Raw genomic sequence first — 115,343 nt, 5'->3', positions numbered from 1 at the left:
ACTTATGACTGGCGATGAGTCGTTTTATTATCGAGTTCGGTGACCGCATGAGCGATCACCTTTAATACAGTGGCATTTACACAGAATTACTGACAGGCTCGTAGAATAGGTACGCAGTCTGGATGTAATTGTATGTCATGACATCCGCCCTATCATAAATGACGGGGCGGATGTTAAAATATCATGACCTAAGTCCAATCCTGATAGCCATTTTCGTGAATCCAGACAATACCTGCGGGGCAGTTTTCACTTAAAAACCAAAATCCTTCAAATGCATCACAATCCATTTCATCCTCAGTTTTGGGAAATGCCATTTCAAAAACATCGATCTGTTTTTCAATGCTTCCTGGGAGAAATTTTCCATAGCGAGCGAGTTTAATGTCACCATCCTTCAGTAAGCGTGAAATGAACCAGATATATAGAGCTTTTTCTTCCTGATAGGTTAGTTTATAGGCACCATCCACACTCTCTGGGTCAATATTTTTCCATAACATCGTTGTAGAGGCTCCTCGCAATAAATCTTTTCGATCCTGATATTGTTCCTCAGTTAAATATTTCATTTTATTACCCCTATCTAAATTTTACTTCGAATCTGTTTAATGATGTTTTGGATGCTGCTTTAATATCGGAGTTACCAATTTTCGCTGCACAGATAGTGGGAGAACCGTGACGTTCTCGAGTTGGATATGCCGCAGTGCAAAACACTGACCGGTCGGTTCTGCGGGGGAGGGCTTCCGGTAGTGAGGGATCAGGTGTGGAATGGCGGAGTAGGTCGCGCTGCTGTTGCGCCTGTTCCAGTAATGCCTTTTGTTGTTGCTCAATGGCATTCTGGTCCGCAGGGCTCAGGGTCGCTGCCGGGAGGGCTGTTGCAGTGAGTCTGGCCAGCAGAAACCCGTATCTGGCAGAGGAAAGACACGACATCAAAAACTCCGTTTTTTGAAATGTTGTGCAATTTAATGCAATGAATTGTTATCACTTGTCCACTATTAATTCATAATTGAACGTAAAATGTGCATTTTTTGATGTGATGTTCTGTGTTCCCGGGAGGAAGAAAATAGGGCTATTTCTGCCATGACAGAGGTTTCAGAGGTGGGTTGATGATAAAGCCGGAATACTCCGGCAGGATCGTCTAAGGTGGGTATTAAACCAGAGGCTGACCAATCAGCTTTTCAAGATGAGTTTGCCATACCCCAAGCCAATGGCGCTGATCATCAAGGTAATCATGCAGGTTATATCTCGCCATGACGCCGGACATATGATGGCCGAGCAATTTTTCTATAACATGTGGCGGCGCGCCGAGCTCGGACAGGCGTGTCGCTATTGTTCTTCTCAGGTCATGGAGCGACCATGTTTTCATTCCCGTTTTGGCGATGATTTGAGCTGAGAATAAAGCAATGTTGGATTGCAGCGGGGGACGATCGTGTTCTGGCCCTTTTTATCGTGACAGTGTCACAACATAATTTGAGACGGATGTTTCTTTTTCTGTCTTCAGCATTTTGACCACCGCTTCAGGTAGCGCCCGCCTTTCTGACTGACCGGTTTTGTAATCACTTGCTGGAATAGTCCAGGTTCCCTCCTGGAAATCAAACCATTCCCATTTAGCCGTTCTTATCTCAGTACTATGGCAACCGGTCATGATAAGAAACGTCATAATCAGCTGCTGCCTGTGCTTCATCTCTGGCAGAGCATTCCATACAGTTTTGATTTCTTCTTCACTTAACCAACGATCTTTTACCGCAGCAGTCAGCCCGACATCAGAGCGTCTTAAGCTTTCTATAGGATTTACGTTAATAACCCCTCGATTGGAGCAGAAACGGAATGTGCGCTGCATTAAACCCAGCATCTGGCCGGTAACCACCCTTCTCCCCATACCATCAAAAAGGTTTAGCCAGTGCGCCTTCGTTGTCTGGTCAACAACCATCTTGCCTAATACGGGCGAAATATGAATATTGAAGTCCCGGCGGTTAACTTTTATTTTCACCAGCCCTTCAGGAATGCAGTAAAACTTTTCCCAGTAGTCGAACGCTTCTTTAACTGTCAGCGCTTCTATTTTTCTGTTTCGCCAGCACCGTTTGCCGTCTCGGATCCAGTCCTTCCGTCAACCACGCCCTGAACTGCTGCCGACACTCTCGCGCATGAGATAGTGATATGGTTGGATAATCGCCAATCGTCAGCTGTACGGCCTTCCCGTTCCATCTGTAACGATAAAAGAATGTTATACTGCCGGAAGTGGACAACCTGACATTCAAGCCGTGAGCGTCTGAAATGACCTCAATTTTGTCTCTTTTTTTGCCAAGAGATTTCCTAAGTTTTGTGTCGGTAGGCAATGTGTACATTCGGGAAGATGATATACACATCAGTGTGCACATTATACGTAAATTGATAACCTTCAAATTAATGCAAAATAAAGAATCTTAAAGCACAAAATGGCAGTAACGTGTTGCTGGTATTGAAGAATTTAAAAAGACATCAATCATGACTAACAAACATAAAACAGGTTCATATGCCCTACGATAGCGTCTATCTGGAGAAGCGCCCGCCGGGTGCGCTGCGCACCGTTTGGCGAAAATTCTATGGCGATACTACCGCTATGATCGGCCTGTACGGCTGCGCGGCGCTGGTGCTACTGTGCGTTTTCGGCAGCTGGTTCGCGCCTTACGGTATCGATCAGCAGTTCCTTGGCTATCAACTGCTGCCGCCGTCATGGTCGCGCTACGGCGAAGTCTCGTTCTTTCTTGGTACCGACGATCTGGGCCGCGACGTTCTTAGCCGCCTGCTGAGCGGCGCGGCGCCAACGGTCGGCGGCGCGTTTGTGGTGACGCTGGGCGCTACCCTACTGGGTCTGGTGCTTGGCGTGATTGCCGGTGCGACCCACGGCCTGCGCTCGGCGGTAATGAACCATATTCTCGATACCCTGCTGTCGATCCCGTCACTGCTGCTGGCCATCATCGTGGTCGCCTTCGCCGGACCTCACCTCAGCCACGCGATGTTCGCCGTCTGGCTGGCGCTTCTGCCGCGCATGGTACGCTCGGTTTACAGCATGGTGCACGACGAGCTGGAAAAAGAGTATGTTATCGCCGCCCGCCTTGACGGAGCGTCAACCCTGAATATTTTATGGTTCGCGGTACTGCCAAATATTACCTCTGGGCTGGTTACGGAGATCACCCGAGCGCTATCGATGGCGATTCTGGATATCGCCGCGCTGGGTTTCCTCGACCTCGGCGCTCAGCTACCTTCCCCGGAGTGGGGAGCGATGCTCGGCGACGCGCTGGAGCTGATTTACGTTGCGCCGTGGACGGTGATGCTGCCGGGCGCGGCCATTATGATTAGCGTCCTGCTGGTTAACCTGCTGGGCGACGGGATCCGCCGCGCAATTATCGCCGGGGTGGAATAATGCCGTTACTCGATATCCGAAATTTAACCATTGAATTCAAAACCAACGAAGGCTGGGTGAAAGCCGTCGATCGCGTCAGCCTGACCCTCGCTGAGGGGGAAATTCGCGGCCTGGTCGGAGAATCCGGCTCGGGTAAAAGCTTAATTGCCAAAGCGATTTGCGGCGTCACCAAAGACAACTGGCGGGTGACCGCCGACCGTATGCGTTTCGACGATATCGATCTGCTGCGTCTCTCAGTGCGCGAACGGCGTAAACTGGTGGGCCACAACGTCTCGATGATTTTTCAGGAGCCGCAATCCTGTCTCGATCCTTCCGAACGTATCGGCGAACAACTCACGCAGAATATCCCCGGCTGGACCTTTAAAGGCCGCTGGTGGCAACGTTTTGGCTGGCGCAAGCGGCGCGCCATTGAGCTCTTGCACCGCGTGGGGATTAAAGACCATAAAGATGCGATGCGCAGCTTCCCCTACGAGCTGACGGATGGTGAGTGTCAGAAGGTCATGATCGCCATCGCACTGGCTAACCAGCCGCGGCTGCTGATCGCCGATGAACCGACTAACGCCATGGAGCCGACAACACAGGCGCAAATCATCCGCCTGCTGACGCGGCTGAACCAAAACAACAACACCACGATTTTGTTGATCAGTCACGATATGCAGATGCTCAGTAAATGGGCGGACAAAATTAACGTCATGTACTGCGGGCAGACGGTGGAAACCGCGCCGAGCGAGGAGCTGGTGACGATTCCTCATCATCCCTATACCCAGGCGCTGATTCGGGCGATTCCCGATTTCGGCAGCGCCATGCCGCACAAAAGTCGGCTCAATACCTTGCCGGGCGCTATTCCGCTGCTCGAACAGCTGCCTATCGGCTGCCGGCTCGGGCCGCGCTGCCCTTACGCCCAGCGTGAATGTATCGAAACGCCCCGGCTGGTGGGCGCGCGCAACCACCTCTATGCCTGTCACTTCCCGCTGAACATGGAGAAAGAGTGAAATGGTCGAAACATTGCTTGAAGTACGCAATCTGAGTAAGACCTTTCGCTACCGCACCGGCTGGTTTCACCGGCAAACGGTAGAGGCGGTTAAGCCGTTAAGCTTTACCCTGCGCGAGCGCCAGACTCTGGCGATTATCGGCGAAAACGGCTCCGGCAAATCGACGCTGGCGAAAATGCTAGCCGGGATGGTCGAACCCAGCACAGGCGAACTGCTGATTGATGACCATCCGCTGGCGTTTGGAGATTTCTCTTTCCGCAGCCAGAAGATTCGCATGATTTTTCAGGATCCGTCGACCTCGCTCAATCCACGGCAGCGAATTTCGCAAATCCTCGATTTCCCTCTGCGTCTCAATACCGACCTCGAACCCGAGGCGCGGCAGAAGCAGATTATCGAAACGTTACGCATGGTTGGTCTGCTGCCTGACCACGTCAGCTATTATCCGCATATGCTGGCACCGGGCCAAAAACAGCGTCTGGGCCTGGCGCGGGCGCTGATCCTGCGCCCGAAAGTGATCGTCTGCGATGAAGCGCTGGCGTCGCTGGATATGTCAATGCGCTCTCAACTGATTAACCTGATGCTGGAGCTGCAGGAAAAACAGGGTATCTCCTACATTTACGTTACCCAGCATTTGGGCATGATGAAGCACATCAGCGATCAGGTGCTGGTGATGCACCAGGGTGAAGTGGTCGAACGCGGCAGCACCGCCGACGTACTGGCCTCTCCGCTGCACGATCTGACAAAACGTCTGATTGCCGGCCATTTCGGCGAGGCGCTGACCGCCGATGCCTGGCGTAAAGACGGTAAATAATCCGAGGCGAAAATTGCGATGATTGTTCCGGTTCAGTTTTCTACCCTGCCGGTCACGCCGTGGAAAAACGGCGGTGGGGAAACGCGTGAAATTGTCAGCGTTGCCTCGCCAGATGCGCCGTTTCTCTGGCGCGCCAGTATCGCTACGCTGGAAAAGGATGGCCCGTTTTCTCCTTTTCCCGGCGTTGACCGGGTCATCACCCTTCTTGAGGGCCAGCCGCTGTGGCTACGGGGCGACAATATTGCTCAGCGCCTGATGCTCTGGCAGCCATGGGCTTTTGCCGGCGAATGGCCTCTTGCCAGCGAAGGCATTAGCGGACGCGGTCTCGATTTCAATATTATGACCCAGCGCGCGCGTGCCGCCTCGCGGGTTATCGTCGTCGCTGAACCGCAGCGGCCCGGCGCGGAGGGTATCGCATGGGTTCTGCGGGGACACTGGCGGATGGCGGATACGATTTACCAGGCCGGCTCGGGGATCTGGTGGCAGAATCAACCGCCTGGCGAGCTGATCCCGCACTCTGAGGACGCCCGGCTTTTACTGGCGGAAATCGAGCGCCGCTAACCCCAGATCGCCGCAATATCAGATGGTATACTCTTGTACGCACGGTAGCCAAAGCGCGCCAGACCGTGGCAAATGGCAGAAAAATATCGTGACACAAGGGGTCGTCAGTGGGATATAATTCCCGGCTAAATTTGAGTTATTTTGAAATAACAACGCTAACCAGATGATTGTTAAAGTAAAAATACGCAATAACGATAAGGATTAAAAGCTATGGGTTTTCTTTCCGGTAAGCGCATTCTGTTGACTGGCCTTGCCAGCAAACTGTCCATCGCCTGGGGCATCGCACAAGCAATGCACCGTGAAGGGGCTGAACTGGCGTTCACCTATCAGAACGAAAAACTGAAAGGTCGTGTGGAAGAATTTGCCGCCGCGCTGGGTTCTAACATTGTCCTGCCGTGCGATGTGGCGGAAGACGAGAGCATCGAGTCTCTGTTCACCGAGCTGGCAAAAGTATGGCCTAAGTTTGACGGTTTCGTACACTCTATCGGCTATGCTCCGGCAGATCAGCTGGACGGCGACTACGTTAATGCGGTTACCCGCGACGGTTTCAAAATCGCTCACGATATCAGCGCCTACAGCTTTGTGGCGATGGCGAAAGCCTGCCGCGGTATGCTGAACCCGGGCTCCGCCCTGCTGACGCTCTCCTACCTGGGCGCAGAGCGCGCCATCCCGAACTACAACGTGATGGGTCTGGCGAAAGCCTCCCTCGAAGCTAACGTCCGCTACATGGCTAACGCCATGGGTCCGGAAGGCGTGCGCGTTAACGCCATCTCTGCCGGTCCAATCCGTACCCTGGCGGCTTCCGGTATCAAAGATTTCCGTAAAATGCTGGCGCACTGCGAAGCGGTCACTCCGATCCGTCGCACCGTCACCACTGAAGACGTGGGTAACAGCGCAGCATTCCTGTGCTCCGACCTGTCTGCCGGCATCTCCGGCGAAGTCGTTCACGTTGACGGCGGCTTCAACATCGCCGCCATGAACGAGCTGGAAATCAAATAAGTTGTTCACCCTCCTTACGTCCGTGAGGAGGGGTCTTTTCTGCATATTTACCCTTCTGTTATTCCAATCCGCTATTTGTTAGCACGTATCAATATTTTCTCCGGCCCCAGGGTTAAGCCAGGATAGTTCCGCATAGCATGACCGCGAAACGGCGGTTTGCCACATACCGAACAAGGAACGCCCATGGAGCAACGCCGCGTTTACGGCAAAAACCACTGGTATCATGAGACCCAGTCAACAATCTGCCCGGTGGATGTATTGCCGCTCGTCCCTGAAGCCGCCCATGTCGAAGATCGTTTTCTCCTCGATCTCACGCTACCAGAAGATCTGTTTAGGGCGCATGCGCGCTGGCTGGCACCCGCCAGACGGCTGGCTGATGCCCTGTTTCCCGCTTCTGTGAGCGTAAATCGTCTACAGACATTTAGCGCCTATGACCGGCTTAGCACGGCGCTGACCGTCGCCCAGGTTTATGGCGTTCAGCGGCTATGCAATCACTACGCAGCCCGCCTGGCGCCGCTTCCCGGCCCGGACTCCTCGCGTGAAAGCAATCGACGCCTGGCGCAAATTACCCAATACGCCCGCCAGCTGGCGAGCTCTCCTTCACTGATCAACGCGCTCTCCCGCAGCCAGCTTGACGAAGTCGGCCTGACCAGTCGCGACATTATTCTTATCAATCAGATTATTGGCTTTATCGGCTTCCAGGCGCGCGCTATCGCCGCCTTTCACGCCGCGCTGGGTTACCCGGTGCGCTGGATCCCCGGGATGCCGCAGCAGGAAGATGCGCCAGAGGCGCTTTTCATTGCCCGAGAGAGCGACTGGCGGCCCGGACTTGACGACTCAGATTTACGCTATGCCGATGATGAGCGTCAGTCGCTGCTGGCAAAATGGCAAAAGTATCCCGGCCTGTTTGAACTGGCGCCGCTGCTGGCGACCCAGGAACCGCCGCTGGATCTGCAGGAACTGCTCCTGAGCCACCTCAGCGATCAGCCGCCGTTCGCCGCGCAGGTGGCGCTGATCGCAGCGCGGATTAACGGCAGCATCAGCTGCTTCAATGCCTGGGCCTCGCGATGTCCGGATTTTGCCGATGCTTTACGCGGTATCGTTCCTGACGCGCAGTCGCGCAGAGAAGAGCATGTCATCGAGCACCGGCTTTTACAGTCCATACAGCTTTTAACCCGCTCCCCTGACCGTTTTAGCGCCGCCCACCTAAGCCCATTGACGGAATGCGGGCTTTCCCGCACCGCCGCCATCGATCTTCTCGCCTGGTGCGGGCTATGCGGTTGGATGAATCGTCTGAAAATCGCCCTCGGCAATGGATGTCAGCAGACGTAAAATGCTGAAACAGCGCTTGCTGCGGCAGGCATATTCGCGTAAAAATGTCAGCCGCTCTTTTAGCCACGAAAATAAGAAATTATGTTTCAGGACAACCCGCTGCTAGCGCAGCTTAAACAGCAACTGCATTCCCAGACTCCGCGCGTTGAAGGGGTCGTTAAAGGGACGGAAAAAGGGTTTGGCTTCCTCGAAGTCGACTCTCAGAAAAGCTATTTCATTCCGCCGCCGCAAATGAAAAAAGTCATGCATGGCGATCGTATTATTGCCGTGGTCAATACTGAAAAAGAACGCGAAAGCGCTGAGCCGGAAGAACTGGTTGAGCCGTTCCTGACGCGTTTTGTCGGCAAAGTTCATAAGAAAGACGACCGTCTTTCCATCGTTCCTGACCATCCGCTGCTGAAAGATGCCATTCCCTGCCGCGCTGCTCGCGGCGTAGAGCATGATTTTAAAGAGGGTGACTGGGCCGTTGCCGAAATGCGCCGTCATCCGCTGAAAGGTGACCGCGGTTTCTACGCTGAGCTCACCCAGTACATTACCTTCGGCGACGATCATTTCGCACCATGGTGGGTCACCCTGGCGCGCCATAATCTGGAAAAAGAAGCGCCGGATGGGGTAGCGACCGAGATGCTTGATGAGGGTCTGGAACGCCGCGATTTAACGGCGCTGACTTTCGTGACCATCGACAGCGCCAGCACCGAAGATATGGACGATGCGCTGTACGCCGAGCTGGCCGCTGACGGTAAGCTGCACCTGACTGTCGCCATCGCCGATCCAACCGCCTGGATTGCCGAAGGCAGCAAGCTGGACAATACGGCAAAAATTCGCGCCTTTACCAACTATCTGCCGGGCTTCAACATTCCGATGCTGCCGCGCGAACTCTCTGATGACCTCTGCTCCCTGCGCCCCAACGAAGTTCGTCCGGTTCTGGCCTGCCGTATGATCCTGGCTGCTGACGGGGCCATCGAAGACGATATTCAGTTCTTCGCGGCGACCATCGAATCGAAAGCGAAGCTGGCCTACGATGATGTGTCCGACTGGCTGGAAAATAACGGCGGCTGGCAGCCGGAGAGCGAGATAATCGCGCAGCAAATTAACCTGCTGCACGATGCCTGCCTGCGCCGTAGCGAATGGCGCAAAAACCACGCGCTGGTGTTCAAGGACCGTCCGGATTATCGCTTTGTGCTGGGCGAAAAAGGCGAAGTGCTGGATATCGTTGCCGAACCGCGTCGTATCGCTAATCGCATCGTTGAAGAGTCGATGATTGCCGCCAACATCTGCGCCGCCCGCGTGCTGCGCGATAAGCTCGGTTTCGGCGTGTATAACGTCCATACCGGATTCGATCCGGCCAATACCGAGCAGCTCGCGGCCTTGCTGAAAACCCACGATGTTCACGTTGATCCGGTGGAAGTACTGACGCTGGAGGGCTTCTGCAAACTGCGTCGCGAACTGGACGCGCAGCCGTCCGGTTTCCTCGACAGCCGTATTCGCCGTTTCCAGTCCTTTGCCGAAATCAGCACCGAGCCGGGCCCGCACTTTGGCCTGGGTCTGGAAGCCTATGCAACCTGGACCTCCCCAATCCGTAAGTACGGCGATATGATCAACCATCGTCTGCTGAAAGCGATTATCAAAGGGGAAACCATCTCTCGTCCGCAGGATGACGTTGCGGTGCAAATGGCGGAACGTCGCCGCCTCAACCGCATGGCGGAGCGCGACGTCGGCGACTGGCTGTACGCCCGCTATCTGAAGCCGCAGGCCGGCACTAATACTCGCTTTGCTGCTGAAATTATCGATGTCAGCCGCGGCGGTATGCGTGTTCGACTGGTTGATAACGGCGCGGTTGCCTTTATCCCGGCCCCATTCCTCCACGCCGTACGCGATGAGCTGGTTTGCAGCCAGGAAAGCGGTACCGTGCAAATTAAAGGCGAGGTCGTATATAAGGTGACGGATGTTATCGATGTCACGATTGCCGAAGTCCGCATGGAAACCCGTAGCGTGATTGCGCGCCCTGCCGCCTGATAGACTGTTCAATGCGGCTCCCTTACCCGGAGCCGCGTTTTAGCCCTTCCCGTAGGTGTTCCGCGCGTTGTCCGCTAATTATCGTCGATGAGTAAAGTTGTGCGTTTATTTCGCTTCTCTTTTTCATCCGTTTTTAGCATCATTGATTTTATTCACATTTGTAACCAGGATAACGCCATGTCAGATCTGAATGCTCGCCTGCTCGCCCAACGTATCGATACCGTGCTGGATATTCTGGTTGCCGGGGATTATCACTCCGCGATCCATAACCTCGAAATTCTGAAAGCTGAACTCCAGGCGCTTTCGAACGACGAACAGGAAAACAAACCCGGCCAGCCTAAGGCCCCGTGGGAAATTTGATAATCTACACCGCCGCAATCGGGCATCCTGGCCCGATCGCTCGCCCAAACAGCCCTTAACTGCGAAGTTGCTATGAACGCCCGACAACAAAGTATTTTGCAAATGGTCATCGATAAAGGCCGTATGAGCGTGGCCGATCTCGCGAAAATGACCGGTGTCTCTGAAGTCACCATTCGCCAGGATTTAAACTCATTAGAAAAGCAGAGCTACCTGCGACGTACCCACGGCTTCGCCGTTCCGCTGGACAGCGAAGATGTGGAAACCCGCATGATGACCCATTTCGCCATTAAGCGAGAGCTGGCTGCGCGGGCCGCTACGCTCGTCTCCTCCGGGGAAACGGTATTTATCGAAAACGGCAGCTGCAACGCTCTGCTCGCCCGTACGCTCGCCGAGCGCGGCGATATCACTATCATCACCGTCAGCAGCTATATCGCTCACCTACTGAAAGAGACGCCCGGAGAAGTGATCCTGCTGGGTGGAATCTACCAGAAGCGCAGCGAAAGCATGGTTGGTCCTCTCACGCGGCAGTTTATTCAGCAGGTTCACTTCAGCAAGGCCTTTATCGGCATCGACGGCTGGCAGGCCGAAACCGGATTTACCGGACGAGATATGATGCGCGCCGATGTGGTGAACGCGGTGCTTGAAAAGGGCTGTGAGGCGATTGTGCTGAGCGATAGCTCGAAGTTCAACGTTGTGCACCCATATCCGCTCGGGCCGATCGGCCGATTCAACCGCATTATTACCGACGACAATCTAAACGATGCCGTGCATAACCAGTTAACGCAGTGCGGCTTAACCGTAAATATCGTCAACCATCCCTGATCGTTCTCCCTGCTTTGCCTTTAGTATGCCGGGCCGTACCCGGCATAGCTCTCGTCTGAGACTTATCTGACCGCTGAATTCAGACTTTTTACCTGCCTGAAAAATTTATTGAAAGTAGAATTAATGTTAGCGATATAACAGGAAGTAACTATCACCTGCGTGAATAGAGCAACACCTGCGCAACTAAAGCTTCATGGAATACTCCCCGAGCTGGCGTAACAAGCTATGCTTAAGGGAAGTTGTATCCATGAATAGATTATTCAGGAGAAAAAAATGATGACTTCAATGAACAAAAAAATGGCCGCTGTGGTTCTGGCCGTCACTGTTGCAATGTCTCTGAGCGCTTGTTCGAACTGGTCTAAACGCGATCGTAATACCGCTATCGGCGCAGGCGCCGGTGCGCTCGGTGGCGCGGTGCTTACCGACGGCAGCACCCTGGGTACCCTGGGCGGCGCGGCAGTCGGCGGTATTATTGGCCACCAGGTAGGTAAATAATTTAACCGCAAGCAATTAAATTAAAGTTTATATTAGCTGACCAGTACACCAGCAAAAAATTGCAGGCCACGATAATTATCGTGGCCTTATTATTGATTAACCGCCAGCCAGCTTAACCTTCATCCCTTTGGCTTCAAGAAGCGTTTTTAGCAGCTCGCGCTTATCGCCCTGAATCTCAATCACACCGTCCTTTACCGACCCACCGCAGCCGCATTTCTTTTTCAGCTCGGCGGCAAGTTTAGCCAGCGCTTCATCATTCTCATCAATCCCACTAATCAGGCAGACGCCCTTACCCTTACGACCGCTTGTCTGCCGCTGGATGCGCACGATACCGTCCCCTTTCGGGCGCGCTTGTACCGGTTTGGGTTCATCAATACGACCGCTGTCCGTTGAGTACACCAGTCGGCTATTGGAATCGCTCATCATGCCTCCTTATTCAACGATGCGTTGATGCTGCGCAGCGTAGCGGCAGGATCGGCAGACTGCGTGACCGGGCGACCAATGACCATATAATCCACGCCAGCTGCCTGCGCCTGCTCCGGCGTCATAATTCGCCGCTGGTCGCCGGCGTCGCTGCCTTGTGGACGAATGCCAGGCGTCACCAGCCTGAACGCCTGGCCCCGTTCTTGTTTAAAGCGAACCGCTTCCTGCGCCGAGCATACCACGCCATCCAGACCGCAGCGCTGGGTCAGCTCCGCCAGCTTCGCGGCGTAGTCGGCTGGAGAAAGCGTAATCCCCAGATCCTGTAGATCGCTGGCTTCCATGCTGGTTAGCACGGTGACGGCAATTAACAGCGGGGCGTCTTTGCCGAAAGGTTGTAGGGCTTCACGTGCGGCGGTCATCATACGCGCCCCCCCGGAAGCGTGAACGTTGACCATCCAGACGCCGAGCTCAGCCGCTGCGGCGACCGCGCGGGCGGTGGTATTCGGAATATCGTGAAATTTTAGATCGAGAAAAACTTCGAAACCGCGCTGATGCAGGTCGCGAACAAACTGCGGCCCCAGTAGAGTAAACATCTCTTTACCCACCTTCAGGCGACAGTCGCGCGGGTCGATACGGTCGACAAACGCCAGCGCTTTATCACGGTTATCATAATCAAGAGCAACGACGACGGGAGAGGATGTGACAACGCGGGAAGAAGATGTAGCAGTAGACGTCATGACCGGACCTTAATTGTTGATGAGCGCCGGTTCGGCGCAAAAAAGGTAAACGGGCAGCATTCTACCTGCGATAAGGCAAAAATAACAGGCTGCATTTCCCTGTCTGCCGGACGATTCGGCTACCGTAGCCGGAGGAGATGATGAAGATAAATCCATTAGTATGTTGTAACTAAAGCGCGCGTTTTTTTAAATTTACTGCCCATCCAGGCCGCGAATTGGCTTAATGGTGGACCACGAGCGGCACGACGGGCAGTGCCAGTACAGCGTATGCGCGGTGAAACCACATTTTTGACAGCGGTAACGCGGCTTGCTGCGGACCTGTTCGCCCACCATCTGGCGCAGAACACCCAGGCTCTGCTTCGCCCGCCCCTCTTCGGCTTCATTAATATGGTAATCGATCAGTTTATGGAATACGCGCATCGTCGGGTGGCGCTCCAGCTGGCGCGTCACATAGTTTTGCGCGGACTCAATTCCTTCTCGCTGCTCAAGGATTTGTGCCAGCATGAGGTCGGCCGTCGCCCCGGTGTTTTCATCCGCGCAGCGGCGTAAAAACGCTTCCCACTCGTCGATTTTCCCCAGCTGCTGGTAACAGGTTTGCAGCATCTCCAGGGTTTCACCGACCAGTTCTTTGTCTTGCTCAATTACCCGTTCCAGGCTCTCGACGGCTTTAGCGTAGTCGCCCTTCTCCATCCACACCCGTCCCATCATGATGGAGACGCGAGCGCTGTTCTTGTCCGCAGCGGCGCCTTTTTTCAGTAGCGCCATGGCCTTATCCAGGTCATTGCCCGCCATTTGCTGCAGCGCCAGCTCGCACCAGAAGTTGGCGATTTCGCCGCGGTGCTTCTCTTTACCGAGCTTAACCAGGCGTTCCGCCACTTCAATCGCCGACTGCCAGTCGCTGGTTGACTGATAAATCTGCAGCAGCTGCTGTAATGCACCAAGGCGAAAATCCGTTTCATCCACCAGCTGTTTAAACATCCCCTCCGCCCGGTCATACAGCCCGGCTGCCATATAATCGCGCCCCAGCTGCTGAACCGCCAGCAGGCGCTGATCGTAAGTTAACGAGGCGCTTTCCATTAAGCTCTGGTGAATGCGGATAGCGCGGTCAACTTCGCCGCGCGAGCGAAACAGATTGCCCAGCGTAAGGTGGGCTTCGACGGTGCCGGTATCCTCTTTCAGCATATCGAGGAACAGATCGACGGCTTTATCCTGCTGATTGCTCAGCAGGAAGTTAACCCCTGTAACGTAGTCACGCGACAGACGGCTCGCATCGTCCTGTTTGGACTGTTGTGCACTTCTGCGCCCCATATACCAGCCATATGCTGCGGCAACGGGCAAAAGCAGAAACAACAACTCCAGCATAAATGATTATTCCTTCACCGCAGGAACACCTGCTTCAGCGGGCGCAGCGCCGGCTGGCGCAATCTGATGCTCCAGACGCTTAATTTTGCGCTCGGCGCGCGCCAGAGAGACGCGGACGCGCAGCCAGAAAAGGCCGCAAATCAGCCAGCCGATGGCAAAACCGGCAGCAAAAAGCACGGCCAGCAGCGTTGAGATACGGAATTCACCCTGCGCGAGCAAATAGTTGAACGTGACCACCTGGTCATTCTGCGCTCCCAGCGTCACTGAAATGACGAAGATTGCTAACACCAATAAGAAAATTAGAAAATATTTCACATGACTTCCCGTTATGTGGGTTGCGCGTAAGAATCCCGCGTTCAGCCCTATAAAGTATCATTTTCGCCGCAGCGGTGAAATGGAAATGCATGACGCCAGTACAGGATATGCGGCCTGAAGCTGGCAATATCAACACTATTCCGGCGCTGCCGCCCTTTTTTTAATATCCTGCGCCTCTTCACCCGGCGGCGATAGCGGACCGCAGAACCGCTGGGCAAGCCAGGTCGCCAGGGTCACCAGCAGCCAGGAAATGAGCGTCGCGACGATCAGGTCCTGCGGCCAGTGCATGCCCAGCGCCAGGCGGCTCCCCATCACCGCTACGGCCCACGTCAGCAGCAGCGCCATGGTTACCCAACGACGCCGGGGCCACAGCAGACCTACGCCAAGCAGCGCCCAGCTGGCAGCAAACATGGTGTGACCAGAAGGGAAAGCGAAGCCGGTCTCTTTTTGCCAGTGCTTACGCAAAAAGTGCGGAATTTGCTGCTCCTGGGCCAGCTGCTCATGCACCAGTTTAGCGCGTTCTTTGCGTTTCAAGGTGTAGAATTGGGTGACCGGCACCTGCCGGGCCTGTTCCAGCCAGATGACAAAGGGGCGAGGCTCCTGAACGCGGTCTTTAATCCACGACTTCATACCCTGGCCCAGCAGGATCGCGGCGCCCAGAATCAGGAACAGGACTACCGCGGCGCGCAGACGAAATCGCAGACACCACAGGAACCAGGCGCATAAAATAACGTGCGTGATGATGCCCCAGGGTTGCGTCACCGTCTCGGTCACCCAGTACAGCAGCTTCATCATGCCTGCCGACAGTTCCGGATGCCATTTCCAGCCGGAAATCCACACCACAGCAGGCATGATCAATAGCAGGGCCGCGCCAACGGCGGTTCGTCTGGCAATCAACAGCATTTCATCTCCTTATTCTTTGACCTCAATATCATAACGGAAAGTAGTTCGTTTGTGCGCTTTGCGCGCAGGTAACCGTACGCAATTAGGAGAACGTCGCGCCGTTGTGGCAAAATAGCGGCAAACAGAAGCACAGTCAGGTGCTGATAGAATCTGGAGAATCACATGCAGCTTAAACGTGTGGCAGAAGCCAAACTGCCAACCCCATGGGGCGATTTTCTCATGGTGGGTTTTGAAGAACTGGCAACCGGGCAGGATCACGTCGCGCTGGTTTTCGGCGATATTTCGGGGCAATCCCCGGTGCTGGCCCGCGTACACTCTGAGTGTCTCACGGGCGATGCCCTTTTTAGCCTGCGCTGTGATTGCGGATTTCAGCTGGAAGCGGCGCTGTCGCATATTGCCGAAGAGGGGCGCGGTATCCTGCTGTATCACCGGCAGGAAGGGCGCAATATCGGCCTGCTGAATAAAATTCGCGCTTACGCTTTACAGGATCAAGGCTATGACACCGTCGAGGCTAATCATCAGCTGGGCTTTGCCGCCGATGAGCGTGATTTTACCCTGTGCGCGGATATGTTTAAGCTGCTCAACGTTGAACAGGTGCGTCTGTTGACCAACAATCCGAAGAAGGTTGAGATCCTTACCGAAGCCGGAATCAACATTGTCGAACGCGTGCCGCTGATCGTGGGCCGCAACCCGAAAAATGCCCACTATCTCGATACCAAGGCGGCGAAAATGGGCCACCTGCTGAGTAAATAATCCGCCGCATTAATAAGAAAAGGGCCAGAGCATATGCTGGCCCTTTTTATATCAGACGCAGGTTTAGAGCATATTGCGGATCACATAATGCAAAATACCGTCGTTCTGATAGTAGGTCAGCTCAGTCGCGGTATCGATACGGCAGCGGCACTCAATGACCTCCTGACTACCGTCCGCGCGGGTGAGCTTGACCGGTACCGTCATACCTGGCTGTAGAGCCTGCAGGTTGCTGATATCAATCCGCTCCTCGCCGTTCAGCCCCAGCGTTTTGCGCGTTACCCCTTGCGGAAACTCCAGCGGCAGAATCCCCATACCAATCAGGTTGGAGCGGTGGATACGCTCGAATGACTCGGCAATCACCACCCTGACGCCCAGCAAACGCGGGCCTTTAGCCGCCCAGTCGCGGCTGGAGCCGGAACCGTACTCTTTGCCTGCAATGACCGCCAGCGGCGTGCCCTCCGCTTTATAGAGCATTGCAGCATCGTAGATAGCGATAGGCTGGCTATCCGGAAGATGGCGGGTCATTCCCCCTTCCACGCCGGGCACCATTTCGTTACGTATACGGATGTTGGCAAAGGTGCCGCGCATCATCACCTCATGGTTGCCGCGACGTGAGCCGTAGGAGTTAAAGTCGATGCGTTCGACGCCGTGATTCTGCAGATAACGCCCCGCAGGACTATCGGCTTTAATGCTGCCCGCCGGTGAGATGTGGTCGGTGGTAACCGAGTCGCCCAGCATGGCCAGAATGCGCGCGCCATGAATATCCTCCACCGGTTCAGGTTCAACGCCCATTTCATCAAAGAAGGGCGACAGACGAATATAGGTCGAATCATCCTGCCAGTCGTAGGTATCAGAGCGATCCACTTTAATCGCCTTCCACTCGGCGGTCCCTTCAAATACTTCAGCGTACTCTTTGCGGAACATCTCCGTTGAGACCTGCTCAACCGCCTGGGCCACTTCGCTGCCGCTCGGCCAGATATCTTTCAGATACACCGGCTGACCCTCTTTACCGGTCCCTAATGGTTCACGCGTCAGGTCAAGATTCATATTACCCGCCAGAGCGTAGGCGACCACCAGCGGCGGTGAAGCCAGCCAGTTAGTTTTTACCAGCGGATGAATACGTCCTTCAAAGTTGCGGTTGCCGGAAAGCACGGCCCCGACGGTCAGATCGCCCTGCTTGATTGCCCGCTCAATGGGATCCGGCAGCGGCCCAGAGTTACCGATACAGGTGGTACAGCCGTAACCGACCAGGTTAAATCCCAGCTCATCCAGATAGGGCGTCAGCTTTGCATGGGCCAGATAGTCGGAAACCACCTTCGATCCCGGCGCCAGCGATGCTTTAACCCACGGCTGCGGTTTGAGGCCCAGCTCGACAGCTTTCCTCGCCAGCAAGCCAGCGGCCATGAGCACGCTGGGGTTGGAAGTATTCGTACAGGAGGTGATCGCGGCAATCACCACCGCCCCGTCCGGTAGCGAGTACTGCTGCCCGTTTAAGGTATAGTCGATTGGTCGTTTATCTTTCTGCGCGTGGTTCACCTCCAGTTCGGTGCTGGCAGCAAAGGCATGAGGCACATCGCCGAGAGCCACGCGATCCTGGGGACGCTTCGGCCCTGCCAGACTGGCTTCGACGCTACCCATATCCAGCGCCAGCGTACTGGTGAAGACCGGTTCATCTCCGGGCTGACGCCACATCCCCTGGGCTTTCGCATAGGCTTCCACCAGCGCCACCTGCTCTTCACTGCGCCCGGTCAGGCGCATATAGTCAAGCGTGACCGCATCAATCGGGAAGAAGCCGCAGGTTGCGCCATACTCCGGCGACATATTAGCGATAGTCGCACGGTCCGCCAGCGGCAGGGAATCGAGGCCATCGCCGTAGAATTCAACAAACTTGCCTACTACGCCATGTTTACGCAGCATCTGAGTGACCGTCAGGACCAGGTCCGTCGCGGTGATGCCTTCACGTAGCTTGCCGGTCAGCTTAAAGCCGACAACGTCCGGTATCAGCATGGATACCGGCTGTCCAAGCATGGCGGCTTCCGCTTCGATACCGCCCACGCCCCAGCCGAGTACGCCTAAACCGTTAATCATTGTGGTATGTGAATCGGTACCGACCAGCGTGTCCGGGAAGGCTACCCACTCGCCGTTTTGCTGTTCGCCCCATACCGCCCGACCGAGATATTCCAGGTTAACCTGGTGGCAAATTCCGGTGCCCGGCGGCACCACGCTGAAGCGGCTGAAAGCCTGTTGTCCCCAACGTAAGAAGACATAGCGCTCATGGTTACGCTCCATCTCAAGCCGGACGTTTTCTTCAAAGGCATCATCATCACCGAAACGGTCTACCGTAACCGAATGGTCAATGACCAGGTCGACAGGAGAAAGCGGGTTCACTTTGGCGGTGTCGCCTCCCAGGCGTTTTACCGCTTCGCGCATCGCCGCCAGATCGACGACGGCGGGAACACCGGTGAAGTCCTGCATCAGAACGCGCGCTGGACGGTAGGCAATTTCCCGGTCGGCATGGGCATGCTGCAGCCATCCGGCAAGGGCATGAATATCTTCGGCGGTGACGGAATCACCGTCCTGCCAGCGCAGCAGGTTTTCCAGTAGCACTTTAAGTGATTTGGGCAAGCGCGAGAGATCGCCCAGTTCTTTGGCGGCCAGCGGTAAGCTGTAGTAATGCCAGGTTTTATCTTTAACCTGAAGCGTATCCTTGCTGGCTGCTCGTAGGGTTGACGACATAGCTCCTCCTTTACCTTAGGGATAGCATCCCCTGATCCTCCTCAGGGTCATTATTAAAGATAACACATCTTTGATGTAACACTTTGATAACAACTCAAATTGCTAAAATAGGTTAAGCGGATTAAGACAGGAAATTTGAATAATAGAGGGTGGTAATATTGAGAAGCATTGAAGAAGGTGCGTTTACTTCAACAACCAAGGTGTATTAGTACGCGAGTACAAAGAAGGACTAATCGTCATTATTTTGCCGATTAGTCCAATAGAGAAAATTTATTGAGCGAATCTAAAAAGAGAAAGATTATATCCTCCTTATTGCCGCTATTTTTATCAGATGGAAATTATTCTCAATATTTCACTTGTCATAAAACTGACACAACCATTTTGACTGGCAGGTGCTCTAGCTTAGAAACCAAACGTTGCAGATAACCAGAGCAATGACGCTCCAGAACATCGCAAGCCCAAGGATAACGGCGCTCCAGGCCTTACTTCTCAAAACCGGATCTATCTCAGTCTTGTCACGTTCCTGTGACATCGTAAACTTCATATAATCGATATCACTAATCATTTTTTCACCACCAATCGCTAAGAATTGCTAACCACAGATAAATCTTAATTATGGATGCGCTATTAATCCAGCGAATTCGCTTCCCGGCAGATATCTTTAATCATTATTTTGATCGCGACAGGTATATTTGCAAATCTGGTATGAGGAGTTAACGAAAATTGTGATTCAGACAACGTTTAGATATTCAAATTCAGGTCATTATAGGTTTTGGCATCCCCGTGAGGATGCCATCATTTTTTCTGCGGTTATTTTTCCGGTAACTTAATATCTTTGAACATGGCCTCAATATCTTCATTTGAGCGCAGAGCGACCGCGGTATCGACCACGTCTCGGGTCAGATGCGGTGCAAATCGTTGAATAAAATCATACATATAGCTTCGTAAGAAGGTGCTGCGCCGGAAGCCTATTTTGGTGGTGCTGTGGCTGAATATATCGTTGGCGTCCAGCTTGACCAGGTCCGGATCGGAAACCGGGTCGACCGCCATACTGGCTATTACCCCTACCCCAAGCCCCAGGCGGACATAGGTTTTAATCACATCGGCGTCAGTCGCGGTAAACACGATGCGCGGGGTTAAACCAGCGCGATTAAAGGCGGTATCCAGTTCAGAACGACCGGTGAAACCGAAGGTGTAGGTCACCAATGGATACTGCGCCAGCTCTTCAATCGATACCGACTCTCGCGACGCCAGCGGATGTTCAGGCGTCACGACCACGGAACGGTTCCAGTGATAGCACGGCAGCATGACCAAATCATCATAGAGATGAAGCGCTTCCGTAGCGATAGCGAAGTCGGCATTACCTTTCGACACCGCCTCGGCGATTTGCGTTGGCGAGCCCTGATGCATGTGCAGCGAGACGCGGGGATAGCGTTCGATAAAACCTTTGATAACCCCCGGCAGCGCGTAGCGCGCCTGGGTATGCGTGGTCGCCACGTACAGCGAACCTTTGTCAGGCCAGGTGTGCTCTCCGGCCACCGATTTAATCGCATCCACCTTCGACAGTACTTCGCGAGCGATGCGGATGATCTCCTGGCCCGCAGGAGTAACCTGGGTCAGATGTTTGCCGCTGCGGGCGAAAATCTGAATTCCCAGCTCATCTTCCAGCATGCGAACCTGCTTGCTGATGCCCGGCTGTGAGGTATACAGACCTTCGGCAGTAGAGGAGACGTTCAGATTATGGTTAACAACCTCAACGATATAGCGGAGCTGCTGTAGTTTCATGGCTGATATCCGATAGCGCGTAAAATGAACCCGCTTAATACATTTTACGTTCAGGCGACGATCCGGCTGGCAATCCAGTCTGGCTCTGCCTCTCTGCGACTCGCCATTTAGACGCCACAACGTATCCTGAAGACGATGATGTATAAGACGATTTGATAATAAAAAAGAGATTAGCTATAACCACTATATCATTTATATCTACTATGTATAGATACTAACAAAAAATAATAAGACAGTTATAAGGCGGGAGATAAAAAAGCAGATTAACGTGGGAGATCAGTCACCTGGGAAATGAATGAAGGGCCGCAACGCGGCCCTCAGGAGAGGTTATTTCTTCGCTTCGGTCCATTTACCGTCGATATAGAAGGCTGACCAGCCGGTCGCTTTACCCTCTTTCTCAGAAGCAACGTACTGCTGTTTAGTTTTGCGGCTAAAGCGCACCAGCGTTTTGTTGCCTTCCGGATCCTGCTGCGGCGCATCGGCCAGATAGCGCAGCTTCTCAGGCAGACGATCGCGGAAGCGGAACAGCTCTTCCACAAGCGGCGCGCGAGTTTCGCGGGATTTCGGGAAAGTATTGGCGGCAAGGAATACGCCGGCCGCGCCGTCGCGCAGGACGAAATAGGCGTCTGACTTCTCGCACGGCAGTTCCGGCAGCGGAACCGGATCTTCTTTCGGCGGAGCCACTTCCCCATTACGCAGGATCTTACGGGTGTTTTTACACTCGTCGTTGGTGCAGGCCATGTACTTACCAAAACGCCCCATTTTCAGGTGCATTTCGGAGCCACATTTCTCACACTCAACGATCGGACCGTCATAGCCCTTGATGCGGAATTCGCCCTCTTCAATCTCGTAACCATCGCAGGTCGGGTTATTACCGCAGACGTGCAGCTTGCGCTTCGGATCGATAAGGTAGCTGTCCATTGCCGTGCCGCATTTTTTACAGCGACGTTTGGCCCGCAATGCATTGGTTTCGGCGTCATCGCCTTCCAGCACGTTGAGGACTTCGTTTTCCGGCACCAGGTTAATGGTGGTTTTGCAGCGCTCTTTCGGCGACAGCGCATAGCCCGAGCAGCCAAGGAACACGCCGGTGCTGGCGGTCCTGATCCCCATCTTGCGCCCGCAGGTTGGGCAGTCAATGCTGGTCAGCACCATAGGGTTCGGCTGCATGCCGCCCTCTTCCGGATCTTTCTCTGCCGTTTGCAGCTGCGAAGTGAAGTCCCCGAAGAAGCTGTCGAGCACCTGCTTCCACTCGGCCTGATGGTTCGCCACCTGGTCAAGACGGTCTTCCATCTGCGCGGTGAAGTCGTAGTTCATCAGATCGCGGAAGTTCTCTTCCAGTCGATCGGTGACGATTTCGCCCATTTTTTCCGCATAGAAACGGCGGTTTTCCACTCGTACGTAGCCGCGATCCTGAATGGTCGAAATGATTGACGCGTAGGTAGACGGGCGGCCGATGCCGCGTTTTTCGAGCTCTTTAACCAGCGAGGCTTCGCTAAAACGCGCCGGCGGCTTGGTAAAGTGCTGCGCTGGCGTCAGTTCGACCAGGCTCAGGCTGTCGCCCTTATTGACCAGCGGTAAAGTACGATCTTCATCGCCTTTACGCAGGGCTGGCATCACCTTAGTCCAACCGTCAAAGCGCAGCGTACGGCCGCGGGCTTTCAGTTTGAAATCGCCGGCTTTTACCGTCAGCGTGGTGGAGTCGTACTGCGCAGGAGTCATCTGACAGGCGACAAACTGGCGCCAGATCAGCTGATACAGTTTCTGCGCATCAGATTCCATATCTTTTAAGGTTTCGGCCAGCACGTTGACGTCGGAAGGACGAATAGCTTCGTGCGCCTCCTGCGAGTTTTCTTTGCTGGCGTACTGATTCGCGCTCTCCGGCAGATACTTCTTGCCGAAGTTATCGCCAATGTAGCCGCGCACCATGCTCAGCGCATCCTGGCTCAGGTTCGTCGAGTCGGTACGCATATAGGTAATGTGTCCCGCTTCATAGAGACGCTGGGCCATCATCATGGTTTTCTTCACGCCGAAGCCAAGACGCGTGCTGGCGGCCTGCTGCAGGGTGGAGGTGATAAACGGCGCGCCCGGCTTGCTGCTGGTCGGTTTGTCTTCACGCTCCAGCACGCTGTAGCTGGCTTTTTCAAGCAGCGCGACGGCCGCCATGGTTTCATCACGGCTTACCGGACGGAACGGCTTATCGCCGTTGTACGTTACCTGCAGCGGCAATGCATCGCCGCCTGGGGTGGTGGTGCTGGCGTCAACTTCCCAGTACTCTTCCGGAACGAACGCTTTAATTTCGCGCTCGCGCTCGACCACCAGACGTACCGCAACCGACTGGACGCGGCCTGCGGACAGACCGCGGGCAATTTTTTTCCACAGCAGCGGAGAAACCATATAGCCCACCACGCGGTCCATAAAGCGACGCGCCTGCTGAGCGTTAACCCGGTCAATATTCAGTTCGCCCGGCTTTTCGAAAGCCTGACGGATAGCATTCTTGGTAATCTCGTTGAACACCACGCGGCTATAGCGCTGTTCATCACCACCGATAACTTCCCGCAGGTGCCATGCAATGGCCTCCCCTTCGCGGTCAAGGTCGGTTGCGAGATAGATGTGGTCGGCTTTTTCCGCCAACTGTTTGAGTTCAGAAACGACCTTTTCTTTACCCGGGAGTATTTCATAGTGCGCATTCCAGTCATGCCATGGGTCCACGCCCATACGGTTGACCAGAGCGCCGCGTTCATCCTTCTTAGGCTTTTTAGCCCCTTTGGTGGAGGTAGAGTCGGCGCTCTTTTTAGATGCTGAGCCACTGGTCGGCAAATCGCGGATATGACCGACGCTGGACTTAACCACGTAGTCATTACCCAGATACTTATTGATCGTTTTGGCTTTTGCCGGGGACTCAACGATAACGAGAGCTTTACCCATATTCACCTTTACCTAATTTGATTCATCCAGGAATACATCGCACATTGATTCACCATCCACTGGCGACACGTCACAACCTATGTTGCGTCGTTGTCGATGGATATCAACCCTTTGCACCGGTTTCACATCCATAAAACCAGATAGCTGAGTTTGCTGGCTTTTTCTTGCCAGGCGACATAGCACGAATAATTTTTGGCCGAATGTCAAGCAAATCTGTTGCCAGATCGCTGAAAGCGTCACACTGTACCTGATAAAATTCGTTACGCAACTTTATTAGCATGCAAAAGCAAATCCCGCCACTAACTGATGTTTATTCGGCGCCTGCAATTACCCCTGTAAGATCAATGGAAAATTTGCCCCTCGCCGTCGCGCGGCGTAGACTACCCGCGAAGAATCACAGGAGGCATTTATGCAAGGTACAACCCAACCCATCGATCGCCAGACGCTTCTGGAAAAAGCCAACAAACTCATTCGCGAACATGAAGATACGTTAGCCGGGATCGAGGCCACCGACGTCGTGCAGCGTAACGGCGTGCTGGTGTTCAGCGGCGAGTTTTATCTTGATGAGCAAGGACTGCCCACGGCGAAAAGTACGGCGGTATTTAATATGTTTAAATACCTCGCGCACGAACTGTCTGATAAGTATCACCTGGCGGATTAACACTTCTGCCCGGCCCTGACGAAAACGCGAGGCCGAAGCCTCGCGTTGTCTGGATTACATCAGCGGTTTTTGCCCGCGCTGCCACCAGCGCAGCAGGAGTTTATCAGCGCTTTCCGCGGCGCTACCGGTAAAACGATCGAGCATTTTCTTACGCTGCTGATAGCGCACGCCGATCACCTCGTGTTTATCCATCAGACCCAACAGTAGCTCATCGCTGGTTTCCACCGCATCCACAAGCCCCTTCTCCAGCGCCTGAACGCCGTACCAGTGTTCGCCAGTGGCTACCTGTTCAATATCGAGTTCGGGACGCATCTGGTGAACAAAATCTTTGAACAGTCGATGGGTATCGTTGAGGTCTTCGCGGAACTTCTGACGCCCTTCTTCGGTATTTTCGCCCAGCATCGTCAGGGTACGTTTGTACTGGCCTGCCGTATGCAGCTCAATATCGATATCTTTATTCTTCAGGAAGCGATGAAGGTTCGGGATTTGCGCGACGACGCCAATAGAGCCAAGGATAGCAAACGGCGCACAGACGATTCTGTTCGCCACGCAGGCCATCATATAACCGCCGCTGGCCGCGACTTTATCTACCGCCACCGTTAGCGGGATCTGTTTGTCACGCAGACGCTGCAGCTGTGAAGCGGCAAGACCATAGCCGTGAACCACGCCGCCGGGGCTTTCGAGGCGAATGACCACCTGATCGCGCGCTTTTGCCGCCGCCAGGACCGCGGTGATCTCTTCGCGCAGACTGCTGACTTCATGCGCATCCATGCTGCCTTTAAAATCGATCACCCAGACGCGCGGTTTGGCGTCCGGCTCAGGCGTTCCCAGCTTCGCCCGCGCCTTAGACGCCTTAGCTTCCTGCTTAAGCTTTTTCTTTTGCGCTTTATGCCACAGCTTCTGCTGCGGCGCATCGAGCAACGAAACCGCCAGCTCTTCCTTCATCTCCTTATATTGCTCGCTAAGATTGGTTACCCGCAGCTCGCCGCGCTGTTTTTTGCGCTGAGTCAGGTTAACAATAATGGCGACGATAACCGCAATTGCGACAACGATGGTCGCGATTTTGGCCAAAAACAGGCCATATTGAGCAACTAATTCCACGTTTTCACCTTGTGTAAACCACTGACGTTGGCGCACAGTGTACATCAGCCGTCGGCGAGAAGTCTTTGTGCTTTGTGTCGCGTGCGAGGCGCCTTCCTGTTTTTTTCAGCGACGATGAAATCGTTGCAAGATATTAATTCCGCGAAGAGTTTCCGCTTCGCCGATTGCATTAGCGGGCGCTTTCAGGCATAAAGCGCAAAAGTGAGATACCGAACAGCAAGCGCGATCGTCAGCAGATCGCCCGAGGAGTCGCCGTGCACTATCAACCGCAACGTCACCTGTTACAGGACCGCATCATCCTGGTTACTGGCGCCAGCGACGGCATTGGCCGTGAAGCCGCCCTGACCTATTCCCGCTATAGCGCCAGCGTTATTCTGGTCGGACGCAATGAAGAGAAACTGCGCGGCGTCGCGCAAGAGATTGAGCAGGCTGGCGGCATTCCCGCCCGCTGGTTTACTCTCGACCTGTTAACCTGCACGCCGCAGGAGTGCCAGCAGCTGGCGCAGAAAATAGCCATCCACTACCCGCGCCTCGACGGAGTGCTACATAACGCGGGTCTGCTGGGCGACGTTTGCCCGATGGATCAACAAAAGCCGGAAGTGTGGCAGCAGGTGATGCAGGTGAACGTGAACGGCACCTTTATGCTCACCCAGGCACTGCTTCCTTTATTACTCAAATCCGAATCGGGTTCGCTGGTCTTTACCTCTTCCAGCGTCGGCCGCCAGGGACGTGCGAACTGGGGCGCTTACGCCGCGTCGAAATTTGCTACCGAAGGCATGATGCAGGTGCTGGCCGAGGAGTATCAAAACCGCCATCTGCGGGTCAACTGCATTAACCCAGGCGGCACCCGCACCAAAATGCGCGCCAATGCGTTCCCGACGGAAGATCCGCAAAAATTGAAAACCCCCGCTGATATCATGCCGGTATACCTGTGGCTGATGGGCGACGACAGTCGTCGTAAGACGGGAATGACTTTTGACGCCCAGCCGGGCCGCAAACCAGGAATCGCACAATGAGTGATGAACGCCACCGCGAACGCCAGCAGCGGGTAAAAGACAAAGTTGACGCTCGCGTCGCCGCCGCGCAGGAAGAGCGCGGTATCGTGATCGTTTTTACCGGCAACGGTAAGGGTAAAACGACTGCCGCCTTCGGTACCGTCACCCGCGCCGTCGGGCACGGTAAGAAAGCTGGCGTCGTGCAGTTTATTAAAGGCACCTGGCCGAACGGCGAGCGCAATCTGCTCGAACCCCACGGCGTCGAGTTTCAGGTGATGGCGACCGGTTTTACCTGGAATACGCAGGATCGCGAAAGCGATACCGCCGCCTGCCTCGCGGTCTGGGAGCACGGGCGCCGCATGCTGGCCGATGAAAGCCTCGATCTCGTTTTACTGGACGAGCTCACCTATATGGTGGCCTACGACTATCTGCCGCTGGAAGAGGTGCTTACCGCGTTACGCAACCGTCCGGCGCAGCAGACGGTGATTATTACCGGACGCGGCTGCCACCGTGAAATTACCGAACTGGCCGATACCGTCAGCGAACTACGTCCGGTGAAACACGCGTTCGATGCCGGTATCAAAGCGCAGATGGGGATCGACTACTAGCCACCAGCCGCTCAAGCAGCGCATGGTTGAGCGGCAGACACAGGCAATCCTCCCCCGGCGCCAGTTCGCTTTCGACAATATTTTGCCGTGAAACGAAGCGCTTGCGATATTCGGTCGGCGTAACGCCGCAGTATTTATTAAAGGCGGCAATCAGGTATTTATGCTCCTGAAATCCGCAGCTGTGGCTAATCTCGGTAATCGGCGTACGGGTATCGCGCAACAGCGTGCGGGCTTTGTTTAGCCGCACCAGCGTCAGATACTCTTTAAAATTATAGCGACTCACCTTTTTAAACAGCCGCGAAAACCATGAGTAGCTCATCCCGCTATGGCAGGCGACCTCGCTCAGCGTCAGCGGCTGGTCAAAGTGTTGATTAATAAAATCTATGCCTTTTTTGATCATCGCCTCGTCGCGCAGCGAACTTTCGCCGCGCTGCGTCGGCTCGCCAGCGGAGACTAATGCATCCAGTAACAGATAAATGGCGGCGATACGCTGAAACGGCGCAGGGTTGTCGATCAGCTGTTTCAGTAACTCCGCCAGCCGCTGATGCACTTCACTGTCCGCCGCAGTGTAAGATCGTCCGCAGGTACTCCATTCCAGCTGTGGCGAGGGGTGAAGTTCGTCAAACAGGCCGGGCGAAAACTGAACGGTGACCAGTTGGCTGCCCGCCGCCTCCGCGTTGAGGGAATGAACCTCTTCCGCATTGATGTACAGCATGTCCCCCTGCGCCAGCTCCAGGCTCTGCTGGCCGACGGCGAGCGTAAACCGCCCTGCCAGTACGGTAATCAGCTCAGGAGCCGGATGCCAGTGCGGCTCGCAGTAGCGAACCTCCGCGGCAAACACGTTCAGCTTCTCGGCATCGAAGGCAATCAGCTCGTAGCCGCTGTTCGCCGTCTGTCGTCCGCTCTGCGTGAGCGAACCGGGGTGAGTCACTGAAAAAGGAAACATGCGCACTCTCCTGTCATTGGCAACGATCAGCGCCCTGTCAGCACGGCGTTAAGTTCGTCGCGCTCAATATCCAGCGCCAGAAACTCGGTCAGCGCAATCAGCAGCCCGCAGAACAAATCCGGCGCCAGGCGGATCAGTTTTTCACGGACCTGTTCCGCAGGCATCTGGCTCTTATCGGCAATCAACTTGACTACCCGGGCAAAAGCTTCCGGCTGCTGAATCAGCTGCTGCAGCGAATTATCATCGCGAAGCGGGACGTACCGCTGCGGGCAGTGCACTTCGATTTCCGCCGTCAGCGGCAGATCCCGCGATGAGCCGCCGACTCGGATCTGCCAGAGCCCCGGCGTCACGACCCAGTCGCCGAGGCCAGGATGATAGCAGGCCAGATCGCCGATGGGCAGCTGCAGGCTCACGCGACGGGTCTCTCCGGCGGCCAGCGCCACTTTGCTGAACGCTTTTAATGACTGCACTTCGCGAATCAGCTCCCCCTTCGGCGCGCTAACGTACAGCTGGACGATCTCTTTGCCCGCATACTCTCCGCAGTTGGTCAGATCGAACGAAACGGTAAGCGTCTCGCTTGCGCCTACACGGGAGGCTGAGAGCGCAATATTATCGTAAGCAAACCGGGTATAGCTTAAGCCAAAACCGAAGGGAAACTGCGGCGTCAGACAACGCTTGTCGTAATAGCGATAGCCGACAAAAAGCCCTTCTCCGTAATGATGGCGCAGGTTTTCGCCCGGATAGTGCAGCCAGGCCGGCGTTTCCTCCAGCGTATTAGGCACCGTCACCGTCAATTTACCGCAAGGGTTGCGCTGGCCGAAGAGGATTTCCGCAACCGCGCGCCCCATTCCTTGTCCGGCAAAAAACGTTTCCAGCAGCGCCTTGCACTCGCCAAGCCACGGCATCACCACCGCATCGCTATTTGCCAGCACCACTACGATATTCGGCTGGACTGCCGCCACTTCGCGAATCAACCGTTCATGCACCGGCAGAATATTCAGATCCTGACGATCGCCGTTTTCACCATCTTCACCCACGGCGGTACTGACGAAAATCACCGCCACGTCAACTTCCTGAGCGACCCGGCAGGCCTGCGCCAGCGCCTGTTCATCGCTGCGCAGATCGTCCGGCGCGCCTACGGCCCATGAGACGCTAAAATCGTCCCCGGCGAGATCGAAAATTTCATCCAGCGGGCGGTCGAGCAGATACGGCACCGTTGTCGCGCATCCGGACCCCTGGATCACCGGCTCCTGGGCTGGTTTACCCAGCACCGCAATACGCGGTGTTTTCTCCGGATGCAGCGGCAGCAGACTATCTTCGTTTTTCAGCAAGACAATGGATTCGCCGGCCAGGCGCTGCGCCAGCGCGTGGTGCGCCGGGAAATCGGCTCGCGTTTCCGGGCGGCGATGGCGCTGAACCTTGTCGAGCAGTTTCAGCATGCGTAGACAGGCGCGGTCTACCACCGCCATCGGCACCTCTGCGGATTCAATAGCCGCCAGCAGAGTTTGTTTATCGCGGCGGGTTTCCGGCATCGCCAGATCGTTACCCGCCATCAGCGATGCCGGGCGATCTTTAATACCGTACCAGTCGGACATGACCAGGCCGTCATATCTCCACTCATCGCGCAATACCTGAGTGAGTAAAAACGGATCCTGCGAAGTTTGTACGCCGTTAAGACGATTGTACGAAGACATGACCGTCCACGGCTGGGATTTTGTGATCGCCCGCTGGAAACCCGCCAGGTAGATTTCCCGCAGCGCCCGTTCTTCAATGATCGAATCCATTTCCGTACGGCGGTACTCGGAGTTGTTCGCCGCAAAGTGTTTCAGGCTGGCGCCGACGCCCTCCTGCTGCAGACCGTTGATCAGCGCAGCAGCAATGTCGCCGCTGACCACCGGGTCTTCGGCATAATATTCATAGCCTCGACCAGCCAGCGGCGTACGGCGGATGTTAATGCCCGGTCCGAGCAGAATCCCAACCCCCATATGCTGGCACTCTCTTCCCAGCGCCTGCCCCATCTGATGCACCAGTTCAACGTCCCAACTACAGGCCAGGCTGGAACCGTTAGGAAAGCAGGTCGCCGGGAGCGACGTACTGAAGAGCGCCTCGCTTCCCCCTTTCGCGGTAGGTTCTTCCGCGCTGGCCTGGTCTGCTGTTTGGGTGATGACCGAAATAAAATCATCCATGCTCCACTTTTCCCGGCCATCAATCTGCGCGCTGCTGTAGCGAACGCCATAGGTACCGTCGGTCATAATGATATCTTCGATACCGTGCTGCGGCAGCGACGCGGTACGCCACAGGCCGCTGCCGGTCAGTAGCGCCACTTTATCTTCGATGCTCATCGCGGCGAGGGTGGTATTAAAATCGTTATTCATCTCTCTGGCTCCCTGAGGTTAAAGCGCGTTCTGTTTACGCAGGCTGATTTTTTGCACAATATCGCGATAGGTTTTTTCATCCAGCGAATAGCACGCGACAAATATGGCGCTGAGAGCAAACATCGCGCCGGGGAATAGCGTCATCAGTACGTTAATACCGTTAATTGCGCTGGCAGTAATGTTACCCGCGTCATAGTGATAATAGTCCAGCATCCATCCCGCACAGCCGCCGCCGATAGCCATTGCTATTTTGGTGATGAAATTAAAGAAGCCGTAGATGGCGCCTTCGGTACGCACCCCATGGTGCCACTCGGCATATTCCACGGTATCGGCAATCATTGACCACATGGAAACAAAGCCCATCCCCAGCGTAATGCTATACAAGCATACCCCGGTCATAATCAGCCAGATATTGTCGCCAGCGATAAAATATTGCATAAGTACGCCGACAATGCCGATTAACAGCGCCACCAGAGTCATTTTCTTTTTACCTATCAGCGCAATGATTTTTTCCGAAATAACGGTGCCGACAATATACGCTGCGGACTGAATCATAAAGAAGGTCGACGTAAAACCTTCGCTGCCAATAATGTATTTAATGAAGTAAATAGCAATCGCCATCCACACGGTATAGGCAATATAAAAAAAGACGGTAAACATCGAGAGGTTAATAAGCGGCGCATTGCCTGCCACCGCCTTCAACATTTCCCGCAGCGTCGGCGCGGGAGTTTCCTCTTCCTCGCCAACGCGCTCTTTGGTCATTCCGAAACAGGCAAGGAACAAAAAGGTCGCCAGCAGCGCAAAGCAAGAGACCGCAAAGACGTAGCCCAGTTGCTTATCACTAAACGGGGAAATCAGCATATCGGCAGTAGTGGAAACAATCAGATAGCCAACAATCGCCAGCACAAACCGGTATACCGATAGCGATGAGCGGGAGGCTTCATGCTGGGTCAGACGATTAGTCAGCGCCGAATAAGGCGTATTCACCGCCGTATACGCCAGGCAATAAATGGTATAGGAGATCAGCGCAAAATAGAATTTTGCCTCACCGCCGAATGGCACAAAGCAGAGCACCGTTAAAAAGCCGAGCGGAATTGAGCCATATAACAACCACGGGCGTAGTTTACCGTAACGGCTGTGGGTTTTATCGATGGCAAAGCCAATCAGAATATTAAAAGCGGCATCAACCACGCGCGCAATAACAAAAATCAGGCTCGCCTGTACGGCGCTAATGCCGTAAATGTTGGTATAGAAAAAGAGTAAGAACAGAGAAACAAAACCGAACGATAAATTAGAGGCAAAATCACCAAAGCCATAACCTATTTTTTCTTTAACGCCGATAACCACATAGCTTGCCGATAGTTTTCCTGCTGTATCCATTTTAGGCTACCTGTTTTTGTAATCAGTGGCCTCAGTATATGGCGTTGCCTGGCGCACCGCTTTGCGTTATTTGTCCGGGGATTTCCTGTTTTTTGTCTTTATGCAGAAGTGTGAAAGGAGTCACAGGAGGAAGAATTCCGGCGGTAACCGCCGGAACTGAAATTATTAACCGTTACCGTTATTACGGCTGCTGGAGCGACGGTTGTTATTATTATTGCCCATCTGACTGTGGCGCTTAACCGCACGGCGAATCTGGTTCGCTTTCATACGGCGACGGTCTTTTTCAACCGCAACCTTAGAGCTGGTTTCCGGCGCAAGTTCGACCAGCTCGCGCAGGTAGTTGGTCTGCGCCAGGTCCAGCTCGGTATAGCCGCCGCGCGGCAGGCCTTTCGGCAGCAGAATATCGCCATAGCGCACGCGGATCAGGCGGCTGACCTGCACACCAACGGCTTCCCACAGGCGGCGAACTTCGCGATTACGGCCTTCCGTAAGGGTGACGTTGTACCACTGGTTTATCCCCTCGCCGCCGGTAAACTTGATAGTTTTAAACGCAGCCGGGCCGTCTTCAAGCTGCACGCCGCGAGCCAGCTGGCGCAGCTTGTCATCATCGATCTGCCCGAACACGCGCACCGCGTACTCACGTTCCACTTCGCGGCTCGGGTGCATCAGGCGATTCGCCAGCTCACCGTCGGTGGTAAACAGCAGCAGACCGCAGGTATTAACGTCCAGTCGGCCGACGGCAATCCAGCGCGCGCCGCGCAGCTTTGGCAGGCGATCGAACACCGTCGGACGTCCTTCCGGGTCATTACGGGTACAGAGTTCGCCTTCCGGCTTATAGTAAGCCAGCACGCGACAAATCTGTTCCGCAGACTCTTTCACCGAAATCAGGTGACCGTCGATGCGAATTTTTAAACCCGGGACAATTTCAACGCGATCGCCAAGGGTGGCGATTTTGCCATCGACGCTGACGCGGCCAGCTTCGATTTTGGCTTCGATTTCACGGCGGGAGCCGTGGCCAGCGCGGGCCAGCACTTTTTGTAATTTCTCGCTCATTGAGCTTCCTTAAGGTGTCGCCTTCCCAGGCGTCTGGTATACTTCGAAAAACAGGGAGTCGGATAGAATTCAACCTAACACCCTGTTCTGTAAATAAATGATGCATCGGCTCGTGTCGTTTTTTTATGTCACCGCAGCAGACATAACAGAGACACGCCTCTCGCGTGGCCGAACATGGTACACGAACTTGAGGATGAATGCTTCTTTGCATTACGCACATAGCACAACTTACCACGCGCCTCGGTGCAGGCGCATGGCAAGCAGACAGATGCCAGGCGGCATCATAGCTTCTTTTAAAGTGGATAAAACATCAGGCAGCGCTGAATGTCAGTATAAAGCAAACGGCAAGATGGTGTTCGCTGTATCCCCTTCCTTCCCTGGAAACAGGGCCATTACAGGAACGGCGTCACGTCACCCACGCCTTCACGCACCACCACCGGTACGTCTTCAGTAAGATCGATAACCGTGGTCGGCTGTTGTCCCAGATAGCCGCCGTGAATAATCAGGTCTACCTGCTTCTCCAGACGATCCTTGATCTCTTCCGGGTCGGATTCGGTAAAATCACTGCCCGGCAGCATCAACGAGGTGGAAAGCATCGGCTCGCCGAGCGTTTCCAGCAGCATCTGGGCAATCGGATTTGACGGTACGCGCATACCGATGGTTTTACGCTTATCCTGCAGCAGACGGCGCGGGACCTCTTTGGTGCCCTTTAGGATAAAGGTGTAATTACCCGGCGTATTATTTTTAATCAGACGGAAGGCGACGTTATCGACGAATGAATAGGTCGACAGCTCGGATAGATCGCGGCACATCAGGGTAAAGTTGTGGCCGTTTGGCAGATTACGAATTCGGCAAATCCGCTCCATCGCGCCTTTATCTTCAATTTTGCAGCCTAAGGCGTAGCCGGAGTCGGTCGGATAGACGATCACCCCGCCTTTACGCACGATGTCCACCGCCTGGTTAATCAACCGCGCCTGTGGGTTTTCCGGATGGATATAAAAAAACTGGCTCATACTTCCCTCTCAATTTTGTTCTACGGCCACTTCCCAACTGCGCCAGATCCCTTCTACGCCAGCGGGTAGCCAAAGTTTGCGGCCCAGCTCGATCCACGGACAGGGCTGATGAAAATCAGACCCCTGCGAGGCATGAAGGCCATACTGCACGGCGTAAGCGGCAAGCTGGGCCCGCTCGTGCGGCGCCTGCTGACACTGGGCGACTTCCATCGCATCGCCTCCCTGCTCGCTAAAGTGGGCCAACAGTCGTTTCAGCCACTTGGCAGAGAGGTCGTAGCGTCCGGGATGGGCAATGACCGCTTTACCGCCGGAATGATGAATGACATCAATCGCTTGTTTTATTGTACACCACTGAGGCGGAACGTAACCGGTTTTCCCGCGCGCCAGATACTTCTTAAAAACGTCAGCCATATTGTTGGCATAGCCGGCCTCTACCAGAAAGCGGGCGAAGTGGCCGCGGGTTACCGCGCCGCCGTCAGCCAGCTTCAGCGCCCCTTCCCAGGCGCCAGGGATCCGCGCTTTTTCCAGCCGCTCTGCAATCTGCTGTCCCCGCATCTGGCGGCGCGCTTTCTGCTCATCGAGCAGCGTGGTCATCGCGGGATGGGCGATATCAATATTCAGCCCGACAATATGGATTTCATGGTTTTCCCACAGCGTGGAGATTTCCACTCCGGATATCAGCGTCAACGGTAAACCGGCGCGTTCAATCTCCGCCCGGGCCGCGGGGATCGCCGCCACGGTATCGTGATCGGTTATCGCCAGGGTGCCGACGCGCATCTGATGCGCGCGATGGACAAGTTCTTCTGGAGTCAGTCGCCCGTCAGAGGCGATGGTATGGCTGTGCAGGTCGTAAATCACTGCGTAGTTGGTGTTGCTCAAGATGACTCCTGCTGGACATGAACCTGTACCCGTCATACTTTAAGTCACAAGCAGATTGACTGATGTTCTGCAGCTTAAGGGATTAAGGATAGTAATAAGCGCATCATCATACCGACTGATAGAGAAAATCTGCAAACGGGGGTTGACTTTAATCTCTCGGACTAGTTAACTAGTACGCAAGTTCACATGAAGGGGTATCATCAATGAAAACGCAACTCATCACTCTGCACGGCTGGTGGCGCACCTCCTGTTATCGGGCGGCGTGATCGCGTTTTGCACTCAGCATACAGATACCCGGCCCGCCAATGAGCGGGCTTTTTATTGGACAAATTATTATAGCGAACAGGCGACAACAAATAATGCAAACATCAAAACCGGCACTCGAGCTTCTCACCAGCGACGCCATCTATCGGGAAAACCCGACGGCGCTATTCCACCAGCTATGCGGCGCGCGTCCCGCCACCCTGCTGTTGGAATCCGCGGATATCGACAGTAAGGATGATTTGAAAAGCCTGCTGCTGGTGGATAGCGCGCTGCGTATTACCGCACTAGGTGACACTGTCACTATTCACGCACTTTCCTCCAACGGCACGGCGCTGCTGGAGCTGTTGGACAGCGCTCTGCCTTCAGGCATTAATAACCAGCGTCAGCCAAACGGTCGGGTATTAACTTTCCCGCCGGTCAGCGCGCTGTTAGATGAAGATGCCCGTCTGTGTTCACTGTCGGTATTCGACGCCTTTCGCCTGCTGCAGGAACTGATTACCGTACCGCAGGACGAACGCGAAGCCATGTTCTTCGGCGGTCTGTTCGCCTATGACCTCGTCGCCGGCTTTGAAAACCTACCGCCGCTGGAAAGCGACACTGCCTGCCCGGATTACTGCTTCTACCTGGCGGAAACGCTGCTGGTTATCGACCATCAGACTAAAAACACGCGCATTCAGGCGAGCCTGTTCACCCCGCTGGAAAGCGAAAAGCAGCGTCTGCTGCAGCGCATCGCTCAGCTTCGTCAACAGCTGAACGAACCGCCGGCACCGCTGCCGGTGACGACGGTAGCCGAGATGCGCTGCGATTGCGACCAGAGCGACGAAGAGTACGGCGCCGTGGTGCGTAAAATGCAGCGCGCCATCCGCGCGGGCGAGATTTTCCAGGTGGTACCTTCGCGCCGTTTCTCGCTGCCCTGCCCGTCGCCGCTGGCCGCTTATGATGTGCTGAAAAAGAGCAACCCCAGTCCGTACATGTTCTTTATGCAGGACAACGACTTCACCCTGTTCGGTGCTTCGCCGGAGAGCTCGCTTAAGTACGATGCCACCAACCGTCAGATTGAGATCTACCCGATTGCCGGTACTCGTCCGCGCGGCCGCCGTGCAGACGGTTCGTTGGATCGCGATCTTGATAGCCGCATTGAGCTGGAGATGCGCACCGACCATAAAGAGCTTTCCGAGCATCTGATGCTGGTTGACCTTGCGCGTAACGACCTCGCGCGCATCTGCACGCCGGGAAGCCGCTACGTTGCCGACTTAACCAAAGTCGACCGTTACTCCTTCGTGATGCACCTTGTCTCCCGCGTGGTTGGCGAGCTGCGCAGCGATCTCGACGTTCTGCATGCTTATCGCGCCTGTATGAATATGGGCACCCTCAGCGGAGCGCCGAAAGTGCGCGCCATGCAGCTCATTGCCGCTGCCGAAGGCAAGCGCCGGGGCAGCTACGGCGGCGCGGTGGGCTACTTCACCGCCCATGGCGACCTCGATACCTGCATCGTCATTCGTTCTGCCTACGTGCAGGATGGCGTCGCCACGGTGCAGGCCGGCGCCGGTATCGTGCTCGACTCTGTTCCCCAGTCAGAAGCGGATGAAACCCGCAATAAAGCTCGCGCGGTGCTGCGCGCTATCGCCCAGGCCCACCACGCGAAGGAGATTTTCTAATGGCCGACATTCTGCTGCTCGATAATATCGATTCTTTCACCTATAACCTGGCAGACCAGCTGCGTTCGAACGGCCATAACGTGGTGATTTATCGCAATTCCGTCCCGGCGCAGGCGCTGATTGAGCGCATCGGCACCATGGACAATCCAGTACTGATGCTCTCCCCGGGCCCGGGAACCCCGAGCGAAGCGGGCTGTATGCCGGAGCTGCTGACCCGCATGCGCGGTAAGCTGCCGATTATCGGCATCTGCCTCGGTCACCAGGCGATTGTTGAAGCCTACGGCGGCTACGTCGGCCAGGCCGGTGAAATCCTTCACGGCAAGGCTTCAAGCATTGAACACGACGGCCAGGCGATGTTTGCCGGTCTGAGTAATCCTCTGCCGGTCGCCCGCTACCACTCGCTGGTGGGCAGCAATATCCCGGCCGGACTAACGATCAATGCCCACTTTAACGGCATGGTCATGGCGGTGCGTCACGACGCGGATCGCGTCTGCGGCTTCCAGTTCCATCCTGAATCGATTCTGACCACCCAAGGGGCGCGTCTGCTGGAACAGACTCTGGCCTGGGCGCTGCAGAAGCTGGAACAGACTAATACCCTCCAGCCGATTCTGGAAAAACTGTATCAGGCAGAAACCCTGAGCCAGCAGGAGAGCCACCAGCTGTTTTCCGCAGTGGTGCGCGGCGAAGTGAAGCCTGAGCAGCTGGCCGCCGCGCTGGTCAGCATGAAGGTACGCGGCGAGCATCCGCAGGAGATCGCCGGCGCCGCTACCGCGCTGCTGGAAAACGCCGCGCCGTTCCCGCGTCCGGATTATCCGTTTGCCGATATCGTCGGTACCGGCGGCGACGGCAGCAATAGTATCAATATTTCAACCGCCAGCGCGTTTGTGGCTGCCGCCTGCGGCCTGAAGGTCGCCAAACACGGCAACCGCAGCGTGTCGAGCAAGTCCGGTTCTTCCGACCTGCTGGCAGCATTCGGTATCAATCTGGATATGAATGCCGATAAATCTCGCCAGGCGCTGGATGAACTGGGCGTTTGCTTCTTGTTTGCGCCGAAATACCACACCGGTTTCCGTCACGCGATGCCGGTACGCCAGCAGCTCAAAACCCGTACTCTGTTCAACGTGCTCGGGCCGCTGATCAACCCGGCGCATCCGCCGCTGGCGCTGATTGGCGTCTACAGTCCGGAACTGGTGCTGCCGATTGCGGAAACCCTGCGCGTGCTGGGCTACCAGCGAGCCGCCGTGGTACATAGCGGCGGTATGGATGAAGTATCGCTGCACGCGCCGACGGTGGTCGCGGAGCTCAGCAACGGTGAGATCAAGAGCTACCAGTTGACCGCCGCCGACTTCGGCCTGACGCCGTATCATCAGGAGCAGCTGGCAGGCGGCACGCCGGAAGAAAACCGTGACATTCTTACGCGCTTACTACAAGGTAAAGGTGAAGCCGCTCACGAAGCCGCCGTTGCCGCCAACGTCGCCATGTTGATGCGTTTACATGGACACGAAGACCTGAAGGCCAACGCGCAGCAAGTCATCGATGTGCTGCACAGCGGAGCGGCCTATGACAGAGTGACCGCATTAGCGGCAAGAGGGTAAATAATGCAGACCGTTTTAGCAAAGATCGTGGCCGACAAAGCGATTTGGGTAGAAGCCCGCAAACAACAACAACCGTTAGCCAGTTTTCAAAATGAAGTGGTACCGACGCAGCGCAATTTTTACGATGCCCTCGCCGGCACCCGCACCGCATTTATTCTTGAGTGCAAAAAGGCCTCGCCATCAAAAGGCCTGATTCGCGAAGATTTTGACCCGGCGGCCATTGCCGGCGTCTACAAGCACTATGCCTCGGCTATCTCAGTGCTTTGCGATGAGAAGTATTTCCAGGGCAGCTTCGATTTTCTGCCGATGGTCAGCAAGGTCGCGCCGCAGCCGATTCTGTGTAAGGACTTTACTATCGATCCTTATCAAATCTACCTGGCGCGCTACTACCAGGCTGATGCCTGTCTGCTGATGCTTTCGGTGCTGGACGATGAGCAGTATCGTCAGCTCTCCGCCGTCGCGCATAGCCTGAACATGGGCGTGTTGACCGAAGTGAGCAATGAAGAGGAACTGGAGCGCGCAATTGCGCTGAAGGCTAAAGTGGTCGGCATCAACAATCGCGATCTGCGCGATATGTCGATTGACCTCAACCGTACCCGAACCCTGGCACCCCGCCTCGGTCATGGCGTCACGGTCATCAGCGAGTCCGGCATCCATACTTATGCTGAAGTGCGCGAATTAAGCCACTTTGCCAACGGCTTCCTGATTGGTTCTGCCCTGATGGAGCATGACGATCTGAACGCCGCCGTAAAACGCGTGCTGCTCGGTGAGAATAAGGTCTGCGGCCTGACCCGCCCCCAGGATGCCCAGGTGGCATATGAATCCGGCGCGATCTATGGCGGATTGATTTTCGTTCCGACGTCGCCGCGAGCAGTGAACGAGGCTCAGGCGCAAGCGGTAATTGCCAGCGCGCCTCTGAGCTATGTCGGCGTGTTCCGCAATTCGCCGGTGGCGGAAGTTATTGCCCGCGCGAAAAATCTGAGCTTAGCCGCCGTGCAACTCCACGGTAGTGAAGACCAGACCTATATCGACGCCCTGCGCGCCGAATTACCGGGCAAGGTACAAATCTGGAAAGCCCTCAGCGTTGGCGAAACGCTACCGCCGCGCAATCTGAATCATGTCGACAAATACGTTCTCGACAATGGTCAGGGCGGCACCGGCCAGCGTTTCGACTGGTCTCTGCTGCAAGGCCAGGATCTGCGTAACGTTCTGTTGGCTGGCGGCCTCGGCGCCGATAACTGTGTTGAAGCCGCGAAAAGCGGCTGTGCCGGACTCGATTTTAATTCAGGCGTAGAGTCACAGCCGGGTATTAAAGATGCCAGCAAGCTGGCCTCGGTGTTTCAAACGCTGCGCGCATATTAAGGAGCAACAATGAGTACTTTACTGAATCCCTATTTCGGCGAATTCGGCGGGATGTACGTTCCGCAGATCCTGATGCCTGCCCTGCGCCAGCTGGAAGAAGCCTTCGTCAGCGCGCAGAAAGATCCGGCATTCCAGGCCGAATTTAGCGACCTGCTTAAAAACTACGCCGGTCGCCCGACGGCGCTGACCCAATGCCGTAACCTCACCGAAGGTACGCGCACGACCCTGTATCTGAAGCGGGAAGATCTGCTGCACGGCGGCGCACACAAAACTAATCAGGTGCTCGGCCAGGCGCTGCTGGCAAAACGCATGGGCAAAACGGAAATTATCGCCGAAACCGGCGCCGGTCAGCACGGCGTTGCCTCAGCCCTTGCCAGCGCCCTGCTCGGCCTGAAGTGCCGCATCTATATGGGCGCCAAAGATATCGAACGCCAGTCGCCGAACGTCTTCCGCATGCGCCTGATGGGTGCGGAAGTGATCCCGGTACATAGCGGCTCATCCACCCTGAAAGATGCCTGTAACGAGGCTTTGCGCGACTGGTCAGGCAGCTATGAAAAAGCCCACTACATGCTTGGCACCGCCGCTGGCCCGCATCCGTTCCCGACCATCGTGCGTGAATTCCAGCGCATGATTGGCGAAGAGACTAAAGCGCAGATCCTGGAGAAAGAAGGACGCCTGCCGGATGCGGTTATCGCCTGCGTTGGCGGCGGCTCCAATGCTATCGGCATGTTCGCTGACTTTATCGACGACACCGCCGTTGGCCTGATTGGCGTGGAGCCCGCTGGACATGGGATCGAAACCGGCGAACACGGGGCGCCGCTTAAGCACGGCCGCGTGGGCATCTACTTCGGTATGAAATCGCCGATGATGCAGACCGATGAGGGGCAGATTGAGGAGTCCTACTCCCTCTCCGCCGGTCTGGATTTCCCGTCCGTTGGCCCGCAGCATGCTTATTTAAACAGCATTGGTCGCGCCGATTACGTGTCGATTACCGATGATGAAGCGCTGGATGCTTTTAAAGCGCTCTCCCGCCATGAAGGGATTATTCCGGCGCTGGAATCCTCCCATGCCCTGGCGCACGCGCTAAAAATGATGCGCGAAAACCCGGAAAAAGAGCAGCTGCTGGTGGTTAACCTCTCCGGCCGCGGCGATAAAGACATCTTCACCGTACACGATATTTTAAAAGCGCGAGGGGAAATCTGATGGAACGTTATGAGACGCTGTTTGCACAACTGAAAGCTCGCCGGGAAGGCGCGTTTGTTCCCTTCGTCACCCTCGGCGACCCTAATCCTGAGCTGTCGCTGAAAATTATCGATACGCTGATTGAAGCCGGTGCCGACGCGCTGGAGCTGGGCATTCCTTTCTCCGACCCGCTGGCGGATGGCCCGACGATCCAGGACGCCACCCTGCGCGCTTTTGCCGCCGGGGTGACGCCCGCGCAATGCTTCGAGATGCTGACGGCGATTCGCCAGAAGCACCCGACGATTCCAGTCGGGCTGCTGATGTACGCCAACCTGGTGTTCAGCCCCGGTATCGATGAATTCTACGCCGCGTGCGAACGCGCTGGCGTCGATTCAGTGCTGGTGGCCGATGTGCCGGTTGAAGAGTCCGCGCCGTTCCGCCAGGCCGCGCTGCGCCACAATATCGCGCCGATTTTCATCTGCCCGCCGAATGCCGATGACGATCTGCTGCGCCAGATCGCCTCTCACGGGCGCGGCTATACCTACCTGCTGTCGCGGGCGGGCGTAACCGGTGCGGAAAACCGCGCCGCGCTGCCGCTGCATCATCTGATTGAAAAGCTGGCCGAGTACAACGCCGCCCCGCCGCTGCAAGGATTTGGCATCTCGGCGCCGGAGCAGGTTACCGCCGCGATTGACGCAGGCGCGGCCGGGGCGATTTCCGGCTCTGCCATCGTCAAAATTATCGAGCGCAACGTGAACGACCCGCAGGCCATGCTGGCAGAATTAAAGACCTTCGCCCGCAGTCTGAAAGCCGCCACTAAAGCCGCCTGATGATGCTTGCCGTCCGGCCCTGGGCCGGGCGGTTATTTCAGCGGTAAGCTGTCGGCGTATTTACGCGTCAGACGAAACCGCGCCATCACCTCTTCTTGCGGCCATCCGGCCAACACCATAGCTATCGGTCGTTTTTTGCGGCCGAGAGACATCCTTTTATGAACGGAACGGCTTCAAGGGGGATAGCAGCCTGTAAATGCCCGATGAACACCTCAATGTAAAAAGATCGCTGCCGCACAAAAATTGGGGTTGATATCTTAAATGAGAAATATTATCTTTCTCATTACCGAATAGTTGAGTAAACAACTCAGGTATTCGGTACGACATTGCTCACATTGCTTCCAGTATTTTTGCCCGCACTTGTGCGGGCTTTTTTTATGGCCGACATCCAGTATGTCCCTCCCGATAGCGCGCCGGACGCGGCCTCCAGCCGCGATCCGAAACACCTATTACCAGGAAAGCTGTCAGCCTACCCTCCAACTCTGTACGAATGTGGATAGCAGTGGTCTCTCATGTCAATGCAGGGTCTGACTGGGTCATACCTTGCGGGCACCACTAGTGGCGGCAGAGAGCGTGAGCCAATCGCTAAAGATAGGCCACCGGGACAAAATACTGGATGGTGTAATAAGGCCGATCGTTTCCTGACGTCACGTTTTGCGGCTGAACAAAACGTTCGATATCGTAGCCCTCGCGGCGATACAGCCCGAGCTCAGGAAGATGTTTCATATAAACATTATTTGACAGTAAAACATAATCCTCCCAGCTACCGCTAAATTCCATGCCCAGGTATAAACCCCGCTTAGCGACCCTTATCTCGCGGAAAGGGCGTTCCCGTGAGCTTACTGGTGCACCAATAAAACTGCCGATGGTCACTTTATAGAGATTATCGGCGGCAGGTGAGAATTCAGAGAGGATATAGATGTCTCGCTCGCCGCCCGGCATTTCCGCCGCGATTTTCCGCCTGGTGACATTTTTCCTGGCGCAGATACCCTCGGCCAGGGAGAGCGTATAGGTGAAGCCGTATCCAGAAAAGGTTTGCTCTTCGAGAAAACAAAGCCAGGGTACAGGCAGTCTGTCGCCCTGCGGCCCCACCTTCTGATAGAGCGCCGACATATCCCAGTATGCTGAATGTCGATACTGGCTGGGGCAGCGACCAAAGGCTTTTTTAAACTCGCGGGAAAAGGTTTGATGAGAGTCAAAATGCAGTGAGCAGGCAATAGATGAAATAGGTTGGTGAGTCAGCCTGAGTTTACCGGCAGCAAGCGTCATGCGGCGCATTCTGATATACTTGCCGACAGGCAGTCCGGCATATTCATGGAATATATTATAAACTGAACGCCGCGAATATCCCACGCCACGGGCGATATCTTCGACCGATGGATTTATTGTCAGGCGAGACTCAATCCATTCAACTATTTCATTAAAAACATTTTCTTTCATTGCGGTAAATGACATCCATATCAAATTTTAGCCCGTTGGTATTTTACCAGTAATTAAGTATTGACACTAAGCTTTTTGTGCATAATAAAAATTTATCGCGGAGCACATTCACAAAAATGGAGCCTGCAAACCCTAGCTATATGAAAAATAAGATTTTTCTTAGAAAAAATATCTCAAATCTCATTTTGCAGACAAATGTTGCTTTTTTTGCAGACCTACAATATCTTATTTTAAACTTTAAAAGCAGATCGCGACTATTAAGCTCACTTTTTTAACAGCTATATTTTTACCGGCATTCTTTTAAATCAGAGTGCATATATTAATAACTATGTGAATCTATGTATGCTTAATATTTTGATCAATACCAAAAACGTCTACTCAAAACACGCTATAAAACAATTGGTTATGGAATCCATCACCACAGACGAAAACGTTATCTTTGAAGACAAGTACACTCAAAGCAACATTGCACAAGCACATATCATATTCACCGAAATGGAACCTGGAGAGATCTTTTTGTGCCATGATGAGTTGAAATATAAAAAAGAAAAAAGCTTGCTATTTATTCTTCAAGAGAAAAAAAGCGTATCTTCCAAAAGTGAAATTCCTAACTGCACAAAAGATTGTTTATTTTTATACAAATCCGATTCAATTCCTGTGATTACGGGGAAAATATACATTCATATAAACTTATTTTTATTAAGAGGATATGAAGATATTGCACCAAAGGTAAATCTTTGTATCAACTGCCCATGTAAATCAATAACCCATGCGCAGTCAAAAGTAATACATGCTCTCAGTCTTGGATTGAACCAAATGCAAATAGCCCGTGAGTTAAAAGTCAACTATAAAACCGTGTACTCGCATAAAAAAAACGTTATGCATGATTTTAAAATAAAAGGCACTCAGGATCTTAATAAATTCATGCATGTATTGAATAAAAGAAAACAATTTATTTCTTAGCTATCCACTCATCTGAGGGATCTTTGCAAAACCTGTAGCCACTAACAAGAGATCGTCAATACCGCTACGCCTGCCGTCACAGGCCGGCCAGGCCCTGTGCCGGCTATACCGTCTTTTTTCAGCGCGCTCCCGAGATAAAGCCCTACAGGAATGATAGTATTCAGTGCAGAAAACGCAGGCACAACCTCTATCCCGGGAGCGATTTATGCACGAAGAAGTACCACTGAAATATTACGACATTGCGGATGAGTATTCGACGGAGTCCGCCGAGCCCGTCAGCGAGTCAGAACGTGAGCCCCTGGCGCGCTATTTTCAACTGCTGATTACGCGGCTGATGAATAACGAGGAAATCAGCGAGGAGGCGCAGGGAGAGATGGCCATACAGGCGGGGATTGATGAACAGCGGATCGATGATATAGCGGTATTCCTGAATAAATGGGGTAACGAGTAGCGGCCGGTCAAGCCGTTTTGCAAAGAGCAAAAGCAAAAACCACATCATCGTTGGCGACAACGCTTTGCGCGAACGAGAAACAAAGCTGGTCATGACGACCAGCTTTGAGCAAGAGTTTAGAACCGATAACCCGCAGAGAACATAAACACCCACGGATCCAGACGAATACTGTCGTGCTGCTGCGCGCCCGCCAGCTTATAGTTGGCGGTGGTGTCGATATCCATGTACCACACCGACATGTTAATCAGCCAGTCGCGGTTAATCAGATAGTCCATCCCCACCTGCCCCGCGGCTCCCCAGGAGTCTTTCAGGCTCAGGTCAGAAATGCCCGTCTTTTTACCCGTATCGTTCACGCTTTCGTCAAAGAAAGTCGTGTAGTTGATACCTGCGCCAATATACGGACGCAGCTTGCTGCTGGCGTCGCCAAAGTACCACTGTGCCATTAGCGTCGGTGGTAAATGATGAACGGTCGCAATATTGCCGGTTGCCGCCGTTCCGACTTTGTGGCGGAAAGGCGTGGCGGCCAGCAGCTCTACGCCGATGTTGTCCGTCGCCATATAGGTGAACGTCAGGCCCAGTTGAGTATTATTGCTAACGTTAAAGCCCCCCAGACTGCCTAACGTTCCGCCCGCGCCTTCTGATGGTCTGACCGTAGCCGAACCCGCACGAATAAAGAATTCCCCAGCTTCATGCGCCCAGACGCTACCGGTGGAAAGCGTGCCCAGAATAACAACCGCCGCTGCTAACTTTTTCATACCCACTTCCTCATTATGGTTATTCAGCGCAAGAATATACCCATAATGAATTATGTTTGATCCAACATAGATCACATTAAGTGGGCAAATTTAACATTTATTGATCCAGATTAATTTTCACTTTCTCAATGCAATCAGTGATAAACGAGATGTATCAAGTTCTCCCTTGTCGCTTCTCAACAGAGGTCATCGCCGATTTCCCCTCCTATTTACAAAGATATACTTAGCGCGCAGGAGCAGAGACTGCTACCCAGCCGCGATTTGCGGTACAATCGCCGGCTAGTTAATACCTGCAATACTCAAGGAGAATGCATGTCTATCACGGCGAAGTCCGTCTACCGTGACACCGGGAACTTTTTCCGCAATCAGTTCGTTACTATCCTGCTGATTGCGCTGTTATGCGCGTTCATTACGGTAGTACTTGGCCATGCCTTTTCACCCAGTGAAGAGCAGCTGTCGATTCTGAGTCAGGGCGATAGCCTGGCGGGCAGCGGCGGGCTGTTCGAACTGGTTCAGAGCATGACGCCGGAGCAGCAGCAAATTCTGCTGCGCGCGTCCGCAGCCTCGACCTTCTCCGGGCTGGTTGGCAACGCCATTCTTGCTGGCGGCGTTCTGCTGATGATCCAGATGGTCTCCGCCGGCCAGAGAGTCAGCGCCCTGCGTGCGATCGGCGCTTCCGCGCCGGTGCTGCCAAAGCTGCTGCTGCTGATCCTGCTGACGACGTTTGTTGTGCAGATGGGGATGATGCTGGTGGTTGTGCCGGGCGTCCTGCTCGCCATTGTGCTCTCTTTCGCGCCGATCATGCTGGTACAGGATAAAGTTGGTATTTTCAGCGCCATGCGTAGCAGTATGCGCCTGGCCTGGGCCAACGTACGCCTGGTGGCGCCGGCGATTATCGGCTGGCTGCTGGCGAAAACGCTGCTTCTGCTGTTTGCATCCAGCTTCGCGGTCCTGACGCCAAACGTTGGCGCGGTGGTAATAAATACCCTCAGCAATCTGATCTCCGCATTGTTGCTGATCTATTTATTCCGCTTGTATATGCTCATTCGTAACTAACTTAACCCGGGGCGGCGCGACCTGCCCCTACCTGAACGACGGAATCGATGTATGAAGCAGTTTCTGGATTTTTTACCGCTGGTAGTCTTCTTCGCATTCTACAAGCTTTATGATATCTACGCCGCGACGACCGCGCTGATTATCGCCACCGCTATCGTGCTGATTTACAGCTGGGTACGCTATCGCAAAGTCGAAAAAATGGCGTTAATTACCTTCGTGCTAGTCGCCGTATTCGGCGGCTTAACCATCTTTTTCCACAACGACGAATTTATTAAGTGGAAAGTGACGGTTATCTACGTCCTGTTCGCCAGCGCCCTGCTGTTCAGCCAGTGGGTGATGAAGAAGCCATTGATCCAGCGTATGCTGGGTAAAGAGCTGACGCTGCCGCAGCAGGTGTGGTCACGTCTCAATCTGGCCTGGGCGGTGTTTTTCATCCTTTGCGGGCTGGCGAATATCTACATCGCTTTCTGGCTGCCGCAGAATATCTGGGTCAACTTCAAGGTCTTCGGCCTGACCGCTCTAACGCTGGTATTCACCCTGCTGAGCGGCGTGTATATTTATCGCCATATGCCGCAGGACGACAACCACTAACCTTTCCCCCACGGCGCGCCGCCCGGCGTGCCGTGTTATTCGTTTCCCCCTTGTATAAACCACTTCAGCTGAATCGATTCGTAATGTAAGATATTTCTCACAGGAGATGGCATTCCTCCTTGAACCGCCATGTGGCTAATGATGCCTGCTTTTTATTCCCGGACCGGGAATGGGCAGGCCTATCTGAATGGCTGGCACCGCGTCCGGGAAGATTCATCTTCTAAGGATCCGACGATGCGCGCATACCGCTTTTCATCACTCTCTTTGCTTTTATTCCTCGGGAAATGGCTGCTCCTCGCTTTTATCATTGCGGTGCTGGCGGGCACGGCCTCGGCATTTTTTCTTTTCTCACTGGAGTGGGCTACGGCAACGCGGGAAGCTCACCGCTGGCTTATCTGGCTCCTGCCGTTTGCCGGATTTGCCGTCGGCTGGATCTATCTGCGCTACGGTACCTGCGTGGAGGCAGGCAACAACCTGATTCTGGAAGAGATCCATGACCCTAAGTGCGTCATTCCCCTACGGATGGCGCCGATGGTATTTTTCGGCACCGTTGTTTCTCATCTGTTTGGCGCCTCCGTCGGGCGTGAAGGCACGGCGGTACAGATGGGGGCCTCGATCGCCGATCGCTTCACGGCCATTTTCCGTCTTAACCACGATGCACGGTCAATGGTGCTGATGGCCGGGATCAGCGCCGGTTTCTCTTCGGTTTTCGGTACCCCGCTCGCCGGAGCGCTCTTCGGGCTCGAAGTTCTGGCTATCGGACGGATAAACTACAACGCCATTCTTCCTTGCCTGTTTGCCGCAATTATTGCCGATCGAGTCGGCATCATGTGGGGCGTGCAGCATACGCACTACTTTATTACCAGCTTTCCCACGCTAACGCTCTGGACGCTGCTGGCAATCATTATCGCCGGCTGCTGCTTTGGCCTCGCGGCGCGCATTTTTGCCGACAGCACGCAGGCAATCGGCGCGTTGATGAAAAAACGGATTCACTACGCGCCGCTGCGGCCGTTTATTGGCGGACTGGCGATTGCCTGCGCGGTCTGGCTGCTGCACGGAGAGCGCTATATTGGCCTGGGCATATCGGTGATAGTGGACGCTTTCCAGCAACCGCTGGCACCGTGGGATAGCTTAGGTAAACTGCTCTTCACCGCCGTCTCTTTAGGTAGCGGATTTAAAGGTGGTGAAGTCACTCCGCTGTTTTATGTCGGTGCGACGCTGGGCAATGCGCTGGCGCCGCTGCTGCATATGCCGCTCGGCTTTCTGGCCGGAATAGGTTTTGTCGCCGTCTTTGCCGGGGCGGCGAATACGCCTGTTGCCTCAACGCTGATGGCGATTGAGCTGTTTGGTTCTGAAATCGGTATTTACGCCGCGCTGGCCTGCGTGGTGGCCTGGCTGGTCTCAGGCTATAGCGGTATTTATCGTTCGCAGCGTATAGCCTGCCGAAAACAGAGCGATGTGCCAACTGGCATCAGGCTGTCAGAATTCCCGGAGTGGTACCAGTCTCAAAAAAGCCGACAAAAGGCCGACAAAGAGACGCCCGCCTCCTGACAATCGCACCTGGAAGCCGGTGAGGGTAAGCCCCGCCGGTTTCTCCATGATGTCTGTCACATACCGGAAAGTTGCGGCAATTGTGAGGATTTGATGGAGATTATCTTCACTTTATTGAAATGATAATAATTATCATTGATATTCTCGATCTCAATTTTTCATGATTTGATATGGATATTTATAATGAGAACGCAGAAAAATCACATAGCAACGCCCCTGGCCCTGGCCATTGCAGGCTTACTCAGCCCAGGGGTCTTCGCCGAAGAGGTGGAACAGGATACGGAGACCATGGTGGTTCACGGAACCGCCGAAGAGGCGCTGAAGCAGCAGCCGGGCGTCTCGATCATTACCGCTGAAGATATTGCTAAGGACCCTCCGGTTAACGATCTGTCAGAAATCATCCGTAAAATGCCCGGCGTAAACCTGACCGGCAACAGCGCCAGCGGCAGCCGCGGCAACAACCGGCAGATCGACATTCGCGGGATGGGGCCGGAAAACACGTTGATTCTTATTGACGGCGTGCCCGTCACTTCCCGCAACTCCGTACGCTATAGCTGGCGCGGCGAGCGTGATACCCGAGGCGACAGCAATTGGGTACCGCCGGAAATGGTGGAACGCATTGAAGTTCTGCGCGGACCCGCCGCTGCGCGCTACGGTTCTGGCGCTGCGGGTGGGGTCGTCAATATTATCACCAAACGCCCCACCAACGACTGGCACGGATCGCTCTCGCTCTATACCAATCAGCCGGAAAATAACAAAGAAGGCGCCACTAACCGGGCTAACTTCAGCCTCAACGGACCGCTGGCCGGGGATGCCCTGACCATGCGTTTGTACGGCAACATTAACAAAACGGAACCCGATGCCTGGGATATTAACCGCGCGCAAAATGGCTCTTATGCGGCGGGCCGCGAAGGCGTGCGCAACAAAGATATTAACGCCCTGCTGTCGTGGAAAGTCACCCCGCAGCAGATCCTCGACTTCAGCTACGCCTACAGCCGTCAGGGCAATATCTATGCCGGCGATACGCAATACAGCAACAGTAATATGAGCCCAAATGGCCTGGTGGATACGCTGTACGGTCAGGAAACCAACCGGCTTTACCGGCAGACCTGGGGCCTGACCTACAACGGGATCTGGGACTGGGGCCAGTCGAAAGCGGGCGTCTACTACGAAAAAACCAACAATACCCGTCTGCAGGAGGGCACCACCGGTCGCGTAGAAGGGATGATCAATAGCGATGTCTACGACACCAGCCGCCTGGAGTCTTGGCGCTCAACCGCTGAAGTGAATCTTCCCTTTAACTGGCTCGCAGAACAGACCCTGACTGTGGGGATGGAGTGGAACCGCGATGAACTGAACGATCCGGCTTCGATGCAGGCCACTACGACGACGGAAACGCTGCCGGGGATGTCCGGCGATCCTTCGCAACGCAGCCCTAAAAACAGCGCCACGCTGACCGGTATTTATCTGGAAGACAATATCGAAGCGACGCCGGGAACCAATATTATCCCCGGCCTGCGTTTCGACTATCATAACGACTTCGGCAGCAACTGGAGCCCGAGCCTGAACCTGTCGCAGGATCTGGGCGATATGTTTAAGGTTAAGGCGGGCATTGCCCGCGTGTTTAAGGCGCCGAACCTGTATCAGTCGAGCGAAGGCTACCTGCTCTCTACGCGCGGTAACGGCTGCCCAATCAACATCGCCGGGAATACTAGTTGTTATCTTTTGGGAAACCCGGATCTTGACCCGGAAATCAGCGTCAACAAAGAGCTCGGCCTTGAGTTTAACCTCAACGGTTATAACGCCGGCATCACCTGGTTCCGCAACGACTACAAAAACAAGATCGTCTCCGGCACCGAGGTGCTGGGTAATACCGCCAGCGGAGCGAATATCCTGCAGTGGGAGAACGGCGGGAAAGCGGTCGTCGAAGGCCTTGAAGGCACGCTGCTGGTTCCGCTCATTGCCGATACGCTCAGCTGGCGCACCAACGCCACTTATATGATCAAATCGGAAAACAAAGATACCGGCAACCCGCTGTCCGTTATTCCGAAATACACCATCAATACCCTGCTCGACTGGCAGGTGACCAGCAAGTTCTCGGCTAACGTCAACTGGACCCTGTACGGTCGACAGAAACCGCGCGAATACGCGGAAATTCGTAACGAAAACGGGGTGCTGGCCACCAACGAAGTCGGCGCGTATTCTGTCGTCGGCGTCGGCGGCAACTATCAGCTAACCAAAGACCTGCGGCTGAATGCCGGGATCAGTAACCTCTTCGATAAGCAAATTTATCGGGAAAACGAAGGCGCTTCGACCTATAACGAACCGGGTCGCGCCTATTACGCTGGCGTCACGCTCTCTTTCTAACCCCCTCACGCCCGCTATAGCGGGCGTATTCCCCTATTCTCTCAACCTCATTTTCATAGTAGCATCCGCCTGATCGTCTTTGACCAGTACAGAGTAGAGAATGACAACAACAGATCTTGCGCCGAAGGGCGAATTGGTTTTACGCACCCTGGCGATGCCGGCGGACACCAACGCAAACGGCGATATTTTCGGCGGCTGGCTGATGTCGCAAATGGATATTGGCGGGGCCATTATGGCCAAAGAAATTGCCCACGGTCGCGTCGTGACCGTGCGCGTCGACGGCATGACCTTTTTGCGCCCGGTGGCGGTCGGCGACGTCGTGTGCTGCTACGCCAACTGCGTGAAGCGCGGCAATACGTCGATAACTATCAATATGGAAGTGTGGGTCAAGAAAGTGTCGTCTGAGCCCATCGGCCAGCGCTACAAAGCCACCGAAGCGCTGTTTATCTACGTCGCGGTGGATAATCAGGGAAAACCGCGCGCACTGCCGACTCTGTGATTCAGCCGGCCCGGGGCATCCGGGCCGATTGTTTACAGAAAACCGAGTAAAGAAAAGAAGAAGTAGCCCAGCACAATAATAATTACCGGCAGGACGTACAGCGGAAAATACTGCACCAGGATGGTGTGGCGCGGCACCACAACCCGTGCGGAAATTTGTTCGCGCGTCAGCCCTTCCGTTCCTTTAGCCTGTTCCAGAATCAGCTGATCCTCAACGCCTTCGCGCAGAAACTTCGCCTGGCGCCCCATCCGCGCCCCGGAAGCCTGTAGCGCCATGCCGACGAACACCAGAATATAGATGATCCAGAAACCGATATTCATGCCGTGCTTAAAATCCGGCAGCGGCGAGTTGTACCAGAAGAAATTGAGGAACGGCGTGTTAAAGCGCATCATCTCGATCATCACATGAGCAAAGTCCATCATCACCGCGTCGATGCCCGGTTTTTTCTCGCTGTGCTCGTACATAAACTTCAGCACGGAGATCAGCGTTGAGATAACCGCCGGGATAAATACCACCCATCCCAGAATTCGTTTAAGTACTGCAATGCGTCCAGCTTGTTGATACGTCATGGATTCCCCTTGTTAAGACGCCTATCCACTCTTAGTCTACCTTCGTCGGCGAATTTCGCCCAATAATGCGCGGTATGATATACCATGAGTGCCGATTCGTTATCTACTTACGCTACAGGAGAGGGACTTATGTCAGCCAGGCGCCAGATTCACGCCGCGATTTTTGATATGGATGGATTACTGATTGACTCCGAGCCGCTATGGGACAAAGCAGAGCTGGAGGTAATGGCCAGCCTTGGGGTGGATATTCGTCGCCGCAATGAAATGCCGGATATTCTCGGGCTGCGCATCGATTTAGTCGTCGACCTGTGGTTTGCCCAACAGCCGTGGCAGGGCCCGGACCGCGCGGAGGTCACCATGCGGATCATCAATCGCGCTATCCAACTGGTGGAAGAGGCGCGTCCGCTGCTGCCGGGGGCGCGGGAAGCGGTGGCGATGTGTAAAGCACAGGGACTGAAAATTGGCCTGGCGTCGGCATCGCCGCTGCGAATGCTGGAAAAAGTCCTCGCCATGTTTGAACTACGCGACCAGTTTGACGCCCTCGCTTCCGCCGAAATGCTGCCCTACAGCAAACCGCACCCGCAGGTCTATCTGAACTGCGCCGCCAGTCTCGGCGTCAGCCCGATGAACTGCGTGGCGCTGGAAGACTCGGTCAACGGGATGATTGCCAGCAAAGCGGCGCGGATGCGCTCTGTCGTCGTACCGGAAGCGGAAAATAGCCATGACCCGCGCTTCGTGCTGGCCGACGTCAAGCTTGCCACCCTTGAATCTTTGACCCTGAGCGACCTGCTCGGCTAAAGGCATCGCTGATGATGGGGTTGCGGCATCGCCCCATTATCACAAAATTAAAACAGCGTTTCATTTTTATTTGTCTTTTCTTCTCCCGCCCTCTATGCTTGTCCCAACGGCGTTATTTGACGCATAAAATCAGCATACAGAGGTGCATATGGTACTGAACGCCTTTGACCTTACGGGCAAGGTCGCTATCGTGACGGGTTGTGATACCGGACTGGGCCAGGGAATGACGCTCGGCCTTGCCCAGGCCGGGTGCGATATCGTCGGCGTCAATCGCCAGATCCCCCACGAAACCGCAGAGAAGGTTCAGGCGCTGGGCCGACGCTTTACCGCTATTCAGGCCGATCTGAGCCGTCAGGATCAGATCGCAGCCATTGTTACTCAGGCCGTGGCCGCCATGGGTCGGGTTGACATTCTGGTGAATAATGCCGGAACCATACGCCGCGCCGATGCGCTAACCTTTAGCGAAAAGGACTGGGACGACGTGATTAACCTGAATCTGAAATCCGTTTTCTTTCTGTCTCAGGCGGTCGCCAGACAGTTCATCGCGCAGGGCGACGGCGGAAAAATTATTAATATCGCCTCAATGCTCTCATTTCAGGGCGGTATTCGGGTCCCGTCATACACCGCCTCCAAAAGCGGCGTGCTGGGCATTACCCGCCTGATGGCCAACGAATGGGCGGAACATCGTATTAACGTTAACGCCATCGCGCCGGGCTATATGGCTACCAATAATACCCAGCAGCTGCGCGACGATGCCGAACGCAGCAAAGAGATCCTCGACCGTATCCCGGCCGCACGCTGGGGTGTTCCGGAAGACCTGCAGGGGCCGGTGGTCTTTCTTGCTTCCCAGGCGGCGGATTACATTAACGGCTATACCCTGGCGGTGGACGGCGGCTGGCTGGCACGCTGATGGTCTTGTGACAAAGAGTTACACCGTCACCTCTTCCGCACACTGTATAAAAACCCTATACTGTATGAATTGACAGTTTAGGGTGTTTATCATGACGGCGGAAGGCCACCTCCTCTTTTCTATTGCCTGTGCGGTATTTGCGAAAAATGCGGAATTAACCCCCGTGCTGGCCCAGGGTGACTGGTGGCATATCGTTCCGTCCGCCATCCTGACCTGTCTGCTGCCGGATATCGATCACCCCAAGTCGTTTCTCGGGCAACGATTAAGCTGGATATCAAAACCGATTGCCCGCGCCTTCGGCCATCGCGGCTTCACCCATAGCCTGCTGGTGGTCTTTGGCGCGGTGGCGATTTTCTCGTTGAAGGTTCCGGATAGCTGGATCGTCCCGGCGGATGCGGTTCAGGGCCTGGTGCTGGGCTACCTCAGCCATATTCTTGCCGACATGCTTACCCCTGCCGGGGTTCCGCTGCTCTGGCCCTGCCGCTGGCGCTTTCGCTTCCCTATTCTTGCGCCGCGCAAAGGTAATCAACTGGAGCGCGCGCTGTGCATGGCGCTGTTCATCTACGCCGTGTGGATGCCGCAAAACGTTGCCGAAAACAGCGCCGTTCGCTGGTCATCGGAGATGATAAATTCGCTGCAAACTACCTTTCATCGCTTTATTAGTCACCAGACTGGACGATAAAGCAGCGAATTATTCAAATAGTTATAATCAATTCCATTTGAATATAAGGAACGGATTACGCCTTCTGCTACCCTTGCCGTCATAAGAGTTGGTTATTGACCAACCTGGTGATAAAAGATATCAGGAGAACGGGGATGAACTTTCCATTAATAGCGAACGTAGTTGTGTTCGCGGTTTTACTGTTGGCGCTGGCCCAAACCCGCCATAAACAGTGGAGCCTCGCTAAAAAAGTGCTGGTCGGTCTGGTTATCGGCGTTATTTTTGGCCTGGCACTACAGCTAGTCTATGGCTCCGACAGCCCGGTGCTGAAGGACTCTATCCAGTGGTTTAATATCGTCGGTAACGGCTACGTTCAGCTGCTGCAAATGATCGTCATGCCGCTGGTTTTCGCCTCGATTTTGAGCGCGGTGGCCCGCCTGCATAACGCTTCGCAGCTGGGTAAAATCAGCTTCCTCAGTATCGGTACCCTGCTGTTTACTACGCTGATTGCGGCGCTGGTCGGGGTGCTGGTGACTAACATGTTTGGCCTGACAGCCGAAGGCCTGGTCCAGGGCAGCGCGGAAACCGCACGCCTCAACGCCATTCAGAGTAATTATGCCGGTAAAGTCGCCGACCTGAGCGTCCCGCAGCTGATCCTCTCCTTTGTGCCGAAAAATCCGTTCGCCGATCTGACCGGCGCGAACCCGACGTCGATTATCAGCGTGGTAATCTTCGCTGCATTCCTCGGCGTCGCGGCGCTGAAGCTGCTGAAAGACGATATCGCCAAAGGCCAGCGCGTGCTGACCGCTATCGATACGCTGCAGAGCTGGGTGATGAAGCTGGTGCGTCTGGTCATGCAGTTAACGCCGTACGGCGTACTGGCGCTGATGACCAAAGTGGTTGCGGGCTCTAACCTGCAGGACATTATCAAGCTCGGCAGCTTCGTTATCGCCTCCTATATTGGTCTGGGCATCATGTTCGTGGTGCACGGCCTGCTGCTGGCGGTCAACGGCGTGAGCCCGCTGAAATACTTCCGCAAAGTCTGGCCGGTTCTGACCTTCGCCTTCACCAGCCGCTCCAGCGCGGCGTCTATTCCGCTGAACGTGGAAGCGCAAACCCGTCGTCTGGGCGTGCCGGAATCCATTGCCAGCTTCTCAGCATCGTTCGGCGCTACCATCGGACAGAACGGCTGTGCGGGACTCTATCCGGCGATGCTGGCGGTGATGGTCGCACCGACGGTCGGTATTAACCCGCTTGATCCGCTGTGGATTGCTACCCTGGTTGGCATCGTCACCGTCAGTTCCGCCGGCGTCGCAGGCGTGGGCGGAGGCGCGACGTTTGCCGCGCTGATCGTCTTACCGGCGATGGGGCTGCCGGTCACGCTGGTGGCGCTGTTAATCTCGGTTGAACCGCTGATTGATATGGGCCGTACGGCGCTGAACGTTAGCGGCTCAATGACCGCCGGTACCCTGACCAGCCAGTGGCTGCGCCAAACCGATAAAGCTATTCTCGATAGCGAAGAAGATGCGGAGCTGGCGCACCGCTAATCTTTGTATTTCGTATGCATATCCCTTAAACGCGCGGCCTGAGCTGCGCGTTTTTTTATCTCCAAAGGATCTACGCAAGTCGACGGATAACCCGGCAATCCCAGGGCCCCAGCGTGAGCTCGTTGATGGTGGTCAATGATAAAGCATCGCTATAGCCTGAAGGAAGCGTGACGAATTGCGCACAGGCCGTATAGTTTTGGATAAAGACAAAGGTGTGCGCTCCATCAGTGCGCGCAGTGGCAACAACGCCTGTCGGGAATCGTTCTTCAATGGCTCGCGTTAAGGCCAGTTCGTTAATGAGCGCGGTGAAAAAATCACGCTGAAAAGCCAGATCGTTGCGCGATGCGATATACCAGGCCTTACCTTGGCCGAAATGATTTATGGTCGCTGCCGGTCGGCCTGCATAAAAATCATCGTCGTAAACTGCCAGTGATTGCGCCGTTTCGGTATGGATTAACTCGCAGAGATGGTGAGCCTTGTAAGGCCCCTTAAGCCCGGCGTTATTGCCAGGGACTCCTGATAATTGACAATATTCCCCATCATTGAGCGCATCTATCTCCTCAGCCCAGATACCGAGAAGTTTACGCAACGGGCCTGGAAATCCTCCCAAATGGCACAGGTCGCTTTCGTTGACGATCCCTGTCCAGTATGTTGTAACTAAATAGCCGCCATCAGCCACGTACTCTTCAGCTCGTTCGGCAAAACCGTCCCGAACCATATAAAGCATCGGTGCAATCACCAGTTGGTATTGACTTAAATCGCCATCGGCATCAATAACATCAACCGCAACGCCCTGCTCCCAGAATGGACGATAATGTTCATTAACTGTTCTCTCGTACTCCATACCAAGATTGCGTGGTCCCTGGGCATCGTTCAGCGCCCAGCGATTTTGCTGATCGAAAATAATCGCGACTCTGGCATCCGTCAGGCATCCCGCAACGCCCGACAACCGGCTTAATATTTCACCGAGCTCGCAGACCTCTTGCCCAACGCGTGTCTCAAGATGCCCTACATGGTCAACCACAGCGCCGTGAAATTTCTCCATAGAACCCCGGCTTTTACGCCACTGGAAGTACTGAATAGAGTCGGCGCCATGCGCCACCGCCTGTAGGGAAGAAAGGATATGCATCCGCGGCTTTTTCAACTTACTGATTGGCTGCCAGTTTGTCGCCCCCGGAGTTGATTCCATTAAAACAAAGGGCTGTCCCCCTTTCAGGCTACGCATCATGTCGTGATACATCGCTGTATGGCAGGCAAGAGTGATTTCATCTTTATCACCGTGCCATAGTGGGTAGCTATCCCATGAGATAAAATCCAGCGGCTCCACCAGTTGCCAGTAGTCGTAATCGTTAAAATACTCCATGAAATTGGTGGTAACCGGGAGCTGCGGATTTGCCGCTTTCAACGGTTTAATTTCCTGACGACAAAAATCAGTGGCCTGTGCAGTATTAAACCGATGCCAGTCAAGGTTCAGCCCGTGAATGGAAGTTTCTCCCTGCGGGGCCGGTGATTCGATTTGCGACCAGTCGCTATAGGTATGACTCCAGAAACTGCTCCACCAGGCATGATTAAGCGCATCCAGCGTTTTGTAACGTTCTTTAAGCCACTCACGAAATTGCTGCTGGCACAAGCCACAATGGCACTCACCGCCATATTCATTAGAGATATGCCAGCCCAGGATCGCGGGATGATGAGAGTAACGCTCAGCCAGCAGGGTATTTATTTTTAACGTTTTCTCACGATAGACTGGCGAAGAGAGACAGTGATTATGCCGCCCTCCGTGTAGTGCCGGAACCCGGTCCCGGCTCACCCGCATAACCTGCGGATAACGTTGAGACATCCACGCAGGACGCGCGCCGCTCGGGGTAGCCAGAAAAACAGAGATCCCGGCAATGGCCAGTTTATCGAGAATGACATCCAGCCATTTGAACTCATAGACTCCCTCGGCAGGCTCCAGTTTTGCCCAGCTAAAGATGCCGACTGACATGATATTGCATTTTGCTTGCTGCATCATCGCAATATCTTTATCAACAATATCGGGATAATTCTGCCACTGTTCAGGATTATAATCCGCACCGTGCAATATAGTTTCGGCATACTGATCAAATAGACATTTCTTTTTCATTCCCCCTCCGAAAATTCGCATTTTGAAACTCTGTCTAATTATTTACGCTACGTTAACCTGGCTCATCGCGGGTTCTGCCGAAGAATCTCCGCCAGAGCGCAATAAAAATATTGATGTAAACGTTGTGGCGAACACGACGCTGCCCATAATTAAGTAGGTTGGCGCAAACCCAATGCTGTCATAACCAAAGCCTGCCAATGGGGATATCAGCGTGCCAATAACCGAGCTGGTACAGGCAAACCCAACCAGATATAGCGTTGATGACAGCCGTTTATCGAAATTAAGCGTGATATATTTGAACATGGAAACCAGCAGTACCGGCAGCTCTGCAGCATGGATAAGTTTGGTAATAAAAATGAGCACAGGTCCTTCGACAAGGCCAGATCCAATCATCCTGACAGCCATGACCATCCCGGCGAAAATCAAACCATTTTTTGCCCCAATACGGTTAATTAGCCACGGAGCACAAAATAACCCTGCGGCCTCAAGAAAAACCTGAATAGAGTTCAGATAGCCAAACATGGCAGTTCCCTCTTCTTTGGTCGGGAACTGAGCCACAAAATAAACGGGGAATTGTTGGTCGTAAACGTTATAGACGCACGAACCGATAACAAAAAAAATCAAAGCCCAAAAACGAGGTAGCGTCAGCAGGCTCAATGCATCCTGTAGCGATACTCTGCTGCTCTGCGCCGCGTTATCCTGGCCGCCTCCCGGCGCAACAGATGGCGCCGCACGCTCACCAACGCGCAGCGTCGTTAAGACCACAAAAAACAGTATTCCGCCAACTGAAGCCACGAGGAAATTAAATCGCGGATCCAGATTAAACAGCATACCGGCAAAGAAATTCGCTACCGCCCAGCCGAGTGAACCACCAAACCGCGCTCGACCGAATTCAAAATTGTCATGCCGACCAACGCGTTCAGTAAATGATTCAAGAACACCAATTCCGCCATTAAAGGTGAGTCCAATATACAGGCCACCGAATATACTGCCGAGTATCAGGTTAACCTTAAGTAAATAGCCGAAAGTAATAAATGCCGGCCCGGAGAGCGCCAGCATAATCGATATATACCAAAGAAGATTTTTCCTTAACCCTAGCTTATCCTGAATAAAGCCATAACATACCTGCGCACACAAAGCAGATACTGATAACGCCGAAAAAATAATACCTGTCTGCGTTGCCTGCAGGCCAATGGTTTGGTTCAACCATACTGACAGTAGCGACTGCGATGATGACCAGGCAAAAAAGAAGAAAAACATGAGTAAACATAAAATCAGCTGATTTCGTTTCATTTAACATCGCCCCAAGTTTAAAACCGGCAAGTGTTAGCGATTACACTAAATTTAGAGAAACGTGATAAACCGGAGGCAAGACAGGCATCAAAGCACAATAAGACTGATACTTACAGCCAGCTGATTTACAGTTTATTTCCCGCATCAAGTGGAAGCGCTTTCATAACGAAGTTATTTTTTCCACTTACAGACGTGCAATCCATTATGTTTTTTTGCTACGACTTTATGTTTTTTAGCTAATGTGATCGTCATGTTGGGCAGATCAGGTGAGCGGTAACGTTTTGTCTATGTGATCACATTTTTTGTCCGGATGCTGACAAAATAAAGTTAGGTTCCAACTGAGCGCGTGAAGGGCCGAATACTATTACGTATACGGCCAATCGGGTCTCTCCTGTCTGACCGGGGGAAACTCTCTAAGCGATGGTTGCTGGCGCCTTTCAGGCGTCGATTTCACCTTCCTGCCTCATTTGCGTCGCCCAGCGCTGCGCCGCTTCCGGCACGTTAAACGGCGGGGAGCGACGGAAACGTTCGTCGATCAGCACAAAGGCGACGTATTTACCCCGCAGAACCCAAACGTCGCGAAAACCATCCATTTTGACGGCGTGTTCCGGCGGCGCAGGCTCCACTCGAGGCACGTAGCTAATGACCTGACGATTTTGTTGGCGAAGTGGTTTCATGACAAATAAATTCACTAAATACGGCGGTAAACAGAAACCCCTATCATAGCCGAAAACGCCCGCTTTCGTCGCCCCCTGCTTGCGGTCCTTTAGTAGCAAAACTCTTATAAAAATATATTTTTGAAATGATGTTCTACAATTAGAAGGGTTTTGGTTTAGCAAAGACCATTTTCAGTAATGAAAGCAGGAGCGTGCAATGTCTGATAAACCCCATAACCCGAAATCCCATCAATCACCGGTGCATGATGACCGGGCGGCAAAACCTGGCCTGGGCGCATTAGCGCCAGAAGATCAGGATTGGCAGCCCACGCCGCACCCGACCGCGCCGGGCGAAGAGCCGACGGCGCCGGGTAGCATGAAGGCCCCGGATACGACCAACGAAAAGCTCGATGCCCTCGAGAAACAGCGTAAAGGCGGTGAGAATGCTGCGCTTACGACCAATCAGGGTCTACGCATCGCTGACGACCAGAACTCGCTGCGCGCGGGTCAACGCGGCCCCACGCTGCTGGAAGATTTTATCCTGCGTGAAAAAATAACCCATTTTGACCATGAACGAATTCCCGAGCGCATCGTTCATGCCCGCGGCTCCGCTGCGCACGGCTATTTCCAGGCGTACAGCGATTTAAGCGACATCACCAAAGCGGCTTTCCTCTGCGACCCGCAGAAAAAAACGCCGGTATTCGTCCGTTTTTCCACCGTTCAGGGCGGCGCTGGCTCCGCCGATACGGTGCGCGACATCCGCGGTTTTGCCACCAAGTTTTATACCGACGAGGGTATCTTTGACCTGGTCGGCAACAACACGCCGATCTTTTTTATCCAGGATGCGATCAAGTTTCCCGATTTTGTCCATGCGGTGAAACCGGAACCGCACTGGGCCGTCCCGCAGGGGCAAAGCGCGCACGATACCTTCTGGGATTACGTCTCGCTGCAGCCTGAAACGCTGCATAACGTCATGTGGGCGATGTCGGACCGCGGGCTACCCCGCAGCTACCGTACCATGGAAGGGTTTGGCATCCACACCTTCCGCCTGATTAACGCGGAAGGTAAAGCGACCTTCGTGCGCTTCCACTGGAAGCCGGTCGCGGGTAAGGCCTCCCTGGTGTGGGATGAGTCGCAAAAGCTGACCGGCCGCGACCCCGATTTCCATCGTCGTGACTTATGGGAATCGATTGAAGCCGGAGATTATCCTGAGTACGAGCTGGGATTACAGCTGATCCCGGAAGAGGATGAATTTGCTTTTGATTTCGATCTGCTGGATCCCACCAAGCTCATCCCGGAAGCGTTGGTTCCGGTGCAGCGCGTCGGTAAGATGGTCCTTAATCGCAACCCGGATAACTTCTTTGCCGAAAACGAACAGGCGGCCTTCCATCCCGGGCATATCGTTCCAGGAATAGACTTCAGCAACGACCCGCTGCTGCAGGGCCGACTCTTCTCCTATACCGATACGCAGATTAGCCGCCTCGGCGGGCCGAATTTCCATGAAATTCCGATTAATAAACCCACCTGCCCGTATCATAATTTCCAGCGCGACGGCATGCACCGGATGGATATCGATACCAACCCGGCAAACTATGAACCTAACTCCATCAATAACAACTGGCCGCGGGAGACGCCGCCGGCCGCTAAACGCGGCGGCTTCGAATCTTATGCCGAGCGGATTGACGGAGAAAAAATTCGCCAGCGTAGCCCTTCCTTTGGCGAGTATTACTCTCAACCCCTGCTATTCTGGCGTAGCCAGACGCCAATTGAGCAGCAGCATATTATCGACGGATTCAGCTTCGAGCTGAGCAAGGTTGTCAGAGAGTGGATCCGCGAGCGGGTGGTCGATCAGCTGGCGCATATCGACCTGCAGCTGGCTCAGGCCGTAGGTAAAAACCTGGGTATTGAGCTCACGGACGAACAGCGCAGCATTACGCCGCCGCCGGATGTCAACGGCCTGAAAAAGGATCCGACGCTAAGCCTGTACGCCATTCCCAGCGGCGACGTGAAAGGCCGGGTGGTGGCGGTACTGCTTAACGATCGTCCGGTTGCCAAAGAGCTGCTGACTTTGCTCAAGTCGCTGAAAGTGCACGGGGTACATGCCAAGTTACTCTATTCACGAATGGGGAAAGTGCAGGCCGATGATGGCACCGAGCTGCCGGTAGCCGGAACCTTTGCCGGCTCGCCATCGCTGACCGTGGATGCAGTCATCGTTCCCGGCGGCGATCTGCAAAGTCTGAGCAGCAACGGTGATTTCAACTATTACCTGCTGGAAGCATACAAACACCTGAAGCCGATTCTGCTGGCAGGCGATGCACGGCAGTGCAAAGCGCCGCTGCAGGTTGCCGATCAGGGCGAAGAAGGCATTGTTGAGACCGATGCCATTGATAGCCAATCAATGGATGAACTGATCACCCTGATGGCGGCGCATCGGGTGTGGTCGAGAAGCGCTAAAATCGCCGCGATCCCGGCGTAAAAAAAGCCCGGCAGAGATGCCGGGCTTCTCACTTCCCTTTATACATCGCGGTAGGTTCCAAGCCGGTAGCCGCGCTCGGCAATCGCATACTTCAGCGACCCGGCGGTCAGCACATCTAGTTCGGTCAGTCGCGGATAGCAGTAGGCGCTGCCCATTATCGTGTTATCCACGAACGCCGGGTGACACATCACCTCCAGCGATTTTTCCTCACGCTGGACAGAGGCATCCAGGGTTTGCAGAAACAGCGCTTCCGAAACCCCTTCCCCGTAGAACTCGCTGGCAAATCCATCACTACTGCGCGCGGCATCCTGCGCCAGGCCTGACAGCGTCGCTAGCTGGCGGTCGATCCGCAGCGCCACGCCCTTCTCGCGGGCAAACGCCGCGACGATGGGGTAGATCTGCGCGATCATATGGACATGATGATGGCTGTCGATATGCGTCGGTTCATGGCCAAACAGCTCGACAAAACGCTGATACTGACGCTCCAGTTCGTGGGCGATTTCGTCCAGCGGCAGGCTGCCCTCTTCCGCCATCTGCCAAATCCACTTTCCAAAGCGCCCTTCGCGGGTTAGCCCCGGCATCGCCGCCAGCGGCTCGCCCAGCGTCAGGACAAAGTGCATCCCAACAGCCAGCTCTGGGACGCAGCGGCTAAGCTGGGCAGCGTGGCTAATCGCCGCGCCGTTGACCAGCGCCGTCGTGGAGGTGACCACACCGTTCTTGCAAGCTTCGATAATGCCGTAGTTTTGCCCCCTGCTGAGACCAAAATCATCGGCATTGACGATTAACACGCGTTCCATTAGCCGCTCCCGTTACTGTTTCAGTTTTTCGATAGTCGCCGCAAAGTTTGGCAGCCACTGCTCGTGCGCGAGGATCATCTCCCGCGCCAGCTTTTCAGCATCGCGATCGGAGTGGATCAGCGGGCTCAGATTAAGCGCCAGCAGCACATCGTCCAGTTTACCGCTGATAGCCGCTTCGCTGGCCGCAACTTCAAAACCTTTAATGGTGTAAATCAGCCCCAACACTTTCTCATCGAAATGCGTGATGCGCGGCGTCGGTTTCGCGCCGTCGCGGCCCAGCGTACAGGTCATCTCGACCGCCCAGTCTGCCGGGATGTTATCAACGTGACCATGATGCGGCACGTTCACGTAATGCTCGGCCTGCTTGTCATTATAAATGGCGTTAATCACTTCACAGGCCGCGTCGGAATAATACGCCCCACCGCGCTGTTCCAGTTCTTTCGGCTTAACGTTCAGATCCGGATCTTTGTACAGCTCAAATAGCTGTTTCTCAACCTTCTGCACCACCTGCGCGCGCGCACCGCCTTTGTAGTATTCGCCCATTTCAATCGCCAGCATCTCTTTTGGCTTAAAGTAGTAGAGCAGATAGGAACAAGGGATCAGGCGCAGCGAACGAAGCAGTCCTTCGCTAAAGGGTAAATCAAAAATATTTTTCACCGAGTTAGCGCTCAATCGACCCGATGCCACGCCGTCCAGCAGCTCGTCAAAGCGTGAAACGCCGTTAACCAGTACATCGCGCACAAATACCAGATGGTTCAGGCCAAACAGATCGATATTGAGCTCATCGCTCGGGCTCAGCTGCAGAACGTCGGTGATAAACATCTTCATGCCAATCGGAATATTGCACACGCCGATAAAACGCTTGAAGCCGGTATGACGATAAACCGCTTCGGTGACCATCCCCGCCGGATTGGTAAAGTTAATGACCCAGGCATTCGGACAGACTTCCTGCACATCTTTCACAATGTCAAAAATGACCGGAATAGTGCGCAAACCTTTAAACAGTCCGCCCGCGCCGTTGGTTTCCTGGCCTAAATAGCCGTGGCTCAGCGGGATACGCTCGTCCTTCTCGCGGGCCTTGAGCTGGCCAACGCGCAGCTGGGTCGTTACGAAATCTGCGCCTTCCAGCGCCGCGCGGCGATCGAGGGTCTTGTAGACTTTCATCGGCACGCCGGCTTTTTCCACCATGCGCTGGCACAGCGCATGGATAATATCGAGCTTTTCCTGCCCTTCCGCGACGTCCACCAGCCACAGTTCGCTAATCGGCAGTTCATGATAACGCTTCAGGAACCCTTCCAGTAATTCCGGGGTATAGCTGCTGCCGCCGCCGATAGTCACTACCTTCAATTTCTGGCTCATCTTTTTCTCCCTTGCGGATAACGCGTATGCGATACCCGCTCTCCGTGTAAATACGGACAGTTAATTTGAATATTTAGACCGCGCGGACTATTCCGCGCCCGGTTAATTAATACTGGTGAGGTGTTTCCGATAGCTGCTGGGGGTAAAAGAAGTCAGCTTCTTGAATGTTTTAATAAACAAACTTGGGCTACTGTACCCCGACTCATAGGCAATATCGGTCACCGAGTAGTTGGTTATCTCTAACTGTTTTTTAGCGAAGTTGATGCGAATATCGTTAATCATCTGCATCGGCGTTTTGGCGTAATAACGCTGGGTTGCCCGAGTTAAGTACTCCTGGGTTTTCCCGGAAAGTTCAACCATATTCTCCAGCGCCCCCTCGCCAAACTTTAGCTTATCGTGCATCCCCTCCACGGTATTTTTCAGCCATTGCGGAATGACGTCTTCCGCAGGCTCTTCACGATAATGTCGGAGCCGATTCAGAGTATAAAAGGAGACCAGCTCGATAAATTCGTCAAATTCAGTTTCGCGAAAATTCAGTGATGCAATAACCGACTCAATATAACTGAGAAAAGTACTTTTAACGGCATAGACCTGAGAAGCAACCAGACCAAACGGCAGCAGCGGCAGATAGTGTTTTTCAAAGAAACTTTTGCTGATACCAACGTTCAGAATGCGCGTCGCGCCAAATTCATAAAAGCTTTGGTGGTGCGACCCCATTGGGATAAAAACGAAATCCCCGCGCTCCAGCAGCACCCGCTTGCCATTAATAACCTGATAATAGCGCCCGGTTAAAACGATGGTGTACTCGTAATAATCATGCTGGTGAAGCCCGCTTACGCTCTCCGTTTTGTTATAGATGACCACATGAAAGTTTTTGCCGTTAAAGAGTTGTTGCTCCCGGGCGGTACTGATTTCAGTGGTCATCATCTTTGGTTGCCTCATCGTGTCGATGACCTATTGTACCTTCTCGTGCAGCTCAATCAATTCGGCAACCAGCTCACGTGCCAGCATTGAGGTCATCAGATGATCCTGCGCATGCACCAGCACCAGGCTCACCTTCATTTTGCCTTCTCCCTCATCGCTCTCAATCAGCTGGGTCTGCACCAGATGCGCTTCGCTCAGCGCCATGCGCGACTGTTCCATCATGGTTTTAGCCGCCGCAAAATCTCCCTGCTTTGCCTGCTTCAGCGCGGCATAAGCCAGACTACGCGCTTGTCCGGAGTTGATAATCAGCCCCATCACCACCTCTTCGAGGTCGTTTACCGCGGTCTCTTCTGCTGCGATGTTATCCAGATCAAACATAATGACTCCCTTAATTTGCCAGACGGTACGGGAAACTTCCCGTACCGCTCGATATTAGAATTTCAGTGCGTTAGCGATATCTTCTTCGCTCTCTTCCTGCTCAATGACGCCCTGCGCTTTGTTGGAAATAACCACAAACGGCAGGTAGACCAGGGTCGATACGGCAAGGTTGAACAGGGCCAGCAGCAGAGCTGCGACGCTACCGTTAGTGTTAAAGAAGGCGCCTAAACCGGTCGGCATAGTCCACGGAGCGATGTTGGTAATCGGCGGGATGATGCCCAGGGTATACGCCGTCATGGTGATGGCCGCCAGCAGAGGCTGAATCAGAATGAACGGAATAAACATCACCGGGTTCATGATAATCGGCAGACCGAAAAGGATAGGCTCGTTAATCTGGAAGATGCCGGACGGCAGCGCCAGTTTCGCCACCTGACGATGATCCTCGCGGCGGGAAGCGATAAAGATGGCGATGATCAAGCCCAGCGTCGCGCCGGTACCACCGAGGAAAATGTAGGAATCAAGCATCGGCTTGGCCCACATATGGAAGCTCTTACCCGCCGCCAGCGCGGCTTCAACGGAGCCGTACTGCTGATAGGTTGCGATGTTTTCCAGTGCCCATGGCGTCATAATGCCGCTATCGAGCGCCGACAGCGCCAGCGACCCGTGTACGCCGAAGAACCACAGCAGCGAGGTGAAAATAACGTATGCCCAGCCTACCACGGCACCCATTGAGGCCAGCGGCGTGGAGATAGTGTCCATGATGATCTGGTGGAAGTTCGTTCCCCAGTGGGTCAGCGCCCAGGAGATAATCCCCATAATAGACAGGATAATAAAGGCCGGGATAACCGCTGAGAATGAACGGGAGACCGAAGCCGGCACGCTGGACGGCAGCGTAATCACCCAGTTGCGATGAACGATAAAGGTGAACATCTCGGCAACGACCAGACCGATTACGATACCAGAAATAATGTTGGCACCGCCTAACCAATTCGCGCCAACGGCGTAGGCTTCCCCGACGCTATAAGGCGTAACGGTCATAAATGCCGCAACCGCCAGCAACCCGGCCGCCATTGGGTCAACTTTACGCTCTTCAGCTAAAGCCGAACCAATAAAGAAAGGCGCCATCAGCGACATAATACCTAGCGTACCGTTATAAACGTTGCCGCCGATAGCTTTAAAACCGTTCAGTGTTTCGATTGTCGAGGCATCCAGACGAATGCCCATTGAATAAAAGAATGAACCGTCGCCAAAGCTCAAAAATACGTTATTAATTAAAACAAACATGGCCCCGGCTAACGTCAATGGCATTAACTTAATAAAGCCGTTTTTAATTGCATTGACGTGAGGTTGCCTTCCTATTCTGATCGCAAACGGAAGGAGTACCTTTTCAAGCGAATCAATCACTTTACTCATAATAAATACCCTTTAAGGCCGCAATGTAATTATTGCGGCAATGATAGATGAAATTACTCTTTGACGGGAAAATAAACTCAGGGTATTTCGGACAGCAAACAGTTAAAACACACCCTCACGAAATTTTAACCATTGCCATCCGAAATATGTCGAGTTTTAAAATATAAATTATTGCGCAGCAGCTTTCTTAATGGCCGCAACGGCCGCTTTCAGAACACCTAAACCATCGATCTTACCGTACAGCACGGAATCAATAACTTCTACGGGTTTATTTGGTAGTAAACGTTGAATGTCCGGCAGCATATAGGAAATCTGTGGGCCTAATAATACGACATCAGCATCAGGTCCTTTTTCACCGGCCAGAGTCTCGGGAAATGCTTCAATAATAACCGGCACTTCATACTTCTCGGCCTGAGCACGCATTTTCGAGACCAGCAGTGATGTAGACATCCCAGCAGAACAGAACAGGTAGATATGTTTCTTTTCCATGAACGCTTCCTCAATTTGTGTGACCGGGTCTCCTGAGCGCATCGTTGATGCCGGAGAGGCGGTAAGAGATGTTTCTTTGAATTAGTATTGTTTATGCATTGAGTATACGGCATCGTTCATCGGCAGGATAATTCCTCCTTGAACAGAATTGTCTCTCATTGACCTCGCGTTTTGACTGCCCTCACATTTCCCTCAAATAATTCGCGCAATTAAATAAGCATCAGCGCTCATAAAAAAGCCCGACCAATGGTCGGGCTTTCGTAGGAATCAGCACTATGGAGGGATGTTACTTACTGTTGCGCGGGTCGGTATCGTATTCAGCGCAGGTCTGATAACCAGAATTCATCACACGGCCGGTTTCATCCAGCGCGACGAAGTAGGTTTCAATTTTACCATCGCGTTGACCCAGGATGTATGTCTGACAGGTACCGCGTGCGTGGATCATCGTCACTTCTGATGAAGGTTTACCAGCAATTTGCGCAACCTGCGCGCGGGTCATGCCTTTTTTAACGTCTTTAACCACCGGCTGGGTGAACTGATCTTTAGTACGGTCATAGGCCGTACACCCTGCCAGCATGGTTAATACAGCTGCTGCGCCCAGAAATCCTGCAAAATGCTTGTTCATATTCCATCCTCTTTTTTTTGGCGTGTAAATAAGCCTGGAATAAATATCGTTATTTTTCAAGCCGAAGGTGGAAATGAAGCGAAATTAAGATCTTTCCAATAATAAAGCCCGTTCCGTTGAGGTTGCCTGCTTTTGCTACACTCAAAATTGTGATCCTTGTCGTTTTACCGTCAAAGAGGTAGGTTAAACCTCTGCTGATTGCCATACAGATTCACTTTCCGGAGGGCGCGATGACGCTACAACAAGAGATTATTCAGGCGCTGGGCGCTAAACCCCAGATCGATGTCGAAGCCGAAATACGCTGCAGCATAGACTTTTTGAAGTCCTATCTGCAGAAATACCCTTTTATTAAATCACTGGTCCTCGGCATCAGCGGCGGCCAGGACTCCACGCTTGCCGGTAAGCTCTGCCAGCAGGCAATCAATGAGCTACGCGCCGAAACCGGTGACGACAGCCTGCAGTTTATCGCCGTTCGCTTGCCGTACGGCGTGCAGGCAGACGAGCAGGACTGTCAGGACGCCATCGCTTTTATTCAGCCGGACCGTGTATTAACGGTCAATATTAAGGGCGCCGTGCTGGCCAGTGAACAGGCGCTGCGCGAAGCCGGCATTGAGCTTAGCGACTTTGTTCGCGGCAACGAAAAAGCCCGCGAACGCATGAAAGCGCAGTACAGCATCGCCGGGATGACCCACGGCGTGGTGGTAGGTACCGATCATGCGGCGGAGGCTATTACTGGTTTTTTCACTAAATACGGCGACGGCGGCACAGACATCAACCCTCTTTTCCGCCTCAACAAACGTCAGGGCAAACAGCTTTTGGCCCATCTGGGGTGTCCGGAGCACCTGTATAAAAAACTGCCGACCGCCGATCTTGAGGACGACCGCCCCTCCCTGCCGGACGAAGTGGCGCTGGGCGTGACCTACGAGAACATCGACGACTATCTGGAAGGTAAAACGCTGGACGAGAAAGTCGCGAAAACGATCGAAGGCTGGTATCTGAAAACCGAGCACAAACGCCGCCCGCCAATCACCGTCTTCGACGACTTCTGGAAAAAATAACCCATCCCTCCCTCGCCCCGACTCCGGTTGGGGTGATTTATTGTCCTTTTCGCTCCGCTCTTCCCCTGCTATACTGGATAAATAAACAGCACCAGGAGCAATAGTGGCAAGAAGGCAATCCGCCCCGCGTCTCGAATTTGAAGCGGCGGCAATCTATGAGTATCCCGAACATCTGCGTCCGTGGCTTGAGGCTCTGCCCAGGCAGCCGGGGGTATATCTGTTTCACGGCGAAAGCGATACCCTGCCGCTCTATATCGGCAAAAGCGTTAATATCCGCAGCCGGGTGTTGTCGCATCTGCGCACCCCCGACGAAGCGGCTATGCTGCGCCAGTCACGACGCATCACCTGGCAACGGACGGCGGGCGAGCTCGGTGCACTCCTGTTAGAAGCGCAGCTCATTAAGGAACAGCAGCCTCTGTTTAATAAACGTCTGCGGCAAAACCGGCAGCTGTGCTCATTGCGCCTGGCTGACGCCCGACCGCAGGTGGTTTACGCCAGCGAGCTGGATTTCTCGCAACAAAGCGATCTCTATGGCCTTTTTGCCAATCGCCGCGCCGCGCTGCAGGCGCTGCAAAAAATTGCCGACGAGCATCGCCTTTGTTATGGATTAATGGGACTCGAGCCGCTCAACCGCGGGCGCGCCTGCTTTCGTTCGGCGCTGGGCCGCTGCGCAGGAGCCTGCTGCGGGAAGGAGAGCGTTGAAGCGCACCAGCAGCGTTTGGTGGAAAATATGCAAAAAATGCAGCTGGTATGCTGGCCATGGGCCGGGGCGATCGCGCTGGAAGAGCGCAGCGAGGATATGACGCAGTACCATATTATTCAAAACTGGCTATGGCTGGGCGCCGTAGAATCCCTGTCGCAGGCCTCATCGCTCACGCGCCTGGCGGCAAAATTTGACCATGATGGTTATAAAATACTGTGTAAACCGCTGCTTAGCGGCCGCTATAAGCTGCATCCGCTGTAAAACTGACCGCGGGCCACGCCTGTTCTGACGAACAGATCATATCGCATTCCCTGGTGATATGGCCTTGCCCGGTTTAAAAACTGCTGCCATACGCGTTTCCCGTCAGTCCGGTAAGACCTGCCGGGAAACGCACGATGCCAGCATAAGATCTCCAGTAGGTTATCGGGGCGTCTCCCTTAATTACCAGCCTCCTCCACCGCCTCCGCCTGAGCCGCCGCCGGATGAACCACCACCGGAAGAGCCGGAACCGCTATAGCCTGAACCCGATGATGAACCGCCCCCTGAACCGCTGGTCGGCGAGGATATAGAGGAGATTCGACAGGACTCGCTGAAATGATGCACGCTTTCCCAGCCGGCACCGGCAAACGCTTCCGACAGAGCGCCAGTACTACTCAGATAGTGGGCAAAGGTGTTCGCCCAGGTTTTCCCCACGCCAAGCGCCAACGCTACGGGCAGTAGTTCTTCAAAATGGGAGATCATCTGCGCAGGCGGGTAAATAATCTGATAGCGGTTCTTTTCAGCGGTGCCAAGATACAGCTTCAGTCCTTTGGCGACGGCCAGCTCATCCAACCCGCGCTGCGTATAACGAGGCGTTTTCCAGCCAACAAAAACGCACAGGGCGAACGCCATCAGCAGCGCGCCAATATATCCGGCGGGAAGTTGGGTTATGGGCAACATTCCCAACAGAAAATTGCTTCCGCCGAGCATCGCTAAAATACCAAAAGAGGCACAAAACAGTACCGGGGCGGGGCCCCAGTCGCGCCACATCTCCCGAGGATGACAAAGAAACCGCAAGAAAAAAGCCAGCAGCGAACCGCCGATCAGCATAAAAACCGCCGCCGGTATCGTCAGCAGCGCGGCCTCCGCATTAACCCAAAGACCGCACGCTACCGGAACAAGCAGCGCAATGTAGATGCAGCGCCGCAGCGGTTGCCCCCATTTACGAAAGAGTTTAGCCCGCTGTTCTTCACAACGCGTCTCCTGACGTTTACGCGCACTCTGCACTGACCGCTGATGGGCCTTACTGAGATCGATATTTTTCTGTTTGCCTTTAAATAGGGTGCTTAATAGCTGGAGATCGTCTCTGTTTAACCGTCTGTTTCCCTCAACGGGGAGGCGGGTCAGCCGTTGTTTGATGCCGGAATTTAATCGCCACGGGCTGCGGGATGGATTTTTGTCGCTCGTCAGCGTCATCCCGCGTTTCGCGACCAGCGCTAATAAATCGCTGCTAAAAGCCACATCGTCATATTTACGCCGGGTAATAAAACGCAGGTGGCCTGGCGACATGGAGTCAGGCAGCGAGAAGAGCGGCACAACAGACGGCATTCTCAACCCGGCCTGGGTGACGTTCTTCCGCCACCAGAGCAGATAATAAACGAGCATGAACAGCAGCGGCAGCCATATCACCCAGGTTTTCAGGTTGGGGAAAAGTAAATGCACCAGCGGCGAAGCGGCCTCCGGCGCCGGAGCGCGGGCAAGTATCTCCCGCGGCCAGGTATAAACAACCGTCAGCCCCTCCCCCTTTGCCAGCGGACGCAGAGTGCGCACGCTACCGTCGGGCAGAATCGTTGCGTTGTGCTCTTTCGCGCCTGCGATCCCTGTATAAACATCAATTGAGCGCAGCCTGGCATCTTTGGCGTCAGCGTTGAGATTTGCGGCGCTATCCGGTAGCGTCAGGCTAAAGCTGGCCTTGCTAATTGGCCAGGCCCAGTCATTGCCCGTCACGTTCCAGTACAGTTCATCCCACAGAGGAAATCGGCTGAAATGGTTGCTGATTTGATAGCGAATCCGATAGTAATAGATCCCTGGTTTTAATATCTTTTCGCCGCTGCCGATACGTACCGTCAGGCTTTTTGCTGCCTCATCAAGGCTAAATGGCTCAGAGATGCCATCGCGCGACACCGATTCGATCGTATAGTCAACACGGAAGATTTTGCCATCCTGGCGGTTCCACGTGAGGGGAAGCGTACGCAAAATCCCTCGCCGAATCTCCTTCCCCAGGGCAAGTACCTTGATATTCTCCTCAATCGCCATGCTGCCGTTCGGGCTAAAGCGCGCCCGGGAATCAAAAGAGAGGATATGTTCATACGCCGGAATAGCGCCAGCGGGGAGTTGAGAAGCATCTCTAATAATAATCGGGTTGTTTGCGGAGAATGCTGCGCTGGCAGGCAGCAGCAACAGCAATACGAACGCGTGCACTACCCGCAGAGTTAAACAGAGCATTTAATCACTCCATCCGTGGAGATTTAGCTTCTTCCGGTGAGTCCAGTTCAAAGAAAGCTTCTGCTTTAAATTTAAATAGTCGCGCCAGCAGCAGGCTGGGGAAAGACTCGACCAGAATATTCATATCGCGCACCGTACCGTTGAAGTAGCGGCGAGCCATCTGCAGCTGCTCTTCTATTTCATTAAGCGATTGCTGTAATGAGAGGAAGTTGTCGCTGGCTTTGAGTTCCGGCCAGGCTTCGCCGAGCGCGAAAATACGTCCCAGCGTAGCGGAATAGTGGCGTTCGCTGTCGGCTATCTGTCGGGTGCTGCCGACCAGTACGCTACGCTGGCGGCCCAGCTCTTCCAGCAATTCCTTTTCGTGCTGTGCATAGCGTTTCACCAGACTCAGTAGATTGGGCGCCAGATCGTGGCGGCGCTTAAGCTGTACAGCGACGCCGCTCCAGGCCTCGTCTTTGAAACGACGCAGGGAGATAAAGCGGTTATAGGTCATGATAACCCAGACGAGGACGACAACAAGGACGGCGAGGCCGATATACATTTCCATATGCAAAATCCGAAGCGATAGCGGGCAGCAGAGTCAGGGTGATTGCGCCCATGATAACGGTTGAGGCCTCATCCTCGCATATTCGCCCCTGTCGGGTAAATCAGGTTTCACCGGCGTTTTGCCGTTGCCCCGCCGCAGATAAAAAAACCGCCGGCCCTGCCCAAAGCCTGTTGGCATTATTGGGCAAGACCGGCGGTCTTAAGTCAGCGCGCTGAATTATTCAGCTGGTGCAGGCATTTTACCTTCCGGCGCTTTACGATCTGTCAGATGCTTCTCAAAATTAGCATTGAACTGTTTTTTCTGTTCCGGGGTCAGAATGTTGTAAATCTTGTTCTGAGTTTCCAGTCGAGCCAGCGCCATTTCTTTATGCTGGGCTTCCATTTTATCAATCTGCGCTTCCGCTTTTGCCTTATCGAAGGTATCGCTGGCAACCAGTTCATGCATCGCGCGGCGCTCATCCAGGGACGGACGCTTCATATTGTCGCGCTGGCTCTTCATGATGTCGCGAATTTGCGTTTTCTGCGCGTCGGTCAGGTTCAGACCTTTAAACATCATTTCATGTGGGCCCGCCGGGCCGCGCTTATGATGCATCATCGGCGCGGTCTCGCCTGAGGTTGCCGTAGTATCAGCCGCGTGAGCCAGGTTAGCCGCGCCAAGAGCCAGAGTAGAGGCAACAAACAGAGCTGTAATCTTTTTCATCGTTCAATCCTTACTTTGCGTTATTCTTACGGCGCGTTGCCGTGTTGACGAGATTAACTTTACGACGTTTATCGTCAATTAGTCAGAGCAAGCGTAAAACATTGAAAGTATAAAAAACAGTTTCTGACCAATTATGGAGAAAATAAGGATTATGGGGAGATAATTGCAAGAAAAAATAATTAACAGGCTGTTTTATCGAGAAATTATGAAGACTATAAACCAGCGCAGATTAAAAACAAAGCATTTATCCAGGAATAATCCGCAATCAGCCGATAGCGCACAAAAAATTAAGATCTAAAGAAAAAAACAGCCAGCAAAATAAATGCCATCGCCCACCAGGGCGACAGCATATTCAGAAGCGTTCGAGCATCAGCCCGGCTCGCTGGCCAAAAGCTACGCCGGGGTTGGGAAACAGCACATATTCTGGCTCCTTAGCCGCGACATAGCGGGTTTCACCATCTTCAGCCAGCAGCGTCCCGGCAGAAAAGGGGGTGAAGTTTAGCGTCTGCGCCGACATATGCAGCTGAAATTTGTCGCTGCTGCGGGTAATTTGCTGCACCACTCTGTAGCGCAGCGGCGAATCACCTGCAGCCAACGCCCTCTCGCCGGCCAGCAGACGCGCCAGCGCGCGCTGCGTCGCGGCAAACTGGCTGAGATCGTTGTCGCCAAAAGGAAGCGCTTTTCCCAGTTCCAGCGTGCAGGAGAGCGCGCCGAAACGTTCGCTACTGAAATGGGTAAAGGTGCCGCCCGGCTGCTGATGAAAGACCAGCGCTTCCAGGCCAGCCGCCCCTAACCAGCCCAGGAATGCTTCATCCCACGGCTTATCGCGCGCTGGCAGGACGCCAAAGCGCGTATGCAGCGATCCGCGAATAGCGGTATGTAAATCCAGGTGCCAGCGCTCACCGCTACCCGGCGCATAAAAGCGCGCCAGCGCATGCTCCAGTTGCCGGGCGCGAGCGGTTTCATCGCTGACGCTGAAAGCCCGCCAGCGCTCACCAAACATCCGATTAATATCGCTGTGCAGATAGCGTTTATTGGCCCTCAGCGCCGAAGGATTGCCGAAGACCACCAGCAACCGCCAGCGTAACGGCAACTCCCCGCTGAACAACTGACGCAGCAGTAAATCCGTGATTTCGACCGGCGCGGTTTCGTTACCATGGATCCCGGCGGACAATACCAACGAGCGCTCGCAGGGCTCATGGGGAATGAGCTGCAGTATACCGCAGTCAATCCAGTGCCAGCGGAAGTGCGCCGTTTGGCCATGAAAATGGTGGGGCAAACGCCCAGCCAGCGTTAATGCCAGAAAGTCGTCCACGACATCTCCTTATTGCTGAAACGGATATACGGAGCCGAGGCGCAGGATTTGCGTCAGGCGGTCGAGCGCTTCGCGACCTTCGCGCAGCAGCTGCGGATCCGCAAGGTCGGCCTGGGTCAGGCGATCGCGATAGTAGCGGTCTACCCAATCATTCAAAGTGGCGAACAGCGCGTCGTCGATCATGACCGCCGGATTCACCGCTCGTCGCTCGTTCTCAGTCAGCACCACCCGAAGACGCAGGCAGGCCGGGCCGCCGCCGTTGGCCATGCTCTCGCGCAGGTCGTAAACCTGAAGCTCATCAATCGGGTTATCGCCCTCCACCAGCCGGTTCAGATAACGCCAGACGCCCAGATGCTCCTGCGCTTCCAGCGGCAGAATCAGCCGCATTCCGCCCTCGCGTTTGCTCAGCAGCTGGCTGTTGAACAGATAGGTCGCCACCGCCTCTTCTACCGATACCTGACCCGTCGGCACCACAAGCGGCGTAAAACCAGCAACCCGCTCCGTCAGCTGCTGCAGGAGCTGCGGCTGATCGACAAACGCCTGCTCGTGGCAAAACAGCACCTGCTGATTGCTTACCGCAATCACATCGTTATGAAATACGCCCTTATCAATCACCGCCGGGTTTTGACGGGCGAAAATCACTTGCCGTGGGTTGACCTGGTTGAGGCGGGCAACGGCCTGGCTGGCCTCCAGCGTCTGCCGCGCCGGGTAGCGCTGCGGGCTCTCTTCCCCACCCTGCTGACGACCGTAAATAAACAGCTGCACGCCAGGGGCGCCGTAGTCGCCGCCGAGACGGTTATGGTTTGCCGCCCCTTCATCACCGAACAGCGAGGCCTGGGGCAGCGCGCCGTGTACGGCAAACCGCTGCTCATCGGGGAAAATCGCCTTCAGCAAAGCCTCGGTGGTAGGCGCTTCGCTGGAGCGGTGGAATTTATCATTGAGGTTGGCGACGGTCAGATGCACCCGGCCGTCCAGCGAATCCGCCGATGGCGAGACCGTAGCGGCGTTGGCCACCCACATTGATGAGGCTGAACTGGCCGCCGAGAGGAGCTCCGGCGCCTGACGCGACGCTTTTTCCAGCACCTGCTCATCGCTACCGCTAAAGCCAATCTGGCGCAACAGGGGGATGTTTGGCCGCTCCTGCGGCGGGATGATCCCCTGCGGATAGCCCGCATCCGCCAGGGCTTTCATTTTTTTCAGCCCCTGCTTTGCCGCCAGCTGCGGATTTGACACCCGATAGCGGTGTTTGGTCGAAGCCTCGTTGCCGAAAGATAATCCCGCATAGTGATGGGTCAGGCCCGGCAGCCCGTCAAAGTTCACTTCCCAGGCGTTCATTGTGAGCTCTCCTGGCCAAAATCCAGACCCGGGCTGAGCGCGACCGGGAGCGACAGCTCCGGCGATTCCAGGCTGGCCATCGGCCAGGCGCAATAATCCGCGGCGTACCAGGCCCCCGGCCGATGGTTACCGGAAGCACCGGTCCCGCCAAACGGCGCGGTGCTGGCGGCGCCGGTGAGCGGTTTATTCCAGTTCACGATACCGGCGCGCGCCTCCAGCAGCAGCTGGTCGAACTTCTCGCGTTCGGCGGAGATCAGCCCGCAGGAAAGCCCGAAGCGGGTCGCGTTAGCAAGCGCAATCGCCTCATCGAAATGGTCGTAACGCCAGACGCAGAGCAGTGGGCCAAAAACCTCTTCATCGGCCACCTGCGCGACCTCGCTCATGTCGATAATACCCGGCGTCAGCAGCGACGTTTCGGCCTGTAGCAGACGCGGCTCCAGCAGCGTTTGGCCGCCGTTGGAGACGTGTGTCAGCCAGGCCTGATGCACTTTCTGCGCCGCCTGCGCTGAAATCAGTCCCCCGAGGAAAGGCTGCGGCTCTGCATCCCAGGCGTCAGGAATAAGTTTTTGTGACACTGTCACAAGACGGCGAAGAAACGCATCGCCAGCCTCACCACGCTTCACCAACAGCCGACGCGCGCAGGTACAGCGCTGGCCTGCAGTAATAAATGCCGACTGAATGGTGAGATGAACGGCGGCATCGATATCCTCCGGCTCATCGACGATCAGCGGATTGTTGCCGCCCATCTCAAGAGCGAGTATTTTTTCTGGCTGGCCGGCAAGCTGGCGATGGAGCTGAAAGCCGGTGGCAGAACTGCCGGTAAACAGCAGACCGTCGATATCTGACTGACCGCTCAGCGCTTCGCCGGTCTCCCGACCGCCCTGAAGCAGGTTAAGCACTCCGGGCGGCAGGCCGGCTTCTGCCCAAAGCCTTACCACCGCTTCGCCGCTCTGTGGGGTCAGCTCGCTGGGTTTGAACACCACGGTATTGCCCGCCAGCAGCGCCGGAACAATATGTCCGTTTGGTAAATGTCCGGGAAAATTGTAGGGACCAAACACCGCCAGTACGCCGTGCGGCCGGTGACGCAGAGTGGCTGCGCCGTCGGCCAGTGCGGTTTGCGCTTCCCCCGTACGACTATGGTAAGCGTTTACTGAAATCGCGATTTTGTTGATCATCGCGGTGATTTCCGTCGCCGCTTCCCAGCGCGGTTTGCCGGTCTCCTGAGCAATAATGGCGGTTAATTCAGCTTTGTTCACGTCAAGTAAAGCAGCAAACTTTTCTGCTATCGCTTTGCGGGCGGCAAACGGCTGGCGCGCCCACGCGGGGAATGCCCGCCGCGCCGCGCTGACCGCCAGCGCAACCTGCTCAGCATCGGCATCCCGTCCCTGCCACAGTAGCGCCTGGCTTACCGGGTTATGTTTTTGTCGGGCCGGGCCGCGACCGCTTTGCCAGTCGCCATTGATCCATAAACTCATGATTTTTTCTCCTCAGGGCACAGGCGAACCAGGCGAATTTGTTCACCGGAATGGCATTTCAGGGCATCTAACTCACGCGCGCTTAGCACCAGGCGGTCGCTATCCGGGTCCGCGTGAACGAGCATGGCGCGAAAGTGCTGGTACTGTTCATTGGCGATCAGGCATGGCGGCCACTCTCCCGCCTCGGGTTCGCCTTCAACGACGGTAACCAGCCGACTTTTGCGGATGGCCCGCACCCGGTCAATTTCGCATTCCAGCGTCGGACCGCCGTCGAAAATATCGACGTAGTTGAGATAGCGGAATCCCTCTTTTTCCAGCACCGCGCGGGCCGGGGCGGTTTGCGGATGAACCTCGCCGATAACCGCCCGCGCTTCATCGCTTAAGAAGTCGATATACAGCGGGTGCTTCGGCATCAGCGCGGCGATAAACGCTTTTTGCCCGGTGCCGCACAGATAGTCGGCGCGGGAAAACTCCATCGCGAAGAAGCGTTTCCCGAGGCTCTCCCAGAATGGCGAGTAGCCGTGCTCATCAATTACGCCGCGCATTTCCGCCACGACCTTATCGTTGAAGCGTTCACGAAAGGCGGCCATAAACAGAAAACGCGACTTCGACAGCAGATAGCCGTTGCCCTCTTTTCGCCATTTTGGATCAAGGAACAGGGTACACAGTTCGCTGCTGCCGGTATGGTCGTTACTGAGAAACAGCGTCGGCAGGGCGTTATAGACGTTTAGCTCTTTCGATGCGTGGACCTGCGTACCAACGCGATAGTTGTACCAGGGGTCGTTAAGCCCTACGGCCACCTCAATGGCGCAAATTCCCGCCACCGCGCCGCTGGTGCAGTCCTCCAGAACGAATACATACCCCTGTTCGCTTTTCGGCAGCTCGCCGCGCCAGGTCATCTGTGAACGTTCAATGCGCGCGGCCAGCGTGGCCTCATTGGCCGGCAGCGATGTCAGGCCGCCGCCGGTTTCGCCTGCCAGCGTCATTAACCCCGGCAGGTCACCTTTTTCGACTGGACGGATCACCATCATGATGAGACCCCCGAGAGAAAGCGTTTGCAGGCCAGCTCGAAGCGATCCAGGCCGCTATTGACTTCGTCTTCGCTGATAATCAGTGCCGGTGCGAAGCGCAACACGTTGGCGCCGGCAATCAGCATCATTAGCCCTTCCTCCGCCGCCAGGTTGCTGATGTTTTTCGCCTTGCCGGCATATTCATCTTTCAGCACGCAGCCAATAAGCAGCCCCAGACCGCGAACCTCTTTAAACAAGCCGTACCGGGCGTTGATGGCGTTGAGCCGTTCGCTAAACCACTGATGGCGCTGCTTAACGCCGTTGAGAACCTCACGCGTGTTGACGATGGCAAAGACTTCCCCCGCCACCGCGCAGGCCAGCGGGTTGCCGCCGTAGGTGGTGCCATGAGTACCCACGGTCATTACGCTGGCGCAGCGTTCCGTGGCCAGCAGCGCGCCGATCGGGAAACCGCCGCCCAGCGCTTTCGCGGTGGAAAGCACGTCCGGCGTCACGCCATAGTGCATATAGGCGTACAGCTCCCCGGTACGGCCGACGCCGGTCTGGACTTCATCGAAAATCAGCAGCGCATTGTGCGCATCGCACAGCTCACGCAGGCCGCGCAGGAATTCCACATCCGCTGGTACGACGCCGCCTTCCCCCTGCATCGGTTCAACGATCACCGCGCAGGTATTGTCGTCGATCAGCGCCTTTGCCGAGTCGAGGTCATTAAAGATAGCGTGCTGAATCTGCGGCGGCAGCGGCGCAAAATCCTGTGAATAGGCCGGCTGACCGCCCGCAGAAACGGTAAACAGCGTGCGGCCATGGAAGGCATTCTTGAATGCCACGATGCCGCTTTTCTCACTGCCGAAACGATCGTGGGCATATTTGCGCGCCAGTTTTAGCGCCGCTTCGTTGGCTTCAGCCCCCGAGTTACAGAAAAAGACCCGGTCGGCAAAAGTGGCGTCAATGAGCTGCTTAGCCAGACGTAGTACCGGCTCATTGGTATAGCCGTTGCCGGTATGCCAGAATTTCTCCGCCTGTTCGGTCAGCGCCTTAACCAGCTGCGGGTGCGCATGGCCGAGGGCATTAACCGCAATGCCGCCGGCAAAATCGATATACTCCTTCCCCTGCTGATCCCACAGGCGTGACCCTTCGCCGCGTACCGGAATAAAAGCCGCTGGCGCGTATACAGGCATCATCCATTCATCAAAGTTGCTACGCGTAATTGACTGAAACATATCGACCTCTTCCGGTAAACAAAAAGTTTAAATAATGTTAATGAATATGGTTATTACGCTGTAAATGTAGATTGCACGGTTCGTGCCAGCCAGAGGTAAAAATGCATAAATCGCAGTAGACAACGAAATATCAACAAGTTATAGACGCACTCTATTCACACGAAATGCATAATAAGTGAATAAATACGCTAAAAGAGGCTTTGATAGTGGAATAAAAAGAAAGATTATGCAGAGATAAAATATAATTCTGTAATTGTGATCCTTGACGAAATTTGTTAGCAATTACTGCCCTTTTTTGGCGCAGCGCGTTCCAGAATGGTGCACACATTTGTGCAAACAGGCTACCAACCGCTGCAATTGGCAGAATAAAGCGCCTTTGCGCAGCCAGCCCGGCGAATTTCTGCTACCATCCCTGCACTATTCACCTTGCACAGTGGCAGCGACTATGAAATTTGTCTCTTTTAATATCAACGGCCTGCGTGCCCGCCCGCATCAGCTGGCCGCCATCATCGACAAACACCAACCCGACGTCATCGGCCTCCAGGAAACCAAAGTTCACGACGATATGTTTCCTCTCGAAGAGGTGGCAAAGCTGGGCTATAACGTCTTTTATCACGGGCAGAAAGGCCATTACGGCGTCGCGCTGCTGACCAAAGAGACGCCGATCTCGGTGCGCCGCGGCTTCCCCAACGATGGTGAAGAGGCCCAGCGCCGCATTATCATGGCGGAAATCCCGTCTCCGTTTGGCAACGTGACGGTAATCAACGGCTATTTCCCGCAGGGCGAAAGCCGGGATCATGAAACCAAATTCCCGGCGAAAGCGGCCTTTTATCAGAATCTGCAGAACTACCTTGATACCGAACTGAATAAAGAGAATCCGGTGCTGATTATGGGCGATATGAACATCAGCCCTACCGATCTTGATATCGGCATCGGCGAAGAGAATCGCAAGCGCTGGCTGCGTACCGGCAAATGTTCATTCCTGCCGGAAGAGCGCGAATGGATGGAGCGCCTGCTGGGCTGGGGCCTGGTGGATACGTACCGCCATGCGAACCCGCAGGACAACGAACATTTCTCATGGTTCGACTATCGCTCTAAGGGCTTTGACGATAACCGCGGGCTGCGTATCGACCTGCTGCTGGCCAGCCACCCGCTGGCGCAGCGCTGTATCGAGACCGGCATCGACTACGAAATTCGCGGCATGGAAAAACCCTCCGACCATGCCCCGGTATGGGCCACCTTTAAAGTCTGATGATGCCCTCTGTCAGGCTCTCCCGCCCGGAGAGCCTGAGCCATATCAAAAAAGCCGCCGTAATAGATTGTGAACGTCGGCAAACTATTATACTGTCGCGCGCACTTTTGACCGCCCGCGTAAGACAGGAGAACCCAATGCAAAAGAAGCCGTCATAAAGCAGAGTATAAGCTGCTTTCTGTTGTGGTCATCCTGAGCATTTTTGCCTGTATTATCCAGCAGTCGGGTTTTGCCGAGCTGGTCACTCATTTCCACCATCTGCGCGAAATGATCCGCCAAAGCGGTGGCTTCGGGTATGCGCTCTATATCTTGCTGTTTATTATCGCTACCCTGTTTTTGATTCCGGGCAGTGCGCTGGTCATTGCCGGCGGTGTACTTTTTGGCCCGCTGACGGGAACCTTGCTATCGCTGCTGGCGGCGACGGTCGCCTCCTCCCTGTCGTTCCTGCTCGCCCGTTGGCTGGGCCGCGAGCTGCTGCTTAAATACTTCGGAGAGACGGCGATATTCCAGGCAATTGAAAGAGGCATTGAGCGTAGCGGCTGCGATTTTTTAATTCTGACCCGGTTAGTCCCGCTGTTTCCCTATAATATCCAGAATTACGCCTATGGCCTCACGGCTATTTCATTCTGGTCGTTTACCTTTATTTCCGCCATAACCACCTTGCCCGGCATATTTATTTATACGCTGATGGCCAGCGAACTTATCCGCGACGGTATCACCTCCCTTTTTGTGCTAAAGCTAACGCTTGCCGGGCTGGTGTTATTTGTCCTGATTCAGGCAGCCAAAAGATATGCCCGCTATCGGCGGATCGACACGCAACGGTGGCGAATCAACGATGAAAAATAGCCAGGCGATCTACCGGATAATCATTGGCACTACGCTGCTGGCGGGGCTGCTGGCATGGTGGCTGATCCCCGGCGTCAATGGGTTTATGCAGCGCAGCCTCGCCGCCTTTGCCACGCTCGATCAGCTGGCTATTGAGCGTTTTATCGACTCCTGGGGGCCGCAGGCGGCTCTGGTCTCCTTTGCGCTGATGATTCTGCAGGCGATTATCGCCCCGCTTCCCGCTTTTCTCATCACCTTCGCTAACGCTTCCCTGTTCGGCGCCTTCTGGGGCGGCGCGCTATCGTGGGTGAGCGCCATGGCCGGGGCGGCGCTGTGTTTTTTCATCGCCAGAGTATTTGGCCGCGAAGCGGTGGAAAAGCTGACCGGCAAAAGCGTATTGCAGAGTATGGATGGCTTTTTTACCCGCTACGGTAAACACACCATCCTGGTTTGCCGCCTGCTGCCCTTTGTACCTTTTGATCCGGTAAGTTACGCGGCCGGACTGACCTCAATACGCTTTCGCCATTTTATGCTGGCTACCGGTCTGGGCCAGTTGCCCGCCACGATAGTCTACTCGTGGACCGGCAGCCTGCTGACGGGCGGTACATTCTGGCTGGTAACCGGTTTATCGATCCTGTTTGCGCTGGCGATCCTGGTGGTCGTCGCGAAAGCACTCTATCTTGAACAACAAAAGAGGCGTTCACGATGAGCTTACCCCCCCTGAAGTCAATTCCCCTGATTCTGCGCCCGCAGGCCTGGCTGCATCGCCGCCACTACGGCGAGGTGCTGAGCCCTATTCGCTGGTGGGGCCGCATTCCGCTGGTCTTTTATCTGGTGTCGATGTTCGTCGGTTATCTGGAACGCAAACGCTCGCCCCTCGAGCCGGTGCTGCGTTCGCTGGTCAGCGCCCGCATCGCGCAGCTGTGTTTGTGCAAGTTTTGTATTGATATCACCAGCATGAAGCTGGCGGAGCGCAGCGGCGGCAGCGATAAACTCCTGGCTGTAGCCGGATGGCGAGATAGCGCGCTATTCAGCGAACGCGAGCGGCTGGCGCTGGAGTATGCCGAAGCGGCCAGCATGACGCCTCCGGCCGTCGACGACGCGCTGCGCGATAAGCTGGCGGGACAGTTTGATGCTCAAGCGCTGACCGAACTCACGGCGCTGATCGGGTTACAAAACCTGTCAGCGCGCTTTAATTCGGCGATGGCGATCCCCGCCCAGGGGTTATGCCCGCTTCCCACCGATTCGAAACCATAAGGAGTGGTTATGCGTAGTTTGTTGGTCTTCGCTTTGCTGTTGCTTTCTCCGCTGTCCGCCAGCGCCAACTGGCAATCCACGCAACAAGAGGCTCGCGGCCAGACGGTGTGGTTTAACGCCTGGGGCGGCGATCCGGCGGTTAACCGCTATCTCGACTGGGTCAGCGAAGAGGTGAAGCGCGACTATGCCATCGATCTGCGCATCGTGCATATCGCCGATGCCGCCGACGCGGTAAAGCGCATTCAAAGCGAAGCCCGCGCCGGACGCAGTTCTGGCGGTTCTATCGACCTGCTGTGGGTTAACGGCGAGAATTTCCGCACCCTGAAAAGCGCAAATCTGCTGCAAACCCAGTGGGCGGAAACCCTGCCCAACTGGCGCTTTGTCGATACGCAAAAGTCGGTGCGCGAAGATTTCTCCATTCCTACCGACGGGGCGGAGTCGCCGTGGGGCGGCGCGCAGCTCACTTTTATCGCCCGCCGTTCGCAAACGCCCGACGCGCCCAACGATCCGCAGGGGCTGCTGGCTTTCGCCGCCGCGCACCCCGGTAGCGTTACCTATCCGCGGCCGCCGGATTTTACCGGTACCGCCTTTCTCGAACAGCTGCTGCTGACGCTGACCCCAGATCCTGACGCCCTGCGTCAGCCGCCGCAAGAGGCCAACTTCGCCGCCGCGACCGCGCCGCTGTGGCAATACCTTGACCAGCTTCACCCTCTGCTATGGCGCGAGGGCCGCGACTTCCCGGCTTCGCCCGCCCGTATGGATACCATGCTGACGAACGGTGTCCTCAGGCTGTCAATCACCTTCAACCCGCTGCACGCGCAGCAAAAAGCGGCCAGCGGCGAGCTGCCGAAAGACAGCTACGGCTTCGGTTTTAGCCAGGGGATGCTCGGCAACGTCCACTTTGTGGCGATCCCGACTAACGCCCGCGCGACGGCAGGGGCGAAAGTTGTCGCCAATTTCCTGCTCTCACCGCAGGCGCAGCTGCGCAAGGCCGACCCGGCGGTGTGGGGCGACCCCAGCGTGCTGGATCCGGCGAAGTTAACGGCAGATGAGCGCCAGTCCTTCAACGCCGTTGTGCCGCAGGATTTGCCGCCAATGCTGGGAGAACCGCACTCGGCCTGGGTAGAAGCGCTGGAGCAGGAATGGCTGCGCCGCTACGGCACGCACTAAGGCTGCTGGCCTGGGCCGCCGTCGCGCTGATCTATCTCCCGCTGCTGCCGGCCGTTTCTATGATGACGCTTCCGGCGCTGCGCCTGACGCTTTGGCAGTCGCTGGTTGCCGATCCGCAGTTCTGGCAGGCGCTGGCGGCGACTCTCGTCTCAACCCTGCTCTCGGTTGGCGGCGCGCTGATCATCACGCTCTCGGTTGTTGCCGCACTCTGGCCATCAAGCGGTTGGCGCCGGCTGGCAGCCAGGCTGCCGCTGCTGCTGGCGGTACCCCATGTCGCCTTCGCTACCGCCGCCCTGCTGCTATTTGCTGAAGGCGGCTGGCTCTCTCGCCTGCTGCCCTTTTTCATTCCGCCAGTTGACCGCTACGGCATTGGCCTGGGTCTGACGATGGCGGTCAAAGAGAGCGCATTTCTGTTGTGGGTGGTTTACGGCCTGTTAGGTGAGAAACGGCTGGCGGGACAGGCTACGGTATTAAAAAGCCTCGGCTATGGCCGCTGGCAGTGCCTGAAGTGGCTAGTGTTACCTGCACTGCTGCCAGCGCTGGCGATCGCGCTACTGGCGACCGCCGCCTGGAGCCTTTCGGCGGTTGATGTCGCGCTGGTAATTGGGCCGGGCAACCCGCCGACGCTGGCGGTGCTGGCCTGGCAATGGTTGAGCCAGGGCGATGAACAACAGCAGGCCAAAGGGGCCCTTGCCAGCCTGGTATTACTGCTGACGCTCGTCATGATGGCGCTGCTGGCATGGGGAGCCTGGCGCGTCTGGCGGCGGCGGATCCCACCGGTTCAGGGGATCCGCCGCCCGCAGCCGCGGGCGCTCGTCGGGAAAAGCTTCGCGATTCTCCTGCCGCTGTGTGGCGCGCTCTGCGCGCTGCTGCTGGCGGCGACGGCGCAGAGTCGTGCTCCGCTCGGCGATAGCATCGGCAACAGTCTGTGGCTCGGTTTCTGCTCTGCGCTTCTCGGCGCGGTCGTTTGCCTGCTGTGGCTGGAGCTTGGCCCTTCCCGCTTCGGCGGCTGGATCTGGCTGCCGCTAATTTTACCGGCGCTGCCGCTGGTGGACGGGCAATACCAGCTGGCGCTGTATACGTGGCAGGACGGCGAGTGGCTTACCGTTTTATGGGGCCATCTGCTATGGGTGGTACCATGGATGCTGTTTATTCTGCATCCCGCGCGTCGCGCGGCCGATCCGCGCGCGGAGTTGGTTGCCCGAACCCTCGGCTGGCATCAGGGGCGTATCTTCTGGCTGGTCACCTTACCTGCCCTGACGCGTCCGCTGCTGACGGCGCTGGCGGTGGGCTTTTCGGTAAGCATTGCGCAATATCTACCGACGTTATGGCTGGGAGGCGGGCGGATCCCAACGCTGACCAGCGAAGCCGTGGCGCTGAGCAGCGGCGGCGATATCGCCACCCTCGCCGCGCAGGCGCTGTGGCAGTTGCTGCTACCGGCGATGTTCTTTGCTCTCACCGCTCTGCTGGCCTGGCCGATTGGCCGCTATCGACAAGGATTACGCTAATGTTGATCGTCAAAAACCTGACTCTCAGACTCAACGGACAGCCGCTGCTGCGCGACGTCGATTTTTCGGTCGCAGCGGGCGAGATATTGACGTTGATGGGCCCCTCCGGCAGCGGCAAATCGACGCTGTTCGCCTGGATGGTGGGCGCGCTGGCGGAAGATTTCCGCGCCGCAGGGGAGCTGTGGCTGGATAACCAGCGCTGCGACAGTTTACCCACCGAGCGGCGGCGTATCGGCATCCTGTTCCAGGACGCGCTGCTGTTTGACCACTTCAGCGTCGGACAAAATCTGCGGCTGGCGCTGCCCGCTGACGTCCAACGTTCCCAGCGAAAACCGCAGGTAGAACAGGCGCTGGAGCGCGCCGGTCTGGAGGGTTTCTACAGCCGCGATCCGGCCACCCTTTCCGGCGGCCAGCGGGCGCGGGTCAGCCTGATGCGCGCCCTGCTAGCCCGACCGCGGGCGCTGCTGCTTGATGAGCCCTTTAATCGACTTGACGTTGAGCTGCGCGCCGATTTTCGCCGCTGGGTATTCGACGAACTGGCGCGGCTGGCCATTCCGGCGCTGCTGGTGACGCACGATCGCCAGGACTCTCCCGTCGGCGGGCGCTGTTTGCATATGAGCCAGTGGCAATGAAAGCCTGCGCTATCGCAAGGATTTTTCCGCTGAGAACGCCGAGAATTGCCGCTCATTTTTCTACTGTCGGGCATTTCGATGAAACGTGTTTCTCAATTGACCGCACTCGCCCTCCTGATGGGGCTTGCTGCTTCCACCTCCGCCGCTGAATCCATGCCAACGCTAACGCTCTCCACGCTGCAACAGCAGAACGGCGTCGCTATTGATACGCGTCTCAGCGCTTTCTATAACGGCTGGCCGCAAAGCGCTAACGGTCCTCAGGGTCATGAACCGCAGGCGCTTAACCTGTCAGCCAGCTGGCTTGGCGCGATGAACGACGAACAGCTGAGCGCCTGGGCTAAGCTGCACAATCTGCAGACCTCTACGCCAATTGCGCTATACGGCAACGCCGACGACAACGCGAAAGTCGCGGCGCGCCTTCAGGCTGCTGGTTTCACTCATCTCAGCTCCCTCGGCGATGCCCTGAGCCAGGCAGGTCGCCTGCAAAAGCTGCCGCATTTTGAACAGCTGGTATATCCGCAGTGGCTGCACGACCTCCAGCGCGGCGAGCCGGTTACCGCCGCGCCTGCCGGTGAATGGAAAGTTTTTGAAGCCGCCTGGGGCGCGCCGAAGTTTTATCTGCTGAGCCATATTCCGGGCGCCGGTTATATCGACACTAACGAGGTGGAGAGCGAACCGCTATGGAATAAAGTGTCCGACGCGCAGCTTAAAGCGATGCTGGCAAAACACGGCATTCGCCATGACACCACGGTAATTTTGTACGGTCGCGACGTGTATGCCGCCGCCCGCGTGGCGCAGATTATGCTCTACGCCGGCGTGAAGGATGTGCGCCTGCTCGACGGCGGCTGGAAGACCTGGTCCGATGCCGGTCTGCCGGTTGAGCGCGGAACGCCGCCAGAACAGAAACCTGAACCGGATTTTGGCGCCCCCATCCCGGGCCAGCCGCAGCTGATGCTCAATACCGAGCAGGCTCGCGCCCTGCTGCATCGTCAGGATGCTTCGCTGGTCAGCATCCGTTCCTGGCCGGAGTTTATCGGTACCACCAGCGGCTACAGCTATATCAAGCCGAAGGGCGAAATTGCCGGGGCTCGCTGGGGTCATGCCGGAAGCGATTCCACCCATATGGAGGATTTCCATAATCCGGACGGCACCATGCGTAGCGCTGATGATATCGCCGCGATGTGGAAATCATGGAATATTCTGCCGAGCCAGCAGGTCTCTTTTTACTGCGGCACCGGATGGCGCGCCTCAGAAACGTTTATGTACGCCAGGGCGATGGGCTGGAACAACGTCTCGGTCTACGACGGCGGCTGGTACGAGTGGAGCAGCGATCCGAAAAATCCGATTGCGACTGGCGATCGCAAGCCGGAGTGATATCGCGGCTTTGATGCCGGGCGATGGATTTGCCCGGCACGTTAATGATAAAGGACGATGAAATTGACCATTAATACCGAGTATATCGAAAATCTCATTCTGACATTTATGGTGGGTTTGCCCATTGTGGCTACTGTCGCCGTTGCATGGCAAACCTGGCATAAACACAAATCCGATCCCGATACTTTCGGCAAACACTGGCGCGTATGGCGCAATGCGATCCTGACACTAATTCTCAGCGCTGGGGTGGGTTTTGGCCTGGTTCTGGCCAGCCTTACAAACTAATTCACTCCTGATTCGCCGTACCACCAAGGCTGTTATTTTTTGGGTGGCGCTGATTTTTTCTTAGACTCAGGCACCTGTGCCAAGGTCGTCAGAACCCGTAGTCCGGGCAAGGCGCGTTAAGCGCCGCCCCCGGGAGCAAAGCGCAGCGTAGCTGAATTTCCCGGAGGCGATACTGCGCATCTGTCCGGGCTACCGGACTGCAGACGGCACTGAACCTGTAGCCCGGGCAAGGCGCGTTAAGCGCCGTCCCCGGGAGCAAAGCGCAGAGTGCAGAGTTTCCCGGAGGCGATGCGGCGTATCTGTCCGGGCTACCGGCCCGCAGACGGCGGTGAACCCGTAGCCCGGGCAAGGCGCGTTAAGCGCCGCCCCCGGGAGCCGCGCGCAGAGTGACAGAGTTTCCCGGAGGCGATGCTGCGCATCTGTCCGGGCTACCGGACTGCAGACAACGGTGAACCCGTAGTCCGGGCAAGGCGCGTTAAGCGCCGCCCCCGGGAGCAGAGCGCAGAGTGGCAGAGTTTCCCGGAGGCGATGCGGCGCATCTGTCCGGGTTACCGGCCCGCAGACGGCTTCGAACCCGTATGCCGGGCAAGGCGTCAGCCGCCGCCCGGCACAAAACCTGCTCATCACTCTCTTACCTGTTTCAGGGTCAGGTATCCGCTCCACACCCGCGTAAAGGTCGTCAGCCAGCACAGCGCGCCAAAAATCCACGCCAGCCAGGCAAACCACGCCGGGAACAGACAGCTCAGCACAAACAGCGCGATGGTTTCCGTCCCTTCCGTCAGTCCGCCAAGATAGTAAAACGATTTGTGGGCGTAGCCCGGATTGGCGATCTGATGCTTTGTCGCCAGCGCGGCAAAGGCGAGAAAGCTGCTGCCGGTACCGATAAACGCGAAAAGCAGCCAGCCGCCCGCCAGCGCGTTGTGAGCCGGCTCGGCCAGAATAAAGCCAAACGGCACCAGGGCGTAAAACAGAAAATCGAGGGAAATATCGAGAAAACCGCCTGCATCGGTCAACCCGCGTCGCCGGGCCAGCGCGCCGTCGAGGCCGTCCAGCAGGCGGTTAAGCACTATCGCCGCCAGCGCCGCCTGATACCAGCCCAGGGCTAAAAACGGCAGCGCCAGTACGCCAATTGCAAAGCCAAGCAGGGTCAGACCGTCGGGAGAGACGGCTGGACGATCCAGCAGAGCGGCGGTGGCGTTGAGAGCAGGTTTCAAACGCGGATGCAGATAACGATCAAGCACGAAGTTTCTCCAGCGGATTCAGGGTTGTTTGCAGAGTACCAGGGCGGTGATAATAGGCGATTCTTCAGTACAGAACGATGATTCACATGCTAAAAACTCTTGATGTTGTTGCCGCCATTATCGAACGCAACGGGCAAATTTTGCTGGCGCAGCGCCCTCCCCACGCGGATCAGCCGGGGATGTGGGAATTTGCCGGCGGTAAAGTCGAACCCGGCGAAACCCAGGCCGAGGCGCTGGCCCGCGAGCTCCGGGAAGAGCTGGAGATCGACGCCAGCCCGGGATGCTATATCGCCAGCCATCGGCGCGAAATTTCCGCTCGCCTGATTCATCTTCACGCCTGGTGGGTCCCTCATTTTAGCGGCGAACCCATCGCCCGCTATGACAGTCAGCTGCGCTGGTGTTCACCGCAGGAGGCCTTTAGCTTCAACCTTGCGCCAGCGGACATCCCCCTGCTGGAAGCCTTTATCGCCCAGCGCGCCGCTCTCCTCTCCCGCTAATTCTGTCAGGCGGCGGTCATCGTTTTTGATTATGACCCATGCCTGATTATAAATTTTGCTTTCCGAACAATTTTTCCTTGCTTACCTAACGATTCCCGGTGGTATAGTCGGAAAATCGGCTTTTTCAAGGGCCGAATCATAATAAATAGACGCAACCACAACCATAAGGGGAAATTATATCTATGGATCAGACGTGCACTCTGGAAGGTTTTCTCGCCCGCGTTCAACAGCGCGATCCAAATCAAACTGAATTTGCTCAGGCCGTCCGCGAGGTGATGACCACCCTGTGGCCCTTCCTTGAGGAAAATCCGCGCTATCGCCAGATGAATTTGCTGGAACGTCTGGTTGAACCGGAGCGTGCTATCCAGTTCCGCGTCGTTTGGGTTGATGACCGTAACCAGGTTCAGGTTAACCGCGCATGGCGCGTGCAGTTCAACTCCGCCATCGGCCCGTACAAGGGCGGTATGCGTTTTCACCCCTCCGTAAACCTGTCGATTCTGAAATTCCTTGGCTTTGAACAAACCTTCAAAAACGCCCTGACCACCCTGCCTATGGGCGGCGGTAAAGGCGGCAGCGATTTCGATCCTAAAGGCAAGAGCGACGGCGAAGTCATGCGTTTCTGCCAGGCGCTGATGACCGAACTGTATCGTCATCTGGGGCCGGATACCGACGTGCCTGCCGGTGATATCGGCGTAGGCGGTCGTGAAGTCGGCTTTATGGCCGGGATGATGCGTAAGCTCTCTAACAACAGCGCCTGCGTATTTACCGGCAAAGGTCTCTCCTTCGGCGGCAGCCTGATTCGTCCGGAAGCCACCGGCTATGGCCTGATTTACTTTACCGAAGCGATGCTTAAGCGCCATGGTTTGGGATTTGAAGGCGCTCGCGTGGCGGTTTCCGGCTCTGGCAACGTGGCGCAGTACGCCATCGAGAAAGCAATGGAGCTTGGCGCGCGGGTGATTACAGCGTCCGACTCTAACGGCACCGTCGTCGACGAGGCAGGCTTCACCAAAGAAAAACTGGCGCGCCTGATCGACATTAAAGAGCGTTGCCATGGCCGCGTAGCGGATTACGCGCGCGAGTTTGGCCTGACCTATCTGGAAGGCAAACAGCCGTGGTCCGTACCGGTGGATATCGCGCTGCCGTGCGCGACGCAGAATGAGCTGGACGTCGATGCCGCCCGTCAGTTGATCGCTAACGGCGTGAAGGCCGTAGCGGAAGGCGCCAATATGCCAACCACCATCGCTGCCACCGATCTGTTCCTTGAAGCGGGCGTACTGTTCGCGCCGGGTAAAGCCGCGAACGCCGGCGGCGTCGCCACCTCCGGCCTGGAAATGGCGCAGAACGCCGCGCGCATGGGCTGGAAAGCGGAAAAAGTGGATGCGCGTCTGCACCACATCATGCTGGATATTCACCACGCCTGCGTGCAGTACGGCGGCGAAGCGAAGCAGACCAACTACGTGCGCGGCGCCAATATCGCCGGTTTCGTGAAGGTTGCTGACGCTATGCTGGCTCAGGGTGTGATTTAAGCCAGTCATCACGCCTCAGCCAAAGAGAGTGATTCAGGCTGAGGCGTTGATTACGCTTTTATTGTTACGTCACAAACAAATAAAAGCGCTTATCCGCAATTTCAATCGTCATCCTCAAATTCAGGCGTATTCAGCCGATATTTTTGCCTATATTGACGAGCAATCTCCTCTGCTTCCGCCAGATCGCGTCCGGACATTTTGCGGCGAATTTGCTCCTGCTTTATTCTGGGATCATTGCCGCCGGATATCAGGATCCAGGCCCAGGCGATAATCGCATTCTCTTCCGTTCCAACGCCATTGGCATACATAAAGGCCACTAAATTCTGGGCGCTGGTATGTCCACGCTTCGCCGCTTTCTCGTACCAGAACAGAGACTGACTATAGTCCACCGGTACCCCGCCATGGCCGCCGAGGTAGATGGATCCCAATAGATTAAAAGCATCAACATAATGATGTCGGGATGCACAGGTCAGCCAGCGTATAGCCTCCGGCATATTCTGCGGGATATCCTCTCCGGCAAAATAGAGGAATCCGAGTTTGAATTGCGCATCGCCATAATTCTGATTTGCTGCCTGAGTTAACCAGTATAATGCTTTTGGGTAATCGGCTAAGCCGGTTTCATTGTTGCTGTATAATTGCCCGAGGTTATATTGCGCCAGCGTATTCCCCTGGCGGGCTGCCTGACTAAACCATTCCAGAGCCAGCGAATAGTTTTTATCTACCATGCGGCCTTCGTAATAGAGAGTGCCCAGACTATTTTGCGCGAACGCCAGCCCCTGCTGCGCCGCTTTGCCCAGCCAATGAAGAGCCAGCGCGCCGTCACGCAAATGCGGAGAAGCAGCATCATAGTAGAGGCGCCCGAGTTCATACCGGGCAATAGCCTTCCCCTGTTCAGCACTTTTTTGTAGCCAGACGAGAGCCTGCTGGTCATCCTGAACGGTGCCACTTCCGTTTCGATAGCACAGTCCCAACGCATACTGCGCGTCCGCATCGCCCTGTTTTGCCGCGCAGGCGTACCAGAAGAATGCGCGGATAGCGTCTTGCTCTACATCTTCTCCCAGTTCATAGAGAAGACCAAGATTGTAGCGGGACACGGCGTGCTTCAGCTCTGCCGCTTTGATATAGCTCACCACCTTTTTCGAAGTATGGTAAACACCGTCGATGCAGCCGAGAGCAGCGCAAAGTTTTTTATATCCCACCGGGTGAATCGTCTCTAACGCATAAAAGCGTTCGCTAAGCGACCAGTTGCGGAGCGTTTTCTGCGCTTTAAATGACCATTCAATCTGCTCAATCACCAGGCCCAGCAGCGCGGAAGAGAGGTCGTATTGAGCGATGTGGGTTAAGACCACCGCATCAAACCACGGTCTGTTCTCCGCATCCTGCGCATAGTTCTGATAAAGCGCCTTAAGCCGATCGCCGCTTTCGATTTCCTCGATCGCCGTCATATCGGCAAAAAACAGCGGTCCGATTTCCGCGGCAAGCAGCCGCCAGAGCGCGCATTTCTCATTAATGACGCTGCAGGCGGTCTGAAAATTGCCTCCGGAATTCAAATTCCACTTAAACTTTTCTGCCGCTGCCAACATCAGCAAAGGACGAAACACCCGGCTCAACGTTAACGCCAGATTTTCCTCAAACAGTAAGCGGGATTTCAGATCTGACCAGGCAAGCCTGGCGACAGCATCGGCCAGCTGCTTTTCAGCCTCCTGAGGCTTGCTTTCGTTCGCCATAAGCAGCTCGTCAAGCACGCTTCGCCAGCTTAGCGTGGAGCCAGGAGAGACGGGTTCTGGCTGCGGACGCGAGGCGCGGGGTAACGGAATACGCGATGGCGCAACGCCAATAGGTGCCGGTGCTCCGTGCTCTGATGTCGCCGGTTGATGCTCCACCACGTCATGCTGCGCAGGCAGAACATCATTGGTCGGCTCCCAGGAGAGCGCCTCCTCATAGGCGTGGCGCAGCCGCTGATACGCCGGGGCGTCATCCTCCGGACGGTTAATCTTTACCAGTTGCGCAAAACGACGCTTAATTTCGCGGGTTTCCGCTCCCGGCGCTAACCCTAAAACCTCCCAGCAATTCATAGCAGTCGCTCCGCGTCAATGCCGTCAAGGAGCGGATCAACCTGTTCGCGAAAACGGGCAATCCGATCGCGCTCCTGGCTTTCCAGCAGGGAGCGGAACCGCAGCGAACAGTCGCCGATCCATTCGCGTGTCTCGCCGAGGCTCAACTGATAGAGGTGATCGAGCCGCGCCATCAGCGCCAGATTTGCCTGCTCATCGCGAGGATGGATTTTCAGCGCACGGAGTTTTGCCCGCGATTGCTGGATCTGCTCTTCCGTCAACGTGCCAGGATGCTGTTCTATTAGCAGGCTACTGCGGTTGCCGGTTGAGGGCACGTGAATATCAACTTCGAGCAGTCCATTGATATCGTAGGTAAAACGCACTTCTATTTTGACTTCTCCCGCCGGTTTTGGCGGCACGGCAATAGACATTTCGGCAAGGAAGATATTGTCCTCCACCATCCGGCTCTCGCCCTGGTAGATTTTGAAATCGACGTGGGTCTGATCATCCCTGATGGTATAAAAATCCCGCATCCGGCTGCAGGGGATGCTGCGGTTGCGTTCAATAATCGGCGCAAAATAACCCGACTCCCGGGTATGGCCCAGCGATCTTGAGACATCTACGCCCAGGGTATACGGACAAACATCCGTGACGACCACATCCTCAAGTTCACGCTTGTGCATCCTGAGCGCAGCCTGAATTGCCGCGCCCTGGGCAATCACTTCATCCGGATTCAAATGCATCGCCGGCAGGCGCCCAAAGAGCTGCGTCACCAGTTTACGGATCAGCGGCATACGCGTGGTTCCGCCGACCAGGACCACCTGATCCAGCTGCGCAATATCAAGCCGCGCATCGCGAATCGCCATTTCGAGAGGCGCGCGAATGCGGGCGAAAAAAGATCCCAGCAGCAGCTGAAAATACGCTTCGGTAATCTCCCACTGATAGCATTCACCCTCGATTTCCGCGCTGAAAATTGCGGTTTCACGCAGACTCAGCACCCGCTTAACTCTTTCGGCTTCCACCCGCAGCTGCCGCTGCAGCGTGGGTTCCCGCCATTCGATCTGCTGCGGGAACTGCTGCCGAAGGCGAAACGCCTCGATCAGAATATCCACGATATCTTCGCCGCCGAGAAAGTTATCTCCGGCGCTGGCGCGGACTTCCATAATGTTGTCGAACAGTTCGAGGATTGAGACATCAAACGTGCCGCCGCCAAGATCAAAAACCAGGAACTGATGTTCATCTTCCTGGTTGTGCAGCCCATAAGCCAACGCCGCAGCGGTGGGTTCGTTGATCAGACGGCTGATGGTCAGCCCGGCCATACCGGCGGCGATTTTGGTCGCTTTACGCTGCACGTCGCTAAACCAGGCGGGAACGCTAATCACCGCCTCCGTCACCGGTTCGCCAAGGAAATTCTCGGCGTCTTCTTTTAACTGGCGCAGCACCAGTGAAGAGAGCTCTTCCGCGCGCCACGCCTGTTTTCCCAGCATCATGGTCTGAGAAGTGCCCATAATGCGTTTAAAGTTAGCCGCACAGCTGGCGGGACGTGTCAGCTGAAGATCGCGGGCCGCCTCCCCCACCAGCACCATGCCGTCATCGTCAATGCTCACCACGCTTGGCGTAAGAAATTTCCCCAGCGCATTGGGAATTAAAACGGCTTTACCCTCCTGCCATACGGCGGCCAGGCTATTTGTCGTTCCTAAATCTATTCCTATTATCATTTGCCATCCCTGTATTCATATATTGCACGCGAAGGCACAGGCTTTGCTGTGCGCAGAATTAATCCGTCGGAATCACGCCAATAATAAAATAAAGTCCTTATAAACCCGCAATCTTTAAATGGCTTTGGTGCGTTTTAAATAAATATCAGCAATAAATTAATATTAAAGAGATAATCTATTATTAGAAATAATGATTCACAGCAAGAGAAGTCAAACCGGAAAAAGAAAAATCCCGCGAATTGAATCGCGGGATAAGAGAATAAGCTCCCCGGACAAAGGCTGTCGACCAGAGAGCCAGGGCTATGGGTTTGCCTCGCCGCCGGACTTATCCGCTGACACTGCTTTCTTCACCGCTCGCTTACGGGGCGCGCTCTTTTTCTTCCCCTCCCCCGGCGCCGCAATTCCGCGGAAGCGGCGTACCGGCGTGCTACGGGCCTGGTCAATAAGCTGGAACAGCGTCCCGACTAGCGGCTGCATGAAATCCTGATAACGGCACTGTTTCTCGCTGATTTGCGTCAGAATCGACTCCCAGTGGGCAGTCATGTCCGGACGCGTCGCCATCTCCGGCAACGAATGGAAAAGCGCCTTACCGGCATCGGTAGAGTGGATATAGCGCCCTTTCTTGGTCAGAAAACCGCGTTTGAACAATAGCTCGATAATTCCGGCGCGGGTCGCCTCCGTACCGAGACCGTCCGTGGCGCGCAAAATTTTCTTCAGGTCTTTATCCTGCACAAAGCGGGCAATACCGGTCATCGCCGACAGCAGCGTGGCGTCGGTAAAGTGCCGCGGCGGCTGGGTCTGGCGCTCCACCACTTCCCCTTTTTCGCACAGGAGCTCATCATCTTTAGCGACCACCGGCAGCGGCATGCCGTCGTTTTCTTCATCGCGCTCTTTATTGCCTAACAGGGTTCGCCAGCCCGCTTCTGCCAGAAAACGCGCCTTGGCCACAAACTTACCGTTGGCGATATCAAGATCGATCTGACACTTTCGGAACACCGCATCCGGGCAGAACTGCATCAGATACTGGCGGGCAATCAGGGTGTAAATCTTTTCTTCGTTGTCGCTGAGCTTCACCTGCGAACTGCGCGCGGTGGGGATAATGGCGTGGTGGGCATCGACCTTTTTATCGTCCCAGCAGCGGTTGCGGATCTCCGGGTCCACTACCGGCTGCGGCAGCAGGTCCGGCGCATGTACGCTGATGGCGTTCAGCACCGCATGTCGTCCGGCAAAATGCTCTTCCGGCAGATAGCGGCTGTCCGAACGCGGATAGGTAATCAGCTTATGGGTTTCATACAGCTTCTGGCAGATATCCAGCACGTTCTGCGCGCTAAAACCGAAGCGCTTCGCGGCTTCAATCTGCAGCGCCGAGAGGGAGAACGGCAGCGGCGCTGGCTCGGAGTCCCGCTTGTCGTTATAAGCGGTCACCGTCGCCGGCTGGCCCTCAATGCGCTTGACCACATGTTCGGCAAGCGAACGATGCAGCAGCCGTCCCTCTTCATCCTGGTAGGGTTCACAGGCCTCGCTGGGGATCCAGGTGGCGACAAAACGCTCCTCCTTCGGGGTGACGATATGCGCCTTCACATCGAAGAAGTCTTTGGCGACGAAGTTTTCAATCTCTTCATCGCGGCGTACAACCAGGCCAAGCACCGGCGTTTGCACGCGTCCGACCGATAGCACCCCTTGATAACCCGCGTTACGCCCAAGGATGGTGTAGGCGCGGGTCATATTGATCCCATATAACCAGTCGGCGCGGGCGCGAGCCAGCGCCGAGACGCACAGCGGAACGAACTCGCTATTGGCGCGCAGGCGGTTAATCGCCCGCTCCACCGCCTGCGGGTTGAGATCGTTAATCAGGCAGCGCTGCACCTGCTGGCGCTTTTCCGGCGCCAGCTGCAGGTAGTCGAGCACCTCGTCCACCAGCAGTTGACCTTCTCTGTCCGGGTCACCCGCGTGGATCACTTCCTGCGCATCGCCAAGCAAACGCTCAATCACGTTAAGCTGTTTGGTCACCGAGGGCTTGGGCTGGAGCTGCCACTTTTCCGGAACGATAGGCAGGTCGAGCAGATTCCAGCGCGCATAGCGCTCATCATAGACGTCCGGCTGAGCCTGCTCCAGCAGGTGGCCGATACACCAGGTGACCACCTGTCCGTTGCCGCATTCAATATAACCATCGCCTTTGCGATGCGGTTTTGGCAGCACATCGGCAATGGCGCGGCCGAGACTCGGCTTTTCTGCAATAAACAGCCGCATGAAATCAACGAATCTCGATCATAGGGCGTCCGCCGCGGGCGGTCACCAGCTCGCCGATAGCGGTCAGCGTGATGCCATATTCAGCGGCTGCTGCCAGCACCTCGTCCTCGGCTTCCGGCGTTACCGCCAGCAGCAGGCCGCCGGAGGTTTGCGGATCGCACAGCAGATCGCGCCACTCAGGCGGCATTTCGCCCATCAGATGCCCGTAGCTGGCAAAGTTTCGCCCGGTTCCGCCCGGCACCGCACCGGCCGCAATATACTCTTCCACGCCCGGTAGTTTCGGGATACTGGCATAGGTGAGTTGCGCCTGTACGCCCGCGCCGCGGCACACTTCGCTCAGATGCCCCAGCAGTCCGAAGCCGGTGACGTCGGTCATCGCCTTCACGCCGTCAATGTTGGCGAACGCCGAGCCGACGAGGTTCATCTGGCACATGGTTTCCGTCGCCAGCCCCTGATGTTCCGGCTTCAGCAGCGACTTTTTCTCGGCAGTGGTCAGCACGCCGATACCCAGCGGTTTCGTGAGGTAGAGTTTGCATCCGGCCTGAGCGGTACTGTTTTTCTTCACCCGCTCGGTCGGAACCACGCCGGTCACCGCAAGACCGAAGATGGGTTCAGGCGCATCAATCGAGTGGCCCCCGGCCAGCGCGATCCCCGCCTGCTGGCAGGCAAAACGCCCGCCATCAACTACCTGACGGGCAATTTCCGGCGCCAGCGTATTGATGGGCCAGCCGAGGATAGCGATGGCCATTATCGGCTTGCCGCCCATAGCGAAAATATCGCTGATGGCGTTTGTCGCGGCAATGCGCCCAAAGTCGAACGGATTATCGACGATCGGCATAAAAAAGTCGGTAGTACTGACAATCGAGGTACCGTTGCCGAGATCGTAGACCGCGGCATCATCGCTGGTTTCATTCCCCACCAGCAGATTCGGGTCAATAAATTTGGCCTGGTCGCTCTGCAGGATGGTTTCCAGCACTTTAGGGGAAATTTTACATCCGCAACCGGCTCCGTGGCTGTATTGCGTTAAACGAATGGCTTGCTCGCTCATGGACATCTCCTGTCATTGCAATCCCGATATGGTAGCGCCCAAATGGCGGAGTGGTAAGTGCGACAGTCCGAAATCGCGTATGGTTGCTCATTAAGCAGACAAAAAACCGATTTTGCGATGCGGGCCCGCTTTTTCGTCGTCATTTTACCCTTTACTAAAAAATGACAGAAATGTAACAACAAAAAATTCTGTTTTGTCTGGACATATAACAACGTAAGGAAGTTTTCATGAAAAAGCGTGTTCTCGCCCTTTGCCTGGCCAGTTTCTTCTCCATCAACGCTTTCGCCCTGGTTCCCGCCGGTAACGACGTCACCACCAAACCGGATCTCTACTACCTGACCAATGCGCAGGCTATCGACAGCCTCGCGCTGCTACCGCCGCCGCCGGAGGTGGGCAGTATCGCGTTTTTAAACGATCAGGCCATGTATGAGAAGGGACGCCTGCTGCGCGGCACCGAGCGCGGCAAACTGGCGGCGGAAGACGCAAACCTGAGCGGCGGCGGCGTCGCCAACGCCTTCTCGGGTGCCTTCGGCTCGCCCATTACCGCCAAAGATGCGCCGGAGCTGCACAAGCTGCTCACCAATATGATTGAAGATGCCGGCGACCTGGCCACGCGAGGGGCGAAGGAGAAATACATGCGCATTCGCCCCTTTGCGTTTTACGGAGTCGCCACCTGTAACACCAAGGAACAGGATACGCTATCGAAAAACGGCTCCTACCCCTCCGGCCACACCTCTATCGGCTGGGCCACCGCGCTGGTGCTGGCTGAGATTAATCCGCAGCGGCAAAATGAAATTCTTAAGCGCGGCTTTGAGCTGGGCGAAAGCCGGGTGATCTGCGGCTATCACTGGCAGAGCGACGTCGACGCGGCGCGGATTGTCGGTTCGGCGGTGGTTGCCACGCTGCATACCAACCCGGCCTTCCAGCAGCAGCTTCAGAAAGCGAAAGACGAATTCGCCAAACGGCAGAAGTAACCTCATCGCTGTTAAATTCCCGGAGGCGGCGCTTGACGCGCCTTATCCGGGCTACGGGTTCCCAGCCGTCCGCGGTTTGGTCGCCCGGGCAGATGCGCCAGCACCGCCTCCGGGAAAGGTGTCGAGCCTGGTACACTGGTACGGCTTCCACCCGACTCGCGCTGCGCTTAGCCGGGCTACAATCCCGGAGGCGGCGGTGAGCCGGGCCCGCCCGGCATAACGAGAATGGACTCAGAAGCGCGTCACGAACGGCGCGGTATCCGGCAAAGTGATGGTGGTTGAAGCTTTGAGCTGCGGCGTTCCCAGATAAAGAAAGCCCACGATTTTATCCTGCTCGCGGCAGGCAAACCCTTCACGGACGACCGGGCTCTCGGTTAATGCGCCGCTGCGCCAGATACCGTTAAAACCCTGCGCCACGGCCGCCATCTGCATGGCCATCACCGCGCAGCCCGCCGACATCTCTTGTTCCCACCTGGGGACCTTCGGATGATCTTCACAGCGCGCCACCACCGCAATAATCAGCGGCGCGCGGAACGGCGCGCTGCGCGCTTTTTCAATCGCCTTTTCATCTCCGCCTGCCGCCACGGCGCCTTTTTCCAGCAGCTGGCTGAAGCGCTCGCGCCCATCATCGGCAATAATGAAGAAGCGCCACGGCTGTAGCGTTCCGTGGTCCGGCGCGCGCAGCCCCGCGCGAAGGATGTTTTCCAGCTGTTCGCCAGCCGGCGCCGGATCGGTCAAACGTGAAGCGCTGCGGCGATTAACCAGTAGTTCGAGAGCATCCATCTGTGTAACTCCTGTGATGTCATTTTTCATAAAATTAACATGCACAAGGATTTTGTTACAGCCCAGCGGGTGATTCCTGCTGACAACCGTCGGCACTCTCATTAGGATAGCCAGACGCGGCAGCCCCTGCGGCTTGCCCTATTTTGATAATGGTTAGGGAGAATACATGCGAACTCTTTGGCGACTGCTCGCCGGAATCTTTAAATGGACATGGCGAGTGCTCAACTTCATTCGCCAGCTCGCACTGAACGTGGTTTTCCTTGTGCTGGTGCTGGCCTGCGTCGGTATCTGGGCCCAGTTCAGCAGTAACACAACAGAGCATACCACTCGCGGCGCGCTGCTGATGGATATCACCGGCGTGGTGGTCGATAAACCTTCGGCCAGCAGCAAACTTGGGGTCATTGGCCGTCAACTGTTTGGCGCCAGCTCGGATCGCCTACAGGAAAACTCGCTGTTTGATATTGTGCAGACAATTCGCCAGGCGAAAGACGACCGCAATATCACCGGCATCGTGCTGGATCTGAAAAACTTTGCCGGCGGCGATCAGCCATCGATGCAGTACATCGGTAAAGCGCTGCGCGAATTCCGCGATAGCGGCAAACCGGTCTACGCCATTGGCAGCAGCTACAGCCAGGGGCAGTATTATCTGGCCAGCTTCGCCAATAAAATCTGGCTTTCGCCGCAGGGCGAAGTGGATCTGCATGGTTTCGCGACCAACGGCCTGTACTACAAATCGCTGCTCGACAAACTCAAAGTATCGACCCACGTTTTCCGCGTCGGCACTTATAAATCAGCGGTAGAGCCGTTTATCCGCGATGATATGTCCCCGGCAGCGCGCGAGGCGGATAGCCGTTGGATTGGCGAACTGTGGCAAAACTACCTCAGCACCATCGCCGCCAACCGCCAGATCTCCGCACAGCAGCTGTTCCCTGGCGCTCAGGGGGTCCTCGACGGTCTGCGTAAAGTTGATGGCGACACCGCCAGGTACGCGCTGGATAACAAGCTGGTTGACGAGCTTGGCACCTCTACCGAAGTGGAGAAAGCGCTGACTAAGCAGTTTGGCTGGAGCAAAGCGGATAATAACTACAGCGCGATCAGCTACTACGACTACACCGTGAAAACGCCTGCCGATAAAGGCTCCGCGATAGCGGTTATCTTTGCTAACGGCGCGATTATGGATGGCGAGGAAACGCCGGGTAACGTCGGCGGCGACACTACCGCTGCGCAGATCCGCGACGCCCGCCTCGATCCGAAAGTGAAAGCTATCGTACTGCGGGTAAACAGCCCTGGCGGCAGCGTCAGCGCCTCGGAGGTGATTCGCGAAGAGCTGGCGGCGGCAAAAGCGGCCGGCAAACCGGTGGTGGTATCGATGGGCGGCATGGCGGCCTCCGGCGGCTACTGGATCTCCACCCCGGCGGATTATATCGTCGCGAACCCGAGCACCCTGACCGGCTCTATCGGTATCTTTGGGGTAATTAACACCGTCGAAAATACGCTCGGCTCGATTGGCGTTCATACCGATGGCGTGGCCACCTCTCCGCTGGCCGATGTCTCCACCACTAAAGCGCTTCCGCCGGAAGTACAACAGCTGATGCAGCTCAGCATCGAAAACGGCTATAAGCGCTTTATCACCCTGGTGGCGAACGCGCGTAAGAGCACGCCGGAAAAAATCGACCAAATCGCCCAGGGCCACGTCTGGACCGGTGAAGATGCGAAAGCAAACGGTCTGGTCGACAGCCTCGGCGACTTTGACGACGCGGTGGCAAAAGCCGCCGAGCTGGCGAAGCTGAAAGAGTGGCATATCAATTATTATCAGGAAGAGCCGACTTTCTTCTCGATGGTAGTCGATAGCCTGACCGGTTCCGTTCGCGCGGCGCTGCCGGCGGCGGTTCAGGCTTATTTGCCTGCGCCGGTGGCCGCTGCGGCTAATGCAGTGAAAAACGAAAGCGACAAGCTGGCGGCCTTTAATGATCCGCAGAATCGCTACGCCTTCTGCTTGACCTGCGCCAACATTCGTTAATCCCACGCCGCCCCATTCCACGGGGCGGCATTTTTCACTTCATCCTTCCCGCCGCCTCTTTCCTGGCTACGCGCAGCAACGCTGGCCCCATAGTCACTATGCTCCCACAGATTTCATTGCTTGCCGCCTCGATGCAGCGTAAATGTTTTTGTGTCAGGCAAGCCATGCAATACACGAAAGCAGCCGACGCCCCTGCAACTTGCGGCGTGACGGGTATATACTGCGCCTGTCTACGTTTAACCTAAGCGATGCTATGCAGAAGAAATCTATCTACGTTGCCTATACTGGCGGCACCATTGGTATGCAGCGTTCTGAACACGGCTACATTCCCGTTTCCGGCCATCTCCAGCGCCAGCTGGCTTTAATGCCCGAGTTTCACCGTCCGGAGATGCCGGACTTCACCATTCATGAATATGCTCCGCTGATGGACTCCTCCGATATGACGCCGGAAGACTGGCAGCATATCGCCGAGGATATTCGCGATCGTTATGACCAGTACGACGGTTTCGTGATCCTGCACGGTACGGATACCATGGCGTTTACCGCTTCGGCGCTCTCCTTCATGCTGGAGAATCTGGGGAAACCGGTCATTGTGACAGGATCACAAATTCCGCTCGCTGAGCTACGCTCTGACGGGCAGATTAATCTCCTCAATGCCCTGTACGTCGCCGCCAACTATCCGATTAACGAAGTGTCGTTGTTCTTCAACAACCGTCTCTACCGCGGCAACCGTACAACAAAGGCCCACGCCGACGGATTTAACGCCTTCGCTTCGCCAAACCTGGCGCCGCTGCTGGAAGCCGGGATCCATATTCGCCGTCTCGGCACCCCTCCCGCACCGCACGGCAGCGGTGAGCTGGTGGTTCACCCTATCACGCCGCAGCCGATTGGCGTGGTGACCATTTATCCCGGCATCTCCGCCGACGTCGTGCGCAATTTCCTGCGCCAGCCGGTCAAAGCGCTGATCCTGCGCTCATATGGCGTCGGTAACGCGCCGCAGAACGGCGAATTTATTCAGGTCCTGGCCGAAGCCAGCCAGCGCGGTATCGTGGTGATTAACCTGACCCAGTGTATGTCCGGCAAGGTGAATATGGGCGGTTACGCCACCGGTAACGCGCTGGCTCAGGCCGGGGTGATTAGCGGTTTTGATATGACCGTCGAAGCCACGCTGACCAAGCTACACTATTTATTGAGTCAGGATCTGGACGTTGCGGCTATCCGTCGCGCAATGCAGGAGAACCTGCGCGGCGAACTGACCCCCGATGAGTAAGGAGAAACACATGACCCAGCGCGCGCTGCTTCTGGTCGATTTACAAAATGATTTCTGCGCCGGTGGCGCACTTGCGGTCCCGCAGGGCGATAGTACGGTTGACGTCGCCAACCTGCTTATCGACTGGAGCCTGACGCGGGGCGAAACGGTGGTAGCCAGCCAGGACTGGCATCCGGCGAATCACGGCAGCTTTGCCAGCCAGCATCAGGTTGAACCCTATACCCAGGGCGAGCTCGACGGCCTGGCGCAAACTTTCTGGCCGGATCACTGCGTGCAAAACAGCGAAGGCGCGGCTCTGCATCCGCTGCTCAAACAGCAGCATATCGCCGCCGTCTTCCACAAAGGCGAAAATCCGGCCATAGATAGCTACAGCGCCTTTTTCGACAACGGCCACCGACAGAAAACGCAGCTTGATGCGTGGCTGCGCGAACGCGATATTCGCGAACTCACGGTGCTGGGTCTGGCCACCGACTACTGCGTCAAGTTTACCGTGCTCGACGCTCTCAATCTGGGCTATAACGTCAACGTCATTACCGACGGCTGCCGCGGGGTGAATATTCAGCCGCACGACAGCAATCAGGCATTTATGGAGATGGCCGCCGCGGGCGCCACCCTCTATACCCTGGACGACTGGCTGGAAACCCACGCATAACCGGTGCCGACAGGCATTTTCCCTGTCGGCGCATTTCTCAGGCCAGCGTTGAAATCTCCTCCAGCGATATCTTGCGCGTTTCGATGCCAAAGCAGAACAGGATCAGCGCACAGAGTACCAGCATCACCCCGAGCACCATAAAAACCGTAATCGCGCCGTAGCGGGTCAGCAGGACAGCGACGCCGTAGGGAGTAAAGACGGCGACAATTCGCCCTACCGCGTTGACAAAGCCTGAACCGCGCAGCCGGAGATGCGTTGGCCACAGCTCCGGCACGTACACCGCCGAGGCAAAGCAGACGTACATATACAGGAAAAAGATCATCACCAGGCCATAGCTTAAGATGGCCCACTCTGCGGTTTGAATCGAATAGAAGTAGCCGAGCACCGCAATAATAATCAGCAGCGATGAGCCAAATAACCGCCGCGGAAAACGGTCGATAATCAGCGCGGCGATAAATATTCCCACCGGCGCGCCAATCATAATAATCGCGGTCATCAAGATTGACTTCGTCACGTCGATGCCCGAATTGACGAAAATTGTCGGGATCCACACCGTAATGGTATAGAGCGAAATATTCATGGCGATTAGCACTGTGATTGCCACCAGCGTGCGCCGCAGCATCTGGCCTTTAAACAGCAGCCAGAAAGAGCCGCTTTCCACACACACATCCGCCGTTTGATCCGCGCTTTGCCAGGCCGGTAAGGTGATGTTTTTCTCTCTCTCGATTTGCGACTCTACCTGCTGGAGATGCTTTTCAGCGGCGCTGCGCTGCCCTTTTCCGGCCAGCCAGCGGGGAGATTCAATAAAGTATCTTCCCGACAGATACCAGGCCAGCAGCATGGCTCCTCCGCCGAACAGAAACATCATCCGCCAGCTTAAAAAAGCAATCACCACGACGCCAATTGCCGCCGATAGCATAGGCGACCAATTGCCGACAAAGGAGAGCCGGGCGGACCATTTTCCACGTACCGCGGGCGGAATAAATTCGGTAAAGGAGGCATAGCCCACCATAATCAGCGCCCCCATTCCGCAGCCCATCAGACAGCGAAAAAAGATAAGCCAGTACATGTTGGGCACAAAGGTTGCCGCACAGGCAGAGACCCCGACGATCAGTAAATTCAGGCGAAATGCTTTACGTCGCCCGAGATAATCGCCTATAAAACCTCCGGTCAACGAACCAATAAAGTAGCCAAACATCAGCGCCGAGGTAAATGCGGCGTTGAGATAGTTATTTGACCAGCCATTGCTGACTAACTTTGCCAGCACCACGTTGCCGGAATAGCTGAGAAAACCGGTGATTAATAAACTAAAACTAATAATGCCAAAAATACGAAAATGAAATCGTGATAAAGGTAAGCGGTCTAATCTTGCGCCGATAGGGTCACATTGTTCCATCTGGATGCCTCAAATTCAGCTAAAATATAAAGTATGGCCATCGCGGCAGAATCATTTTTGCCGCGCCAGCCATCATCATTAAATTTTTATGGCATTATCCAGGTGCAAATTAAAATAATATCGATACAGCCAATCTTAATGTTAATAAACAAGTTGAATATTATTTTCTTTACAAAATGCAATCCACTGTGCACCCGGCGCCTTATTGGTGATAAGGTAATTAATATGGCTAAAATCCACGAGCTGGACGAAGGCTTTGCGATCGAATTTTGAATGATCGACCAGCAAAGCGACTTCGGTCGCCTGGCGGATCATGGTTTTCTTAATTTCCGCTTCCGCTTCGTTAGAGTCCAGCGCCCCGCTCTGCATATCCAGCCCTTTGCAGCTCATCACCATAATATCAACATGATAGCGGCTAATAATTTCCTTAGTGATCCTTCCCTGCAGCGACAGCGTATTCTTATTGAGCTCGCCGCCGGTAGATACCACGTTGATTTCAGACTGTGCCAGCTCATGAAAGGCTTCCGCCGAGTTGGTTAACAGCGTGAGATCGTTTCTCTCTTTCAACAGCTTTAATAACTCCATCGCGGTACTGCTGGAGTCGGCAGCCATGGTGGTTTTATTCTTTATAAACGGTAATGCATTGCGGGCAATGATCTGCTTCTCTTCTAAAAAAGATTTAGCGCGTTTATAAAAATGAATATTGTCAGCTAAAGCATTGGTATTTAATACAGCGCCGCCGTACGTGCGGGTCAAATAACCTTCATCTTCGAGCTTTTCCAGATCGCGACGGATGGTTTCCTCAGTGACCTGAAAAATTGCGCTTAAATTAGAAACCGCTACTTTCTTATCATTAGCCACCATTTGCTTTATGGCCTGAATCCTGTCTTTTGCCGCCACGATGACACCTCTGTTTCCTGCAAAGTCATAATAAGATTCTAGTATCGCACAGGCCATGTTTATTTTCAAAAGAACCTGTCTGAATCACAGATTTAATACTCTTTTACACAGAAACAGAGGTCCGCGTCTTCTCTCTTATTTAGGATCCAGCGCTTCCGCCATTCGCCTCATCAATAATGAATCATCATCGGTCAGAGCGATGTTCAGCGCATCGACATTCTCGCGCACCTGCTCGGGCGCCGTAGCGCCGCTCAGCAGGGTAATGAGATCGCTTTGCTTTAATATCCACGCCAGCGCCAGCGCGGGGATGGTACAGCGATATTTTTCGCATAGCGGCTGCCATTGCTCAAGCATATCAATCACGCGCAGCATATTTTCCCGCTGGAACCAGACCTTATTGGCCCGCGCACCGCCGGGAACATAATCACGGCCGATAGTCCCGGTCAGTAGCCCCTGCTCAAGCGGCGAGTAGACCTGCACTACAATGCCGTTCTGTTGACAGAGCGGCAGTAGCTCGGCCTCCAGCGCCCGGTCAAGAATACTGTACTTGGCCTGCACGATATCCAGCTCGCCGTGCTTGAGGTACTCTCTGATATGCCCGGCATCTACGTTCGCCGCGCCGATAGAGCGAATTTTCCCCTCTTTCTTAAGCGCGTTCAGCGTGGCTACGGTCTCCGCAATTGGCGTAAAGCAGGGCTCTACCGACTGCCAGTGGGTCATATAGATATCAATAGTATCGATGCCCAGCCTTTGCAGGCTGGCCTCCACCTCTTCGCGAATCGACTCGGGCGTCAGGTTTTTATACAGCTGGCGATCGCCCACCTTATTAAACAGGCTGCCCGTGCGCTCCCAGACGATACCGCATTTGGTTTCGACAACGACTTCGCGGCGCGGCAGCTGTTTAAGCGCCTGGCCAACAATCACTTCGCTGTTGCCAAAGTTGTAGCCTGGCGCGGTATCAATCAGATTGATCCCGCAGCGATGCGCCTCAACAATGGTGTCGATACATATCTGCAGATCGAGATCGCCGTTCCACGCCGGGCCGCCGCCAATGGCCCATGTGCCTAATCCCATTCGGGAAAGCGTGATATCCGTACTGCCTAAAGAAATCATTTTCATCTGCTGCTATTACCCTTCATATTCGTCGAGAAGTTGTTCAACCAGCGTTCTGTTCTTCACGCCCGTCGTGGCGCCTACGCTCAGCACCGAGATCGCCGCCGTGGCGTTAGCAAACAACGCGCACTCGCGCAGCGGTTTGCCTTCAAGCAGCGCGGTGATAAATCCCGAGGCAAAATTATCCCCTGCGCCAATGGTGTCGATGGCGGTAATGCCTGAAACCGCCGGCACTTCCAGCTTCATATCGGCACGCTTAATAAAGCAGCCTCGCTTGCCGGTCTTAATAACCACCGTTTTCACCCCGCAGTTCAGGAAGCTATCGGCGATATCATCCAGCGTCTCTTTGCCGGTGAGCAGTTTTGCCTCGGCATAATTGGGAAACAGATAATCGACGTAGCTCAGCGCCTGGCGAATATCGTTCAGAGTTTCGTTAAGCCGCGGCTTAATCATATCGGCGCAAATAATTAATCCGTGCGCTTTGGCCTGAGTGAATATCTCCGTTAACGCTTTACCATCGAGCAGCGGGCTATTAAAAATGCTCGCCAGCGACAGCAGCTTTGCCTGAGAGAAGCGGCCAAAGTCCACATCGTTAATATTCAGCTTCCACAGACTACCATTGCGGTTAGTCACAAAAGTACGCTCGCCATCGGCGGTGACCAGACCCACATTAATGGAGGTATCGATTTCGCCATCCTGCTTCAGGCTGTGGATATCAATATTCTCCCGGCGACAGTGTGCAAGAATAAAATGTCCCGCCGCGTCGTCCCCTACCCGACTCATTAATGCCGTTCGATGACCGAGTCGGGAAATAATGGTTGCCTCGTTAATTGCGTCCCCCCCGGTGGTCATGGCGATGCGTTCTAAGGGATATGAGTCAACATCAAAGATATTTTTGCTCACCGGCTGCAGGGGAATATCAACAATGGCCGCGCCTATACAAATAACCTCGATATTATCCATGTTGTCATTCCGCTTTACCGTCAGAGCCAAACAGTTTTATTTTCTCCAGCGCGCGCGTTTTGACCGCTTTGCGCACTTCGCGCTCAACGTGCAGGAACGGTTGATTCTGGTTCTCCTGCACTGCCGCCATCGCCGCCTGGCACAGTTCGGTATGAATGTTAATTTTGGAAATACCCAGCGAAATAGCCTGCTTAATATCCACGTCGCTAATGCCGGATGCGCCGTGCAGTACCAGCGGAACGGATACCGCCTCGCGCACGCGTTTCACCACCTCAAAGTTGAGTTTCGGCTCTGAGGTATAGACCCCGTGCTGGTTACCAATCGCTACCGCCAGGGAATCGCAGCCGGTGCGCTCGACGAATTCCGCCGCTTGATCCGGATCGGTATAGTGATAGCCCGCCAGCGCTTCTTCGTAGACCGTTTCATTGCCCACGTGTCCCAGCTCCGCTTCGATCGGAATGCCCAGCGGATGGAAGAAGTCCACCGCTTCTTTGGTCAGACGAATATTCTCTTCGAAATCAAAGGCGGAAGCGTCGCGCATCAGGGAGTTCATGCCATGGGCCCACGCATTGTGGATAATTTCCATGCTGCGTCCGTGGTCCCAGTGCGCAATCACCGGTACCGAGGCCTTTTTGGCCATTGAAACCATCATATGCGAAAAATCTTCAAACGAGGTATTGCCCACAAATCCGGTGCCGAAAGAGATAATCACCGGCGATGTTGACTCTTCTGCGGCATCGATAACGCCCATCAGCATTTCGGCATTCCACACGTTAAAGTGGGCAATGGCATAATGTTTATTTTGCGCATCATTTTCCCAATATTTAATATCAGCCAGCATAGTTGTTTCTCCCTTTTTAATAAATTAATGGTTAACTCTAATAACGCCTTTAATAATCTCGCATTTGTTATTAACAGATTCCTCAAACGCGCGCTGAACATCCTCGTAGTCGTAAATGTGCGTCACCATCGACTTCACATCGAAACGGCCGGAGGAGATAGCTTCAATAGTCACCGGGTAGCGGTTGGCATAGCGGAAAACGGTCTGAATCGATACTTCGCGGTTAATTTTCAGGAAGTTAATTGCCGAATCCCCGGGGACCGTACCGACGATCATGATTTTCCCTCCACGCATGACCAGATACGGTGCCTGCTTAACGGTGATGGCCGAACCGGCGGTTTCGAATACGATATCAGCCCCCATGTCGCCGGATAACTGCTGGCAGCGCGCGACGGTGTCCTCTTTTGCGCCGTTGATAACGACTTTGGCCCCGAGCTGTTCGGCCATGGCCAGGCGTTTTTCCAGCACATCAACCACCGTGATATCGGTAGCCCCCAGGCAAAGGCATGCCTGCAGGGTCATTAAACCAATACAGCCTGCGCCAAGAATGACGATTTTCTTGCCAGGCTTGACGTCCGCCAGCATTGCGGCATGCATGCCGACCGCCGCAGGCTCCACCAGCGCGCCTTCCATCGTGTCCATATTGTCGGGCAGCTTATAGGTGAAGCTCTCCGGATGGCACAGGTAGTGGGTTAACGCGCCGCGATAATTTGGCTGCGTGGCCATGAAATCAACGTCAGGACAGATATTGTATTTCCCCTCCAGACAGTAGCGGCAGTGGCCGCACGGCACCCCGGGTTCAATATTCACCCGGTCGCCGGGTTTAAATTTGCTCACGCGATTTCCCACCGCGACCACCGTACCGGCGCATTCGTGCCCCAAACCAATTTCCTGATTGGGATCTTTCGGCGGAATAAAGGGACCTGATTCGAAACCGTGAACATCTGAACCGCAAATACCAACGTATTCAATTTTGATCAGCACTTCATGTTCTTTGGGTACCGGAATATCGGCAGCGATGATTTTCATGGTACCCGGCTTTTTTAAAATCGCTTTTGAATTATTCATTTTATTTTCCGTCAATATTATTTGCTGGTAACGGCATCAATACCGAGACTTTCGACAGAGACGCCTTTAGTTTCAATTCCGATTGTGGCGATAGCGACTGCAACAATAATGGAGACGGCCCCCAGTAGCACAAATACCCCGGTTACGCCATAGCCGTTAAGTAATACCGCCACCGCATAGGGTGCGGCGATACCGCTGATGCGCCCCACCGCGTTAGCCAGGCCTGAACCACGAAGCTTCGCTTCGGTCGGCCATATTTCCGGCACATAGACCGCTGAGGCGTAGCAAACGTACATATAGACAAACGTAATCAGGAAGAAGCCAATTAACGTAATGAGCAGCATACTGGTTTGCAGAGAATAGATATATCCCAGCACGGCGATTAATACTAATAAGCCCACACCCATAGTTTTTCGCGGTATTTTATCCATTACCAGCATGGCGATGAAAATGCCAAACGGCGCGCCGAACATACTCATGGTGTTTAAAACAATGGAGTCTTTCAGATTAATGCCCTGGGTCATAAATATCGTCGGCAGCCAGTTAATTAAGGTATACTGGACGACATTCATGGCAATCAGGACGAAGGAGCCTAAAATAACCCGCTTGAGTAATACGCCGGTTAATAAGGCTGAATAAGGAACCGCGCGCGGCGCTTTACCATCATCTTCTATTACCACTGGCGGCAATGGCTTACCGGTTTGCTGCACGACCCTCTCTTCAATGGCCCGCATCACCTTTTCCGCTTCCGCGTAACGTCCACGAGACTCCAGCCAGCGGGGCGATTCAGGGAAACTGCGCCAGGCAATAACGGTAGCAATTAGCGACAGCAGCGCCGGGATCAGCAGCTGTACGCGCCAGTTCCATTCCGCGCTGATTAACGGCGTTAATCCCATCGCAATCAGCGAACAGAGCGGATAAGACCAGTTGCCGATAAACGAGACCCGACTGGACCAGGTGCCGCGATTTCTGCCGGGCATATATTCGGTGAATCCGGCAAATAAGGTCACCAGCAGCGCGCCTAACCCTACCCCCATGATAAAACGACAGGCAATCAGAAAGATCATATTCGGCGAAAACGCCCCTATGACCATGGCAATAATATGAATCGCTTCATACAGGATGAACGCATTTTTACGCCCGATCTTATCGCCGATAATGCCGCCGCCGAGCGCGCCAAGAAACATTCCCGCCGTGGTAATGGCAGAAAACGTAGCGGTCGTGGAATTATCGGTCCAACCCAGGTCTTTTAGCTGCGCGAGTATTAACCCGCCTACGGCATTACTCCAGCAGACAAGTAATCCGAAAGCGACCATGGCAAACATTGAAGCGTGCCAGCGGCAGTCGGGCAGGCGATCGAGCCTGGCGCCGCAGTGCGGTTTTGCTATCTGTTCCATCCGGGAACCTTCCTTTAATAAATGGGTTATTCATCGAGGTCGTAAGTCATGATGACCTTAATCGCGGTTTTATCGACCATGGCATCAAAACCTTCGCGCCACTGCGACAGGCCAATGCGATGAGTAATCATTGGTTTGACTTTGATCGCGCCGCTGGCGAGCAGGCGAATGGCGTTGCGCCAGGAGGTGGAGTCGTAAGCCATATGGCCGATGATGCTTTTGTTCCAGGCAGTGATGTCGTTGATGGAGAAGTCCAGCGGTTTGAAGCCCATCCCCACGCGGACCACTTCACCGTTGGGGCGCAGCATTTCGATAGACTGTTTGAGGGCAATGTTGGCGCCTGAACATTCGATAACCAGACCGAGATTATCTTTGCCGCAAATTTCCTGACAGCGCGCAACTACATCTTCGCTCGAACCGTTGACCACCGCCGTCGCACCCAACGCTTTAGCGATGGGGAAACGCACCGCGACGTCCTCTTCCAGCCCGACCATCACGATATTGACGGCCCCCATGATGCGCGCCATCTGTACGGCAAAGAGCCCTAGCGGACCGGTACCGAAAACCACCACGTCCTGACCGGGGAGAAATTTGGATTGTTGAGCGATAGATTTATAGGCGTTACAGATAGGATCCAGCACCGCCGCTTCTTCGTAATCAACGCCCGGCGGGATTTCCCACAGCGCGTGGCGATGAATTTTGAGGATCTCCCCCGGCACCAGGCAGTATTTCGAAAACCCGCCGCCCCAGGTATTGTTATCAAGACCTAAATTAACTTTTTCTGTACAACACAGAAAATCACCTTGTTCGCAGGCCGGACACACGCCGCAGACGTGCCCGCTATTATCAGAAACCACCCGCTGGCCCACTTTCCAGTCCTTAACCTTTTCGCCGACCCGGACGATTTCACCGGCAAATTCGTGGCCGCGAATGGAGTTGAATTGGTCGGATCCGCTATCGACGTTGTAGTGCTTCATATCCGCGCCGCAAATGGCTGCTGCCTTGATTTCAATCACCACATCATCCGGACCGCAGACCGGTTCCGGAACATCAATCATCTTATAGCCGCCAAAGGCCTTACCAAATCTTGCCAGTGCTTTCATTGCGTCTTCCTTTGTTTGTGGTTTTGCATCAGTGGGAGCAATACTTAACCACGAAATCTTTAAGGTCAACATTAAATCTTTAAAACACAGATATTGATCTGCATTTCACAACTTAGATCACAAATACGGCAAAATGGATGGCGGGGAGAGATGTGAAGGAAAGCTTATGGCGTTGGCATGGCGCGGCTTCGCTGATGCAGCGTGAACCCCTTCGCAGTTTTGCGCAATGGAAGATGCTAGCCTGCACGAGCTGTTTTTTCGCCACGCCATTTCCGTGGCGTGTTTGTTTTACTAAGTCACTTTTCTGTCAAAGAGGATTTGCTATGAAACTTTTGCCTTTACTGGCAGCTTTACCCCTGCTCTGCGCGAGCGTCGCTTCTGCTAATACCCTGATGTCCGTCGGCTACTTTAACGGCGGCGGCGACGTCACTGCCGGACCTGGCGGCAATATCGATAAACTTGACGTCCGGCAGATTACCCATCTCAACTACTCGTTTGGTCTGATCTATAACGACGAAAAAGGTGAAACCAACGCGGCCCTGAAAGACCCCGGCAGGCTGCATCAAATCTGGCTGTCGCCAAAAGTGCAGGCTGATTTGCAGAAAATCCCGCATCTGCGCCAGCAGAATCCGAACCTGAAAGTTTTGCTTTCCGTCGGCGGCTGGGGAGCGCGCGGATTCTCCGGCGCGGCGGCGACAAAAGAAACCCGAGCGCTGTTTATTCAGTCGGCGCAGGAGATCATTGAAAAATATGGTCTTGATGGTATCGATCTGGACTGGGAGTATCCGGTCAACGGCGCATGGGGACTGGTCGACAGCCAACCGGCCGATCGCGATAATTTTACCGCCCTGCTGAAAGAGCTGCGCGCGGCGGTGGGCAATAAAAAACTGGTGACCATCGCCGTGGGCGCTAACGCGGAGAGTCCGAAGAGCTGGGTGGATGTCAAAGCGATAGCCCCCTCGCTCGACTACATCAACCTGATGACCTACGACATGGCTTACGGCACCCAGTACTTCAATTCCAACCTGTACGACTCCTCTCAATGGCCGACGGTCGCAGAAGCCGATAAGTACAGCGCTGATTTCGTGGTCAACAACTATCTTGCGGCGGGTTTGAAGCCCAGCCAGATGAACCTGGGGATTGGTTTCTATGGGCGGGTACCGAAACGCGCCGTCGAGCCGGGCATTGACTGGAGCAAACCAGATGCACAGAAAAATCCGGCAACGCAGCCTTATTTTGAGCCGCAGCAGGTCGAGCTGTTCAAAACGCTAGGCGTCGATCTGTCAAAAGATACCTACGTGAAATATAACGATATCGTGGCGAAGTTCATCAACGATCCGCAGAAGCGCTTTACTCAGCATTGGGATGATGAAGCGAAAGTGCCGTGGCTGTCGGTAACTTCCTCCGACGGTAAAGCGCTCTTTGCCCTCTCCTATGAGAACCCGCGTTCGGTGGCGATCAAAGCCGACTATATCAAGAGCAAAGGACTGGGAGGCGCGATGTTTTGGGAGTACGGCGCCGATGATCAAAACCAGCTAGCGAAACAGCTGGCCGAATCCCTGGGGATCAAACGCTGATCTGCGCGATGTCACCGCCTGCACAATAGGTTATGATAAGCACATTCCGCTGCGCCAGCTCCGGCGCAGCTTTTCATTTGCAACAGAAGGCATGGGTATTATGGCTTATATCCCGAAAAACTACGCCCGTCTGGAAGTCGGATATCGCGAAAAAGCGCTGAAGCTCTTCCCCTGGGTCTGCGGACGCTGCTCGCGTGAGTTTGTCTATTCGAATCTGCGTGAACTGACGGTACATCATATCGACCACGACCACTCCAATAACCCGGAAGATGGTAGCAACTGGGAGATGCTGTGCCTCTACTGCCACGATCATGAACACTCAAAATACACCGAGGCCGATCAGTATGGTTCAACGGTGGTGGCCGGCGAAGATGCGCAGAAAAGCGTCGGCGAAGCGAAATATAACCCTTTCGCCGATCTAAAAGCGATGATGAACAAGAAATAACGCTCAGCTGACGCTAAGCCCGGC

Annotated in this window: 102 protein-coding genes, 1 pseudogene, 1 riboswitch and 1 other annotated feature; of the genes and pseudogenes, 50 read left to right on the top strand and 53 right to left on the bottom strand. The window is 55.0% G+C overall.

Features of this window, described 5'->3' with window-relative positions; genetic code table 11:
• Window positions 1-188 precede the first annotated feature (188 nt).
• The gene (locus ABLV75_RS16440; RefSeq protein WP_017146054.1) at window positions 189-494 is read right to left on the bottom strand and encodes a DUF596 domain-containing protein; all 306 of its coding nucleotides are present in this window, start codon (window positions 492-494) and stop codon (window positions 189-191) included.
• 647 nt (window positions 495-1,141) lie between these two features.
• Window positions 1,142-2,357: pseudogene (locus ABLV75_RS16435) on the bottom strand (tyrosine-type recombinase/integrase).
• A 146-nt stretch (window positions 2,358-2,503) separates the two neighbouring features.
• Here ABLV75_RS16435 and sapC point away from each other — a divergent pair.
• The 10 genes from sapC (at window position 2,504) to osmB (ending at window position 11,782) form a co-directional block, all read left to right on the top strand.
• On the top strand, window positions 2,504-3,394 hold the full coding sequence (sapC, locus tag ABLV75_RS16430; RefSeq protein ID WP_004101427.1) for a putrescine export ABC transporter permease SapC: 891 nt from the start codon (window positions 2,504-2,506) through the stop codon (window positions 3,392-3,394).
• Complete coding sequence (gene sapD / locus ABLV75_RS16425) at window positions 3,394-4,386, top strand: putrescine export ABC transporter ATP-binding protein SapD (protein ID WP_004101425.1); 993 nt, start codon at window positions 3,394-3,396, stop codon at window positions 4,384-4,386. Before sapC ends, sapD begins: the two co-directional genes overlap by 1 nt.
• Before the next feature lies 1 nt (window position 4,387).
• Window positions 4,388-5,197 (top strand): putrescine export ABC transporter ATP-binding protein SapF, encoded by an 810-nt coding sequence (gene sapF / locus ABLV75_RS16420; RefSeq protein ID WP_004101423.1) that lies wholly within the window; start codon window positions 4,388-4,390, stop codon window positions 5,195-5,197.
• 18 nt (window positions 5,198-5,215) lie between these two features.
• Window positions 5,216-5,758 carry a HutD family protein gene (locus tag ABLV75_RS16415; protein ID WP_004101421.1) on the top strand — a complete coding sequence of 181 codons (543 nt, stop codon included), beginning with the start codon at window positions 5,216-5,218 and terminating at the stop codon, window positions 5,756-5,758.
• A gap of 210 nt (window positions 5,759-5,968) precedes the next feature.
• Window positions 5,969-6,757, top strand: a complete 789-nt coding sequence (gene fabI, locus ABLV75_RS16410; protein ID WP_004101419.1) for an enoyl-ACP reductase FabI — start codon at window positions 5,969-5,971, stop codon at window positions 6,755-6,757.
• Between the two features lie 183 nt (window positions 6,758-6,940).
• Window positions 6,941-8,089: a carboxymuconolactone decarboxylase family protein gene (locus ABLV75_RS16405; protein WP_049128044.1), complete on the top strand. Its 1,149-nt coding sequence runs from the start codon at window positions 6,941-6,943 to the stop codon at window positions 8,087-8,089.
• A gap of 81 nt (window positions 8,090-8,170) precedes the next feature.
• Complete coding sequence (locus ABLV75_RS16400) at window positions 8,171-10,105, top strand: exoribonuclease II (RefSeq protein WP_016808529.1); 1,935 nt, start codon at window positions 8,171-8,173, stop codon at window positions 10,103-10,105.
• 177 nt (window positions 10,106-10,282) lie between these two features.
• Window positions 10,283-10,465, top strand: coding sequence for a hypothetical protein (locus tag ABLV75_RS16395; protein WP_004101405.1), 183 nt, complete (start codon window positions 10,283-10,285; stop codon window positions 10,463-10,465).
• Between the two features lie 72 nt (window positions 10,466-10,537).
• On the top strand, window positions 10,538-11,287 hold the full coding sequence (locus ABLV75_RS16390) for a DNA-binding transcriptional regulator YciT (RefSeq protein WP_004101403.1): 750 nt from the start codon (window positions 10,538-10,540) through the stop codon (window positions 11,285-11,287).
• A 276-nt stretch (window positions 11,288-11,563) separates the two neighbouring features.
• Window positions 11,564-11,782 carry an osmotically-inducible lipoprotein OsmB gene (osmB, locus tag ABLV75_RS16385; protein ID WP_004139496.1) on the top strand — a complete coding sequence of 73 codons (219 nt, stop codon included), beginning with the start codon at window positions 11,564-11,566 and terminating at the stop codon, window positions 11,780-11,782.
• Window positions 11,783-11,878: 96 nt separating this feature from the next.
• Here the strand turns inward: osmB and yciH are convergent, their stop codons facing one another.
• The 5 genes from yciH to pgpB form a co-directional block, all read right to left on the bottom strand.
• Window positions 11,879-12,205 carry a stress response translation initiation inhibitor YciH gene (gene yciH, locus ABLV75_RS16380; RefSeq protein ID WP_004112434.1) on the bottom strand — a complete coding sequence of 109 codons (327 nt, stop codon included), beginning with the start codon at window positions 12,203-12,205 and terminating at the stop codon, window positions 11,879-11,881.
• Window positions 12,205-12,942 (bottom strand): orotidine-5'-phosphate decarboxylase, encoded by a 738-nt coding sequence (gene pyrF, locus ABLV75_RS16375; RefSeq protein ID WP_017146059.1) that lies wholly within the window; start codon window positions 12,940-12,942, stop codon window positions 12,205-12,207. The genes yciH and pyrF overlap by 1 nt, the downstream gene beginning before the upstream one ends.
• Window positions 12,943-13,134: 192 nt before the next feature.
• Window positions 13,135-14,304: a lipopolysaccharide assembly protein LapB gene (gene lapB / locus ABLV75_RS16370; protein ID WP_004101396.1), complete on the bottom strand. Its 1,170-nt coding sequence runs from the start codon at window positions 14,302-14,304 to the stop codon at window positions 13,135-13,137.
• Between the two features lie 6 nt (window positions 14,305-14,310).
• Window positions 14,311-14,619, bottom strand: coding sequence for a LapA family protein (locus ABLV75_RS16365; RefSeq protein ID WP_004101395.1), 309 nt, complete (start codon window positions 14,617-14,619; stop codon window positions 14,311-14,313).
• Window positions 14,620-14,754: 135 nt separating this feature from the next.
• Window positions 14,755-15,522, bottom strand: coding sequence for a phosphatidylglycerophosphatase B (gene pgpB, locus ABLV75_RS16360; protein ID WP_004101394.1), 768 nt, complete (start codon window positions 15,520-15,522; stop codon window positions 14,755-14,757).
• Between the two features lie 162 nt (window positions 15,523-15,684).
• On the opposite strand from pgpB, the gene ribA reads away from it, so the two are divergent.
• Entirely contained in the window at window positions 15,685-16,275 is a 591-nt protein-coding gene (gene ribA, locus ABLV75_RS16355; RefSeq protein WP_004101393.1) for a GTP cyclohydrolase II, read from the top strand.
• A gap of 63 nt (window positions 16,276-16,338) precedes the next feature.
• Here the strand turns inward: ribA and acnA are convergent, their stop codons facing one another.
• The 4 genes from acnA to topA form a co-directional block, all read right to left on the bottom strand.
• Window positions 16,339-19,011: an aconitate hydratase AcnA gene (acnA, locus tag ABLV75_RS16350; RefSeq protein WP_016808523.1), complete on the bottom strand. Its 2,673-nt coding sequence runs from the start codon at window positions 19,009-19,011 to the stop codon at window positions 16,339-16,341.
• A gap of 397 nt (window positions 19,012-19,408) precedes the next feature.
• On the bottom strand, window positions 19,409-19,576 hold the full coding sequence (locus ABLV75_RS16345; RefSeq protein WP_004101391.1) for a YmiA family putative membrane protein: 168 nt from the start codon (window positions 19,574-19,576) through the stop codon (window positions 19,409-19,411).
• Between the two features lie 245 nt (window positions 19,577-19,821).
• On the bottom strand, window positions 19,822-20,796 hold the full coding sequence (cysB, locus tag ABLV75_RS16340; RefSeq protein ID WP_004101390.1) for an HTH-type transcriptional regulator CysB: 975 nt from the start codon (window positions 20,794-20,796) through the stop codon (window positions 19,822-19,824).
• Window positions 20,797-21,123: 327 nt separating this feature from the next.
• On the bottom strand, window positions 21,124-23,721 hold the full coding sequence (topA, locus tag ABLV75_RS16335) for a type I DNA topoisomerase (protein ID WP_224324642.1): 2,598 nt from the start codon (window positions 23,719-23,721) through the stop codon (window positions 21,124-21,126).
• 409 nt (window positions 23,722-24,130) lie between these two features.
• Between topA and ABLV75_RS16330 the strand changes: the two genes are divergently transcribed.
• The gene (locus ABLV75_RS16330; RefSeq protein ID WP_004101388.1) at window positions 24,131-24,382 is read left to right on the top strand and encodes a YciN family protein; all 252 of its coding nucleotides are present in this window, start codon (window positions 24,131-24,133) and stop codon (window positions 24,380-24,382) included.
• Window positions 24,383-24,436: 54 nt separating this feature from the next.
• On the opposite strand, the gene sohB is transcribed toward ABLV75_RS16330, so the two are convergent.
• Window positions 24,437-25,483, bottom strand: coding sequence for a protease SohB (gene sohB / locus ABLV75_RS16325; RefSeq protein ID WP_016808521.1), 1,047 nt, complete (start codon window positions 25,481-25,483; stop codon window positions 24,437-24,439).
• Between the two features lie 254 nt (window positions 25,484-25,737).
• Between sohB and ABLV75_RS16320 the strand changes: the two genes are divergently transcribed.
• Together ABLV75_RS16320 and cobO are read left to right on the top strand one after the other, a co-directional pair.
• Entirely contained in the window at window positions 25,738-26,499 is a 762-nt protein-coding gene (locus ABLV75_RS16320) for a YciK family oxidoreductase (protein WP_004112423.1), read from the top strand.
• Window positions 26,496-27,086 (top strand): cob(I)yrinic acid a,c-diamide adenosyltransferase, encoded by a 591-nt coding sequence (gene cobO, locus ABLV75_RS16315; protein ID WP_004101381.1) that lies wholly within the window; start codon window positions 26,496-26,498, stop codon window positions 27,084-27,086. The genes ABLV75_RS16320 and cobO overlap by 4 nt, the downstream gene beginning before the upstream one ends.
• Here cobO and ABLV75_RS16310 read toward each other — a convergent pair.
• The 6 genes from ABLV75_RS16310 to rnm form a co-directional block, all read right to left on the bottom strand.
• Window positions 27,058-28,032 carry an AraC family transcriptional regulator gene (locus ABLV75_RS16310; protein WP_064356322.1) on the bottom strand — a complete coding sequence of 325 codons (975 nt, stop codon included), beginning with the start codon at window positions 28,030-28,032 and terminating at the stop codon, window positions 27,058-27,060. The two genes, cobO and ABLV75_RS16310, sit on opposite strands and share 29 nt — an antisense overlap.
• A 26-nt stretch (window positions 28,033-28,058) precedes the next feature.
• Window positions 28,059-30,407 carry a glycoside hydrolase family 3 C-terminal domain-containing protein gene (locus ABLV75_RS16305; protein WP_348855025.1) on the bottom strand — a complete coding sequence of 783 codons (2,349 nt, stop codon included), beginning with the start codon at window positions 30,405-30,407 and terminating at the stop codon, window positions 28,059-28,061.
• Window positions 30,408-30,425: 18 nt separating this feature from the next.
• A complete protein-coding gene (locus ABLV75_RS16300; protein WP_004101378.1) occupies window positions 30,426-31,787 on the bottom strand; it encodes an MFS transporter in 1,362 nt (453 codons plus the stop codon).
• A 165-nt stretch (window positions 31,788-31,952) separates the two neighbouring features.
• Window positions 31,953-32,840 carry a 23S rRNA pseudouridine(2605) synthase RluB gene (rluB, locus tag ABLV75_RS16295; protein WP_004101377.1) on the bottom strand — a complete coding sequence of 296 codons (888 nt, stop codon included), beginning with the start codon at window positions 32,838-32,840 and terminating at the stop codon, window positions 31,953-31,955.
• Window positions 32,841-33,232: 392 nt separating this feature from the next.
• Window positions 33,233-33,853 carry an L-threonylcarbamoyladenylate synthase gene (locus ABLV75_RS16290; RefSeq protein WP_004101372.1) on the bottom strand — a complete coding sequence of 207 codons (621 nt, stop codon included), beginning with the start codon at window positions 33,851-33,853 and terminating at the stop codon, window positions 33,233-33,235.
• Between the two features lie 9 nt (window positions 33,854-33,862).
• Window positions 33,863-34,732, bottom strand: coding sequence for an RNase AM (gene rnm, locus ABLV75_RS16285; RefSeq protein ID WP_004101371.1), 870 nt, complete (start codon window positions 34,730-34,732; stop codon window positions 33,863-33,865).
• 227 nt (window positions 34,733-34,959) lie between these two features.
• Window positions 34,960-35,055, top strand: a sequence feature (Trp leader region).
• A gap of 36 nt (window positions 35,056-35,091) precedes the next feature.
• Between rnm and ABLV75_RS16280 the strand changes: the two genes are divergently transcribed.
• From ABLV75_RS16280 to trpA, 5 genes are read left to right on the top strand one after another with little or no spacing between them, the layout of a single operon-like run.
• Entirely contained in the window at window positions 35,092-36,654 is a 1,563-nt protein-coding gene (locus tag ABLV75_RS16280) for an anthranilate synthase component 1 (RefSeq protein ID WP_348855024.1), read from the top strand.
• Entirely contained in the window at window positions 36,654-38,249 is a 1,596-nt protein-coding gene (gene trpD / locus ABLV75_RS16275) for a bifunctional anthranilate synthase glutamate amidotransferase component TrpG/anthranilate phosphoribosyltransferase TrpD (protein WP_004101369.1), read from the top strand. The genes ABLV75_RS16280 and trpD overlap by 1 nt, the downstream gene beginning before the upstream one ends.
• A gap of 3 nt (window positions 38,250-38,252) precedes the next feature.
• Window positions 38,253-39,611, top strand: a complete 1,359-nt coding sequence (trpCF, locus tag ABLV75_RS16270) for a bifunctional indole-3-glycerol-phosphate synthase TrpC/phosphoribosylanthranilate isomerase TrpF (protein WP_004101368.1) — start codon at window positions 38,253-38,255, stop codon at window positions 39,609-39,611.
• Between the two features lie 9 nt (window positions 39,612-39,620).
• Window positions 39,621-40,814: a tryptophan synthase subunit beta gene (gene trpB, locus ABLV75_RS16265; RefSeq protein ID WP_004101367.1), complete on the top strand. Its 1,194-nt coding sequence runs from the start codon at window positions 39,621-39,623 to the stop codon at window positions 40,812-40,814.
• Window positions 40,814-41,623, top strand: a complete 810-nt coding sequence (gene trpA, locus ABLV75_RS16260) for a tryptophan synthase subunit alpha (RefSeq protein ID WP_023329580.1) — start codon at window positions 40,814-40,816, stop codon at window positions 41,621-41,623. Before trpB ends, trpA begins: the two co-directional genes overlap by 1 nt.
• Before the next feature lie 585 nt (window positions 41,624-42,208).
• On the opposite strand, the gene ABLV75_RS16255 is transcribed toward trpA, so the two are convergent.
• Window positions 42,209-43,063: a helix-turn-helix domain-containing protein gene (locus tag ABLV75_RS16255; RefSeq protein ID WP_004101365.1), complete on the bottom strand. Its 855-nt coding sequence runs from the start codon at window positions 43,061-43,063 to the stop codon at window positions 42,209-42,211.
• 342 nt (window positions 43,064-43,405) lie between these two features.
• On the opposite strand from ABLV75_RS16255, the gene ABLV75_RS16250 reads away from it, so the two are divergent.
• Window positions 43,406-44,026 carry a LuxR C-terminal-related transcriptional regulator gene (locus ABLV75_RS16250; protein ID WP_047719927.1) on the top strand — a complete coding sequence of 207 codons (621 nt, stop codon included), beginning with the start codon at window positions 43,406-43,408 and terminating at the stop codon, window positions 44,024-44,026.
• A gap of 205 nt (window positions 44,027-44,231) precedes the next feature.
• Window positions 44,232-44,477 (top strand): YmjA family protein, encoded by a 246-nt coding sequence (locus ABLV75_RS16245; protein WP_004112403.1) that lies wholly within the window; start codon window positions 44,232-44,234, stop codon window positions 44,475-44,477.
• Window positions 44,478-44,593: 116 nt separating this feature from the next.
• Here the strand turns inward: ABLV75_RS16245 and ompW are convergent, their stop codons facing one another.
• The gene (gene ompW, locus ABLV75_RS16240) at window positions 44,594-45,232 is read right to left on the bottom strand and encodes an outer membrane protein OmpW (RefSeq protein WP_004101362.1); all 639 of its coding nucleotides are present in this window, start codon (window positions 45,230-45,232) and stop codon (window positions 44,594-44,596) included.
• A gap of 312 nt (window positions 45,233-45,544) precedes the next feature.
• Between ompW and ABLV75_RS16235 the strand changes: the two genes are divergently transcribed.
• From ABLV75_RS16235 to yciA, 5 genes are all read left to right on the top strand, one after another.
• Complete coding sequence (locus ABLV75_RS16235) at window positions 45,545-46,288, top strand: YciC family protein (RefSeq protein ID WP_004101361.1); 744 nt, start codon at window positions 45,545-45,547, stop codon at window positions 46,286-46,288.
• Window positions 46,289-46,339: 51 nt separating this feature from the next.
• Complete coding sequence (locus ABLV75_RS16230; protein WP_004101360.1) at window positions 46,340-46,879, top strand: septation protein A; 540 nt, start codon at window positions 46,340-46,342, stop codon at window positions 46,877-46,879.
• A 93-nt stretch (window positions 46,880-46,972) separates the two neighbouring features.
• A riboswitch (Fluoride riboswitch) is annotated at window positions 46,973-47,034 on the top strand.
• A 79-nt stretch (window positions 47,035-47,113) separates the two neighbouring features.
• Window positions 47,114-48,430: a voltage-gated chloride channel family protein gene (locus ABLV75_RS16225; RefSeq protein WP_004101359.1), complete on the top strand. Its 1,317-nt coding sequence runs from the start codon at window positions 47,114-47,116 to the stop codon at window positions 48,428-48,430.
• Window positions 48,431-48,613: 183 nt separating this feature from the next.
• Window positions 48,614-50,797: a TonB-dependent siderophore receptor gene (locus ABLV75_RS16220; protein ID WP_032734309.1), complete on the top strand. Its 2,184-nt coding sequence runs from the start codon at window positions 48,614-48,616 to the stop codon at window positions 50,795-50,797.
• 100 nt (window positions 50,798-50,897) lie between these two features.
• Window positions 50,898-51,296 (top strand): acyl-CoA thioester hydrolase YciA, encoded by a 399-nt coding sequence (yciA, locus tag ABLV75_RS16215; RefSeq protein ID WP_004101357.1) that lies wholly within the window; start codon window positions 50,898-50,900, stop codon window positions 51,294-51,296.
• A gap of 32 nt (window positions 51,297-51,328) precedes the next feature.
• Here yciA and ABLV75_RS16210 read toward each other — a convergent pair whose 3' ends face one another.
• On the bottom strand, window positions 51,329-51,865 hold the full coding sequence (locus ABLV75_RS16210) for a YniB family protein (RefSeq protein ID WP_004112393.1): 537 nt from the start codon (window positions 51,863-51,865) through the stop codon (window positions 51,329-51,331).
• Between the two features lie 129 nt (window positions 51,866-51,994).
• Between ABLV75_RS16210 and hxpB the strand changes: the two genes are divergently transcribed.
• The 4 genes from hxpB (at window position 51,995) to ABLV75_RS16190 (ending at window position 55,781) form a co-directional block, all read left to right on the top strand.
• Window positions 51,995-52,663 carry a hexitol phosphatase HxpB gene (gene hxpB, locus ABLV75_RS16205; RefSeq protein WP_004101353.1) on the top strand — a complete coding sequence of 223 codons (669 nt, stop codon included), beginning with the start codon at window positions 51,995-51,997 and terminating at the stop codon, window positions 52,661-52,663.
• Between the two features lie 148 nt (window positions 52,664-52,811).
• Window positions 52,812-53,573 carry a 2-dehydro-3-deoxy-D-gluconate 5-dehydrogenase KduD gene (kduD, locus tag ABLV75_RS16200; RefSeq protein WP_004101352.1) on the top strand — a complete coding sequence of 254 codons (762 nt, stop codon included), beginning with the start codon at window positions 52,812-52,814 and terminating at the stop codon, window positions 53,571-53,573.
• Window positions 53,574-53,664: 91 nt separating this feature from the next.
• Window positions 53,665-54,255: a metal-dependent hydrolase gene (locus ABLV75_RS16195; protein ID WP_004101351.1), complete on the top strand. Its 591-nt coding sequence runs from the start codon at window positions 53,665-53,667 to the stop codon at window positions 54,253-54,255.
• Between the two features lie 134 nt (window positions 54,256-54,389).
• Entirely contained in the window at window positions 54,390-55,781 is a 1,392-nt protein-coding gene (locus tag ABLV75_RS16190) for an L-cystine transporter (RefSeq protein ID WP_004101350.1), read from the top strand.
• 70 nt (window positions 55,782-55,851) lie between these two features.
• Here the strand turns inward: ABLV75_RS16190 and ABLV75_RS16185 are convergent, their stop codons facing one another.
• The 3 genes from ABLV75_RS16185 to cedA all read right to left on the bottom strand — a co-directional run bounded on the left by ABLV75_RS16185 (window position 55,852) and on the right by cedA (window position 59,876).
• On the bottom strand, window positions 55,852-57,906 hold the full coding sequence (locus ABLV75_RS16185; RefSeq protein ID WP_004101349.1) for a beta-galactosidase: 2,055 nt from the start codon (window positions 57,904-57,906) through the stop codon (window positions 55,852-55,854).
• A gap of 42 nt (window positions 57,907-57,948) precedes the next feature.
• Window positions 57,949-59,199, bottom strand: a complete 1,251-nt coding sequence (locus ABLV75_RS16180; protein ID WP_004101348.1) for an MFS transporter — start codon at window positions 59,197-59,199, stop codon at window positions 57,949-57,951.
• A gap of 437 nt (window positions 59,200-59,636) precedes the next feature.
• Window positions 59,637-59,876, bottom strand: coding sequence for a cell division activator CedA (gene cedA / locus ABLV75_RS16175; protein ID WP_024274048.1), 240 nt, complete (start codon window positions 59,874-59,876; stop codon window positions 59,637-59,639).
• Window positions 59,877-60,072: 196 nt separating this feature from the next.
• Here cedA and katE point away from each other — a divergent pair, with 196 nt between their 5' ends.
• A complete protein-coding gene (gene katE, locus ABLV75_RS16170; RefSeq protein WP_004101346.1) occupies window positions 60,073-62,331 on the top strand; it encodes a catalase HPII in 2,259 nt (752 codons plus the stop codon).
• 38 nt (window positions 62,332-62,369) lie between these two features.
• On the opposite strand, the gene chbG is transcribed toward katE, so the two are convergent.
• The 7 genes from chbG to osmE form a co-directional block, all read right to left on the bottom strand.
• On the bottom strand, window positions 62,370-63,128 hold the full coding sequence (gene chbG, locus ABLV75_RS16165) for a chitin disaccharide deacetylase (protein WP_004101345.1): 759 nt from the start codon (window positions 63,126-63,128) through the stop codon (window positions 62,370-62,372).
• 12 nt (window positions 63,129-63,140) lie between these two features.
• Complete coding sequence (locus ABLV75_RS16160) at window positions 63,141-64,487, bottom strand: 6-phospho-beta-glucosidase (RefSeq protein WP_004101344.1); 1,347 nt, start codon at window positions 64,485-64,487, stop codon at window positions 63,141-63,143.
• Window positions 64,488-64,589: 102 nt separating this feature from the next.
• A complete protein-coding gene (gene chbR, locus ABLV75_RS16155) occupies window positions 64,590-65,429 on the bottom strand; it encodes a transcriptional regulator ChbR (RefSeq protein ID WP_071530309.1) in 840 nt (279 codons plus the stop codon).
• 12 nt (window positions 65,430-65,441) lie between these two features.
• Window positions 65,442-65,789, bottom strand: a complete 348-nt coding sequence (gene chbA / locus ABLV75_RS16150) for a PTS N,N'-diacetylchitobiose transporter subunit IIA (protein WP_004101342.1) — start codon at window positions 65,787-65,789, stop codon at window positions 65,442-65,444.
• 54 nt (window positions 65,790-65,843) lie between these two features.
• The gene (chbC, locus tag ABLV75_RS16145; protein WP_004101341.1) at window positions 65,844-67,202 is read right to left on the bottom strand and encodes a PTS N,N'-diacetylchitobiose transporter subunit IIC; all 1,359 of its coding nucleotides are present in this window, start codon (window positions 67,200-67,202) and stop codon (window positions 65,844-65,846) included.
• A 168-nt stretch (window positions 67,203-67,370) separates the two neighbouring features.
• Window positions 67,371-67,691, bottom strand: a complete 321-nt coding sequence (gene chbB / locus ABLV75_RS16140; RefSeq protein ID WP_004101340.1) for a PTS N,N'-diacetylchitobiose transporter subunit IIB — start codon at window positions 67,689-67,691, stop codon at window positions 67,371-67,373.
• A gap of 286 nt (window positions 67,692-67,977) precedes the next feature.
• Window positions 67,978-68,316, bottom strand: a complete 339-nt coding sequence (gene osmE / locus ABLV75_RS16135) for an osmotically-inducible lipoprotein OsmE (protein WP_004101339.1) — start codon at window positions 68,314-68,316, stop codon at window positions 67,978-67,980.
• Between the two features lie 230 nt (window positions 68,317-68,546).
• Here osmE and nadE point away from each other — a divergent pair, with 230 nt between their 5' ends.
• Window positions 68,547-69,374: an ammonia-dependent NAD(+) synthetase gene (gene nadE / locus ABLV75_RS16130; protein WP_004101338.1), complete on the top strand. Its 828-nt coding sequence runs from the start codon at window positions 68,547-68,549 to the stop codon at window positions 69,372-69,374.
• A 103-nt stretch (window positions 69,375-69,477) separates the two neighbouring features.
• On the top strand, window positions 69,478-70,338 hold the full coding sequence (gene cho, locus ABLV75_RS16125; protein ID WP_004101337.1) for an excinuclease Cho: 861 nt from the start codon (window positions 69,478-69,480) through the stop codon (window positions 70,336-70,338).
• 180 nt (window positions 70,339-70,518) lie between these two features.
• Here cho and ABLV75_RS16120 read toward each other — a convergent pair whose 3' ends face one another.
• From ABLV75_RS16120 to ABLV75_RS16085, 8 genes are all read right to left on the bottom strand, one after another.
• A complete protein-coding gene (locus tag ABLV75_RS16120) occupies window positions 70,519-72,561 on the bottom strand; it encodes a DUF2207 domain-containing protein (protein ID WP_004101336.1) in 2,043 nt (680 codons plus the stop codon).
• Window positions 72,562-72,565: 4 nt separating this feature from the next.
• A complete protein-coding gene (locus ABLV75_RS16115) occupies window positions 72,566-73,108 on the bottom strand; it encodes a LemA family protein (RefSeq protein ID WP_004101333.1) in 543 nt (180 codons plus the stop codon).
• Between the two features lie 216 nt (window positions 73,109-73,324).
• Entirely contained in the window at window positions 73,325-73,807 is a 483-nt protein-coding gene (gene spy, locus ABLV75_RS16110; protein ID WP_004101331.1) for an ATP-independent periplasmic protein-refolding chaperone Spy, read from the bottom strand.
• 352 nt (window positions 73,808-74,159) lie between these two features.
• Window positions 74,160-75,122 (bottom strand): succinylglutamate desuccinylase, encoded by a 963-nt coding sequence (astE, locus tag ABLV75_RS16105; RefSeq protein ID WP_004101329.1) that lies wholly within the window; start codon window positions 75,120-75,122, stop codon window positions 74,160-74,162.
• Window positions 75,123-75,131: 9 nt separating this feature from the next.
• On the bottom strand, window positions 75,132-76,457 hold the full coding sequence (gene astB / locus ABLV75_RS16100; RefSeq protein WP_004101327.1) for an N-succinylarginine dihydrolase: 1,326 nt from the start codon (window positions 76,455-76,457) through the stop codon (window positions 75,132-75,134).
• Window positions 76,454-77,932: a succinylglutamate-semialdehyde dehydrogenase gene (astD, locus tag ABLV75_RS16095; protein WP_004101325.1), complete on the bottom strand. Its 1,479-nt coding sequence runs from the start codon at window positions 77,930-77,932 to the stop codon at window positions 76,454-76,456. Before astD ends, astB begins: the two co-directional genes overlap by 4 nt.
• Complete coding sequence (gene astA / locus ABLV75_RS16090; RefSeq protein WP_004101323.1) at window positions 77,929-78,963, bottom strand: arginine N-succinyltransferase; 1,035 nt, start codon at window positions 78,961-78,963, stop codon at window positions 77,929-77,931. Before astA ends, astD begins: the two co-directional genes overlap by 4 nt.
• Window positions 78,960-80,180 (bottom strand): aspartate aminotransferase family protein, encoded by a 1,221-nt coding sequence (locus tag ABLV75_RS16085; RefSeq protein WP_004101321.1) that lies wholly within the window; start codon window positions 80,178-80,180, stop codon window positions 78,960-78,962. The genes astA and ABLV75_RS16085 overlap by 4 nt, the downstream gene beginning before the upstream one ends.
• 445 nt (window positions 80,181-80,625) lie before the next feature.
• Between ABLV75_RS16085 and xthA the strand changes: the two genes are divergently transcribed.
• The 9 genes from xthA to ABLV75_RS16040 all read left to right on the top strand — a co-directional run bounded on the left by xthA (window position 80,626) and on the right by ABLV75_RS16040 (window position 88,483).
• The gene (xthA, locus tag ABLV75_RS16080; protein WP_004101319.1) at window positions 80,626-81,432 is read left to right on the top strand and encodes an exodeoxyribonuclease III; all 807 of its coding nucleotides are present in this window, start codon (window positions 80,626-80,628) and stop codon (window positions 81,430-81,432) included.
• A 183-nt stretch (window positions 81,433-81,615) separates the two neighbouring features.
• Window positions 81,616-82,278 (top strand): TVP38/TMEM64 family protein, encoded by a 663-nt coding sequence (locus ABLV75_RS16075; RefSeq protein WP_004101318.1) that lies wholly within the window; start codon window positions 81,616-81,618, stop codon window positions 82,276-82,278.
• Window positions 82,268-82,966, top strand: coding sequence for a TVP38/TMEM64 family protein (locus ABLV75_RS16070; protein ID WP_032704650.1), 699 nt, complete (start codon window positions 82,268-82,270; stop codon window positions 82,964-82,966). Before ABLV75_RS16075 ends, ABLV75_RS16070 begins: the two co-directional genes overlap by 11 nt.
• Window positions 82,963-83,514: a carboxymuconolactone decarboxylase family protein gene (locus ABLV75_RS16065; protein ID WP_004101314.1), complete on the top strand. Its 552-nt coding sequence runs from the start codon at window positions 82,963-82,965 to the stop codon at window positions 83,512-83,514. The genes ABLV75_RS16070 and ABLV75_RS16065 overlap by 4 nt, the downstream gene beginning before the upstream one ends.
• 9 nt (window positions 83,515-83,523) lie before the next feature.
• Window positions 83,524-84,684 carry an ABC transporter substrate-binding protein gene (locus ABLV75_RS16060; protein ID WP_348855023.1) on the top strand — a complete coding sequence of 387 codons (1,161 nt, stop codon included), beginning with the start codon at window positions 83,524-83,526 and terminating at the stop codon, window positions 84,682-84,684.
• Window positions 84,657-86,192 carry an ABC transporter permease subunit gene (locus ABLV75_RS16055; RefSeq protein WP_004101311.1) on the top strand — a complete coding sequence of 512 codons (1,536 nt, stop codon included), beginning with the start codon at window positions 84,657-84,659 and terminating at the stop codon, window positions 86,190-86,192. The genes ABLV75_RS16060 and ABLV75_RS16055 overlap by 28 nt, the downstream gene beginning before the upstream one ends.
• Window positions 86,192-86,824, top strand: a complete 633-nt coding sequence (locus ABLV75_RS16050; RefSeq protein WP_004101309.1) for an ATP-binding cassette domain-containing protein — start codon at window positions 86,192-86,194, stop codon at window positions 86,822-86,824. The genes ABLV75_RS16055 and ABLV75_RS16050 overlap by 1 nt, the downstream gene beginning before the upstream one ends.
• Before the next feature lie 78 nt (window positions 86,825-86,902).
• Window positions 86,903-88,198, top strand: a complete 1,296-nt coding sequence (locus ABLV75_RS16045; RefSeq protein WP_004101308.1) for a rhodanese-like domain-containing protein — start codon at window positions 86,903-86,905, stop codon at window positions 88,196-88,198.
• Between the two features lie 57 nt (window positions 88,199-88,255).
• Window positions 88,256-88,483 carry a hypothetical protein gene (locus ABLV75_RS16040; RefSeq protein WP_017146085.1) on the top strand — a complete coding sequence of 76 codons (228 nt, stop codon included), beginning with the start codon at window positions 88,256-88,258 and terminating at the stop codon, window positions 88,481-88,483.
• Window positions 88,484-89,106: 623 nt separating this feature from the next.
• On the opposite strand, the gene ABLV75_RS16035 is transcribed toward ABLV75_RS16040, so the two are convergent.
• Window positions 89,107-89,724, bottom strand: a complete 618-nt coding sequence (locus tag ABLV75_RS16035; RefSeq protein ID WP_004101306.1) for a CDP-alcohol phosphatidyltransferase family protein — start codon at window positions 89,722-89,724, stop codon at window positions 89,107-89,109.
• Window positions 89,725-89,810: 86 nt separating this feature from the next.
• Here ABLV75_RS16035 and ABLV75_RS16030 point away from each other — a divergent pair, with 86 nt between their 5' ends.
• Both ABLV75_RS16030 and gdhA read left to right on the top strand, forming a co-directional pair.
• On the top strand, window positions 89,811-90,221 hold the full coding sequence (locus ABLV75_RS16030; protein ID WP_004101305.1) for a pyrimidine (deoxy)nucleoside triphosphate diphosphatase: 411 nt from the start codon (window positions 89,811-89,813) through the stop codon (window positions 90,219-90,221).
• Between the two features lie 182 nt (window positions 90,222-90,403).
• Window positions 90,404-91,747 carry an NADP-specific glutamate dehydrogenase gene (gene gdhA, locus ABLV75_RS16025; RefSeq protein ID WP_004101304.1) on the top strand — a complete coding sequence of 448 codons (1,344 nt, stop codon included), beginning with the start codon at window positions 90,404-90,406 and terminating at the stop codon, window positions 91,745-91,747.
• A 101-nt stretch (window positions 91,748-91,848) separates the two neighbouring features.
• Here the strand turns inward: gdhA and ABLV75_RS16020 are convergent, their stop codons facing one another.
• The 4 genes from ABLV75_RS16020 to selD form a co-directional block, all read right to left on the bottom strand.
• Window positions 91,849-93,822 carry a J domain-containing protein gene (locus tag ABLV75_RS16020; protein WP_004101303.1) on the bottom strand — a complete coding sequence of 658 codons (1,974 nt, stop codon included), beginning with the start codon at window positions 93,820-93,822 and terminating at the stop codon, window positions 91,849-91,851.
• Window positions 93,819-95,519: a molecular chaperone HscC gene (locus tag ABLV75_RS16015; protein ID WP_004101301.1), complete on the bottom strand. Its 1,701-nt coding sequence runs from the start codon at window positions 95,517-95,519 to the stop codon at window positions 93,819-93,821. The genes ABLV75_RS16020 and ABLV75_RS16015 overlap by 4 nt, the downstream gene beginning before the upstream one ends.
• Before the next feature lie 300 nt (window positions 95,520-95,819).
• A complete protein-coding gene (locus ABLV75_RS16010; protein WP_004101300.1) occupies window positions 95,820-97,769 on the bottom strand; it encodes a DNA topoisomerase III in 1,950 nt (649 codons plus the stop codon).
• A 4-nt stretch (window positions 97,770-97,773) separates the two neighbouring features.
• Entirely contained in the window at window positions 97,774-98,817 is a 1,044-nt protein-coding gene (gene selD, locus ABLV75_RS16005; protein WP_004101299.1) for a selenide, water dikinase SelD, read from the bottom strand.
• 227 nt (window positions 98,818-99,044) lie between these two features.
• On the opposite strand from selD, the gene phoC reads away from it, so the two are divergent.
• Window positions 99,045-99,791, top strand: a complete 747-nt coding sequence (phoC, locus tag ABLV75_RS16000) for an acid phosphatase PhoC (RefSeq protein ID WP_004101298.1) — start codon at window positions 99,045-99,047, stop codon at window positions 99,789-99,791.
• A gap of 231 nt (window positions 99,792-100,022) precedes the next feature.
• Here phoC and ABLV75_RS15995 read toward each other — a convergent pair whose 3' ends face one another.
• Window positions 100,023-100,574 (bottom strand): NAD(P)H nitroreductase, encoded by a 552-nt coding sequence (locus tag ABLV75_RS15995; protein WP_004101297.1) that lies wholly within the window; start codon window positions 100,572-100,574, stop codon window positions 100,023-100,025.
• 166 nt (window positions 100,575-100,740) lie between these two features.
• Here ABLV75_RS15995 and sppA point away from each other — a divergent pair, with 166 nt between their 5' ends.
• The 3 genes from sppA (at window position 100,741) to pncA (ending at window position 104,516) form a co-directional block, all read left to right on the top strand.
• Window positions 100,741-102,594, top strand: a complete 1,854-nt coding sequence (gene sppA, locus ABLV75_RS15990; protein ID WP_004101296.1) for a signal peptide peptidase SppA — start codon at window positions 100,741-100,743, stop codon at window positions 102,592-102,594.
• A gap of 253 nt (window positions 102,595-102,847) precedes the next feature.
• Window positions 102,848-103,864 carry an asparaginase gene (gene ansA / locus ABLV75_RS15985; RefSeq protein ID WP_004101295.1) on the top strand — a complete coding sequence of 339 codons (1,017 nt, stop codon included), beginning with the start codon at window positions 102,848-102,850 and terminating at the stop codon, window positions 103,862-103,864.
• A 10-nt stretch (window positions 103,865-103,874) separates the two neighbouring features.
• Complete coding sequence (pncA, locus tag ABLV75_RS15980; RefSeq protein WP_032728098.1) at window positions 103,875-104,516, top strand: bifunctional nicotinamidase/pyrazinamidase; 642 nt, start codon at window positions 103,875-103,877, stop codon at window positions 104,514-104,516.
• 37 nt (window positions 104,517-104,553) lie between these two features.
• On the opposite strand, the gene ABLV75_RS15975 is transcribed toward pncA, so the two are convergent.
• From ABLV75_RS15975 to ABLV75_RS15940, 8 genes are all read right to left on the bottom strand, one after another.
• Window positions 104,554-105,912 carry an MFS transporter gene (locus tag ABLV75_RS15975; protein ID WP_004101293.1) on the bottom strand — a complete coding sequence of 453 codons (1,359 nt, stop codon included), beginning with the start codon at window positions 105,910-105,912 and terminating at the stop codon, window positions 104,554-104,556.
• A 141-nt stretch (window positions 105,913-106,053) separates the two neighbouring features.
• Complete coding sequence (locus tag ABLV75_RS15970) at window positions 106,054-106,812, bottom strand: DeoR/GlpR family DNA-binding transcription regulator (protein WP_004101292.1); 759 nt, start codon at window positions 106,810-106,812, stop codon at window positions 106,054-106,056.
• Between the two features lie 135 nt (window positions 106,813-106,947).
• Window positions 106,948-107,931, bottom strand: coding sequence for an aldo/keto reductase (locus ABLV75_RS15965; protein ID WP_023320744.1), 984 nt, complete (start codon window positions 107,929-107,931; stop codon window positions 106,948-106,950).
• Window positions 107,932-107,940: 9 nt separating this feature from the next.
• Window positions 107,941-108,888 (bottom strand): sugar kinase, encoded by a 948-nt coding sequence (locus ABLV75_RS15960; protein WP_004101290.1) that lies wholly within the window; start codon window positions 108,886-108,888, stop codon window positions 107,941-107,943.
• A gap of 4 nt (window positions 108,889-108,892) precedes the next feature.
• Complete coding sequence (locus tag ABLV75_RS15955) at window positions 108,893-109,729, bottom strand: ketose-bisphosphate aldolase (RefSeq protein ID WP_004101281.1); 837 nt, start codon at window positions 109,727-109,729, stop codon at window positions 108,893-108,895.
• 24 nt (window positions 109,730-109,753) lie between these two features.
• Window positions 109,754-110,797 (bottom strand): NAD(P)-dependent alcohol dehydrogenase, encoded by a 1,044-nt coding sequence (locus ABLV75_RS15950; protein ID WP_004101278.1) that lies wholly within the window; start codon window positions 110,795-110,797, stop codon window positions 109,754-109,756.
• A gap of 17 nt (window positions 110,798-110,814) precedes the next feature.
• Window positions 110,815-112,194 (bottom strand): MFS transporter, encoded by a 1,380-nt coding sequence (locus tag ABLV75_RS15945; RefSeq protein WP_004101276.1) that lies wholly within the window; start codon window positions 112,192-112,194, stop codon window positions 110,815-110,817.
• A 26-nt stretch (window positions 112,195-112,220) separates the two neighbouring features.
• Window positions 112,221-113,297: a zinc-binding dehydrogenase gene (locus ABLV75_RS15940; RefSeq protein ID WP_004101275.1), complete on the bottom strand. Its 1,077-nt coding sequence runs from the start codon at window positions 113,295-113,297 to the stop codon at window positions 112,221-112,223.
• 323 nt (window positions 113,298-113,620) lie between these two features.
• Here ABLV75_RS15940 and ABLV75_RS15935 point away from each other — a divergent pair, with 323 nt between their 5' ends.
• Together ABLV75_RS15935 and yajD are read left to right on the top strand one after the other, a co-directional pair.
• Window positions 113,621-114,874, top strand: coding sequence for a glycoside hydrolase family 18 protein (locus tag ABLV75_RS15935; protein ID WP_004101274.1), 1,254 nt, complete (start codon window positions 113,621-113,623; stop codon window positions 114,872-114,874).
• A 100-nt stretch (window positions 114,875-114,974) separates the two neighbouring features.
• Window positions 114,975-115,319, top strand: coding sequence for an HNH nuclease YajD (gene yajD, locus ABLV75_RS15930; RefSeq protein ID WP_004101273.1), 345 nt, complete (start codon window positions 114,975-114,977; stop codon window positions 115,317-115,319).
• Window positions 115,320-115,343 lie beyond the last annotated feature (24 nt).

It is taken from the genome of Klebsiella sp. CN_Kp066, from assembly GCF_040065135.1.
Taxonomy (GTDB): domain Bacteria; phylum Pseudomonadota; class Gammaproteobacteria; order Enterobacterales; family Enterobacteriaceae; genus Klebsiella; species Klebsiella oxytoca.
The sequence above is the reverse complement of the archived record's forward strand: the minus strand, read 5'-3'. Positions and strand labels throughout refer to the sequence as shown.

Coding starts and splice junctions, on each gene's coding strand:
- ABLV75_RS16440 (WP_017146054.1), bottom strand. CDS start 494: ATGTTATGGAAAAATATTGACCCAGAGAGTGTGGATGGTGCCTATAAA.
- sapC (WP_004101427.1), top strand. CDS start 2,504: ATGCCCTACGATAGCGTCTATCTGGAGAAGCGCCCGCCGGGTGCGCTG.
- sapD (WP_004101425.1), top strand. CDS start 3,394: ATGCCGTTACTCGATATCCGAAATTTAACCATTGAATTCAAAACCAAC.
- sapF (WP_004101423.1), top strand. CDS start 4,388: ATGGTCGAAACATTGCTTGAAGTACGCAATCTGAGTAAGACCTTTCGC.
- ABLV75_RS16415 (WP_004101421.1), top strand. CDS start 5,216: ATGATTGTTCCGGTTCAGTTTTCTACCCTGCCGGTCACGCCGTGGAAA.
- fabI (WP_004101419.1), top strand. CDS start 5,969: ATGGGTTTTCTTTCCGGTAAGCGCATTCTGTTGACTGGCCTTGCCAGC.
- ABLV75_RS16405 (WP_049128044.1), top strand. CDS start 6,941: ATGGAGCAACGCCGCGTTTACGGCAAAAACCACTGGTATCATGAGACC.
- ABLV75_RS16400 (WP_016808529.1), top strand. CDS start 8,171: ATGTTTCAGGACAACCCGCTGCTAGCGCAGCTTAAACAGCAACTGCAT.
- ABLV75_RS16395 (WP_004101405.1), top strand. CDS start 10,283: ATGTCAGATCTGAATGCTCGCCTGCTCGCCCAACGTATCGATACCGTG.
- ABLV75_RS16390 (WP_004101403.1), top strand. CDS start 10,538: ATGAACGCCCGACAACAAAGTATTTTGCAAATGGTCATCGATAAAGGC.
- osmB (WP_004139496.1), top strand. CDS start 11,564: ATGACTTCAATGAACAAAAAAATGGCCGCTGTGGTTCTGGCCGTCACT.
- yciH (WP_004112434.1), bottom strand. CDS start 12,205: ATGAGCGATTCCAATAGCCGACTGGTGTACTCAACGGACAGCGGTCGT.
- pyrF (WP_017146059.1), bottom strand. CDS start 12,942: ATGACGTCTACTGCTACATCTTCTTCCCGCGTTGTCACATCCTCTCCC.
- lapB (WP_004101396.1), bottom strand. CDS start 14,304: ATGCTGGAGTTGTTGTTTCTGCTTTTGCCCGTTGCCGCAGCATATGGC.
- pgpB (WP_004101394.1), bottom strand. CDS start 15,522: ATGCTGTTGATTGCCAGACGAACCGCCGTTGGCGCGGCCCTGCTATTG.
- ribA (WP_004101393.1), top strand. CDS start 15,685: ATGCAGCTTAAACGTGTGGCAGAAGCCAAACTGCCAACCCCATGGGGC.
- acnA (WP_016808523.1), bottom strand. CDS start 19,011: ATGTCGTCAACCCTACGAGCAGCCAGCAAGGATACGCTTCAGGTTAAA.
- ABLV75_RS16345 (WP_004101391.1), bottom strand. CDS start 19,576: ATGATTAGTGATATCGATTATATGAAGTTTACGATGTCACAGGAACGT.
- cysB (WP_004101390.1), bottom strand. CDS start 20,796: ATGAAACTACAGCAGCTCCGCTATATCGTTGAGGTTGTTAACCATAAT.
- topA (WP_224324642.1), bottom strand. CDS start 23,721: ATGGGTAAAGCTCTCGTTATCGTTGAGTCCCCGGCAAAAGCCAAAACG.
- ABLV75_RS16330 (WP_004101388.1), top strand. CDS start 24,131: ATGCAAGGTACAACCCAACCCATCGATCGCCAGACGCTTCTGGAAAAA.
- cobO (WP_004101381.1), top strand. CDS start 26,496: ATGAGTGATGAACGCCACCGCGAACGCCAGCAGCGGGTAAAAGACAAA.
- ABLV75_RS16310 (WP_064356322.1), bottom strand. CDS start 28,032: ATGTTTCCTTTTTCAGTGACTCACCCCGGTTCGCTCACGCAGAGCGGA.
- ABLV75_RS16305 (WP_348855025.1), bottom strand. CDS start 30,407: ATGAATAACGATTTTAATACCACCCTCGCCGCGATGAGCATCGAAGAT.
- ABLV75_RS16300 (WP_004101378.1), bottom strand. CDS start 31,787: ATGGATACAGCAGGAAAACTATCGGCAAGCTATGTGGTTATCGGCGTT.
- rluB (WP_004101377.1), bottom strand. CDS start 32,840: ATGAGCGAGAAATTACAAAAAGTGCTGGCCCGCGCTGGCCACGGCTCC.
- ABLV75_RS16290 (WP_004101372.1), bottom strand. CDS start 33,853: ATGAGCCAGTTTTTTTATATCCATCCGGAAAACCCACAGGCGCGGTTG.
- ABLV75_RS16280 (WP_348855024.1), top strand. CDS start 35,092: ATGCAAACATCAAAACCGGCACTCGAGCTTCTCACCAGCGACGCCATC.
- trpD (WP_004101369.1), top strand. CDS start 36,654: ATGGCCGACATTCTGCTGCTCGATAATATCGATTCTTTCACCTATAAC.
- trpCF (WP_004101368.1), top strand. CDS start 38,253: ATGCAGACCGTTTTAGCAAAGATCGTGGCCGACAAAGCGATTTGGGTA.
- trpB (WP_004101367.1), top strand. CDS start 39,621: ATGAGTACTTTACTGAATCCCTATTTCGGCGAATTCGGCGGGATGTAC.
- trpA (WP_023329580.1), top strand. CDS start 40,814: ATGGAACGTTATGAGACGCTGTTTGCACAACTGAAAGCTCGCCGGGAA.
- ABLV75_RS16255 (WP_004101365.1), bottom strand. CDS start 43,063: ATGAAAGAAAATGTTTTTAATGAAATAGTTGAATGGATTGAGTCTCGC.
- ABLV75_RS16250 (WP_047719927.1), top strand. CDS start 43,406: ATGCTTAATATTTTGATCAATACCAAAAACGTCTACTCAAAACACGCT.
- ABLV75_RS16245 (WP_004112403.1), top strand. CDS start 44,232: ATGCACGAAGAAGTACCACTGAAATATTACGACATTGCGGATGAGTAT.
- ompW (WP_004101362.1), bottom strand. CDS start 45,232: ATGAAAAAGTTAGCAGCGGCGGTTGTTATTCTGGGCACGCTTTCCACC.
- ABLV75_RS16235 (WP_004101361.1), top strand. CDS start 45,545: ATGTCTATCACGGCGAAGTCCGTCTACCGTGACACCGGGAACTTTTTC.
- ABLV75_RS16230 (WP_004101360.1), top strand. CDS start 46,340: ATGAAGCAGTTTCTGGATTTTTTACCGCTGGTAGTCTTCTTCGCATTC.
- ABLV75_RS16225 (WP_004101359.1), top strand. CDS start 47,114: ATGCGCGCATACCGCTTTTCATCACTCTCTTTGCTTTTATTCCTCGGG.
- ABLV75_RS16220 (WP_032734309.1), top strand. CDS start 48,614: ATGAGAACGCAGAAAAATCACATAGCAACGCCCCTGGCCCTGGCCATT.
- yciA (WP_004101357.1), top strand. CDS start 50,898: ATGACAACAACAGATCTTGCGCCGAAGGGCGAATTGGTTTTACGCACC.
- ABLV75_RS16210 (WP_004112393.1), bottom strand. CDS start 51,865: ATGACGTATCAACAAGCTGGACGCATTGCAGTACTTAAACGAATTCTG.
- hxpB (WP_004101353.1), top strand. CDS start 51,995: ATGTCAGCCAGGCGCCAGATTCACGCCGCGATTTTTGATATGGATGGA.
- kduD (WP_004101352.1), top strand. CDS start 52,812: ATGGTACTGAACGCCTTTGACCTTACGGGCAAGGTCGCTATCGTGACG.
- ABLV75_RS16195 (WP_004101351.1), top strand. CDS start 53,665: ATGACGGCGGAAGGCCACCTCCTCTTTTCTATTGCCTGTGCGGTATTT.
- ABLV75_RS16190 (WP_004101350.1), top strand. CDS start 54,390: ATGAACTTTCCATTAATAGCGAACGTAGTTGTGTTCGCGGTTTTACTG.
- ABLV75_RS16185 (WP_004101349.1), bottom strand. CDS start 57,906: ATGAAAAAGAAATGTCTATTTGATCAGTATGCCGAAACTATATTGCAC.
- ABLV75_RS16180 (WP_004101348.1), bottom strand. CDS start 59,199: ATGAAACGAAATCAGCTGATTTTATGTTTACTCATGTTTTTCTTCTTT.
- cedA (WP_024274048.1), bottom strand. CDS start 59,876: ATGAAACCACTTCGCCAACAAAATCGTCAGGTCATTAGCTACGTGCCT.
- katE (WP_004101346.1), top strand. CDS start 60,073: ATGTCTGATAAACCCCATAACCCGAAATCCCATCAATCACCGGTGCAT.
- chbG (WP_004101345.1), bottom strand. CDS start 63,128: ATGGAACGCGTGTTAATCGTCAATGCCGATGATTTTGGTCTCAGCAGG.
- ABLV75_RS16160 (WP_004101344.1), bottom strand. CDS start 64,487: ATGAGCCAGAAATTGAAGGTAGTGACTATCGGCGGCGGCAGCAGCTAT.
- chbR (WP_071530309.1), bottom strand. CDS start 65,429: ATGAGGCAACCAAAGATGATGACCACTGAAATCAGTACCGCCCGGGAG.
- chbA (WP_004101342.1), bottom strand. CDS start 65,789: ATGTTTGATCTGGATAACATCGCAGCAGAAGAGACCGCGGTAAACGAC.
- chbC (WP_004101341.1), bottom strand. CDS start 67,202: ATGAGTAAAGTGATTGATTCGCTTGAAAAGGTACTCCTTCCGTTTGCG.
- chbB (WP_004101340.1), bottom strand. CDS start 67,691: ATGGAAAAGAAACATATCTACCTGTTCTGTTCTGCTGGGATGTCTACA.
- osmE (WP_004101339.1), bottom strand. CDS start 68,316: ATGAACAAGCATTTTGCAGGATTTCTGGGCGCAGCAGCTGTATTAACC.
- nadE (WP_004101338.1), top strand. CDS start 68,547: ATGACGCTACAACAAGAGATTATTCAGGCGCTGGGCGCTAAACCCCAG.
- ABLV75_RS16120 (WP_004101336.1), bottom strand. CDS start 72,561: ATGCTCTGTTTAACTCTGCGGGTAGTGCACGCGTTCGTATTGCTGTTG.
- ABLV75_RS16115 (WP_004101333.1), bottom strand. CDS start 73,108: ATGGAAATGTATATCGGCCTCGCCGTCCTTGTTGTCGTCCTCGTCTGG.
- spy (WP_004101331.1), bottom strand. CDS start 73,807: ATGAAAAAGATTACAGCTCTGTTTGTTGCCTCTACTCTGGCTCTTGGC.
- astB (WP_004101327.1), bottom strand. CDS start 76,457: ATGAACGCCTGGGAAGTGAACTTTGACGGGCTGCCGGGCCTGACCCAT.
- astD (WP_004101325.1), bottom strand. CDS start 77,932: ATGAGTTTATGGATCAATGGCGACTGGCAAAGCGGTCGCGGCCCGGCC.
- astA (WP_004101323.1), bottom strand. CDS start 78,963: ATGATGGTGATCCGTCCAGTCGAAAAAGGTGACCTGCCGGGGTTAATG.
- ABLV75_RS16085 (WP_004101321.1), bottom strand. CDS start 80,180: ATGTTTCAGTCAATTACGCGTAGCAACTTTGATGAATGGATGATGCCT.
- xthA (WP_004101319.1), top strand. CDS start 80,626: ATGAAATTTGTCTCTTTTAATATCAACGGCCTGCGTGCCCGCCCGCAT.
- ABLV75_RS16070 (WP_032704650.1), top strand. CDS start 82,268: ATGAAAAATAGCCAGGCGATCTACCGGATAATCATTGGCACTACGCTG.
- ABLV75_RS16065 (WP_004101314.1), top strand. CDS start 82,963: ATGAGCTTACCCCCCCTGAAGTCAATTCCCCTGATTCTGCGCCCGCAG.
- ABLV75_RS16060 (WP_348855023.1), top strand. CDS start 83,524: ATGCGTAGTTTGTTGGTCTTCGCTTTGCTGTTGCTTTCTCCGCTGTCC.
- ABLV75_RS16055 (WP_004101311.1), top strand. CDS start 84,657: ATGGCTGCGCCGCTACGGCACGCACTAAGGCTGCTGGCCTGGGCCGCC.
- ABLV75_RS16050 (WP_004101309.1), top strand. CDS start 86,192: ATGTTGATCGTCAAAAACCTGACTCTCAGACTCAACGGACAGCCGCTG.
- ABLV75_RS16045 (WP_004101308.1), top strand. CDS start 86,903: ATGAAACGTGTTTCTCAATTGACCGCACTCGCCCTCCTGATGGGGCTT.
- ABLV75_RS16040 (WP_017146085.1), top strand. CDS start 88,256: ATGAAATTGACCATTAATACCGAGTATATCGAAAATCTCATTCTGACA.
- ABLV75_RS16030 (WP_004101305.1), top strand. CDS start 89,811: ATGCTAAAAACTCTTGATGTTGTTGCCGCCATTATCGAACGCAACGGG.
- gdhA (WP_004101304.1), top strand. CDS start 90,404: ATGGATCAGACGTGCACTCTGGAAGGTTTTCTCGCCCGCGTTCAACAG.
- ABLV75_RS16020 (WP_004101303.1), bottom strand. CDS start 93,822: ATGAATTGCTGGGAGGTTTTAGGGTTAGCGCCGGGAGCGGAAACCCGC.
- ABLV75_RS16015 (WP_004101301.1), bottom strand. CDS start 95,519: ATGATAATAGGAATAGATTTAGGAACGACAAATAGCCTGGCCGCCGTA.
- ABLV75_RS16010 (WP_004101300.1), bottom strand. CDS start 97,769: ATGCGGCTGTTTATTGCAGAAAAGCCGAGTCTCGGCCGCGCCATTGCC.
- selD (WP_004101299.1), bottom strand. CDS start 98,817: ATGAGCGAGCAAGCCATTCGTTTAACGCAATACAGCCACGGAGCCGGT.
- phoC (WP_004101298.1), top strand. CDS start 99,045: ATGAAAAAGCGTGTTCTCGCCCTTTGCCTGGCCAGTTTCTTCTCCATC.
- ABLV75_RS15995 (WP_004101297.1), bottom strand. CDS start 100,574: ATGGATGCTCTCGAACTACTGGTTAATCGCCGCAGCGCTTCACGTTTG.
- sppA (WP_004101296.1), top strand. CDS start 100,741: ATGCGAACTCTTTGGCGACTGCTCGCCGGAATCTTTAAATGGACATGG.
- ansA (WP_004101295.1), top strand. CDS start 102,848: ATGCAGAAGAAATCTATCTACGTTGCCTATACTGGCGGCACCATTGGT.
- pncA (WP_032728098.1), top strand. CDS start 103,875: ATGACCCAGCGCGCGCTGCTTCTGGTCGATTTACAAAATGATTTCTGC.
- ABLV75_RS15975 (WP_004101293.1), bottom strand. CDS start 105,912: ATGGAACAATGTGACCCTATCGGCGCAAGATTAGACCGCTTACCTTTA.
- ABLV75_RS15965 (WP_023320744.1), bottom strand. CDS start 107,931: ATGAAAATGATTTCTTTAGGCAGTACGGATATCACGCTTTCCCGAATG.
- ABLV75_RS15960 (WP_004101290.1), bottom strand. CDS start 108,888: ATGGATAATATCGAGGTTATTTGTATAGGCGCGGCCATTGTTGATATT.
- ABLV75_RS15955 (WP_004101281.1), bottom strand. CDS start 109,729: ATGCTGGCTGATATTAAATATTGGGAAAATGATGCGCAAAATAAACAT.
- ABLV75_RS15950 (WP_004101278.1), bottom strand. CDS start 110,797: ATGAATAATTCAAAAGCGATTTTAAAAAAGCCGGGTACCATGAAAATC.
- ABLV75_RS15945 (WP_004101276.1), bottom strand. CDS start 112,194: ATGGAACAGATAGCAAAACCGCACTGCGGCGCCAGGCTCGATCGCCTG.
- ABLV75_RS15940 (WP_004101275.1), bottom strand. CDS start 113,297: ATGAAAGCACTGGCAAGATTTGGTAAGGCCTTTGGCGGCTATAAGATG.
- ABLV75_RS15935 (WP_004101274.1), top strand. CDS start 113,621: ATGAAACTTTTGCCTTTACTGGCAGCTTTACCCCTGCTCTGCGCGAGC.
- yajD (WP_004101273.1), top strand. CDS start 114,975: ATGGCTTATATCCCGAAAAACTACGCCCGTCTGGAAGTCGGATATCGC.